General features: G+C 65.9%; 117 protein-coding genes, 1 tRNA gene and 2 pseudogenes (2 of these 120 only partly in view). 59 read left to right on the top strand and 61 right to left on the bottom strand.

Annotated elements, in window-relative coordinates; translation table 11 throughout:
• A protein-coding gene (locus ACFEMD_RS12160) for a hypothetical protein (protein WP_394741260.1) crosses the window boundary here: on the top strand, nucleotides 1-648 show its 3' portion. Its footprint begins 267 nt before the window's first position; the window shows 648 of its 915 coding nt (coding positions 268-915); its start codon lies beyond the left edge, outside the window; its stop codon occupies nucleotides 646-648.
• An 18-nt stretch (nucleotides 649-666) separates the two neighbouring features.
• Here the strand turns inward: ACFEMD_RS12160 and infB are convergent, their stop codons facing one another.
• A complete protein-coding gene (infB, locus tag ACFEMD_RS12155) occupies nucleotides 667-2,466 on the bottom strand; it encodes a translation initiation factor IF-2 (RefSeq protein WP_394741259.1) in 1,800 nt (599 codons plus the stop codon).
• Between the two features lie 137 nt (nucleotides 2,467-2,603).
• Between infB and ACFEMD_RS12150 the strand changes: the two genes are divergently transcribed.
• Together ACFEMD_RS12150 and ACFEMD_RS12145 are read left to right on the top strand one after the other, a co-directional pair.
• Entirely contained in the window at nucleotides 2,604-2,849 is a 246-nt protein-coding gene (locus ACFEMD_RS12150) for a PRC-barrel domain-containing protein (RefSeq protein ID WP_005554042.1), read from the top strand.
• 4 nt (nucleotides 2,850-2,853) lie between these two features.
• Complete coding sequence (locus tag ACFEMD_RS12145) at nucleotides 2,854-3,312, top strand: NOB1 family endonuclease (RefSeq protein WP_394741258.1); 459 nt, start codon at nucleotides 2,854-2,856, stop codon at nucleotides 3,310-3,312.
• Here the strand turns inward: ACFEMD_RS12145 and ACFEMD_RS12140 are convergent.
• A complete protein-coding gene (locus tag ACFEMD_RS12140) occupies nucleotides 3,309-4,406 on the bottom strand; it encodes a CPBP family intramembrane glutamic endopeptidase (RefSeq protein WP_394741257.1) in 1,098 nt (365 codons plus the stop codon). The two genes, ACFEMD_RS12145 and ACFEMD_RS12140, sit on opposite strands and share 4 nt — an antisense overlap.
• A 198-nt stretch (nucleotides 4,407-4,604) precedes the next feature.
• Here ACFEMD_RS12140 and ACFEMD_RS12135 point away from each other — a divergent pair.
• Nucleotides 4,605-5,219: pseudogene (locus ACFEMD_RS12135) on the top strand (helix-turn-helix domain-containing protein); the annotation flags it as partial.
• 106 nt (nucleotides 5,220-5,325) lie between these two features.
• Here the strand turns inward: ACFEMD_RS12135 and ACFEMD_RS12130 are convergent.
• Nucleotides 5,326-6,621, bottom strand: coding sequence for a glucose-6-phosphate isomerase (locus tag ACFEMD_RS12130; protein ID WP_394741256.1), 1,296 nt, complete (start codon nucleotides 6,619-6,621; stop codon nucleotides 5,326-5,328).
• A gap of 60 nt (nucleotides 6,622-6,681) precedes the next feature.
• Entirely contained in the window at nucleotides 6,682-7,125 is a 444-nt protein-coding gene (locus ACFEMD_RS12125) for a hypothetical protein (protein ID WP_394741255.1), read from the bottom strand.
• Between the two features lie 231 nt (nucleotides 7,126-7,356).
• On the opposite strand from ACFEMD_RS12125, the gene ACFEMD_RS12120 reads away from it, so the two are divergent.
• Complete coding sequence (locus tag ACFEMD_RS12120; protein ID WP_394741254.1) at nucleotides 7,357-7,827, top strand: DUF5812 family protein; 471 nt, start codon at nucleotides 7,357-7,359, stop codon at nucleotides 7,825-7,827.
• 5 nt (nucleotides 7,828-7,832) lie between these two features.
• Here the strand turns inward: ACFEMD_RS12120 and ACFEMD_RS12115 are convergent, their stop codons facing one another.
• Nucleotides 7,833-8,177, bottom strand: coding sequence for a hypothetical protein (locus ACFEMD_RS12115; RefSeq protein ID WP_394741643.1), 345 nt, complete (start codon nucleotides 8,175-8,177; stop codon nucleotides 7,833-7,835).
• 148 nt (nucleotides 8,178-8,325) lie between these two features.
• Between ACFEMD_RS12115 and secF the strand changes: the two genes are divergently transcribed.
• On the top strand, nucleotides 8,326-9,204 hold the full coding sequence (gene secF / locus ACFEMD_RS12110; RefSeq protein WP_394741253.1) for a protein translocase subunit SecF: 879 nt from the start codon (nucleotides 8,326-8,328) through the stop codon (nucleotides 9,202-9,204).
• Complete coding sequence (locus tag ACFEMD_RS12105; protein WP_394741252.1) at nucleotides 9,201-10,823, top strand: preprotein translocase subunit SecD; 1,623 nt, start codon at nucleotides 9,201-9,203, stop codon at nucleotides 10,821-10,823. The genes secF and ACFEMD_RS12105 overlap by 4 nt, the downstream gene beginning before the upstream one ends.
• Nucleotides 10,824-10,854: 31 nt before the next feature.
• Here ACFEMD_RS12105 and ACFEMD_RS22070 read toward each other — a convergent pair whose 3' ends face one another.
• From ACFEMD_RS22070 to rnhB, 3 genes are all read right to left on the bottom strand, one after another.
• Entirely contained in the window at nucleotides 10,855-10,959 is a 105-nt protein-coding gene (locus tag ACFEMD_RS22070) for a DUF7563 family protein (RefSeq protein WP_449289265.1), read from the bottom strand.
• Nucleotides 10,960-11,041: 82 nt separating this feature from the next.
• Nucleotides 11,042-12,052: a sodium:calcium antiporter gene (locus tag ACFEMD_RS12100; protein WP_394741251.1), complete on the bottom strand. Its 1,011-nt coding sequence runs from the start codon at nucleotides 12,050-12,052 to the stop codon at nucleotides 11,042-11,044.
• Nucleotides 12,053-12,120: 68 nt separating this feature from the next.
• Nucleotides 12,121-12,792: a ribonuclease HII gene (rnhB, locus tag ACFEMD_RS12095; RefSeq protein ID WP_394741250.1), complete on the bottom strand. Its 672-nt coding sequence runs from the start codon at nucleotides 12,790-12,792 to the stop codon at nucleotides 12,121-12,123.
• A 144-nt stretch (nucleotides 12,793-12,936) separates the two neighbouring features.
• Here rnhB and ACFEMD_RS12090 point away from each other — a divergent pair, with 144 nt between their 5' ends.
• Entirely contained in the window at nucleotides 12,937-15,045 is a 2,109-nt protein-coding gene (locus tag ACFEMD_RS12090) for a S9 family peptidase (protein WP_394741249.1), read from the top strand.
• Between the two features lie 124 nt (nucleotides 15,046-15,169).
• On the top strand, nucleotides 15,170-15,649 hold the full coding sequence (locus ACFEMD_RS12085; RefSeq protein ID WP_394741248.1) for an SHOCT domain-containing protein: 480 nt from the start codon (nucleotides 15,170-15,172) through the stop codon (nucleotides 15,647-15,649).
• Nucleotides 15,650-15,706: 57 nt separating this feature from the next.
• Here the strand turns inward: ACFEMD_RS12085 and ACFEMD_RS12080 are convergent, their stop codons facing one another.
• Nucleotides 15,707-17,074 (bottom strand): tRNA pseudouridine(54/55) synthase Pus10, encoded by a 1,368-nt coding sequence (locus ACFEMD_RS12080; protein WP_394741247.1) that lies wholly within the window; start codon nucleotides 17,072-17,074, stop codon nucleotides 15,707-15,709.
• Nucleotides 17,075-17,186: 112 nt separating this feature from the next.
• On the opposite strand from ACFEMD_RS12080, the gene ACFEMD_RS12075 reads away from it, so the two are divergent.
• The 3 genes from ACFEMD_RS12075 to ACFEMD_RS12065 all read left to right on the top strand — a co-directional run bounded on the left by ACFEMD_RS12075 (nucleotide 17,187) and on the right by ACFEMD_RS12065 (nucleotide 18,934).
• Complete coding sequence (locus ACFEMD_RS12075; RefSeq protein ID WP_394741246.1) at nucleotides 17,187-18,296, top strand: S1C family serine protease; 1,110 nt, start codon at nucleotides 17,187-17,189, stop codon at nucleotides 18,294-18,296.
• A gap of 239 nt (nucleotides 18,297-18,535) precedes the next feature.
• Nucleotides 18,536-18,742 carry a DUF7511 domain-containing protein gene (locus tag ACFEMD_RS12070; protein WP_394741245.1) on the top strand — a complete coding sequence of 69 codons (207 nt, stop codon included), beginning with the start codon at nucleotides 18,536-18,538 and terminating at the stop codon, nucleotides 18,740-18,742.
• Nucleotides 18,743-18,745: 3 nt separating this feature from the next.
• Complete coding sequence (locus ACFEMD_RS12065) at nucleotides 18,746-18,934, top strand: hypothetical protein (RefSeq protein ID WP_394741244.1); 189 nt, start codon at nucleotides 18,746-18,748, stop codon at nucleotides 18,932-18,934.
• Between the two features lie 26 nt (nucleotides 18,935-18,960).
• Here the strand turns inward: ACFEMD_RS12065 and ACFEMD_RS12060 are convergent, their stop codons facing one another.
• The gene (locus ACFEMD_RS12060) at nucleotides 18,961-19,149 is read right to left on the bottom strand and encodes an HVO_A0556 family zinc finger protein (RefSeq protein WP_394741243.1); all 189 of its coding nucleotides are present in this window, start codon (nucleotides 19,147-19,149) and stop codon (nucleotides 18,961-18,963) included.
• Nucleotides 19,150-19,312: 163 nt separating this feature from the next.
• On the opposite strand from ACFEMD_RS12060, the gene trmY reads away from it, so the two are divergent.
• From trmY to ACFEMD_RS12040, 4 genes are all read left to right on the top strand, one after another.
• On the top strand, nucleotides 19,313-19,909 hold the full coding sequence (trmY, locus tag ACFEMD_RS12055) for a tRNA (pseudouridine(54)-N(1))-methyltransferase TrmY (RefSeq protein ID WP_394741242.1): 597 nt from the start codon (nucleotides 19,313-19,315) through the stop codon (nucleotides 19,907-19,909).
• Between the two features lie 188 nt (nucleotides 19,910-20,097).
• Nucleotides 20,098-20,170: transfer RNA gene (locus ACFEMD_RS12050), tRNA-Pro, on the top strand.
• 319 nt (nucleotides 20,171-20,489) lie between these two features.
• Complete coding sequence (locus ACFEMD_RS12045; protein ID WP_394741241.1) at nucleotides 20,490-20,708, top strand: hypothetical protein; 219 nt, start codon at nucleotides 20,490-20,492, stop codon at nucleotides 20,706-20,708.
• Between the two features lie 336 nt (nucleotides 20,709-21,044).
• On the top strand, nucleotides 21,045-22,547 hold the full coding sequence (locus ACFEMD_RS12040) for an alkaline phosphatase (protein WP_394741240.1): 1,503 nt from the start codon (nucleotides 21,045-21,047) through the stop codon (nucleotides 22,545-22,547).
• Nucleotides 22,548-22,680: 133 nt separating this feature from the next.
• Here ACFEMD_RS12040 and ACFEMD_RS12035 read toward each other — a convergent pair whose 3' ends face one another.
• Nucleotides 22,681-23,070, bottom strand: coding sequence for a PPOX class F420-dependent oxidoreductase (locus ACFEMD_RS12035; protein WP_394741239.1), 390 nt, complete (start codon nucleotides 23,068-23,070; stop codon nucleotides 22,681-22,683).
• A 113-nt stretch (nucleotides 23,071-23,183) separates the two neighbouring features.
• Between ACFEMD_RS12035 and ACFEMD_RS12030 the strand changes: the two genes are divergently transcribed.
• Both ACFEMD_RS12030 and ACFEMD_RS12025 read left to right on the top strand, forming a co-directional pair.
• On the top strand, nucleotides 23,184-23,402 hold the full coding sequence (locus ACFEMD_RS12030) for a hypothetical protein (RefSeq protein ID WP_394741238.1): 219 nt from the start codon (nucleotides 23,184-23,186) through the stop codon (nucleotides 23,400-23,402).
• A gap of 112 nt (nucleotides 23,403-23,514) precedes the next feature.
• Nucleotides 23,515-24,246 carry a hypothetical protein gene (locus tag ACFEMD_RS12025; RefSeq protein ID WP_394741237.1) on the top strand — a complete coding sequence of 244 codons (732 nt, stop codon included), beginning with the start codon at nucleotides 23,515-23,517 and terminating at the stop codon, nucleotides 24,244-24,246.
• Between the two features lie 208 nt (nucleotides 24,247-24,454).
• Here the strand turns inward: ACFEMD_RS12025 and ACFEMD_RS12020 are convergent, their stop codons facing one another.
• Nucleotides 24,455-24,730 (bottom strand): PadR family transcriptional regulator, encoded by a 276-nt coding sequence (locus tag ACFEMD_RS12020; RefSeq protein ID WP_005554076.1) that lies wholly within the window; start codon nucleotides 24,728-24,730, stop codon nucleotides 24,455-24,457.
• A gap of 171 nt (nucleotides 24,731-24,901) precedes the next feature.
• On the opposite strand from ACFEMD_RS12020, the gene ACFEMD_RS12015 reads away from it, so the two are divergent.
• Nucleotides 24,902-25,456: an NUDIX hydrolase gene (locus ACFEMD_RS12015; RefSeq protein ID WP_394741236.1), complete on the top strand. Its 555-nt coding sequence runs from the start codon at nucleotides 24,902-24,904 to the stop codon at nucleotides 25,454-25,456.
• 96 nt (nucleotides 25,457-25,552) lie between these two features.
• Here ACFEMD_RS12015 and ACFEMD_RS12010 read toward each other — a convergent pair whose 3' ends face one another.
• Together ACFEMD_RS12010 and ACFEMD_RS12005 are read right to left on the bottom strand one after the other, a co-directional pair.
• Nucleotides 25,553-26,770: a hypothetical protein gene (locus ACFEMD_RS12010; RefSeq protein WP_394741235.1), complete on the bottom strand. Its 1,218-nt coding sequence runs from the start codon at nucleotides 26,768-26,770 to the stop codon at nucleotides 25,553-25,555.
• Nucleotides 26,771-27,078: 308 nt separating this feature from the next.
• Entirely contained in the window at nucleotides 27,079-28,380 is a 1,302-nt protein-coding gene (locus ACFEMD_RS12005; protein WP_394741234.1) for a midas domain-containing protein, read from the bottom strand.
• A gap of 253 nt (nucleotides 28,381-28,633) precedes the next feature.
• Here ACFEMD_RS12005 and tgtA point away from each other — a divergent pair, with 253 nt between their 5' ends.
• Complete coding sequence (gene tgtA / locus ACFEMD_RS12000; RefSeq protein ID WP_394741233.1) at nucleotides 28,634-30,112, top strand: tRNA guanosine(15) transglycosylase TgtA; 1,479 nt, start codon at nucleotides 28,634-28,636, stop codon at nucleotides 30,110-30,112.
• Nucleotides 30,113-30,240: 128 nt separating this feature from the next.
• Nucleotides 30,241-30,597 (top strand): TRAM domain-containing protein, encoded by a 357-nt coding sequence (locus ACFEMD_RS11995; RefSeq protein WP_394741232.1) that lies wholly within the window; start codon nucleotides 30,241-30,243, stop codon nucleotides 30,595-30,597.
• On the opposite strand, the gene ACFEMD_RS11990 is transcribed toward ACFEMD_RS11995, so the two are convergent.
• Nucleotides 30,598-30,852, bottom strand: coding sequence for a hypothetical protein (locus ACFEMD_RS11990; protein ID WP_394741231.1), 255 nt, complete (start codon nucleotides 30,850-30,852; stop codon nucleotides 30,598-30,600).
• Nucleotides 30,853-30,939: 87 nt separating this feature from the next.
• Here ACFEMD_RS11990 and ACFEMD_RS11985 point away from each other — a divergent pair, with 87 nt between their 5' ends.
• The 3 genes from ACFEMD_RS11985 to ACFEMD_RS11975 all read left to right on the top strand — a co-directional run bounded on the left by ACFEMD_RS11985 (nucleotide 30,940) and on the right by ACFEMD_RS11975 (nucleotide 35,342).
• Nucleotides 30,940-31,350 (top strand): hypothetical protein, encoded by a 411-nt coding sequence (locus ACFEMD_RS11985; protein WP_394741230.1) that lies wholly within the window; start codon nucleotides 30,940-30,942, stop codon nucleotides 31,348-31,350.
• A gap of 47 nt (nucleotides 31,351-31,397) precedes the next feature.
• A complete protein-coding gene (arcS, locus tag ACFEMD_RS11980; RefSeq protein ID WP_394741229.1) occupies nucleotides 31,398-33,149 on the top strand; it encodes an archaeosine synthase subunit alpha in 1,752 nt (583 codons plus the stop codon).
• Between the two features lie 303 nt (nucleotides 33,150-33,452).
• Entirely contained in the window at nucleotides 33,453-35,342 is a 1,890-nt protein-coding gene (locus tag ACFEMD_RS11975; RefSeq protein WP_394741228.1) for an outer membrane protein assembly factor BamB family protein, read from the top strand.
• 285 nt (nucleotides 35,343-35,627) lie between these two features.
• Here ACFEMD_RS11975 and ACFEMD_RS11970 read toward each other — a convergent pair whose 3' ends face one another.
• Nucleotides 35,628-35,903: a hypothetical protein gene (locus ACFEMD_RS11970; RefSeq protein WP_394741227.1), complete on the bottom strand. Its 276-nt coding sequence runs from the start codon at nucleotides 35,901-35,903 to the stop codon at nucleotides 35,628-35,630.
• Between the two features lie 98 nt (nucleotides 35,904-36,001).
• On the opposite strand from ACFEMD_RS11970, the gene ACFEMD_RS11965 reads away from it, so the two are divergent.
• Complete coding sequence (locus tag ACFEMD_RS11965; RefSeq protein WP_394741226.1) at nucleotides 36,002-37,033, top strand: LLM class flavin-dependent oxidoreductase; 1,032 nt, start codon at nucleotides 36,002-36,004, stop codon at nucleotides 37,031-37,033.
• A 30-nt stretch (nucleotides 37,034-37,063) separates the two neighbouring features.
• On the opposite strand, the gene ACFEMD_RS11960 is transcribed toward ACFEMD_RS11965, so the two are convergent.
• From ACFEMD_RS11960 to ACFEMD_RS11945, 4 genes are all read right to left on the bottom strand, one after another.
• The gene (locus tag ACFEMD_RS11960) at nucleotides 37,064-37,258 is read right to left on the bottom strand and encodes a hypothetical protein (RefSeq protein WP_394741225.1); all 195 of its coding nucleotides are present in this window, start codon (nucleotides 37,256-37,258) and stop codon (nucleotides 37,064-37,066) included.
• A gap of 134 nt (nucleotides 37,259-37,392) precedes the next feature.
• Nucleotides 37,393-39,078 carry a bacterio-opsin activator domain-containing protein gene (locus ACFEMD_RS11955; RefSeq protein WP_394741224.1) on the bottom strand — a complete coding sequence of 562 codons (1,686 nt, stop codon included), beginning with the start codon at nucleotides 39,076-39,078 and terminating at the stop codon, nucleotides 37,393-37,395.
• The gene (locus ACFEMD_RS11950) at nucleotides 39,075-39,539 is read right to left on the bottom strand and encodes a response regulator (RefSeq protein ID WP_394741223.1); all 465 of its coding nucleotides are present in this window, start codon (nucleotides 39,537-39,539) and stop codon (nucleotides 39,075-39,077) included. Before ACFEMD_RS11950 ends, ACFEMD_RS11955 begins: the two co-directional genes overlap by 4 nt.
• An 894-nt stretch (nucleotides 39,540-40,433) precedes the next feature.
• Nucleotides 40,434-40,817 (bottom strand): hypothetical protein, encoded by a 384-nt coding sequence (locus ACFEMD_RS11945; RefSeq protein WP_394741222.1) that lies wholly within the window; start codon nucleotides 40,815-40,817, stop codon nucleotides 40,434-40,436.
• A 233-nt stretch (nucleotides 40,818-41,050) separates the two neighbouring features.
• Between ACFEMD_RS11945 and ACFEMD_RS11940 the strand changes: the two genes are divergently transcribed.
• From ACFEMD_RS11940 to ACFEMD_RS11900, 9 genes are all read left to right on the top strand, one after another.
• Nucleotides 41,051-41,437, top strand: coding sequence for a hypothetical protein (locus ACFEMD_RS11940; RefSeq protein ID WP_394741221.1), 387 nt, complete (start codon nucleotides 41,051-41,053; stop codon nucleotides 41,435-41,437).
• Between the two features lie 94 nt (nucleotides 41,438-41,531).
• Nucleotides 41,532-42,005, top strand: coding sequence for a hypothetical protein (locus ACFEMD_RS11935; RefSeq protein WP_394741220.1), 474 nt, complete (start codon nucleotides 41,532-41,534; stop codon nucleotides 42,003-42,005).
• A gap of 43 nt (nucleotides 42,006-42,048) precedes the next feature.
• Nucleotides 42,049-43,152, top strand: a complete 1,104-nt coding sequence (locus ACFEMD_RS11930; protein WP_394741219.1) for a glycosyltransferase — start codon at nucleotides 42,049-42,051, stop codon at nucleotides 43,150-43,152.
• Nucleotides 43,153-43,206: 54 nt separating this feature from the next.
• Entirely contained in the window at nucleotides 43,207-43,554 is a 348-nt protein-coding gene (locus ACFEMD_RS11925; RefSeq protein ID WP_394741218.1) for a hypothetical protein, read from the top strand.
• Nucleotides 43,555-43,672: 118 nt separating this feature from the next.
• Nucleotides 43,673-43,951 carry a ubiquitin-like small modifier protein 1 gene (locus tag ACFEMD_RS11920; protein WP_394741217.1) on the top strand — a complete coding sequence of 93 codons (279 nt, stop codon included), beginning with the start codon at nucleotides 43,673-43,675 and terminating at the stop codon, nucleotides 43,949-43,951.
• Nucleotides 43,952-44,017: 66 nt separating this feature from the next.
• Complete coding sequence (locus ACFEMD_RS11915; protein WP_394741216.1) at nucleotides 44,018-44,788, top strand: AzlC family ABC transporter permease; 771 nt, start codon at nucleotides 44,018-44,020, stop codon at nucleotides 44,786-44,788.
• On the top strand, nucleotides 44,778-45,098 hold the full coding sequence (locus tag ACFEMD_RS11910) for an AzlD family protein (RefSeq protein ID WP_394741215.1): 321 nt from the start codon (nucleotides 44,778-44,780) through the stop codon (nucleotides 45,096-45,098). Before ACFEMD_RS11915 ends, ACFEMD_RS11910 begins: the two co-directional genes overlap by 11 nt.
• Nucleotides 45,099-45,216: 118 nt before the next feature.
• A complete protein-coding gene (locus ACFEMD_RS11905) occupies nucleotides 45,217-45,483 on the top strand; it encodes a hypothetical protein (protein ID WP_278301088.1) in 267 nt (88 codons plus the stop codon).
• Nucleotides 45,483-45,845 (top strand): hypothetical protein, encoded by a 363-nt coding sequence (locus ACFEMD_RS11900; protein ID WP_394741214.1) that lies wholly within the window; start codon nucleotides 45,483-45,485, stop codon nucleotides 45,843-45,845. Before ACFEMD_RS11905 ends, ACFEMD_RS11900 begins: the two co-directional genes overlap by 1 nt.
• Nucleotides 45,846-45,992: 147 nt before the next feature.
• Here ACFEMD_RS11900 and ACFEMD_RS11895 read toward each other — a convergent pair whose 3' ends face one another.
• From ACFEMD_RS11895 to ACFEMD_RS11885, 3 genes are all read right to left on the bottom strand, one after another.
• On the bottom strand, nucleotides 45,993-46,187 hold the full coding sequence (locus ACFEMD_RS11895; protein ID WP_394741213.1) for a DUF1328 family protein: 195 nt from the start codon (nucleotides 46,185-46,187) through the stop codon (nucleotides 45,993-45,995).
• Nucleotides 46,188-46,354: 167 nt separating this feature from the next.
• Entirely contained in the window at nucleotides 46,355-48,211 is a 1,857-nt protein-coding gene (locus ACFEMD_RS11890) for a bacterio-opsin activator domain-containing protein (RefSeq protein WP_394741212.1), read from the bottom strand.
• A 306-nt stretch (nucleotides 48,212-48,517) separates the two neighbouring features.
• Nucleotides 48,518-50,383, bottom strand: coding sequence for a rhomboid family intramembrane serine protease (locus ACFEMD_RS11885; protein ID WP_394741211.1), 1,866 nt, complete (start codon nucleotides 50,381-50,383; stop codon nucleotides 48,518-48,520).
• A 93-nt stretch (nucleotides 50,384-50,476) separates the two neighbouring features.
• Between ACFEMD_RS11885 and ACFEMD_RS11880 the strand changes: the two genes are divergently transcribed.
• Nucleotides 50,477-51,577 (top strand): archaeosine biosynthesis radical SAM protein RaSEA, encoded by a 1,101-nt coding sequence (locus ACFEMD_RS11880; protein WP_394741210.1) that lies wholly within the window; start codon nucleotides 50,477-50,479, stop codon nucleotides 51,575-51,577.
• Between the two features lie 10 nt (nucleotides 51,578-51,587).
• Here ACFEMD_RS11880 and ACFEMD_RS11875 read toward each other — a convergent pair whose 3' ends face one another.
• From ACFEMD_RS11875 to ACFEMD_RS22065, 6 genes and pseudogenes are all read right to left on the bottom strand, one after another.
• The gene (locus ACFEMD_RS11875) at nucleotides 51,588-54,674 is read right to left on the bottom strand and encodes a PAS domain S-box protein (RefSeq protein WP_394741209.1); all 3,087 of its coding nucleotides are present in this window, start codon (nucleotides 54,672-54,674) and stop codon (nucleotides 51,588-51,590) included.
• 118 nt (nucleotides 54,675-54,792) lie between these two features.
• Complete coding sequence (purQ, locus tag ACFEMD_RS11870) at nucleotides 54,793-55,485, bottom strand: phosphoribosylformylglycinamidine synthase I (RefSeq protein WP_394741208.1); 693 nt, start codon at nucleotides 55,483-55,485, stop codon at nucleotides 54,793-54,795.
• A gap of 59 nt (nucleotides 55,486-55,544) precedes the next feature.
• Nucleotides 55,545-55,796, bottom strand: a complete 252-nt coding sequence (gene purS, locus ACFEMD_RS11865) for a phosphoribosylformylglycinamidine synthase subunit PurS (protein WP_005554115.1) — start codon at nucleotides 55,794-55,796, stop codon at nucleotides 55,545-55,547.
• Nucleotides 55,797-56,012: 216 nt separating this feature from the next.
• Complete coding sequence (locus ACFEMD_RS11860) at nucleotides 56,013-56,465, bottom strand: universal stress protein (RefSeq protein ID WP_394741207.1); 453 nt, start codon at nucleotides 56,463-56,465, stop codon at nucleotides 56,013-56,015.
• Nucleotides 56,466-56,822: 357 nt separating this feature from the next.
• A pseudogene (locus ACFEMD_RS11855) lies at nucleotides 56,823-57,755 on the bottom strand (NAD(P)-binding domain-containing protein); the annotation flags it as partial.
• Nucleotides 57,640-58,005, bottom strand: a complete 366-nt coding sequence (locus ACFEMD_RS22065; protein WP_449560122.1) for an NAD(P)-binding domain-containing protein — start codon at nucleotides 58,003-58,005, stop codon at nucleotides 57,640-57,642. The pseudogene ACFEMD_RS11855 and the gene ACFEMD_RS22065, both read right to left, overlap by 116 nt.
• Nucleotides 58,006-58,184: 179 nt before the next feature.
• On the opposite strand from ACFEMD_RS22065, the gene ACFEMD_RS11845 reads away from it, so the two are divergent.
• Nucleotides 58,185-59,198: a formyltetrahydrofolate deformylase gene (locus tag ACFEMD_RS11845; protein WP_394741206.1), complete on the top strand. Its 1,014-nt coding sequence runs from the start codon at nucleotides 58,185-58,187 to the stop codon at nucleotides 59,196-59,198.
• Here ACFEMD_RS11845 and ACFEMD_RS11840 read toward each other — a convergent pair.
• Nucleotides 59,195-59,365, bottom strand: coding sequence for a DUF7576 family protein (locus ACFEMD_RS11840; RefSeq protein WP_394741205.1), 171 nt, complete (start codon nucleotides 59,363-59,365; stop codon nucleotides 59,195-59,197). The two genes, ACFEMD_RS11845 and ACFEMD_RS11840, sit on opposite strands and share 4 nt — an antisense overlap.
• A 71-nt stretch (nucleotides 59,366-59,436) precedes the next feature.
• Nucleotides 59,437-59,844, bottom strand: coding sequence for a DUF2267 domain-containing protein (locus tag ACFEMD_RS11835; RefSeq protein WP_394741204.1), 408 nt, complete (start codon nucleotides 59,842-59,844; stop codon nucleotides 59,437-59,439).
• Nucleotides 59,845-60,079: 235 nt separating this feature from the next.
• Here ACFEMD_RS11835 and ACFEMD_RS11830 point away from each other — a divergent pair, with 235 nt between their 5' ends.
• The gene (locus tag ACFEMD_RS11830) at nucleotides 60,080-61,402 is read left to right on the top strand and encodes an acetamidase/formamidase family protein (RefSeq protein ID WP_394741203.1); all 1,323 of its coding nucleotides are present in this window, start codon (nucleotides 60,080-60,082) and stop codon (nucleotides 61,400-61,402) included.
• A 61-nt stretch (nucleotides 61,403-61,463) separates the two neighbouring features.
• Here ACFEMD_RS11830 and ACFEMD_RS11825 read toward each other — a convergent pair whose 3' ends face one another.
• Nucleotides 61,464-61,706, bottom strand: a complete 243-nt coding sequence (locus ACFEMD_RS11825) for a hypothetical protein (protein ID WP_394741202.1) — start codon at nucleotides 61,704-61,706, stop codon at nucleotides 61,464-61,466.
• A 141-nt stretch (nucleotides 61,707-61,847) separates the two neighbouring features.
• On the opposite strand from ACFEMD_RS11825, the gene ACFEMD_RS11820 reads away from it, so the two are divergent.
• Nucleotides 61,848-62,921 carry a PAS domain-containing sensor histidine kinase gene (locus tag ACFEMD_RS11820; protein ID WP_394741201.1) on the top strand — a complete coding sequence of 358 codons (1,074 nt, stop codon included), beginning with the start codon at nucleotides 61,848-61,850 and terminating at the stop codon, nucleotides 62,919-62,921.
• Nucleotides 62,922-63,043: 122 nt separating this feature from the next.
• Nucleotides 63,044-63,250, top strand: a complete 207-nt coding sequence (locus ACFEMD_RS11815) for a hypothetical protein (RefSeq protein ID WP_394741200.1) — start codon at nucleotides 63,044-63,046, stop codon at nucleotides 63,248-63,250.
• A 352-nt stretch (nucleotides 63,251-63,602) separates the two neighbouring features.
• Here ACFEMD_RS11815 and ACFEMD_RS11810 read toward each other — a convergent pair whose 3' ends face one another.
• Nucleotides 63,603-63,914: a hypothetical protein gene (locus ACFEMD_RS11810; RefSeq protein WP_394741199.1), complete on the bottom strand. Its 312-nt coding sequence runs from the start codon at nucleotides 63,912-63,914 to the stop codon at nucleotides 63,603-63,605.
• Between the two features lie 323 nt (nucleotides 63,915-64,237).
• Nucleotides 64,238-65,257, bottom strand: coding sequence for a phosphoribosylaminoimidazolesuccinocarboxamide synthase (locus ACFEMD_RS11805; RefSeq protein WP_394741198.1), 1,020 nt, complete (start codon nucleotides 65,255-65,257; stop codon nucleotides 64,238-64,240).
• A gap of 158 nt (nucleotides 65,258-65,415) precedes the next feature.
• Between ACFEMD_RS11805 and ACFEMD_RS11800 the strand changes: the two genes are divergently transcribed.
• From ACFEMD_RS11800 to ACFEMD_RS11790, 3 genes are all read left to right on the top strand, one after another.
• Complete coding sequence (locus ACFEMD_RS11800; protein WP_394741197.1) at nucleotides 65,416-66,213, top strand: alpha/beta fold hydrolase; 798 nt, start codon at nucleotides 65,416-65,418, stop codon at nucleotides 66,211-66,213.
• A 122-nt stretch (nucleotides 66,214-66,335) separates the two neighbouring features.
• Entirely contained in the window at nucleotides 66,336-67,709 is a 1,374-nt protein-coding gene (gene cofH, locus ACFEMD_RS11795; protein WP_394741196.1) for a 7,8-didemethyl-8-hydroxy-5-deazariboflavin synthase subunit CofH, read from the top strand.
• A 42-nt stretch (nucleotides 67,710-67,751) separates the two neighbouring features.
• Nucleotides 67,752-68,024 carry a hypothetical protein gene (locus tag ACFEMD_RS11790; RefSeq protein ID WP_394741195.1) on the top strand — a complete coding sequence of 91 codons (273 nt, stop codon included), beginning with the start codon at nucleotides 67,752-67,754 and terminating at the stop codon, nucleotides 68,022-68,024.
• A gap of 6 nt (nucleotides 68,025-68,030) precedes the next feature.
• Here the strand turns inward: ACFEMD_RS11790 and ACFEMD_RS11785 are convergent, their stop codons facing one another.
• The 3 genes from ACFEMD_RS11785 to ACFEMD_RS11775 all read right to left on the bottom strand — a co-directional run bounded on the left by ACFEMD_RS11785 (nucleotide 68,031) and on the right by ACFEMD_RS11775 (nucleotide 71,545).
• Complete coding sequence (locus ACFEMD_RS11785; RefSeq protein WP_394741194.1) at nucleotides 68,031-68,273, bottom strand: hypothetical protein; 243 nt, start codon at nucleotides 68,271-68,273, stop codon at nucleotides 68,031-68,033.
• 87 nt (nucleotides 68,274-68,360) lie between these two features.
• Complete coding sequence (locus ACFEMD_RS11780; protein ID WP_394741193.1) at nucleotides 68,361-69,755, bottom strand: HD domain-containing protein; 1,395 nt, start codon at nucleotides 69,753-69,755, stop codon at nucleotides 68,361-68,363.
• Between the two features lie 377 nt (nucleotides 69,756-70,132).
• Nucleotides 70,133-71,545, bottom strand: a complete 1,413-nt coding sequence (locus ACFEMD_RS11775; protein ID WP_394741192.1) for an RNA-guided endonuclease TnpB family protein — start codon at nucleotides 71,543-71,545, stop codon at nucleotides 70,133-70,135.
• Nucleotides 71,546-71,604: 59 nt separating this feature from the next.
• On the opposite strand from ACFEMD_RS11775, the gene ACFEMD_RS11770 reads away from it, so the two are divergent.
• Complete coding sequence (locus ACFEMD_RS11770) at nucleotides 71,605-72,306, top strand: hypothetical protein (RefSeq protein WP_394741191.1); 702 nt, start codon at nucleotides 71,605-71,607, stop codon at nucleotides 72,304-72,306.
• A gap of 62 nt (nucleotides 72,307-72,368) precedes the next feature.
• Here ACFEMD_RS11770 and cofG read toward each other — a convergent pair whose 3' ends face one another.
• The 4 genes from cofG to ACFEMD_RS11750 form a co-directional block, all read right to left on the bottom strand.
• On the bottom strand, nucleotides 72,369-73,568 hold the full coding sequence (gene cofG, locus ACFEMD_RS11765; RefSeq protein ID WP_394741190.1) for a 7,8-didemethyl-8-hydroxy-5-deazariboflavin synthase subunit CofG: 1,200 nt from the start codon (nucleotides 73,566-73,568) through the stop codon (nucleotides 72,369-72,371).
• A gap of 98 nt (nucleotides 73,569-73,666) precedes the next feature.
• Nucleotides 73,667-74,314, bottom strand: a complete 648-nt coding sequence (gene cofC / locus ACFEMD_RS11760) for a 2-phospho-L-lactate guanylyltransferase (protein ID WP_394741189.1) — start codon at nucleotides 74,312-74,314, stop codon at nucleotides 73,667-73,669.
• A gap of 42 nt (nucleotides 74,315-74,356) precedes the next feature.
• Nucleotides 74,357-75,529 (bottom strand): tubulin/FtsZ family protein, encoded by a 1,173-nt coding sequence (locus tag ACFEMD_RS11755; RefSeq protein WP_394741188.1) that lies wholly within the window; start codon nucleotides 75,527-75,529, stop codon nucleotides 74,357-74,359.
• A 115-nt stretch (nucleotides 75,530-75,644) separates the two neighbouring features.
• Nucleotides 75,645-76,550: a complex I NDUFA9 subunit family protein gene (locus tag ACFEMD_RS11750; protein WP_394741187.1), complete on the bottom strand. Its 906-nt coding sequence runs from the start codon at nucleotides 76,548-76,550 to the stop codon at nucleotides 75,645-75,647.
• 118 nt (nucleotides 76,551-76,668) lie between these two features.
• On the opposite strand from ACFEMD_RS11750, the gene tmk reads away from it, so the two are divergent.
• Both tmk and pdhA read left to right on the top strand, forming a co-directional pair.
• Nucleotides 76,669-77,277 (top strand): dTMP kinase, encoded by a 609-nt coding sequence (gene tmk / locus ACFEMD_RS11745; RefSeq protein WP_394741186.1) that lies wholly within the window; start codon nucleotides 76,669-76,671, stop codon nucleotides 77,275-77,277.
• A gap of 38 nt (nucleotides 77,278-77,315) precedes the next feature.
• A complete protein-coding gene (pdhA, locus tag ACFEMD_RS11740; protein WP_394741185.1) occupies nucleotides 77,316-78,359 on the top strand; it encodes a pyruvate dehydrogenase (acetyl-transferring) E1 component subunit alpha in 1,044 nt (347 codons plus the stop codon).
• 6 nt (nucleotides 78,360-78,365) lie between these two features.
• Here the strand turns inward: pdhA and ACFEMD_RS11735 are convergent, their stop codons facing one another.
• Both ACFEMD_RS11735 and ACFEMD_RS11730 read right to left on the bottom strand, forming a co-directional pair.
• The gene (locus ACFEMD_RS11735; RefSeq protein ID WP_394741184.1) at nucleotides 78,366-78,737 is read right to left on the bottom strand and encodes a hypothetical protein; all 372 of its coding nucleotides are present in this window, start codon (nucleotides 78,735-78,737) and stop codon (nucleotides 78,366-78,368) included.
• A 179-nt stretch (nucleotides 78,738-78,916) separates the two neighbouring features.
• Entirely contained in the window at nucleotides 78,917-79,147 is a 231-nt protein-coding gene (locus ACFEMD_RS11730; RefSeq protein ID WP_394741183.1) for an Lrp/AsnC ligand binding domain-containing protein, read from the bottom strand.
• A gap of 112 nt (nucleotides 79,148-79,259) precedes the next feature.
• Between ACFEMD_RS11730 and ACFEMD_RS11725 the strand changes: the two genes are divergently transcribed.
• Nucleotides 79,260-79,961 carry a potassium channel family protein gene (locus ACFEMD_RS11725; RefSeq protein ID WP_394741182.1) on the top strand — a complete coding sequence of 234 codons (702 nt, stop codon included), beginning with the start codon at nucleotides 79,260-79,262 and terminating at the stop codon, nucleotides 79,959-79,961.
• The gene (locus tag ACFEMD_RS11720; RefSeq protein WP_278290291.1) at nucleotides 79,961-80,191 is read left to right on the top strand and encodes an Lrp/AsnC family transcriptional regulator; all 231 of its coding nucleotides are present in this window, start codon (nucleotides 79,961-79,963) and stop codon (nucleotides 80,189-80,191) included. Before ACFEMD_RS11725 ends, ACFEMD_RS11720 begins: the two co-directional genes overlap by 1 nt.
• A 27-nt stretch (nucleotides 80,192-80,218) precedes the next feature.
• Here ACFEMD_RS11720 and ACFEMD_RS11715 read toward each other — a convergent pair whose 3' ends face one another.
• On the bottom strand, nucleotides 80,219-80,749 hold the full coding sequence (locus tag ACFEMD_RS11715; protein ID WP_394741181.1) for a DUF5813 family protein: 531 nt from the start codon (nucleotides 80,747-80,749) through the stop codon (nucleotides 80,219-80,221).
• Nucleotides 80,750-80,884: 135 nt separating this feature from the next.
• On the opposite strand from ACFEMD_RS11715, the gene ACFEMD_RS11710 reads away from it, so the two are divergent.
• Nucleotides 80,885-81,061 (top strand): hypothetical protein, encoded by a 177-nt coding sequence (locus ACFEMD_RS11710; protein WP_005554178.1) that lies wholly within the window; start codon nucleotides 80,885-80,887, stop codon nucleotides 81,059-81,061.
• Here ACFEMD_RS11710 and ACFEMD_RS11705 read toward each other — a convergent pair.
• The gene (locus tag ACFEMD_RS11705; protein WP_394741180.1) at nucleotides 81,039-81,428 is read right to left on the bottom strand and encodes a DUF7522 family protein; all 390 of its coding nucleotides are present in this window, start codon (nucleotides 81,426-81,428) and stop codon (nucleotides 81,039-81,041) included. The genes ACFEMD_RS11710 and ACFEMD_RS11705 overlap by 23 nt on opposite strands.
• Nucleotides 81,429-81,558: 130 nt before the next feature.
• On the bottom strand, nucleotides 81,559-82,557 hold the full coding sequence (locus ACFEMD_RS11700) for a DHH family phosphoesterase (RefSeq protein WP_394741179.1): 999 nt from the start codon (nucleotides 82,555-82,557) through the stop codon (nucleotides 81,559-81,561).
• A gap of 158 nt (nucleotides 82,558-82,715) precedes the next feature.
• Between ACFEMD_RS11700 and ACFEMD_RS11695 the strand changes: the two genes are divergently transcribed.
• The gene (locus ACFEMD_RS11695; RefSeq protein ID WP_394741178.1) at nucleotides 82,716-83,345 is read left to right on the top strand and encodes a TetR/AcrR family transcriptional regulator; all 630 of its coding nucleotides are present in this window, start codon (nucleotides 82,716-82,718) and stop codon (nucleotides 83,343-83,345) included.
• Between the two features lie 42 nt (nucleotides 83,346-83,387).
• Here ACFEMD_RS11695 and ACFEMD_RS11690 read toward each other — a convergent pair whose 3' ends face one another.
• From ACFEMD_RS11690 to gpmI, 4 genes are all read right to left on the bottom strand, one after another.
• Complete coding sequence (locus ACFEMD_RS11690; protein WP_394741177.1) at nucleotides 83,388-83,636, bottom strand: hypothetical protein; 249 nt, start codon at nucleotides 83,634-83,636, stop codon at nucleotides 83,388-83,390.
• Nucleotides 83,637-83,749: 113 nt separating this feature from the next.
• Complete coding sequence (locus tag ACFEMD_RS11685; RefSeq protein ID WP_394741176.1) at nucleotides 83,750-84,511, bottom strand: polyprenyl synthetase family protein; 762 nt, start codon at nucleotides 84,509-84,511, stop codon at nucleotides 83,750-83,752.
• 236 nt (nucleotides 84,512-84,747) lie between these two features.
• Nucleotides 84,748-86,034, bottom strand: a complete 1,287-nt coding sequence (locus ACFEMD_RS11680) for an O-acetylhomoserine aminocarboxypropyltransferase/cysteine synthase family protein (RefSeq protein ID WP_394741175.1) — start codon at nucleotides 86,032-86,034, stop codon at nucleotides 84,748-84,750.
• 91 nt (nucleotides 86,035-86,125) lie between these two features.
• Nucleotides 86,126-87,649 (bottom strand): 2,3-bisphosphoglycerate-independent phosphoglycerate mutase, encoded by a 1,524-nt coding sequence (gene gpmI, locus ACFEMD_RS11675; RefSeq protein WP_394741174.1) that lies wholly within the window; start codon nucleotides 87,647-87,649, stop codon nucleotides 86,126-86,128.
• 100 nt (nucleotides 87,650-87,749) lie between these two features.
• Here gpmI and ACFEMD_RS11670 point away from each other — a divergent pair, with 100 nt between their 5' ends.
• Nucleotides 87,750-89,021, top strand: coding sequence for a DNA double-strand break repair nuclease NurA (locus ACFEMD_RS11670; protein WP_394741173.1), 1,272 nt, complete (start codon nucleotides 87,750-87,752; stop codon nucleotides 89,019-89,021).
• 779 nt (nucleotides 89,022-89,800) lie between these two features.
• Here ACFEMD_RS11670 and ACFEMD_RS11665 read toward each other — a convergent pair.
• The 3 genes from ACFEMD_RS11665 to ACFEMD_RS11655 all read right to left on the bottom strand — a co-directional run bounded on the left by ACFEMD_RS11665 (nucleotide 89,801) and on the right by ACFEMD_RS11655 (nucleotide 93,730).
• Complete coding sequence (locus tag ACFEMD_RS11665; protein WP_394741172.1) at nucleotides 89,801-91,057, bottom strand: orc1/cdc6 family replication initiation protein; 1,257 nt, start codon at nucleotides 91,055-91,057, stop codon at nucleotides 89,801-89,803.
• A 1,338-nt stretch (nucleotides 91,058-92,395) separates the two neighbouring features.
• The gene (locus ACFEMD_RS11660; protein ID WP_394741171.1) at nucleotides 92,396-93,049 is read right to left on the bottom strand and encodes a ribonuclease HI family protein; all 654 of its coding nucleotides are present in this window, start codon (nucleotides 93,047-93,049) and stop codon (nucleotides 92,396-92,398) included.
• A gap of 351 nt (nucleotides 93,050-93,400) precedes the next feature.
• Nucleotides 93,401-93,730, bottom strand: a complete 330-nt coding sequence (locus ACFEMD_RS11655; RefSeq protein WP_005554198.1) for a DUF7113 family protein — start codon at nucleotides 93,728-93,730, stop codon at nucleotides 93,401-93,403.
• A 241-nt stretch (nucleotides 93,731-93,971) separates the two neighbouring features.
• On the opposite strand from ACFEMD_RS11655, the gene ACFEMD_RS11650 reads away from it, so the two are divergent.
• Both ACFEMD_RS11650 and ACFEMD_RS11645 read left to right on the top strand, forming a co-directional pair.
• Entirely contained in the window at nucleotides 93,972-94,574 is a 603-nt protein-coding gene (locus tag ACFEMD_RS11650) for a DUF7344 domain-containing protein (protein WP_394741170.1), read from the top strand.
• 81 nt (nucleotides 94,575-94,655) lie between these two features.
• Nucleotides 94,656-96,467, top strand: coding sequence for an ATP-binding protein (locus tag ACFEMD_RS11645; RefSeq protein WP_394741169.1), 1,812 nt, complete (start codon nucleotides 94,656-94,658; stop codon nucleotides 96,465-96,467).
• Between the two features lie 60 nt (nucleotides 96,468-96,527).
• Here ACFEMD_RS11645 and ACFEMD_RS11640 read toward each other — a convergent pair whose 3' ends face one another.
• The 3 genes from ACFEMD_RS11640 to ACFEMD_RS11630 form a co-directional block, all read right to left on the bottom strand.
• Nucleotides 96,528-97,322 carry a polysaccharide deacetylase family protein gene (locus ACFEMD_RS11640; RefSeq protein ID WP_394741168.1) on the bottom strand — a complete coding sequence of 265 codons (795 nt, stop codon included), beginning with the start codon at nucleotides 97,320-97,322 and terminating at the stop codon, nucleotides 96,528-96,530.
• On the bottom strand, nucleotides 97,315-98,076 hold the full coding sequence (locus ACFEMD_RS11635; protein WP_394741167.1) for a WbqC family protein: 762 nt from the start codon (nucleotides 98,074-98,076) through the stop codon (nucleotides 97,315-97,317). Before ACFEMD_RS11635 ends, ACFEMD_RS11640 begins: the two co-directional genes overlap by 8 nt.
• Nucleotides 98,077-98,384: 308 nt before the next feature.
• Nucleotides 98,385-99,011: an alpha/beta hydrolase gene (locus ACFEMD_RS11630; RefSeq protein ID WP_394741166.1), complete on the bottom strand. Its 627-nt coding sequence runs from the start codon at nucleotides 99,009-99,011 to the stop codon at nucleotides 98,385-98,387.
• A gap of 186 nt (nucleotides 99,012-99,197) precedes the next feature.
• On the opposite strand from ACFEMD_RS11630, the gene ACFEMD_RS11625 reads away from it, so the two are divergent.
• Entirely contained in the window at nucleotides 99,198-100,031 is an 834-nt protein-coding gene (locus tag ACFEMD_RS11625) for a PspA/IM30 family protein (protein ID WP_394741165.1), read from the top strand.
• A gap of 96 nt (nucleotides 100,032-100,127) precedes the next feature.
• The gene (locus ACFEMD_RS11620) at nucleotides 100,128-100,460 is read left to right on the top strand and encodes a hypothetical protein (protein ID WP_394741164.1); all 333 of its coding nucleotides are present in this window, start codon (nucleotides 100,128-100,130) and stop codon (nucleotides 100,458-100,460) included.
• 12 nt (nucleotides 100,461-100,472) lie between these two features.
• On the opposite strand, the gene ACFEMD_RS11615 is transcribed toward ACFEMD_RS11620, so the two are convergent.
• Both ACFEMD_RS11615 and ACFEMD_RS11610 read right to left on the bottom strand, forming a co-directional pair.
• On the bottom strand, nucleotides 100,473-101,024 hold the full coding sequence (locus ACFEMD_RS11615) for an FxLYD domain-containing protein (RefSeq protein WP_394741163.1): 552 nt from the start codon (nucleotides 101,022-101,024) through the stop codon (nucleotides 100,473-100,475).
• Between the two features lie 138 nt (nucleotides 101,025-101,162).
• Nucleotides 101,163-101,738 carry an HPP family protein gene (locus ACFEMD_RS11610; protein ID WP_394741162.1) on the bottom strand — a complete coding sequence of 192 codons (576 nt, stop codon included), beginning with the start codon at nucleotides 101,736-101,738 and terminating at the stop codon, nucleotides 101,163-101,165.
• 158 nt (nucleotides 101,739-101,896) lie between these two features.
• Between ACFEMD_RS11610 and ACFEMD_RS11605 the strand changes: the two genes are divergently transcribed.
• Nucleotides 101,897-102,448 (top strand): cupredoxin domain-containing protein, encoded by a 552-nt coding sequence (locus ACFEMD_RS11605; protein ID WP_394741161.1) that lies wholly within the window; start codon nucleotides 101,897-101,899, stop codon nucleotides 102,446-102,448.
• A gap of 41 nt (nucleotides 102,449-102,489) precedes the next feature.
• On the opposite strand, the gene ACFEMD_RS11600 is transcribed toward ACFEMD_RS11605, so the two are convergent.
• Nucleotides 102,490-102,984 (bottom strand): FxLYD domain-containing protein, encoded by a 495-nt coding sequence (locus tag ACFEMD_RS11600; RefSeq protein ID WP_394741160.1) that lies wholly within the window; start codon nucleotides 102,982-102,984, stop codon nucleotides 102,490-102,492.
• 182 nt (nucleotides 102,985-103,166) lie between these two features.
• Here ACFEMD_RS11600 and ACFEMD_RS11595 point away from each other — a divergent pair, with 182 nt between their 5' ends.
• The 3 genes from ACFEMD_RS11595 to ACFEMD_RS11585 all read left to right on the top strand — a co-directional run bounded on the left by ACFEMD_RS11595 (nucleotide 103,167) and on the right by ACFEMD_RS11585 (nucleotide 105,904).
• Nucleotides 103,167-104,249, top strand: a complete 1,083-nt coding sequence (locus tag ACFEMD_RS11595; protein WP_394741159.1) for a hypothetical protein — start codon at nucleotides 103,167-103,169, stop codon at nucleotides 104,247-104,249.
• Between the two features lie 65 nt (nucleotides 104,250-104,314).
• Nucleotides 104,315-105,352: a hypothetical protein gene (locus ACFEMD_RS11590; protein ID WP_394741158.1), complete on the top strand. Its 1,038-nt coding sequence runs from the start codon at nucleotides 104,315-104,317 to the stop codon at nucleotides 105,350-105,352.
• 63 nt (nucleotides 105,353-105,415) lie between these two features.
• Nucleotides 105,416-105,904 (top strand): ATP-binding protein, encoded by a 489-nt coding sequence (locus ACFEMD_RS11585; RefSeq protein ID WP_394741640.1) that lies wholly within the window; start codon nucleotides 105,416-105,418, stop codon nucleotides 105,902-105,904.
• A 12-nt stretch (nucleotides 105,905-105,916) separates the two neighbouring features.
• Here the strand turns inward: ACFEMD_RS11585 and ACFEMD_RS11580 are convergent, their stop codons facing one another.
• Nucleotides 105,917-106,930: a hypothetical protein gene (locus tag ACFEMD_RS11580; RefSeq protein ID WP_394741157.1), complete on the bottom strand. Its 1,014-nt coding sequence runs from the start codon at nucleotides 106,928-106,930 to the stop codon at nucleotides 105,917-105,919.
• Nucleotides 106,931-107,049: 119 nt separating this feature from the next.
• Here ACFEMD_RS11580 and ACFEMD_RS11575 point away from each other — a divergent pair, with 119 nt between their 5' ends.
• Nucleotides 107,050-107,823 carry a sulfite exporter TauE/SafE family protein gene (locus ACFEMD_RS11575; protein WP_394741156.1) on the top strand — a complete coding sequence of 258 codons (774 nt, stop codon included), beginning with the start codon at nucleotides 107,050-107,052 and terminating at the stop codon, nucleotides 107,821-107,823.
• A 2-nt stretch (nucleotides 107,824-107,825) separates the two neighbouring features.
• Here ACFEMD_RS11575 and ACFEMD_RS11570 read toward each other — a convergent pair whose 3' ends face one another.
• Nucleotides 107,826-108,005: the end of a dipeptide epimerase gene (locus ACFEMD_RS11570; protein ID WP_394741155.1), read on the bottom strand. Its footprint extends 861 nt past the window's final position; 180 of the gene's 1,041 nt are visible here — the last part of the coding sequence; the start codon falls outside the window, past its right edge; the stop codon is at nucleotides 107,826-107,828.

The following is a 108,005-nucleotide window of genomic DNA, read 5'->3' as shown; positions in this document are numbered from 1 at the left end:
CTGCCGGCCGTCGCCTTCGCCGCGGCGGCTGTCGCGCCGAGCGTGACCCCGCTCGGATCCGACGCGCGGTCTCTCGTGGTAACGGTCCTCCTGGCGCTGGTAGTCGGCGTCACCGCCTTCGGACTCGCGACCCTGTGTCGAAACCGGTTCGTCCGGGCGGTTACCGCAGATGAGCCGGCGGCAACGTGGGCCTATCGACCGGCGGGGCTGCTCCACGCGGGAAGCGTTCTGGTCGCACTGTCGCTGGCGTTCGTCTTCGTGGCCGGTGTCGCGAGTATCGCCGCCGGAAGCCTACGTGGGCTGTTCTGGATCGCGTTCGGCGCCCTCATGTTCGTCTGGACGTGGGCCGTCGGCAAGGGTGACGACAACGGCAAGAAGTACTACGGCAACCGATTCTCGCTCGACGTGGATGCACAGACCCAGCAGGGCAAACTGCGCGCACACGACCGCGGCGTTCGACACGACCAGGGCCGCTCGAGACGGCTGATTCCCTGGGAGAAGATCTCCGACGTTCGGCTCACGGAGGACGAACTCGTCCTCGAGCGGCGGTTCCGGAACCTCCGCTGTGATCGCGACGCGATCGACGACCCCGAGTCGGTGTACGAGGCGCTCGAGGAGATGAACGCGCGCGCCGAAACGAGGAACTGAACCGTAGAACGACCGTCGCTATTTCCCCCAGAAGGGGTCCCGACTGCGCTGCTTGTCGAGATACATGTTCAGCGCCTCGAACTCGTCGCCGGGGATCTCGCTCGAGAGCTCCTGTTCTAAGATCTTCGCGTGTTTCTCGGGGATCTCGATCCAGAGCTCGTCGTCCTCCTCGATCTGGCGGCCGACGGTGGGACCGTCGATGGCGACCGAGACGCGGTTGCCCGCGCGGGCCTCGTCGACGTCCTCGCCCTGCTCCTGGATCCCCTTGACCTGGCCGACGCGCTCGGCCTCGTTGCCCTCGAACTTCACGACGTTCGCGTTGTTCTGGACCGTCCCGGAGTTGACCTCGACGCCGACGACCGCGGGGTCGTTCTGCCGGAAGGTGTGATCGGGCAGAATCCGGAAGCGCGCGGGACGGACGATGTTCTCGAGGATGGTGTCCTGCTGGGCGCGCTCGAGGTCCTCGACGAACTCCTCGTACTCCTCGATCAGCTGGTAGATGACCTCGTCGGTGAAGACGCGGACGTCCTCGATCTCGGCGCGCTGTTCGGCGTCGCCGAGCACGTCGACGTTGAAGCCGAGGATCACCTGTTCTTTCCCCTCCTCGGCCGTCGAGGCGACCGAGACGTCCCGCGGGGCGACGTCGCCGACCTCCGCGCGGACGATCGGCACCTCGGCCTCCTCTAAGGCGTCGGCCATCGCCTCGAGGCTGCCGAGCGTGTCGGCCTTGACGACGACACCGGCCTCTTCCGTGTCGACGGCGATGCTCGCGAGTTCGTCCTCGACCTCCGCGACGACGTCCGCGCGGTCGCGGTCGCGGATGACGCGAACCGGGGCGCCCGCGATCGCGTCGCCCAGATCGGGCGCGGCGACCTTGATCCCGGTCGCGGCCGACACCTCGTCGACCTTCTCGAACCGGCTCTCGGTGCGGATCTCCTCGAGCGGTCGGGGCTGGAGCAGCGCGCGGACGTCGGTGACGATCGGCTCGTTCGTTCCGCCGACGACGATCGTATCGCTCGCCCGGAGCGTCCCGTCGTAGAGGACGAGATCGATCGTCTTCCCGAAGCCCTTCTCCTCTTTGACCTCGAGGACGGTGCCGACGCCGGGGCCGGCGACGTCGATCTCCATCTCGTCTTTCATGTAGCGCTGGGAGAGCCCCATCATCACGGCCAGCAGGTCGGGCACCCCTTCGCCGGTCATCGCCGAGACGGGGACGACACCGACGTTGCGCTGGAAGTTCTGGACCCGCCAGTACAGATCGGCCGAGAACCCCTCGTCCGAGAGGTTGCCGATGATCTCGTAGAGGCTCTCGTCGAGCCGGGAGCGCACGCGGTCCGATTGGGCCTCGTAGGTCGCGTTGATCGGCGAGTCCTCGTTTGCGTTCCAGCCCGGAACGGTGTCGATCTTGTTCGCGGCGACGATAAACGGCGTTTGGGAGCGCTGAAGGATGTCCAGCGCCTCGAGCGTCTGGGGCTGGAACCCGTCGTTGACGTCTACCACCAGGATCGCGATGTCGGCCAGCGCCCCGCCGCGCGAGCGCAGCGTCGTAAAGGAGTGGTGGCCCGGCGTGTCGATGAACAGCAGGCCGGGCAGGTCGAAGTCGTCCGGGTCGACGAGTTCGCCCGCGATCGAGGAGATAACGTCGAGCGGAACCGCGGTCGCCCCGATGTGTTGGGTAATCGCGCCCGCTTCACCCTCGATGACCGCGGAGCCGCGGATCTTGTCGAGGAGACTGGTCTTGCCGTGATCGACGTGTCCGAGGACCGCGACGATCGGCGTTCGCAGAGATGTGGGGTCGTGTGTATCCGAATCAGACATGGTGACCACCCGAGAAGGTCTTGGGTAAACCGTCCGTAGGACGGTAGTTAAACCCATCGTCACGGCGCTCGGGTTTATGGAACTCAGTGTTCGATCGGCCCGTGGAGTTTAATAGCAACTAGTAAGTACGGGGTAGCATGAGCGAAGTGCTCGCCGAGAACCTCTCGGGGAAGTCCGTCATGGGGTCTGACGGGACGGAACTGGGAATGCTCTACAACATCACGACCGAGATCAAATCGGGGACGCTCCACGACCTCGTTATCGAACCGAACGACGAACTACCAAACCAGACGATCGACTTCGACACCGACGACGACGGCCGGTTCCGCGTGCCCATCAACCGCGTCCGCGCCGTGAAAGACTACATCGTCATTCAGCGCTAACCGTATGTACGTTCTCGACTCCTCGGCTTTTATCCACGACTATCACACGACCGAACAGATCGCGACGATTCCGCTCGTCCGCGAGGAACTCAAAGACGAGAGCGCCTATCGCTACGACGCGATGGAGGGCTCGGGGATGCACATCCACATCCCCAACGAGGATACGACCGAGAAGGTCAGCCGCGCGGCGAGCGAATCGGGCGACCTCGAGGTCCTCTCGGACACCGACGTCAGACTCGTCGCGGCCAGCTTCGAGCTCGACGCTACCCTCGTCACCGACGACTACGCGATGCAAAACGTCGCCGAAAAGCTGAACGTCGACGTCGAGGTGATCGCCCGGGACGGGATCGAAGAACAGCGTAGCTGGCGGTTCCAGTGTCAGGGCTGCGGACGGGAGTTCGACGAGGAGAAAGAGCGCTGCCCGATCTGCGGGTCGGGACTGGCGCGCAAGAACCCGACTTAAACGACCAGGATAATCATCTGGATCGCGTTGTACGCGCCGTGGACCAGCGCCGGTACCACCAGGTTTTCGGTCCGTTCGTAGATGAACCCGAGCACGAGCGAGAGTCCGAACAGCACGACCAGACTCGCAAGAATCTGACCGGGGCCCGCGGTCGCGTACGCGACGACGTGAACCCCCGCGAAGATGACGCTCGAGACGGCGATGGCACCGTACCGCGAGAACGTCTCGTACAGCGACTTCTGGATGACGTTTCGGTAGAGCAGCTCCTCGAAGGGACCGACCACTAGCAACATCCCGGGGACGATCACCATCAGCAGCTCGGGGTTCTGTTCGACCTGCTGGGTCGTCCCGTGGTCGGCGGTGTCGACGCCGACGACGGTCATCGCGACCGAGATCGCGACCAGCGCGCCGAACAGCAGGATCAGCCCGCCGACCGTCCAGCCTACCGCTCGCAGGTTCGGCACCTCGAGGTCGAGAAACGACAGGTCGTACCCGCGAAGCGCCATGGTGAGCGCCGCGACGGAGCCGAGCCCGAGCGCCGTCGAGAGGTACTGGAGGAGCTGGCCCTGCATACCGTCGGCCCCGAACAGGGGAGCGAGAAAGACGCTGACCAGCGCCATCGCGATCAGTCCGGCGAAGCCGACGACAGTCATCGTCGAGAACCGATACGTCCGCTCGATCAGTCCGCGCGCCGAGACGCCACGGTAGTCGGCGGCTGCGACGCCGATCGAGCCGCCGGCCGAGGCGAACGCCAGAAAGAGCAGCGAAACGGTTCCGTCGAGACCGGGAACGGCCGTCGATCCGGTGATCCCCTGGTTGAGCGCGTACCCGGTCAACAGCACGACACCCAAACTGGAGCCCGCGGCGAGGGCGGCGCCGGGTACCACGCCGAGTGCGCCGTGACGGCGAGCGAGGAAGGCGACGACGGAGACGACCGCGAGCGCCCCCGCCAGCTGGACGAACGGATCCCCGATCCCGTCGCGGACGGGAGCGAGGACGGCGACCATGGCGACGACCGCGGGAACGACCCCGAGCGACGGGACGATCGAGTCGTCGGTCCCGCTCCCGTCGCCGGAGCGTGCTGTCTCGTTCATATCCGTGCATTCGATCGCGCACTCATAGGGGCTCCGCAATCGATCATCGGAACCGCTGCGCGATCGCATCGATCGAACGAAGAGTTAACAACCAGGATACAGAACGCACGCCCATGAAGCGTGAGAGCGTCCCGCAACCGAAACGCCGCGTCGGTCGACGACCGGTAGCGGTTACCCGCCGACCCGCCTCCGCCGAGGATGCCCGCAAGTCTCGAGGCGGGAGCGAACTCGTGCGGTGAGCGAGATGAGCTTCATCGCCGAGTACTCGCTGTCGAACCACCCGATCATGCGAACCGCACGCCGCCGGGTGCCCGAGGTGACGATCGAGGTCGAGACGAGCAGTCGAATCGCCACGACGGCTCCCACCTCACCTTTCGAGCGAGCGGCGCGACGGAAGCACTCGAGCGGTTCTTCGAGGCGCTGGCGGACGATCGATCGGTCGACGTGTTCGAACGACTCTCGACGGTCTCCGAGCGGTGTCTCTTTCGCGTTCGACTCACCCCCGAGGGGGAGCGAGGGATGACCTACGCCGACGCCTTCGAGCTCGGCATCACGTTTCTCGACATCGAACTGCGAGCGGAGTCGGTTCGCTACCGGGCGCACTTTCCGAGCCGGGAGGCGCTGGCGGCCTACCGGGAGCGTTGTGACGAGCGAGAGTTGGCGTTTTCGCTGCGGCGGCTCTACCGGAGCGAGGACGACGCGGCCGAGCGACACGACCTCACGCCCCGCCAGGCCGCCGTTCTGCGTCGCGCGCTGGAACGGGGGTACTTCGACGTCCCGCGGAAGGTCTCCACCGAGGAGCTGGCCGAGGAGTTCGATATCTCGAGCCAGGCGCTCTCCGCGCTGCTCCGGCGCGGCCAGCGGGCGATCCTGCGGGACGCGTTCGACGACGAGGAGGAGGGACGACTGGCGGTCTGGATTACCGTTCCACGCGGAGCTCGGTCTTCTCCGCGACGGCGTCGGCCTCCTCGAACTCGCCGCCGCCGAGCAGGCCGCGGGTCGCCTTCTTCGCCCACTCCACGGCGGGCTGTTCGAACGTGTTGACGCCGTAGAGTTCGCCCGCGAGCACGCAGGCCGCCTCCATCCCGTACAGCAAGCCGCCGAGCTCGTACTCGTCGACCCGCTCGAGTTCGATCCGGACGTTCGGCCGGCCCGCAGCGGCGAGGCTGGCCTCCGTCGCCTCGAACTCCGCGTCGAGCAACTCGCCGAGCGTCGCGTCGCCGAGGTAGGCCAGATCGTCAACCTCGGTGTCGGGGATCGATCGATCCTCGCCCTCTCGAGGCGTGACGAACGTGACCACCTTGTCCCGCGGTCCGGCACGGTAGAGCTGGAGCTGGGAGTGCTGGTCGGTGACGCCGAGCGCCCGCAGGGGCGTCTGCCCGAGGTCGTCCTTCCCGAGACTCTCGGCCCACAGCTGGGCGAACCACTCCGAGTAGGTCTCGAGGGACTCGGCGTAGGGGACCATCGCGTTCATCCCCGCGCCGCGGGCGTCCAGCGCGTAGCTGGTCGCCCCGTAGGCGTAGGCCGGACAGTCGAACAGCGAGCCCGACAGGGTGTCGGCCTCGGCTGTGGCCCCCTCGAGCAGCGCCTCGAGGTCGTGGCCACAGACCGCGGCGGCGACCATCCCGACGGCCGAGAGCGCCGAGAAGCGACCCGGAACCCCGTCGGGAACTTTCAGCGACGGCAGGTCGTGGCGCTCCGAGAGATCGCGGAGGGGGCCCGACTCGCCCGTCGTCACGATCGTTCGTTCGGTCCAGTCGACGCCCGCGTCCTCGAAGGCCTCCCGGACGACCAGGAAGTTCGCCAGCGTCTCCGCGGTCGTCCCCGACCGGGAGACGACGTTGATCGCGGTGTTCTCGAGGGGGAGTCGCTCGAGATGGCTCGAGATCCACGCGGGGTCGACGTTGTCGAGGAAGACGGTCTCGGTGTCGGAGTCGAGCGCCTCGGTGATCGTCGCCGCGCCGAGTGCGCTGCCGCCGATACCGACGGTCACGAGGGCCTCGGCGTCGGCGACGGGTTCGACCGCCGTGCGGATCTCGTCGGGGTCGGTTCGATCAGGGAGGTTCAGCGCCTCGTAGCCGTGTTCCCCGTTTGCCATCCCGTCCTCGATGCGTTCGTGTGCGTCGGCGACCTGCTCGTCCAGGCGCTCGAGCGAGCCTCGAGAGACACCCGGCGAAGCGACCGACGCGAGCGCGTTGCCGATGTCGACGTCCATGCTGGTGAGGGCACCCGCCTGCGGTAAAGGCGTTCCGTCACGCGCTGCGGTCGACGGGCCTCAGGCGAACAGCAGGAGGAGCGAGAACGCGATCGGCGCCAGCGCCAGCAGGACGAATACGTGCCGCCAGGTGCCGTACGACGGCTCCTCGACCTCGCCGCTTCGTCGGTTCCGCTCGTAGGCCACCCACGCGCCGGCGACGATCGCCAGGAGTGCGATCGGTACGACCGCGAACATGACGAAGCTCCAGCCGACGAGGGCCTCGAACGCCCAGAACCCGACGACCGTTCCGAGAAGGGTTCCACCTAGCAGCGCGTCCGTCGGTAACCGCGCGCCGAGCAGGGCGGTCCCGAGGGCGAGCAGCGTGAACCAGGCGACGAGAAGGAGATCCCCCGCAGGCTCGAGCGCCGGTACCGCCACCACTCCGTACAGCGAACCCGTGGGGACGATTGTCCCGAAAGCGAAGGCAGATCCGAAGAGGACGATATCCGATCGTTCGTTCACGAGTACGGGTATGTCGAAGCGGGTGAAGTACGTGTCGGCCAGTTGTAACGCTCGCGTCGGGTAGCGCTTCGGACGCGAGGACGTCGTCGAGGTCGACGTCCGTGCTCGAGCGGGTGCCGCTCGCGGCGGGCTCGTTTCCGGACCGGGTGTACTCTCGACTGAACACACCCGCGGTCCCGTCGACTGGCCCGATCCGAAACCCCAAAACCCGCCACGCGTCTACGAGCCGCTATGACCGAACAGACGGGCACGTTCGTCGTCACCCACGCCGAAGCGGAGTCGGCCGTCGTCCGCGACGTCGAGACCGCACAGGTACACACCCTCTCGTCGAACCCCGGCCTCGAGGTCCACGACGTCCTCGAGGCCACCGTTGCGCCCGAACCCCCCCTGGAGGTCGCCTGGGAGGTCGTCGACGTCGCCGATCGGCGGACGATCGAGCTGGTCGACAGCGACCTCGAGCCGACCACTCACGAGAAGGAGCTCGCGGCCGGCGCCGAGGTCGGCGAGCTGATCCAGGAGGAGCGAGCGGGAACCGGCGAGATCCACGTCTTCAACCTCGAGTCGGAGGTCGAAGCCGCAGCGCAGGACGTCCTCGAGGACGAGGAGACGGTTGCTCGAGCGGCCCGGCTCGAGGCGGTTCGCGTCGAGGTGCGTCGCTCGGCCGACGACGGCGTGTTGAGCGTTCGGTACCTGCCAGATTGAACTCGCTACCCGTGGCTCGGGCCGCCCTTGCTCTGGACGCGCCAGCTCCCCTGGATGCCACAGGCCTCGCGGACGTCGTACTCGATCTCGGTGTCGTCGACGATCCGCGAGCCGCCCTCGACGTCCTCGACCCGTAGCGGGACGTCGAGCGTGTTGCCACAGCAGCCGACGCCGACGAACTCCTCCCAGAGATCGCCCGCCTCTGCGGTGTCGCGTGTCTTACGAAGGAACGCCCGGAACGAGGGTTTCTCGACCTGAAACCGACCCCACTCGGAGAGATCCGCGGGGTAGGAGACGACGACTCGCTCGGCGAAGGCGTCCCGGGCGGCGTCGGACGGGTCCTCGATCATCGTCGACGATTCGGGAGTCTCTGGGGTCATACTCCCGCCTACGGGCTCGAGCGGTTTTAGCTCGTCGTCGATCCCTCGATTATTCTCACAGGAGATTGGCACAGAAATTAGGAAGGCTTACACGGCCCGACTGCCAGGTGGGTGGTATATGGGGTATTTCGACGTACCGGAGATCGATTACACCCGGTACAGCGACCGCCAGCTGGCGGCGGTGCCGCTCGCGGTTCTCGGGGTCGCACTGCTCGTTCTCGTCGGGTCGTTTCTGCTGTTCGGAACGCCGGTCCAGCTCGGGATGGACTTCGCCGGCGGAACGGAGCTGACGGTCCAGACGACCGCATCGGAGGGTGAGATTCCGGAGGCGTTCGACGAGGAGCCCGAATCCGTCCAGTCGGTCGCTTCGGAGGACAACCAGTACATCGTGCAGTTCGCCTCGACCGACCAGGAGGCGCTGAGCGAACAGGCCGAGGCCAACTTACAGCCCGACGGCGACGCCGCGGTCATCCAGCAGGTGTCCTCGACGTCGGCGAGCTTCGGCGAGCAGACCCAACAGACCGCGCTGCTCGGTATCGCCGTCGCCTTCCTCGGAATGAGCGTGCTCGCGTTCGTCCTGTTTCGAACGTTCGTTCCCTCGATCGCGATCGTCGTCTCGGCGTTTTCGGACATCGTGATTCCGCTGGCGTTCATGTCGATCGTCGGCATCCCGCTCTCGCTGGGGACGGTCGCCGCGCTGTTGATGCTGATCGGGTACTCCGTCGACTCGGACATCCTGTTGAACAACCACGTCCTGCGTCGGGGCGGTGACTTCTACGAGAGCACCCACCGGGCGATGCGAACCGGGGTGACGATGACCGTCACGTCGATGATGGCGATGCTCGTGATGGGGATCGCCGCGTGGCTGTTCGGCGTCGAGTTGCTGTCGTCGATCGGCATCATCCTCTTCGTCGGCCTCGCTGCGGACCTGATGAACACGTACATGCTAAACCTGAGCCTGCTTCGGTGGTACATGTTCCACGGGGTGGCGCGATGAACCCGATCGCGTTCGTCAAGGAGTACTGGCGGATCCTCCTGCTGGTGCTGTTCGTCAGCGTCGCGCTCGTCGCGCTGTTCGTCCCCGGTGGGGTGATGGACGACGACACCCTCGTCGAGGAGGAAGACGAGGAGTTCGACGAGGGGCCGACGAACCTCGAGTACGGCCTCGGCTTGGACGGCGGGACCCGAATTAGCGCGCCGCCGGTCGGCATGAGCGCCGACATCGACATCGAGCCGGAGCAGGAACGCGAGGTCGAGTCGACACTCCAGGACGAACTCGGGGTCGACGCCGCCGACGCGATCGTCCGCTACCACGAGGACGACAACCGCTTCACCGCCGAGGTGTTCGCCGAAGAGGTCACCGCCGCGGAGTTCGCCGCCGCCTTACAGGAGGCCGGCGTCGACGTCGACGAGGGCGACGTCAGCGACGAGGTCACCCAGCAGACCCGCGACGAGATCATCCAGACGATCGAACTGCGGATCAACGAAGCGGGGCTCTCGGGCGGCACCGCCTACCAGGAGGCGACCGTCGGCGACGGCTACTACATCGTCACCGAGGTGCCCGGGATGAGCCCCGCGGAACTGCGCGAGATGCTCACCGAGCGCGGGGACGTCCAGATCGTCGCCTACCACCCCGAGGAGGACGGGAACCAGACCAACGAGACGGTCCTCCAGGGTGAGGAGTTCGCCAGCGTCGGATCGGCGTCGTACAACGACCAGGAAGGATACCACTACGTTCCCGTCACCGTCGACGACGCCGAGGACGGGGACGGCTCCAGTCCGGCCGCCGACTACCAGGAAGCGATGAACGAGTACGGCTTCACCGGCGAAGGGGTCGGGCAGTGTGCCGTCCACGACCGCGAGACCGGCGAGTTCGACTTCGATCCCGACGCTCCGCAGTGGTGTCTGCTCACCGAGGTCGACGGCGAGGTCGTCGACGCCCACAGCATGAGCCCCGATTTAGGCGAGAGCATGGCTTCGGGCAACTGGGTGAACGATCCCGTCTTCCAGATGATCGTCCCGACCCAGCAGGACGCCCACAACCTCGCGGTCAACCTTCAGTCGGGCGCCCTGACCGCGCCGCTTGACTTCGAGCAGGAACAGACGTTCTCGCTCGAGCCCGCGCTCGCGGATCAGTTCAAGACCTACTCGCTGCTGATCGGCGTCCTCTCCATACTAACGGTCAGCGGGATGGTCTACCTGCGCTACAACGATCGCCGCGTCGCCGCACCGATGATCCTCACGGCGCTCGCGGAGGTGATCATCCTGCTGGGCTTTGCGGCGCTGATACGCATGCCGCTGGACCTCTCTCACGTCGCCGGGTTCATTGCCGTCGTCGGGACGGGGGTGGACGACCTCATCATCATCGCCGACGAGGTGATGGACGAAGGCGAGGTCAGCTCCCAGCGGGTGTTCGAGTCGCGGTTCCGCAAGGCGTTCTGGATCATCGGCGCCGCCGCCGCGACGACGATTATCGCGCTGTCGCCGCTGGCCGTGTTGAGTCTCGGCGACCTGCGCGGATTCGCGATCATCACCATCCTCGGGGTGCTGATCGGCGTGCTCATCACCCGGCCCGCCTACGGCGACATCCTTCAGCGCCTGCTGACGGACAAGTAGCTCGAATAGACCGCTCGCCGCCTCGTTTTGCTCAGTCGTCGCGACAGCGCGGACACCAGTCGACGCGGTCGCCGTCGCCGTGGGCGCGCACGAAGTCGAACGATACGGGGTCGTCACAGTGTGTGCAGATCGGCATCGTTGTACTCGCAACTGGAGCGTCTCTACGGGCAAGAGGCGGCTCCCTGCCACCGCAACCCGGTTCGCTCCACACCTCGAGCCTACGTCGGAACGACGTTCAAAACGCCGACGCTCTCGAGGACGAGCCAGACGACGAACACCCCGTACGAGCCGAGCAACAGCCAGGCCTCCCGCTCCGAGAGCAGCATGTCGGTCCGGGCGATGGCGAAGAAGACGACCGTCGCGAGGACGAGAAACGCCATCATCGGGACGATGTGGGCGAACGTGATCGCAAGCGAGCCGGCGACGAGTACGCCGGCTGGAACCGCGACCAGCAGGTCGAAGACGTTGCTCCCTAGTACGTTCGCCAGGCTGACCGACGGCCGACCCGCACGGGCCGCGGCGACGCTGACGAAGACGTCGGGGACGCTCGAGCCCGCGGCAACGACGATCATTCCCCAGAGGAACGCGGGGGTGCCGAAGGCGTCGCCGAGGCCGATCGCGGCTCGGACGAGTCCCTCGACGCCGACGACGATGACGAACAGCCCGGCCCCGAACCACAGCCAGGTTCGCAGGAGGTTCACCGACGGGTCGGCCTCGAGTTCGTCCTCGGTCGCGTCGAGGTACTGAGTGAAGACGTAGAGGCCGTACAGCGCGAGGGGAAACAGCGCGAGCCACCGCGTGACCTCCCCCTGCAGTCCGGCCCCCTCGAGGGGGTAGTAGATCACCGCCAGCGAGAACGTCAGCAGAAGCACGGCCACTGCGAGCATGTAGAACAGCGCCTCCTTGTAGACGAGCTTTCGGCTCGTCTCCATCTCTCCGGCGCCGACCAGCACGGCGAGTCCCGGGATCACGAGCAGGTTGAAGACGGCCGAGCCCACGATCGCGCCGACGCCGAGCTCGAACTCGCCGTGGACCAGGGTCGCGAGCAGGACGCTCACCAGTTCGGGCATGCTCGAGCCGACCGCGGCGATCACCGCGCCCTGGACGACCGGCGGGACGCCGTAGCCGACGGCGATCCGATCGGCCGCGTCCTCGAGCCAGACGCTTCCCTTCCAGACGATGCCCGTCGCGACGACCGCGAGGACGAGGAACCAGACGATCTCGAGCACGACGTATCAGCTACGACGTAGGTCGGGACCGCGCATAAAACGGCGACATGAAGCCGACAGAGATCGGTTCATCGGAACTGCTCGAGGCCCGTCTGCTCGGCCTCGGCGAGGACGTCCGCGCAGGTCGACCACGACTCGCGGGCGAAGGGCGGCAGCTCGCCGTGGTCGGCGACGTAGGTCTCGAGGAACGCCCGCGTGGTCGGATCGCTCGGGTAGCCGCTACCGACGGGGCCGTACTCGTCGGCCAGCGCGGCCATCGAGGCGTCGCGTTCGACCTTGGCGACGACGCTCGCCGCGCCGACGATCGGGTCCTCGTCGTCGGCGCCGTGTTCGGCATCGAGGTCGAGGTCGCACTCGAGGTCGCAGGCGTCGGCGACCCGGCGGGCGAAGCGACCGGCGTCGGTGTCGCAGGCGTCACAGAGCCCCGACATCGACGAACCGGCGGAAACGTCGGCGGCCTCGAGGGCAGCGCCGATCGCCTCGGCGTGGGCCCTGACCGCCAGCGAGTTCATATCCGTTTCAGGGTCGTCGATCAGGGCCGGCGTGATCTCGCTGACGCCGACGGCGATCCGGTCGTCCTCGCGCAGGGTCGCCGCCAGCTCCTCGCGGCGCTCGGGGACGAGGCGCTTCGAGTCCGCGATTCCCTCGGGGAGCGCGTCGGAGTCCGCGACGTGGACGGCCGCAGCGAACATCGATCCCAGTGCGGGACCTTTTCCGGCCTCGTCGACGCCGAACGGCATGGCTCGAGGATCCGTCGCGATCCGCTAAGCAGTTTCGGTGTTCGAACGCCGGATTCGCCGCTCTCGGGGAGGGCGAACGGACCCTACGAGACGAGTTCCTGTGTTCCCGCAACACATATCATGGCCGGATGAAACGTAGTTGTCGTGATCGAACGAACCGAGCTTCCGTTGGAGGCATACTACGACCTTACGGAGATCACTGAAGTCGCAGTCTCGCCCGACGGTGATCGGATCGCGTTCGCCGCGACCGAGTACGACCAGGGCGCCGACGAGGCCGTCGTCTCGCTGTTCGTCGCCCCGACGAACGGCTCGAGGGAACCACATCGGCTGACGACCGTCGCCGGTGCCTCGAGTCCGGTCTGGAGCCCGACGGGGGACGAACTCGCGTTTCTCGCCGCGCGGGAGGCGGACGTCGGGCGGCGGGTCGGATGGCGGGACCGGGAGGACGAGGGAAACGACTCGAGTGTAGCGGGCGGAGACGAAGACTCCGACGCGACGGATGACGCGAATGGGCCCGAAGCCGACGACGAGCCGAAACCGCAGGTGTGGCTGTTCGACCTCGCTCGAGGCGGTGACGCCCGGCAGGTGACCGACCGAGAGGAGGGCGTCGCGGAGTTCGACTGGAGCCCGGACGGCGACCGACTCGTGATCGCCGCGCGAGATCCGACCGACGACGAACAAGAGTATCTCGAACAGGTGCACGAGGGTGGCCCGATCGAGACAACGCGCCTCCAGCACAAGGTCGACGGGACCGGCTGGACCGACGACGTGACGAGCTACCTGTTCGTCGTCGACCGCGAGTCGGGCGAAGCCGAGCGTCTGGACGACGCCTACGGCGGCGGTGCGTTTCAGGATCTTACGGGGATGGAGCCCCGCTGGGGGCCGACCGACCGCATCGCCTTCACGTCGTGTCGACTCGAGCAGCCCGACGACACGCTGGTTCGGGACGTGTACACGATCGCTCCCGACGGCTCGGACCTGCGGCGGCTGACCGACGGCGACTGGCAGTGTACGCGACCGTCCTGGCGCGACAACGGGACGCTCGGCTTCGTCGTTCGCGATCCGGAGGACTGGACGAAGCCCGACGAGCTCTACGCTCACGACGGCGAGGAACCGCGGTCGTTGACGGCCGACCTCGACAGGGGCGTCGCCCGCGGGGCGACGATCAACTGGGTCGACGACGCGGCGTACGCCCTCGTCGGCGACGAGGCCAGAACGCGGCTCGTTCGCGCCGGGATCGACGGCGCGGTCGAGCGAACCTTCGAGGCCCAGGGCGACGATCGGGCGATCCTCGCGTTCGACGTCGCCGACGACGGCTCGACGGCCGCGCTCGTGTTCTCACACCCCCAGGAGGGGACGGACGTCCACGCGGTCGCGGTCGACGACCTCGAGGCGGCCGAGGAGCCCGAGTCGCTCCGGCGGCTCTCGGCGGTCAACGCGGAGCTCACCGACTCGTACCCGATGCCGGAGGCGCGCCGCGTCGAGTGGGAGTCCGACGGCTGGACCATCAACGGGGTCGTCTACCACGACCCGGAACTCGACCTCGAGGACGGCCCCCACCCGCTCGTGGTGGCGATCCACGGCGGGCCCCTGTCCTACGACGAACCGGTATTCAGCTTCGCCCACGCGGCGCTGACGAGTCGGGGCTACGTGCTCTTCCGCCCGAACTACCGGGGCGGTACCTCCCGCGGACGGGAGTTCGCCGACGTGTTGCGCGGCCGCTGGGGCACTGCGGAGGTCGACGACGTCGTCGCGGGGGTCGAAGCGCTCGTCGATCGGGGGTGGGTCGACCCCGAGCGCGTCTTCGGCTACGGCTTCTCCTACGGCGGCGTCGCACAGGGCTACCTCGTCACGCAGACGGACCTGCTGACCGCGGCCGCGCCGGAGCACGGCATCTACGACCTGCGCGCGGACTTCGGGACCGGCGACACGCACAACTGGATGGAGGCCGACTTCGGCCTCCCCTGGGAGAACCCGGAGAGCTACGACGCGGCCTCGGCCGTCCTCGACGCCGGCGAGATCGACACGCCGCTGCTCGTGACGGCGGGCGGCGAGGACTGGCGCTGTCCGCCGTCGCAGTCCGAACAGCTCTACACCGCCGCGCGCAAGCAGGGGGTCGACGCGAAACTGATCGTCTACCCCGACGAGCACCACAACATCGGCGACCCCGACCGGGCGATCCATCGCCTCGAGCAGATCCTCGAGTGGTACGAGACGCACGATCCGGCGAGAGAACATCCGTCAGACGAGTGAGCGACCGTCTCTCGGCAGCTTCAGTCGGATCGGATCCGTATCGCAGCAACCTTCACCGTGCTCGAGCAGGTGAAGCTGTTACCCGATCTACAACTTTTTGAGTTGAGCTGTCGTTAGCGACGGTATGGGCAGCGTCGACGTCATCGAACGGATCAAGCTGTATCCGGCGATCCTCCCCTTTCCGGCACTCGGTGTGTTGATCGTCGGTGGGCTTCTCGGCAACACGGCGCTCCTCGCGGCCGGCATCCTCGGGTTGCTCGCTGTCCCGATGCTCGTGTTACTGTTCGGCGACTCCGAGACGATCGAGCGGTGGTGGGGAGCGGAAACCGCCGAACGACTCGCCGCCGATACCGAGGAACCGAACGCCGAAACCGACGCGTTCGAGATTCTGAAACGGCGATATGCGTCCGGCGAGCTCGACGAGGCGACGTTCGAACGCAGAGTACAGACCCTTCTCGATGCGAACGCGCTAGCGGAATCGAGTGTCGGTTCGAACGACTTGCCATCGGACGAACAGACGCGTGTCGATGACAGGACCGACACCAAGCCGACGATTCGACCGACCGAAGAGCGCGAGGGATCCCTCACGGAGGACGTTCGATAATCCATCGCTTCGACGAATCGAGACGGCCGAAGCGTCTCTCCGTGCTCAGCCCGCGTCTCAGTCGCCGTCTCCACTCGTCTTCGCCGCCTGCTCGTCCCGGAAGAACGCCTCGAGTTCGAACGGCTCGTCCTCGCCCTCGACGCCGGTGACGTCCAGGGCCGTCACCTCGGCCTCGGTCTCGAGCAACCCCGCGAGACTCGGCTCCGTACGGCCCTCGTCGCTGCTGATGAGCTCCTTCACGTAGAGCCCGCCCGCGCCGTGGAGGCGAACCTCCGCGTTCGTGGGCGACTCGAGTTCGCCGTCGATCTCGTAGACGGCACGCTCGCGGGTCAGGCCCGCACGGCGATGGTCGACCCGCTGGGGGGTGTACTGCTCGACGGTGGTTCCCGAGAGCTCCTCGAGCGCGGTCTCGAACGCGTCCTCGTCGATCGCGCTGGAAAATTCGACGTCCGCACGGTAGCGCTTGCTCGCGTCGTGTTCTTTCACCCGTTCGACCATCTCGTAGGTCGCGAGCCGAAGTCCCTCGACCTCCACCGCGCCCTCGGCCGCAGCGTTGATCTCGCGCTCGAGGTCGGCGGGGGCCGGCTCCCGAAAGCGGGGCCGCTTGACCTCGAGGACGAACGGCCGACCCTCCTCGAGCATCCGGGCGTCGACGTCCTCGCGGCCGGCACCGTGGAAGGTACCCTCCTCGCCGTCCATCGCCTCGACGACGTGGGGACGGACGACCTGCTCGACGCTGGTGTCGTACATGTAGCCCGAGCCGCCGCAGTAGTCGCAGGGCTCCTCGCCGTCGTCGCCCAGCTGGATCCCGCTGCCGCCACACTCCCGGCAGGGCCACTCCGTCTGGGGGATGTCGCGCTCGAGCTTGCGGTAGCGACCGTAGACGAACGCCGGGTTGATCTGGACGTCGACCGCGTGGCTCGTGACCGCGTCGCCCGCGTCGAACTCGAGGGGGTCGAACGCCTCGAGGTCGACGACCGCGAGCACGTCGGGGCGGTCGAAGTCAACCTCGGCGCCCGTCTTCGAGCCGACGCGGCGACCGACCTCGCGGTTCATCTCGCGTTTCATCGACTCGCCGACGTCGGGCTCGAGGCCGGCGTCCTCGCGGAACAGTCGTTCGTTCTCCTCGACCAGCGGCGGAACCCGGGTGCCGACCTGGTAGGTGGCAAAGTCGACGCCCTCGAGTTCGTCGACGATCGTTTCCGCGATCGCGTCGAACGTGGCGCAGTACCCCTCGCAGACCCAGCACGCATCGGGATCGACGGGCTCGAAATCGTCGTCGTCCTCGATCGCGATCGTCGTCCGCAGCGCCCGGCCCCGCTCGGCGTTGGTCAGCCCGAAACTCCGCTCGGCGAACGGCCGGCCGAGACAGGAGTCACAGACCGATCCCGTCGCGAGCAGCGCGCGGGCGTCCTCGGTACTCATGTTCGCCCACTCGGGTAGCCGCGGGTAACACGTTTTCCATTCGACGCCTACAGCGGGTCACCGTGACGGACTGTCCCACGAGGTTCAAATACGTCCGGTACAACCCGTCGGTATGGACCAGTATCGACCGAGCCGCCGCGGCGTTCTCGCGGGTGCGGGCGTCGGAGTCGCCGGCCTGATCGCCGGCTGTGCCGAACCGCGGACCGAGAGCTCGATCGAGGGGGACTCCTCGAGCGGGATCGACCGGGAGAACCGCGCGGACGGGTCGACCTACACCGACGTCTACGAGACGATCATCGATTCGGTGACCCAGATCCGCGTGTTCGGCATCGAAGACCCGTATACCGAAGAGGAGGGCCGGGGGCAGGGATCGGGGTTCGTCGTCGACGGCGAGTATATTGTTACCAACGAGCACGTGGTCGCCGGCGCGGAGGAAGTTGACCTCCAGTACATCAACGGCGACTGGTCGGGCACCCGATTGCTGGGCAGCGACCGCCACAGCGACCTCGCGGTCCTCGAGGCCGACCACGTTCCCGACGGCGCGACCCCGCTGGGGCTGGCCGAGGAACGGCCCGTCGTCGGCCAGGAGGTACTCGCGATCGGCAACCCCTACGGTCTCGAGGGCTCGATGTCGTCGGGGATCGTCAGCGGGGTCGATCGAACCGTTCCGGCACCCCACGGCGAGTTCACGTTCCCGAACGTCGTCCAGACCGACGCGGCGGTCAACCCCGGCAACAGCGGCGGGCCGCTGGTCGACCTCGACGGGAACGTCGTCGGCGTCGTCAACGCCGGCGGCGGCGACAACATCGGCTTCGCGATCTCGGCCGCGCTCTCCCGACGGATTGTCCCCGCGCTTGTCGAAGAAGGCGAGTACGACCACCCGTTCCTCGGAATCGCGCTCGGGACCGTCGACCGACTGATCGCCGAGGAGAACGACCTCGAGGAGGCGACGGGCGTCATCGTCACCGAGACGCTCCAGGAACCCGCGCTCGGCGCCCTTCGGGGTGCGGATCGAACGGTCGAGCGCGGTGGCGAACCCGTACCGGTCGGCGGTGACGTCATTCTCTCGATCGACGGGGAACCGATTCCGGACCGCCACGCGCTCTCGACGGTCCTCGCACTCGAGACCAGCCCCGGCGACACCGTCGCGGTCGAACTGCGTCGCGACGGCGAGGTCCGGACCGTCGACCTGACCCTCGGCGTCCGACCGACCGACGACTGAGAGTGATGGGTATCGAACCGAACGGAGTCCGTACGGTCGACGATACCGGTTGCCGGAAGCGGAAACGACCAGTAACGATACGGTACATTCTTATTATATATACATTCTTTTACAACTGATTAAGTGGCCTGAAAGACGTCCGAGAGGAACGCTACCGCGACAGCCCGACCAGTTAAATCCTCGATAACAATAGTGGGCTTCGGCGTAGTCGTCGGTGGCGCGATGGCCGCCTGTACCCTATGACCAGCACGAACACAACCGACCCCGACGCCGAACAGACTCCCTCCCGAGACACGAGTCTCGAACTCGACAGTGTCACGATCCAGAACAACGACGGCCCCAACGAGTGTGCGATGTTTCCGCGGAACGCGACCGAGATGGAGCTGATGACCAACTGGATCGCGGCCTACGACGACGGGTTCGTCAGGCTCGAGTCGATGCGCTGAGCCATGTACGCCTGGAGCACCGTCACCGCAATCGGGTTCTGGATCGGGACCCTCCTCCCGGTCGTCTACCTGCCGGTGTTTATCGCCGGTATCGATTCGGTGCAAGCGTTGACGCTGCTGTTCGGCCTGCTCGCCGTTCACGCGCTCGCCCTGATCGTCGGACACGGCTACGACGGCCCACGAACCCGGTGACCGGTCGATCCCCGCTGGCGCTCCTTTTACTCCGAGTACTCCGAGGGCTGCCAGACCTGTGCCTGCGGCGTACCGCAGTCGTCACAGACCGCGGCCGCGTTGTCCTTGTACTCCTCGCGCTCGAGTTCGCCGTCCGCACAGACCGGACAGGGCCGCCCCTCGAGGATGGCGAGTACGTCCCGTTGCTGTCCGGCGGTGGACTGCGGTTTCGACATACTACTCACTACTGCCACCCGACTGACGTGAAACCGTTCGCCCTGTGTATGCAATGTAAGGATGGGTGAAATTAACGTACGAGGAGGGATCACACGGAAGCCGTTTCGACCGAGCGCGATCGGAAACCGTCGCCCCTATGCCTGCGGTCGGCGTCGCTCCGGTATGCGCCAGTTCGTACTCATCGGTCACGAGGTCCCGACCGAGCCGTCGTTCTCGCTGGACGACCTCGCGGGCGGAGCCGGTCGGCTCGACGCGCTCTGTCGGTCGATCACGTCGGCGTTCGTCACCTCCCACGGGATCCGCGAGGACGTCCGAGTCCACCTCGTCGCGGGCGACGAGTTCACGATTACCTTCGACGGAAGCGAGCTTCGACGGCTGAACCCCGACGAGCGAAGCACCGCCGCGCTGGTCCGGAAGGCCTTAGAGCACCGCGAGGAAGCCATCGGCGCGATGCCTGCCGAACCCAGTCCCGGCGTCGAGCTCTACCGGCGCGGGTTCGAGGATACCCTCGAGACCGTCGCCGACGAGGGCACCGTCGTCCAGCTCCACGAGGACGGGGAGCCCGTTACCGCAGCGGGAACGCTCGAGAATCCGATCTTCGTGCTCTCGGACCATCAGGACTTCACGCCCGAGGAGGTCGAACTACTCGAGGACGCGGCCGAGCGACGACTGCGGCTGGGTCCCGAACTCCTCCACGCCGACCAGGCGATCACGGTAGCCCACCACTTCCTCGACACCGACGGCTACGAGCGCGTTTAGGTGGTTGTTAGGAGTTAGTTGCTAACAAGCACCACGGTTTCGGCGGTGGTTAACGGTAGTTACTCCGCTCGAGCGGAGCAGGAGGTGCCGACACTCGACGCCGATACCGACGGTCGAGACCACTCGGCAGCCGGCTCGAGACTCGCTTTCGGAAGGGTTAAACGATCGGCTGTCCACACTCTATCTGCGGGCCGGTGGGGTAGCTTGGTATCCTTCGGCCTTCGGGTGGCCGTAACCGCGATTCGAATTCGCGCCGGCCCATTTCTGCCCGCGAACACTAACCGACGAGCGAAGCGAGTCGCGTTCGTGAGTGGGCAGCAATTGATCCGCACATATTCGAACACGCGAGTCGCAGCGCGCGAACGAAATGAGCGCGACCGTCCCGCATCTGTTCGAATTCGCGCTGGCCTACTTCTCTTGCATTTTTGTAGCGACAGGCGTTGGGTAGCCGTAACGGAGAGCGGCTCCGGCGCGTTCGAGAGCGCCCGAAGACCAGGGACTGACGGTCTATATACCGCTCGTGAGCGGGCAGTGAGGCTAATATAAATCTTCTTTCCGTCACCCGGCGACGGTCACGTCGATGAGCGAGAAGACCATCACCTACGAGACGGTCGGAGGAACCGAAACGATGGCGGTCGACGATCTTCAGTACGACGCCGATCCGGAGCTCTGGCGGTTCGAGGTCGAAACCGGTGAGGGCAGCGAAATCGTCCGGATTCCCCGCGAACGAGTGTACGAGATTCGACAGGGTCGCTCAGAACGATCCAGTTCGGGCCGGGATCAGTACGGACATCCGTAGCACGCACCAGCGCACGGGCCGAGCAATACTCCGGTTCGGCGTCGGCGAGCCCGGAGTTCCGTCCCAAACGGACGTCTATCGCCGTTACAGTTTTCAGCACGGTTCGTACCGGCGTGGGCTCCTCGAGCGGACACCAGGGACTGACCGTTCTATTCTTGTACGGATCCAGTTCGGGCTCGAACCGTCGAGAAGTCGGACCGTTTCGCTCATAGTTCGGCCGTGTTCTGTGCCATCTCTATACTACTACTTGGGGATGTGTATCTAACCAGATAGGTAATTTAATTATATCTAAATATTATAAAAATACTATATCGAGTACTGAAATCGGTCTGTTGCATGCCTGGCAAACCAGACGTCAGCGACGATGCGGAGGATCGATCGGGTATTTCGGCCGACCGGCGGACGTTCATGGGAACGGTGGGTGCGATCACAGGCGCGAGCGCACTCGGCGGGACCGCACTGGCTGACGACGGCGACGAGAAAACTGAGGTTGGCGGCGAAGGGAGTCGAACGGGCGGGGACGCGCAGAACGCGATTCTCGTTATCCCCGACGGCGCAGGCCAAGCCCACATCAGCGGTGCGCGCTACCTAAAGGCGTACCAGGAGGATTCCGAGGCGTTCCCCGAGAACGTCACTCCAGACGGAACGACGCTCAACGTCGACCGTGCCGACCGGATCGGCGGGATGAGTACGCAACCGGACGAACCCGAGCTACTGATCACCGACTCGGGAGCGGCCGGGACTGCGATGGCAACCGGAACGAAGGGCTACAACGGCGTGATCGGCGGCATCGGTAGCGAAGACGATTACACGCCCGTCGGAACAGTCCTCGAGGCCGCCCACGAGGCTGGGATGGCGACCGGACTCGTCACCACCACTCGGATCACCCACGCGACCCCGGCGGCCTTCGCGACCCACGTTCCGGATCGCGGCATGGAAGACGAGATCGCCCGTCAGTACGTCGAGAACGGGAACGTCGACGTGCTGCTGGGCAGCGGCAAGCGTCACTTCGATCCCGAGGAGCGCGACGACGGCGAGGACATGCTCGCTCGCGCCGAAGAGCAGGGCTACCACGTCGTCGAGACTGAAGCCGAACTCGCCGACGCCGACGACGGGAAACTGCTCGGCCTGTTCGGAAGCGAGAGCGACCGCTCCGCGCACATGAGCTACTACGTCGACCGGGAGTACGTCGACGACACCGACGAGCCCGGGCTCGTGGAGATGACCGAGAAAGCGATCGAGGTCCTCTCGGACTGCGAGAACGGCTTCTTCCTGATGGTCGAATCGGGACGCGTCGATCACCAGGGACACTCCCACGACAACACGATCACCCACGAACAGCTCGAGTGTGACGAGGCCTTCGGCACCGTTCTCGACTACGCCGAGGACGACGACACCCCCGAGACGTTCGCGATGCAGGTCGCGGACCACGAGACCGGCGGAATGTCGCTCGGCTGGGACGCCTACGATATGGACTGGGCGGCGATCGACGAGATCCGTGCGAGCCTCGAACACCTCGACTACGCAATCGAGGAGGCCGGCTACGATCGCGGTGCCACGGTGGACGTCGTCGAGGCCCATACCGGACTCGAGCTCACCGAAGGCGAGATTATCGATATCGTTGGCGGTGATCTCACGAACGTACTGAACAAGCGCACCCAGATGGGCTGGTCTTCCGACTCGCACACTGGCGAGGAGGTACCGTCCTACGCGTCGGGTCCTGGCGCCGAACACTTCGGCCAGTACTTCGACAACACCGACGTCTCGGTCGGGATCGCCGATGCGCTCGGTCTCGAGTTCGAACCCGGTCGGGAGATCGACTACGAGATCCGAAACTAACGACGACCGTCGCTCGGCGACCACCTCCACCCAACCCGCTCACGAGGGTCACTGCCGGTCCTCGAGTGGGTTGTGGTATTCCCTGTCGAACCTACCTCACCCGATACAGGCCAGCTTCACGGTATATCTCGGTTCAGAGGATTCGATCGGGCCGAATCCGAACTATCACCCGCTCGGTTTCGACCGGGCTCGGATACTCCTCGACGTCCAGATACCGCTGCGAAAGCTCGTCGATGTGGGCTCGAGCGCCGTCCGTCTGCAGCTCCTCGACCTCACCGACGACCGACAGGTACCGGTACGGACCGTCCGGGTCGGTCATGCCGACCCCGACGGCGGGGTTCGCCCGCGCGTTGTGCTCCTTCTGGCGGCCGCGCTCGGTGTCGACCAGCAGTCGCTCCGCCTCGGGATCGTAGTCGATCCAGACCGGTGTGATGTGGGGAACGCCGTCGGTGGTTAGCGTCCAGACGTGGGCGAACGTCGGTTTCTCGAACAGATCGTGGCACTCCTCGGGGATCGGGACCATGGTTCGGGACACGCCTGCCGGTTTCTTGTCACAATCTCTCACTGGTGTGCTCGATCGATCGAGCACGCGAATGCCGGGGAGCGGCGTATGGTGGTCGAACGAGACCTACGGGTATGGACCAGACCCGACGACGGCTGCTGCAGGTCGGCGGCGCAACGATGGCGACCGCACTGATCGCCGGCTGTGGCGACGACGAAGACGATGAAGGGGCTCCGGAAGATCCCACCGAGGAGGACGAGGACGGTGGACTCGACGGCGGCGAGGACGATCAGGCCGAAGCCGAGGAGGGGACCGGGAACGGCCAGGAGGCCGACGAGGACGACGAGGAGTAACCCCGCGACGCTACCTCGAGGCGGTTTCTGTCGACTCTCGGATCGACTCGAGCGACGGCAGTAGCTACTCCGAATCCAAACCGTTACCGGATTCGAGCGCCTCGAACTGACGATGACCGACGGACTCGACAGTGACGTCGCCTCCGCGGACGACGTCGCAAAGCGACGCGACGATGTTGCAGCCCGCGTACGAGCTCACGCCGGCGAGATGGCCCGTGAGTTGGCGGTTCTACAGGGTGGAGACTACGGCCAGCGGACCTTCGAGACCGACGACGGAGACTGGACGCTGAAGTACGAGGCCGGCGACGTCCAGTACCTGCGATACGAGCCGAGTTCGGGCTCCGAGATCTACGTCGTCTCGAGCAAACAGCCGCCCGAACCGGGCTCGCTCGAGCGGGCGCTCGAGGACTACGACGCGTTCGTCGAGGTCTTCAACGACCACATCGAGTCGTTCGAGGGGCTGTTCGACGACGCGGCAACCGAACTCCCCGCGGTCGCCAGCGCGGCGGAGCTGGCCGCCGAGCGTGACCGCATCCTCGAGCGAATCCGGGAGGTCGCGACCGCGATGGCCCAGCAGCTCCACCGCTACGATGGGGAGTACGGCACCTATCGAACGACGGTGTCGGGCACCCGCTGGGAGCTGAAGTGGGACGGCGACGCGGTTTCGTACCTGCGAGTCGGCGGATCGGACGGCACCTACCTGCTCTCACAGTATGGCCCCGCACCGGCCCCAGAGGTTCGTCGGCTCGTCGGCGACGTCGGCGCGTTCGTCTCCTCGTTCAACGAGGACGTCGCCGACCTCGAGGCGGACCTCTCCCGTGTTTCATTCGAGACGACGACGTAGGCGCTGCCTACGGGTACAGACAACGACTGTAGGGACTCCGTTCTCCGCCTACTCGAGGACGACCCCTACGGATTCCGTCCGGTACCTGTGTCCGTGCTCGGACGACCGATCGCAGACCGTTCGTTCCGGCCTCGAGAGGGAAAGCCATCACGGACGAACCGCTCGAGGCCGTCGCTCTCCGGCGGGTGACGGAACAAACGGAACGCCCTCAGACGTCGACGTATCGACTGACCCACTCCTGGCGCTGCTGGAGTTCGCGTCGACCTTTCGGCGTCAGCGCGTAGTAGTTCGTCCGCCGGTCGAGCTGCCCCTTCTCGATGAGTTCCTTCTCGACGAGCGCGTCGAGATTCGGGTACAGCCGGCCGTGTGTAACCGGCTGGTCGATGTACTGGTTAATGTCGTCGAGGATTTCCTGTCCCGACGGTCGGTCCTTGCCCGCGATGACGTACAGCAAGTCGCGCTGGAATCCGGTTAGTTCGTCCATGGAGTGTCCTCTGAGTGACGACCTTCAGCGATCTGTGGCTTTGTTATAGAGCGGGTACGTTCGCTCGTCCCACCGGAACGCACTACATAGGCGGCTTTCGGCTCACGCTACTCGGTCACAGTCCGAAACCGTGACGGGGCGTTTTTTACGCCGACTGCCGTATCGGGAGTTATGCCAATCGATCCGCTCGCCTGGGAAACCCTCGAGGAACGGACGTCGTACTCCTGCCCGGGGTTCGACGTGATAACCGAAACCGTCCGGCTCCCGGACGAGAGCGAAACCGAGTTCGACTACGTCTCGGAGCCGGCGAGCGTCTGCGTCCTACCGTTTACGCCCGACGGCGACGTCGTCTGCATCGAGGAGTGGCGCCAGGCGGTCTCGCGGGTCAACCGTGGTCTCCCCGTTGGCGGCACCGAACCCGAGGACGACGACCTCGAGGCCGCGGCCAGGCGCGAACTGGCCGAGGAAACCGGCCACGAGGCCGAGCGACTCGAGGCGCTGATCACGGTCGAGCCCGCCAACGGGATCGCCGACTCCGTCATGCACTTTTTCGTCGCCTACGGCTGTCGTCCCTCCGCCGAGCAGCGTCTCGACCACAACGAGAGCATCCGTCCGACCGAGACGACCCTCGAGGAGCTCACGGAGGCGGTCCGTACCGGGGAGATCCGCGACGGCAGGACGGTGCTTGCGCTGTCGTACTACCGACTGTTCGAGGCGGACGAGTAGATAGCTCGTGAAGCGAGACGGGGCGCCTGATCGATAAAAAAGACGGCCGCGAGCGGTCGCGGCCGGTGGTTCGGTTCGATCGCTCGAGCGGACCGTTCAGCGCAGGGCTGCGATCGAGGGCGTCTCGTCCTCGTCGTCCTCGAGGTCGTTCTCCTCGTCGTCGGTCTCTTCGTCGGGCTCGGTCTCGGCCTCGTCGTCGGTCACTTCCTCGAGGTCCTGGGCGTCCCCGAGCGTGACGGTGTCGGCGTTGGCGTCGGTGACCGAGATCATGGAGGCGGAGGCCTGGGAGACGGTTTCGGTCGTAGCCTCGTCGTTCTCCTCCTCGTCGGCATCGTTCTCGTCCTCGTCGGCGGCGTTCTCCTCGTCGGCTTCCTCGAGCGACTCGATCGTCATCGAGTCGAAGGTGACCTCCTCGACGTCGAACTGCTCGATGGTGAGCTCCTCGATCTCCTGGGTTTCGCCGTTCTCGTCCTCGTCGGCATCGTTCTCCTCCTCGTCGACCGCGTTCTCCTCGTCTTCCTGAGCGGCATCTTCGCCTTCGGCGTCGTCGTTCTCGTCCGCAGCGGCATCGTTCTCCTCCTCGTCGTCGCCGAAGATCCCGTCGAACCAATCACCGATGTCGTCGAGGAGCCCGCCGTCCTCGACGGTCAACTCGTCGATCGTCATCCGTTCGACGTCCATCGTCTCGATGGTCAGGGTCTGGATCGTGAGTTCGCTCGCGTCCTCGTCGATCAGATCCTGTCCGTTCTCGGGAGCCTCGTCGTCGTCGTTCATCTCCTCGTCCGTCTCGTCATCTGCGAGGTCGTTCTCCTCGTCAGCTCCCTCGCTTTCCTCGTCGTCCATCATTTCGTCGTCGTCCATCATCTCGTCATCGTCCATCTCTTCGTCGTCCATCATCTCGTCCTCCTCGAGTTCGAGGTCGTCGATCGAGACGTCCTCGAGGGTCAGCGACTCGAGCTGGATGTCCGAGATCGTCACGTCCTCGGCGGTCTCGGTGTCGGCAGCGTTATCGTCCTCCTGGTTCTCTTCCGCTTGGTCCTCCTCCTGGTTCTCTTCGCCGTTCTCGTCGAGTTCTGCCTCGATATCCTGGGTGTCGGCCTCGAGTTCGTCGACGTTCAACTCCTCGATCGTCGCGTCCTCGATCGTCACTTCGTCGAGGTCGAGGGTCTCGACCTGGACGTTCTCGAGCGTCGCGCTCACGTCTCCGGCGTCGTCGCTCGTGCCCGCTGACGCGCCGGCGAGGGCGGGACCCCCCGAGAGCGCGACCAGCAGTGCGACGAACACGACGCCGAGTTTCTGTACGCTTGAAACCATGCGAGCTCACCGTGGTCGGTAGCCGAGCTAAAACGAGCCGACTGTTACGGTGTCGTGCTCGAGACAAGCCCGAATTAGCGCCCGACCCCGTCGTCCTAATCGGTCGTTCACTCCGACCAGATCGGCGGCGGCTCGCGATCGAAATCGGATCTATCAGCGTATCGACAACCCGAAAGCGACGGCCGATATCGGTCGGTATCACTCCACGGGAACAGGACGTTTACTCACGGCACCGAAAAGAAATCGCGGTCAGTCCGCGGTCGGCACCGCCGACCGACCGGAATCGGTCGCTCTCGCGTGCAAACCGGTTAGCTCAGCGCGGCGATCGAGGGGAGACCGTCGTCGTTCTCCTCCTCATCGTCATCGTCGTCGAGCAGCCCGTCGTCATCCTCGTCCTCGTCCTCGTCGTCATCAAGCAGTCCGTTGTCGTTCTCCTCCTCGTCGTCGATCGCCTCGAGCTCCGCGGCGTCGCCGAGCGTCAGCGTGTCGACGGTCGCGTCACCGATCGAGATCGACGAGGCGGACGCCTGGCTGACCGTCTCCTCGGCGGTGTCGGTCTCATCGGCGTCTTCGTCGTTCATCTCGTCGTCTTCAGCCGCGTCGTCATCCATCTCCTCGTCGTCGTTCATCTCGTCGTTCGCGTCCTCGTCGTTCTCGGGCGCGTCCTCGCCGTCAGCTTCCTCGACCGACATCGCGGTCATCGAGTCGATGGTCATCTCCTCGACGTCGAACTGTTCGATGGTGAGCTCGTCGATCTCCTGGGTTTCACCGTTGTCGTCCTCGGGTGCGTCCTCGTCATCCATTTCCTCGTCGGCGGCGTTCTCCTCGTCGTCGTTCATCTCATCGTTCGCGTTCTCTTCGTCTTCAGCCGCGTCTTCGTCGTTCATCTCGTCGTCCTCGACGGTTAGCTCGTCGATGGTGAGCTGCTCGACGTCCATCGTCTCGATGGTCAGCGTCTGGATCGAGAGCTCGTCAGCCTCCTCGTCGATCAGATCCTGGCCGTTCTCTTCGGCCTCGTCGTTGTCGTCGTTCAGGAGACCATTATCATCGTTCTCCTCGTCGTCAGCTTCGTCAGCCTCCTCGTCGTCAGCTTCGTCGGCCTCCTCGTCATCGACGCCGTTGTCCTCCTCGTCGACATCGTTCATCTCGTCCTCGTCGAGTTCGAGATCGTCGACCGAGACGTCCTCGAGCTCGAGCGACTCGAGCTCGATGTCGGTGAGGGTCACCTCGTCGGCATCCTCGTCGTTCATCTCGTCCTCGTCGTTGGCGTTCTCCTCGTCATCGGCGCCGTTCTCTTCGTCGTCAGCTGCGTTCTCCTCGTCGTCAGCCGCCTCGTCCTCATCGGCGTCGTCGTCGTTCTCGTCGAGTGCGTCCTGGAGTTCCTGGGTGTCGGCGTCGAACTCCTCGACGTTCAGCTCCTCGATGGTAGCGTCTTCGACCGTGACGCTGTCGAGTTCGAGGCTCTCGACCTGGACGTTCTCGAGTGTTGCGCTCATGTCTCCGGCGTCGTCGCTCACGGCTGTGGACGCTCCGGCGAGGGCAGGACCCCCCGAGAGAGCGACCAGCAGTGCAACGAAGACGACGCCGAGTTGCTGCGATCGTGAAACCATGCGAGCCACGCTACATCCAGCCGGAGAGTAAAACGAGACGACTGTTACGCCATTATCGTCGAGAAAAGATCAGTTAGAACCGTGTAACCGTCGCTAACCTCTCGTTCTTCGTCTCGTTTCTTGTGACCGTAATCGGCGGCGACACCACGGAGACACCGCGGCGACACGACGCCGATCGATCGGCTCCGATCGGTGGACAGGGCCACCGGCGGAGAACGGAACGTTTACCGACGCCCTCGCCAACACACGGTCGATGCGCGAGTGCTTCGAACTCCGGGACGCCGACGCCGGCGGTCGTATCGGCGAACTCACCGTTCCGCGAGCGGACGTGACCGTCGAGACGCCGGCGCTGTTGCCGGTGATCAATCCGAATCTGGACACGATCTCCCCCCGTCGGCTCGCCGAGGAGTTCGGCGCCGAGATCCTCATCACCAACTCCTACATCATCTACGGCACCGAGGACGTTCGCGAGGCAGCCCTCGAGGACGGCCTCCACGAGCTGTTCGACTTCCCGGGTGCGATCATGACCGACTCCGGCTCCTTCCAGCTCGCGGAGTACGGCGAGATCGACGTCACGACCGAGGAGATCCTCGACTTTCAGTACCGAATCGGTTCGGACATCGCCACCCCAGTCGACATCCCGACCCCGCCGGACGTCTCCCGCAAGCGGGCCGAGGACGAACTCGCGACCACGCAGGAGCGCCTCGAGATCGCCGAGACCGTCGACACCGGCGAGATGCTCGTCAACGCGCCCGTCCAGGGATCGACCTACCCTGACCTCCGCGAGGACGCAGGCCGACACGCGGCCGAAACGGATCTCGACGTCTTCCCCGTCGGCGCGGTCGTGCCGCTGATGAACGACTACCGCTACGGCGACATGATCGACGCCGTCGCGGGCGCGAAACGCGGGCTTGGCGCCGACGCACCCGTCCACCTCTTCGGCGCCGGCCACCCCATGATGTTCGCGCTGGCCGTCGCGATGGGCTGTGATCTGTTCGACTCGGCGGCCTACGCGCTGTACGCCCGCGACGACCGCTACCTGACGGTTCGTGGCACTCGCCACCTCGAGGATCTCGAGTATCTGCCGTGTTCGTGTCCGGTCTGTACCGAAAACGACCCCGACGATCTCCGGGCGCTCGAGGACAAACCACGGGAAAAAGAACTCGCCGCCCACAACCTCCACGTCACCTTCGAGGAGATCCGCCGGATCAAGCAGGCCATCCGTGCGGGCAACCTCCTCGAGCTGGTCGAACAGCGCGCCCGCGCCCACCCGACGATGCTCGACGGCTACCGAACGCTGCTCGATCACGCCGACCAGCTCGAGCGTTCGGATCCGGTCTCGAAGGGCGCCTTTTTCTACACCTCCCACGAGAGCGCGCGCCGACCCGAGGTGCTGCGCCACCACCAGCGCCTCGACCGGCTCTCGGTACCCGACTCGCTGTTTCTCACCGAGGGCGACTCCGACAGCGAGCGCTACGACGACTCCTGGCGGGTCCAGCCGCCCTTCGGCCCGTTCCCGCGGGCGCTCTCGAAGAGCTACCCCCTCACCGCCGAAGTGCCGGACCGAACCGACCGCGGGGCGCTGGAGGCCGCGGCCGACGGCGTCGCTCGCCTGGTCGAGTGCAATCCCGAGACCGAGTTCGCGCTCGGACACCGAGGGTGGCCAGCGGACGTGCTCGAGCGGATACCGGATGACGTCGAACTCGTCGGCCTGTTGGGTGGGAGTGACTGAAAACCCCGTTTGCGAATTCGTTTGCGCAGTCGCTACTGCACTCAAACAGCGATCGGAGCGCAGCTCCTCGAGGGCGGCCTCCGACACGGACCAGAACAGCAAAGGGGCGAGCGCGACCCAGTAGCGGTATGCTCGGGGCCGCGTCGCTCGTTCTCGGCGGGATCGTCGGGGTGTTTTTCGTCGCGTGGCTGGTCGGCCGCGTTCGTTCTGCCGACAGCGAACGACGAGCGTCCGCCGAACGCCACCGGGAGGCCCAGCAACGCGAACCGCCGGTCGAGATCGGCGATACCCGGACGGTCGCCATCGAGGAGTTCACGACCCACCACTCCGGGAAGCGCCAGGCCGTCTGCAGGATCGAGGGGTTCGTCGTCTTCGTCGAGGATCTACCCGAAGAGCTCGAGGAGCGAGACGTCATCGAGGTCACGATCCTCTCCTTTAATCGCGGCCACACCTCCGCGACCGCGACCTTCCTCGAGCGGGCCTGATCACTCCCCGAGTTCCTCCTCGAGCGAGAGCCACCAGAGGTTGCCCTCGCCGACCACCTCGTGGCCCTCGAGTCGACCAGCCTCGACGAGCGATTCCAGTCGGGGGATCAGCGCTCCGGGGGTGACGTCGAACTTCCCCGCGAGATAGGTAGTGTTGACGACGGGCTTGGGGGCGGTGCGGATCGCCTCGACGAGTCGGTCGTCGTCGATCGAGTCGACCTCGCCGCTCGGCTCCCCGTTCGGCGGTGGTGACATACGACGGATACGGGTTCGACCGAGTTGAATCTGGGCCCGTCGCCGAACGGGCGCGGGTTTTTCTTCGCCGACGGCGTGGAATCGGCCATGCTTCGCCCGCTGCTGCTCGCGTTCGCGGTCCTCGAGATTCTCGCTCCCGACCGAATCGTCGCCCGGGGTGAGCGCCTCGCCTTCGAAAATCCGGAAAGCGGCCGAGTTCGACCCTGGACGCTTCCCCTGGCGCGCCTCGAGGGTGTCGCGGCGATCTGGCTCGTTCGGAACCGCGAGACGGCGTGGCCCGGCATCAAGCCGCTGTTCGCCGTTCTCGGCCTGCCGGCCCTGTTACAGCCGCGGGCGTTTCTGAACGTCGCGCTCGCGACGGCCTACGAGAACCCCGAGGACATCGAGCTCAAGCCGTGGGTCGTCCCGTTCACGCGGGCTCTGGGCGCCTGCTACCTCGTCGTCGCGCTGTGGCCCGGCCGCACCGGATCGCCGTCGAACGCCCGGTCGGAGCCGTAGCCGACGGCTATCGACAGCCTCTTTCGCGCCCCACCGTCATATCCGGTATGACCGACTACTTCGAAGTACACGCACGCGACGGGGCCGCGCGCGTGGGCGAGCTTCGCCTCGAGGAGCCGCGTTCGACGCCCGCGCTCGTCGACGACGTCCTCGAGGACGCGGGCTCGCTGTGGAGCGCCGATCGGGGGGTTCCCGAGGGCGACGACTCCCGTCTCACCGTCCTTCCCCACCGCGGATTCCCCGGCGGCACCGCCGACGAGGTCAAGGAATCCTTTGCCGTCGAGTATCCCAATGTCGACTACCCGAGCGTCGCCGTCGTCTCCAGCGACCACGCCGACGACCACGGTACCGACGCCTACGCTGTCTCGGACGTCCAGTCGATCACGGGCCACGGCGCGGCGCTGGTCGAGGCCGTCGTCGAAGCCCGCGAGGCGATACCCACCGACACCGCACTCTACTTTTCGGGGGTCGCCACGCCCCGTAACGTCGCCGTGCTCGCCTACGCCGGCGTCGACCTCCTCGACGAGACGGCCGCCGTCGTGAAGGGAACTCAAGGTCGGTACCTGACGACCGACGATGCCTACTTCCTCGAGGACCTCGAGGAACTGCCCTGTGCCTGTCCCGCCTGTCGGAAACCGCGCGAGGAGTTCACGCGCGAGGACTGCGTTGACCATAACGTCAACGCTCTCAAGGCCGAACTGGGGATCGTCCGTCGGCGGATCCGTGACGGCCGACTTCGCGACTACGTCGAAGGCCAGGCTCGCCAGGACCAGTGGCTCACCGCCGCGATGCGCGAACTCGACAGCCAGTGGGGCTACCTCGAGGAGCGGACGCCCATCCTGCGGGATGCAGAGATCGACGCCGCGAGCAGCGATACGATTCGGCGGGTCGAGATCCAACGGTACGCCGACCGGGTGACGACGCGGTACCGCAACCGCTTCGACAACCCGCTCGTGCTGGTGCCCTGCTCGGCGGCGAAACCCTACAGCGAGTCCCAGAGCCACCGCCAGTTCCACGACGCGATCCAGTTCCGGGCCCACCTCGTCTCGATGACCAGCCCGATCGGCGTCGTTCCCCAGGAACTCGAGACGACCTACCCCGCCCAGCACTACGACACCGTCGTCACGGGTCGCTGGTCCGAGGACGAGAAACAGTTCGTGAGTCAGGTTCTGCAGCGGTACCTCGAGCGCAACTCCTACCCGGAGATCATCGCCCACGTCCCCGACGAGGGCTACCGCGACATCGTCGAACGGGTCGAGGACGAACTCGGGCTCGATATTACGTACACCGTCGAGGAGCACCCGACCGACACCGAGTCGCTGGCGAACCTCCAGCGGGCGCTCTCTGGAGAGCTCAAGTACTCCAAACGCGAGCGCGAGCACAACACCGTCCGCGCCATCGCGGACTACCTGCTGGGCGACGGGGCGGGCGACGATCTCTTCTCCGACATCCAAACCACGAGTCGCTACCCGAAGATCCAGGTTCGCGATCGCGACGAGACGCAGCTGGCAACGATGGTACCCCAGTACGGCACGCTGTCGTTCACGCTCGAGGGCGCCGAGATGTGGGTCGACAGCGACGCCCCGACGAAACGGGTTGAGATCGACGGCTTCGTCCCCCACGGCAGCGTGCTCGCGCCGGGGGTCGTCGACGCCGACGAGGAGATCCGAGTGGGCGACGAGGTCGTCGTCGAGGGACCGAAGGCCTTCGGCGTCGGCCGCGCCGAGATGTTCGGCCGCGAGATGGCCGAAAGCACCCGCGGCATCGCCTGCGAAATCCGTCACGTCAAGGAGAAGTAGTCACAGACACACATACTCTATGCGAATCGTCCTGTGATCCGTGAGTTGCGCTTCCGGTGGGTCAATTCCTCCCCTGGCACCGGTTCGGCAGCGTATCGTACACAGGTCAAGAAGGTGACAAAAGATAGTCGGTTTCTCCCGTGGCCGTCGAGAATCGCGTGCCGAGTACGCAGCGCGAACACGACGCCCCTCGTAAGCTAATCGACGGGGCTAATCGCCGGTCAGCACCGACCACTGGCAATTAACCGGGCCGGCTCGTGCAAACCGTTCTGTTTTATCAGTACGTATTAGTGTACATAGACAATGAATACCACTCGGCGAACACTGGTAGCGTCGGGAACGTCTCTCGTCGCGGCTGGGGTGTTCGGGTCGCTGTCGACGGCGGCGACCGAACACGACGAGGACGATGAACTTGCCGAGGACGGTTCCGAGTACTCTCCAGTCGAGGAGTCTACGAGTTGGTCGTCGTACGCCGGAACCGTGGGAAATACGGGCGCCGTACCCGCAGACGGCGCCTTCCCTGAGCCGGAAACGGTCGCGTGGGAACACGACGACTCGGGTCACGTCGCCATCGCCGACGGACGGGTCTATCTCCGGTCGGAGAACTCGCTTTACGCTCTCGACGACGGTGATGGTTCGGTCGTCTGGACGGCCGACGACGTCGGAACCGAAGGCGGTGTCCGGTATGGAACGCCGGCAGTCGCCGACGAAACGGTCGTTATCGGCGGCGACCGACTGACGGCACTGGATGCTGACAGCGGTGAGACTCGCTGGAGCCAGGAGTTCGACACCGAGGAAGACGAGGCGGTAACGAGCCCGACGGTGGCGTTCGACACCGTGTTCGTCGTTGCCGACGAGGCCCTCCACGCCTTCGAATTAGCTGACGGATCGCTCCGGTGGAGTCGGGAGTCGATCGAACTCGACCCGCCCGAGGATTCGGATCTGGACGACAGCCAGGATGTCGCCTTCGTCTCGACACCGGCCGTGTCGAACGAGTTCGTCTACGCGGGTGTGGGCCACGACGACCCCGCCGGGGTGGCAGCTCTCGACGTCAATGCGGGCGAGACACAGTGGGCGCATGCCATCGAAGAGGAGACGAGGCGGTACGCCGAGAGCTTCAACCGTGATATTCTGGCAACCGAAAACAGAGTATACACGCGTGGGGGTGACGTCGACCAGGGACTCCAGTACCCAGTTCTGGACTCTCGGACGGGTGAGGAAGCGACCCGAGAGAACGCATCCCGAACTCGACCGGCCGTGACGGACGAGATTCGTGTCGCGACGGGACGAAGTGGATTCTCCGTCGAGAACCACGAGACGGACGAAGGGTGGAGCAAGGGTGGTGACGCGGACGGATGGAGTCACACGGACGCGTGGGGACAGCCGGCCATCGCCGGAGAGATACTCGTGATCCCGTATCAAGTGAATACCCCGGAGGGAGACGAAAACGATGGGATCTACGGCTTCGAGCTCGAGGACGGAACCGAACGGTGGCAGTTCACCCACGCCGATGTGGACGGCACAGATGTCTGGGCCACCCACGGGTTCGTCGTCAGCGGGGAGAGTATCTATGTCACTGGCGGAGATCAGCTTCAGGTCCTTCGCCCCGAGGACCAGGAGCAGCAAGAAGAGGGCGGCGAGGAAGACGAGGAGCAAGAACAAAAAGAGGGCGGCGAGGAAGACGAGGAGCAAGAACAAAAAGAGGGCGGCGAGGAAGACGAAGAGCAAGAAGCGGACGACCAACCGGACGATTCGGACTCCGAGGGCAGGTCGTCAGACGAGGAGCCGTCGGAGGACGACGAAGCTGACGACGGGGTTGACGAAACGCCAGGCGACGACACGGCGGAAGATGCTGACGATGATGTGTCGGACGCGGAATCCACAGAAGAAGCCGACGACGCCGACACCGGTGATGACGACGACACAGACGAGGCCGACGAGGACGATACCGACGATGACGACGAGGAGGAAGACGATATCGGCACCGACGACGGGGGCGCCGAGGCCGACGAGGGTGACGAGGACGTGGACGAGAGTGACGACACCGCTGGTGACACCGACGACAGTGATGATACCGACGATGCCGATGGGGTGCCCGGCTTCACCACCGGTGCGGGTATCCTCGGTGGTGTGCTCGGTCTCGAGTGGATGCGTCGGCAGGCGAGAACGGACAAGTCGGACGAAAATCGATAACGGCGAGGACGAACCGGTCGTACCGCCGCATGCTGTTGTTCGTCCGAGCTGGACTGTACGGAGGAACAACGTGGTACGTACAGGCGAAACCATACCGCTGCGGTGCGGCTCAGCACAGCACCCGCGAGCGACCAACGGGAGCGAGCGGCCTTTTTAGCGTAGATTTTTGCGCCCAGCGCGGGACCGCAGGTCCCGCGTGCCATGCGAACGAGCACGTAGTGCTCGTGAGCAGAGAGCGGTTCCGAACGCAGTGAGGAATCCCGAGGCGGAAAAAGGTACGTGGGCTTACTCGCGGATCGACGGCACGAGATCTAGCGCAACCGCAGCGATGGCGAAACCGAGAACAACGAGTGCGAGGCTGACGACCGCACCGGTCGTTCCGGCCGTCTCGAGCAACCCCCGAGCCCCGGTCGCGACGAACAGCAAGGCGAACCCGAGCAACGCGACGGTGCCGACGACGTCGAGCAGCGCGTCTCTGACGGCGGTACGGACGACGGCGTACAGCTCCTCGCGGTCAACCTCGGCCGCCGTTCCGCCGTCAGGTTTCGGTTCCGTTCCCATACGCACCGACGCGTTTCGAGGCGTATAAGTTTTCGAGAACGATCGATCGAGAGCGGTCGACCGAACGGTTATTCAGCCTTCGTCTCCGACCGCCCATCGTGAACCTCTCGATCGTCGATCTGGCGCCCGTCCGGGACGGGGAGAGCGCGACCGAGGCTTACGAACATACCGCCGAACTCGCTCGAGTCGCCGAGGAGTTTGGCTACGAGCGATTCTGGGTGGCCGAACACCACGGGCTGGCCGACTCGATCGCGAGCACCACACCGGAGGTGCTAATCGCTCACCTCGCCGCGAAAACCGACGACATTCGCGTCGGTTCGGGAACCGTCCTGCTGAACCACTACAGCCCGTTCAAGGTCGCCGAGACGTTCGCCTCGCTGGACGGGCTGGCGCCCGGGCGGGTCGACCTCGGCCTCGGTCGCGCGACGGGAATGCCGGAAGTCGACCGCGCACTGGGCACCGAGCGACGCAAGCGCAACCCCGATCAGGACCACCGAGAGAAGGTCGAGGCCGCTACGAGCCATCTCTACGACGGGTTCGAGGAGGACCACCCCTACGCGGATATCAAGATCCCGCGCTCGGCCGACGACGTCCCCGAGGTCTGGGTGCTCGGCTCGAGCCCCTCGAGCGCCGAGATCGCCGGAGAGCTCGGGCTCCGATACTGCTTCGCGGCGTTTATCCGCCCACAGCTCGCCGAGCGCGCCTTCGAAACCTATCGCGACAACTTCGATCCCTCCGCGTTCGACGCCGGACCCGACGAGCCTCGGGGGATGCTCGCGGTGAACGCGGCGTGTGCCGAGACCGACGAGGAGGCGGCGCGGCTGCGGGCGACGGCCGAGGCCTCGTACAAACGGATGCAGCGCGGTGTCGTCGGCTCGATGCCGTCGGTCGAGGAGGCGATCGACGAACTTGGCGGCGTTCCCGAACCGACCCCGAACCCGCTTCCGGACGGCGAGTGGCCGCGTTCGATTTCGGGGAGTCCGGAGACGATGCGGGACCTGCTCGAGCAACTGACCGACCGGGTCGGGGTCGACGACGTGATCGTCCAGAACCTGATCGCCGATCACGACGACGTGATCCGATCGCACGAGCTGCTCGCGGAGGCGGCCGATCTTACGGTCGCGCGCTGATTCGGTCCGGACGGGGTCGAAACCGCGCCGTTACCAGTGAGCCGCCAGGTTGGCCAGATCGGCGCCGATCGCGAACGGAAGCAACAGGACCGTCGCCGCGTACACGAGGCCGACCAGGACGGTATCGCGGACGCTTCGGTCCGGGAAATCCTCCGACGTCAGCGAGTGACGTATCGCGCCGAGCAGCGTCCTCGTTTCTCCGAACACCCGTTCGGTTCCGTTCATCGCCAGCGTTCACCCCCGTGACGGATTCGCATGATAATTCTCGATCTATTGTGTGGGCTGGATTCGGATAACTGTGCCCATTGCATTACGAAGGTGTTCGGGTACGATGGGATCGATCCGACCGCCCGATTCGATCACTCCCCGAGTACCGAATCGAAGAACTTCCGCTCCGAGGTCCGCAGATGTTGGTTGAACGTGGCGGGTGAGATACCGAGTCGGTCGGCGATCTCCTCGCCGGTACTCTCGCGGGGCCAGTCGAAGTAGCCCGCGAAGTAGGCCGTCTCGAGGGCGGCCCGCTGCTTTTCAGTGAGGGCGCTTTCGAGAACCGACTCCGAGCCCGACTCCGAGCGATCGCCCCGTTCGGTCGTCCGCTGGGCGAGGTAGGTGACGTCCGGGCGTTGTTCTTTGAGCAGTTCGATCATCTGGCGGGTGTCCCGACCGCGAGGGAGTTCGACGACGAACCGGAACTCGCCGTCGGCGATCGTCGCGGAGGCGACCCGACCGCCGTGGGTCGCGATCGTCTCGAACAGCGAGACCGCCGTCGGCGCGACGAGCTCGAACTCGAAGTAGTCCTTCCGAGCCGAGAGGACCCGAGCCTCGCCGAGGCCGTCGGTTTCCTCGATCGTCTCGAGGAACGTCTCCTGGTCGAGATCGGATGCGGAGCCGTAGACCAGCAGCGTCTCGTCGCCGTGGATCATCCGGTCGAACCGGATCGTACACGACTCCTCGGTGGAGAGCGCGATCAGCTCCGGGGCCATCTCCCCGATCCGGAACTCGAGTTCGATGACGGCGTCGCTGACCAGCGCGTCCTTGCGCTCGATGGCGGTGATCGCGTGGGCGATGACGTCGCCGATCCGCGAGAGGATCGTCGCCTCGGCGTCGGTGAACGACCGGGCTGATGCCGAGTAGACGTTCAACACGCCGTAGACGAGGTCCTCGTGGACGATCGGGATCGCGACCGTCGATCGGTAGCCGCGGTCGCCCGCGGCTTCCTGCCACGGGCCGAACGTCTCGTCGGTCTGTGTATCCTGGGCGATCTGGACCTCGCCGGTTCGGATCGCCGTTCCGGAGGGTCCCCGGCCTCGTTCGTCGTCCGGATCGGCGGTGACCTCGACCTCCTCGAGGTAGCCGTCCTCGTGGCCGGCCGCGGCCGTCGGTTCGATCCGATCGCTGCCGGGGTTGACGCTTCCGAGCCAGGCGAACCGGTAGCCGTCCGACTCGACGAGGCGGTCACAGACCTCCTGTTCGAGCTCCGCGCGGGTCTCGGTCGTGATCACCGCGTGGGTGATGTCGTGGCCGATTCGGTTGAGGCGGTTGAGCGCCTCGAGCTGTTCGCGCTGGCGTCGGCGCTGGCGTTCCTGGTGGGCTCGCTCGATCGCGTGGTGGATCGTCCGGATCAGCAACTCGTCGGTGACCTCGTCCTTGACGAGGAAGTCCTGGGCGCCGCTTTGAATCGCCTGGACCCCGACCTCCTGGTCGCTGACGCCCGTAAAGACGACGATCGGCGTCTCGTCGGCGACGTCGCTGACCGTCTCGAGGGTGTCAAGTCCGCGACTGTCCGGAAGGTTCAGATCGAGGAGGACGAGATCCGGCGGCGACGACGACAGCGTCTCGAGCCCCTCCTCGAGGTGGTCCTCGTGGATCACCGTCGGCGCCTGGTTCGTCGACTCCTCGGGGTTGACCCGCTGGGTGAGTTCGGTCGCGTCCCGGAGCATCTCCTGGATCAAGCGGGCGTCGCCGGGGTTGTCCTCGATCAGCAGCAACTCGAGCGTGCCGCCGATATCGGCGTCGTCGCCGGCTCCGGAGACGACGTCGTTCATTGAGTGTCCTCCTCGGGTGGCAGCCGGACCACGGAGAACCAGAACTTCTCGAACGCGCGGACGGTCTCGATGAACTCGTCGGGGTCGACCGGCTTCGTCAGGTAGGCGTTCGCGTGGAGCTCGTACGATCTGGCGATATCCTCCTCGGCACGCGAACTCGTCAGGACGATCACCGGGATCGACTGAAGCTGGGGGTCGTCCTTGAGATCGGCGAGCACCTCCTCGCCGTCCTTCCGGGGAAGATTGAGGTCGAGCAACACGAGATCGGGTCGCGGCGCGTCCTCGTACTCGCCTCGCTGGTGGAGAAAATCCAACGCGTCGCTGCCGTCCGAGACGGTGTGCAGGTCGTTGTCGATCCGACCCTGCTTGAACGCCTCTCGAGTTAGACGGACGTCACCCGGATTGTCCTCGACCAGGAGCAGCTGTGCGGGTTCGGGGGAGTGCTGTCCTGACTCGCTCATTGGTCTTCGGTTAGTACTCGACGGTCGTTTCTGCTTCGGTTTCGCAGGTGAAGGGAGAGCTTCGACGCGGTCCTCGAGTCACGTTCCGCGTCCGAACTCGCGGACTCCGTCTCGAACCCGCAGCGAGCGCAACTGTTCGGAGACAAGGTTACCTGCAATTGTCGACCAAGACGGATATACGTGCGGTCTTCGCGTGCGAATTTTGAATACTCGAGCACGACAGTCGTGTCGTCGAGCTCACCCCATTACGAGCGGGAGACCCCCCGGCTGGAACGCCATCCGTTTACAGAGTTCCGTATCGTGGTATGAACTGTATCGGTGAAAACGGAGTCGCGATGGCAGCGAAAGCGAGCCGCTACGGCGTCGCTCGTCTCGCACACGGAGGATGGATATACAGCCGTCGCTCGAGAGTAGCCCGATCTTCGCGGTTCGGTTCTCGGTGGACGACGGATCCCGTGTGCTCGAGACAGGACCGGACGGTTCGGTACCGAATCGTTCCCGACGGGAACGGAGTTCCGTTCGCAGCCCTGTCGCTCCGTACCGGTCATCATCGCGAGACGACCGGGAGTGAGTGCGGTACAGCTCGACAAACGACGAGGGTGATCGTCCGCGGGGAGTGCGACGGCGTGATCGTGTTCCGAATCACTGGGGGCCGATTCTTCCTCGAGCGCGTCCGAGCAGCCTCGTGCTGGTGTACTCGTAGGGGTTTCACGATGGGACGGCGCGGTTTCAGGCGGACGGAAAGCAACCGGTAAACTTGATATCGCGATAGAGAACCGATTCCGATAGTGCGAGTCGAGTCTTTCTACGTCGACTCACCTGCTGCTACCGGCGGTTCGGATCGCGCTCTGACGCCGTCGCTCCAAAACTGCTCTCGTCCCACACAGCGGGACGTCAGTCCCGATCCCAGCAGTCCGAGCTGGAGTGTGTACCGTCGGTTTCGTCGAACAGCAGTGACTCCGTACAGCTCGGGACTAGCTCGAGCGCGACCCAGTACTCCTCGTCGGACTGCTCGACGAAATACGCGCTGAGCTGTGGGTCGGAGTCCTCGTCGGCGTCGTAGAACGGGAGCTGTGACAGTGTCGTACCGAGTTCCTCGTACTCGTCTTGGTTGACCTCGAGCGGGGTTCCGAGATCGCCGATCGCCGCTCGGACGAGTTCGTGTTCGAGCGCGGACTCGCCTCCGCCGATCACGGCTGCGTCGTCGGGAATCCGCTCGAGCCCCTGCGCGTAACGGTATCCGCTCTCGTACCGCTCCCGGCTGATGCAGCCAGCCATCGACACAGCGCCGACACCGGCGATCGAAGCCACCAGCTGCCTCCTGTTCACATCATCGATTTCGCTTGACATGTAATGGGTTTTGCCTCGTTTTGGTCTCGAGTCGAGACGGCTTCCGGTTTCACGGTACCAGCGTTCGGAGCCGTACTGCCCGACCTTCTTCGAGTCGTCCGAACGGTGCCACCGCCCGGCTGGCTAGTGGTTTCATACCGGTCCCGTTCGTACGGTCGCCCATGGACGAGATTTCACTCGGCGTTCCGGAACCGCTGCTCGAGCGACTCCCCGAGGACGACACCACCGCCGCGACCGACATGCAGGAGGCCGTCGGCGGCTGGGAGCGACAGCTCAACCGCGTGATCGAGGAGTCCGAGGACGAGCGCGAGGCGGCCGGTCGGATCCTCGAGGCGATCGAGCGCTTCGAGGACCGATACCGAACCTACGACGAACTGGTCCCGGAGCTGCGGGCGTGGGGCCAGTCCCCGATCTACGCGATCGCGTGGCGGACGCTGTACGCCGACGTCGTTGCCCAGCTGTACGAACACGACGGGCTCGGCGAGCACCTGGAGCGGGAGCGAAACGCCCAGTTGGTCGAGGACGGAATCCGCCTGCAGGATCTCTGATCGGTTCCTCGAGGGGGACCCTCGCGTGCGCCGGCCGAGCGCGGAATCCTGTGGACCCGCAAGGGCTTTGCTCCCGTAGTCGATACCTGAGAGCGTGGCATCGACCGACGACACCCGCGAACCGCTCGATCTGACGACCCGCGCCCGCCGCCGCGTCCTCCCGGCGCTTCACCGCATCAAGGAGCCCCTGGGCGGGTTCGCGACCTGCGTCCAGCACCCCGACGAGTACGTCGGCACCGTCGACCGGAGCCTCTCGTCGTTCCGATCGGACCTCGAGGCGATGTCGTTCGCCCCCGAGCCCGTCGCCTCGCTGAAAGTTCATCGCGACGGTCGCCTGTCGGCCGGCAGCTGGGTGCGGCGACGGTCCCCGCTCTCGAGGCGACAGCTCCACGTCGCCCTCTTCAGAAACGGCGTCGAGGGGATCGAGGTGTTCGCTCACCGCGAGTACTCCTGGCTTCGCCATCCCTACAGACACTACACCGCCGAGGGGTGGGATACCGACGGCGGCGTGCGACGGATGCGGTCGCTGCTGTCGGACCACGGCGTCACGTTCTCGGTCGAGCGATAGTCCGGCAGAACGGCTATACCGACGGCCGAGAGAGTACGGGCCGATGGTCGAGACGGTCGCGGCGTTCACGGATCTCTACCTGCCGACGGTAAACGGCGTCACCTACACGATCTCGCTCTGGCGCGAACGGTGGAACCGCCGTCGGGCGTCGATGGACGTCGTGTTCCCCGAGACGGACGGCTACGAGCCCGACGACGGCGAGTACGCGGTGCCGAGCATCGAGGCCCCGCTGTACCCCCGATATCGGCTCGGACGGCCGACGCCACCTGACGGCCTCGACGTCCCGGACGTCGTCCACGTCCACACCCCCTTCACCCTCGGCGTCGCGGGCGTTCGCTTCGCTCGAGCGAACGACGTCCCGATTGTCGCGTCCTACCACACGATCCTCGAGGGGCGCGTGCCGGATCTAGTCTCGAACTCACTGGTCGAACCTGGGCGACGACTCTGTCGGGCCTACGAGCGGGCCTTCTTCGCCCGCGTCGATCACGTCATTGTGCCGACGGCGTTCGCCCGGCGACACCTCCGCGAGTCGGTCGGCGCGGACGTCGAGGCGACCGTCGTCTCGAACGGGATCGACACCGACCGCTTCCGGCCGACCGATCCCGCCCCGTTCCGCGAGCGCTACGGGCTTCCCGACGGACCGCTGCTCGGATACACGGGCCGTCACGGGCCCGAGAAGAACCTCGAGGAGGCGATCGACGCCGTCGCGGGCACCGACTACACCCTCGCCCTGGCCGGAGACGGCCCCGCCCGCGAGGGGTTAGAACGGCGGGCGGCCGAAACGGGAGCGGACGTCCGTTTTCTCGGCTTCCTCGATCGCGAGGAGCTGCCGGCGTTTTACTCCGCGCTCGACGCGTTCGTCTTCCCGAGCCCGGTCGAGACCCAGGGGCTGGTCGCGCTCGAGGCGACCGCCTGCGGGACGCCGGTCGTCGCCGCCGACGCGGGCGCGCTGGTCGACGGCGTCATCGAGGGCGAGACGGGCTACCGCTACGAGCCGGGCGACCTCGAGGCGTTCCGGTGGGCGATCCGCCGCACCCTCGCCGAGAACGACCGACTGTCGGATCTCTGTCGGCGCCGGCGGGCGATGCTCTCGGTCGAGCACTCCCTCGAGCAGCTGGCGCGGGTGTACGACGAGCTTCTTCGGTAATCGGTACGCGAACGCATCCCAAGCGTTCAAATCCCGTGGCTCGTTAGGACGGGTATGGAATTCGCCGTCTCGCGCGAGGGTACGACGCTCGTCACGCTGCACGGAGGAAGCGACACGACCGCCTGCAAGGACGCCGTCGCGGAACTTGAGGACGCCCTCGAGTCGCTGGCGGCCGAGGGCGTCCTCGTCGACTGGGCGATACCCGACGCCGAGGTCCACGAGCCGCCCTCGGCCCCGTTCGATCCGTACACGATCGCGGTCGAGTTCTCGCTCGTCGTCACCGTCGAGGCCGAGGACGCCGACGAGGCGGGCGACCGGGGCGCCGAGGCGATCGACGACGCGCTCGCGGCGGCGGACGTCGACTCGATAACGTACAGCACCTCGCCGACGGCGTCGGCCTGAGACGGAACGCCGTGCCGATTCTCGGCGCGACCGCAGTCCGGTCGTGGTTGCGCCGGAACTGACGTACAGCGGCCCGTACGAGAGCCGGACTTATGGTCCCGGCCTCCGACCACCCGGTATGGAACTCGATCTGCGATTCTTCGCCACCTTTCGCGAGGCGGTCGGACAGAAGGAACTGACGTCCTCGTTCGAGGAGGGTACGACCGTCGGCGGCGTCCTGGGCGCGCTCGAGGGCGAGTACGACGACCTCGAGGGGGAGCTGCTCGAGGACGGCGAGATCCGTCCCCAGCTGAGCGTCCTGAAGAACGGCCGCGACGTGGTCCACATGGAGGGGCCCGACACCGCCCTCGAGGAGGGAGATACGCTGTCGGTGTTCCCCCCGGTCGCGGGCGGGTAATCGGCGCGACGGCCGGAAGCGGTTTCGAGAGGGACTTATACGTCGTTCCCGGAGTCTCGAGCGGAGATGGAGAACGAGACGGAGACGAACGCGAGCGACGGCGACGCCGCCGGAGACGCGACGGGACTCTCCGAACCGACCGACGGCGCAGAGCCGGTAACGTTCAGCTGGCGGGGGATCCGCGCGGGACTGGTCACCTGCGTCCCGATCGCGTTCGGCGTCGCCGGCTACGGCGTCGCGTTCGGCGTCCTCGCGAATCAGGTCGGGCTGAGCGTCGCGGAGGCGGCGCTGATGAGCGCGCTGGTTGTCGCCGGCGCCTCCCAGATCGTCGCGGTCGAACTGTGGGCCGATCCGATCCCGATCGCCGCAATCGTCGTCACGACGTTCGCGATCAACCTGCGGTACTCGCTGATGGGGGCGGCGCTCCAGCCCTGGTTCAAACGCCTGTCGGCCCCGAAGGCCTACGGCAGCCTGTTCTTCATGGCCGACGAGAACTGGGCGCTGACGATGCGGGACTTCCGGGCGGGCAACAGACGCGGCGCCTTCCTGCTGGGCAGCGGGATCGCGATCTGGACGTTCTGGGTAGCCTCGACGGTCGTCGGCGCGCTCGCGGGCGAGACGATCGGCGATCCCGCGCAGTACGGGGTCGACTTCGTCCTCGCGGCGGTGTTTCTCGCGCTGGCGGCCGAGCTCTGGGAGGGGCGGTCGTCGCTCGCGCCGTGGATGGCGTCGCTCGGAACCGCGGTGATCGCCGCCGAGGCGCTTCCCGGTCGGTGGTACATCCTGCTGGGCGGGCTCGCCGCGGCGGTCGTCGAGGTGATTCGCCATGATCGGTGACGGCGCGCTCTCGCTCGAGCCGATCGTCGTCGGCGTCGTCCTCGCGATGGCCGTCGTCACCTACGCCACCAAGACCGGCGGGCTCTGGCTGCTCAACCGGATCGAGGCGAGCGAGCGCCTCGAGGCGGCCCTCTCGGTGTTGCCGGGGGCGATCGTGATCGCCGTCCTCGGTCCCGAACTGGCGGCGGGCGGCCCGGCCGAGTGGGGTGCCGGCGTCCTCGTCGTCGCCGTGATGTGGCGCACCGAGAGCATCCTGCTGGCGCTGTGTACCGGCGTGGTCTCGGTTGTTCTGCTCAGGGCGCTGCTCTGAGACGGGGCGCTGTGGCGGTTTCCCGGGAGCGAGCTCAGGGTGGATCGCGGCCTTCGGAGCTGACACGGGAGCCCGTGCGAGCGACGAGGTTTATTTTCCCGGCGATCTAACGGACGGTATGGCAGAACGAACGCGGGTCGAGCGCTCCTTTCGTGGCATCTCCGAACGACTCGCGAGACGGTACCTGACGAACCTCGGCGGGGAGCGAGTCGACGACGAGACCGTCGCGGGCGAGGACTGGACGGCGTCGCTCTCCTCGGAGACGGTCGGCATCGGCCCGTCGCTGACGCTGACAGAGGTGACGGTCGTCTTCGAGGGTGATCCCGACGCGCTCGACGGGCTGATCGAGGACTTCGCACAGAAGGCGATGCGCGCGGGTGGCTGATGGCGGGAGATCCGATCGAGGGACAGATTCTGCTGCTCACCGCCGCGAAGGCGAGCGTTACGCCGACGCAGCTGCCCGATCTGGTGGACCTGGCTCAGGAGCGACTGGCGGCCGACCGCGAGCGCTATCGCCGCGAATATGAACGCCTCTACGAGGGCGACGGGGTCGAGGCCTTCGCCGTCGAGACGGGCCACTGGGCGGAGCTGGGTACGGAGCTGGGGATGAGCGATCGCGAGCGGGCGGCCGTCGAGCGCGCCCACGAGGAACAGCTGCTGCGGATCGGTCGGCGCACCGACCGCGAGGATGAGCTCGAAACCGCCCTCGAGATCCGCGAGCCGGTGTTGATCGGAACCGGCGAGTAGGTGGTCTTCGCGACGGCTACCGAATAGGGCTCGTCGATCGGCAACTGCGAAAGAGCTGCGGCGATCGACGATCTGGATCCGCGGTGGCCACGGACGTCCTGACCCGTCGTGCCGACGGGATCCCGATCGAGCCGACGACGCGGCCGACTACAGCAGGAGCGCGATCACCGCGAGGACGATGAAGATCAGCACGAAGATGCGCGCAATCTCCATCGAGACGCCCGCGACGCCACCGGCGCCGACCGCGGCGGCGACGAGTGCGAGGACCATGAAGATGACCGCCCAGTAGAGGAAGTCAACGCCGCCGATCTGAAGCGGGACCGTCGTTGCGAGTTCGTACATGCTGACCGATCCCACGCCGTCCATTATAAACGTCGGTGTCGGTCGGCGACCCGTCGGTTCGGTAGAAGGGGAGTATCGACGGTCTCAGACGGTTTACTGTAAGTCAGTACCGGCGTAACCGCGACCCGTGCGGCGATTGGGCCGGTACATCGGTACAGCAATCCGTATCAGTCGTCGCCGAAGAACGCCCGACACAGCTTCGCCTCCGCGCCGCGGAGGTGTTCGTGGAACGTCGGTCGCGAGACGTCCATCGTCTGTGCGAGCTCCTCCCCGGTCGTCGGTCGGGGCCACTCGAAGTAGCCCGCGAGGTAGGCCCGCTGTAAGGCGGTGAACTGCCGATCGGTGAGCGATGCCTCGAGCCGCGAGGCGAACTCGTGGCGGGAACGACCCTCGCTCTCACGCTGACGGAACGAGACGACGTCGGTCCCGGCGTACCGGTCCTCGATCGCCTCGATGACCGAGCGGACGTTCGCCGACCGGGGGATCTCCAGTGAGAGCCGGGCGCTGCCGTCCTCGCTTTCGATCGTCTGGGTCCGAACGCCCCGATCGGAGAGCCAGCCGACTGGGTCGTCCTCGTCGGTGAGCTCGATCAGACAGCTCCCCTCGTGTTCGACCAGCACCTCGAGGGAAACGCCGGAGAGATCGGCCGCGGCTGCCCGAAGCTCCTCCCCGCTCGCACCCTCGGCGGTGAACAGCGATGCCGTGCCGTCGCCGGTGCGGTGGACCGAGCGGCGGTACTCGAGGCGGGCGTCGGTCGCCGCCGAGAGCGCGACCGCAGCGAACGCAGGGTCCGTGAGTTCGATGTCGACGGCGACGACGGCGTCGGTCGCGAGCGTGCGGCTGGTCTCGCGGGCGTTGACGCCGCTTGCGACCGCGCGGGCCAGCGCCGAGAGGATCACCGACTCGCGGTCGTCGATCGGGCGGTCCCGGTCGGTACAGACCGTCAACACGCCGTAGTCGATCCCGTTGTACCGAAGCGGGAACGAGGCGTGAGTGGTGTCGCCGTCGCCGTCGACGGCGACGGCGTGGGTATCGAGCGCCTCCACCGCCGGGTGGTCGTCACCGATCGAGGGCCCGTCGACGGGAACCCCCGCCCGCTCTCGAACCTCGATACGTTCGGTCGCCGGATCGCGCTCGCCGATCCAGGCGCCGTCGTAGGCTTCCTCCGTGGCGATACGCTCACAGACGGCGGCCTCGAGCTCCGACCGGGAGGTCGAGCCCGCGACGACGTCGGTGACGTCCTGGATCAGCCCCTGGACTCGCTCGAGGATATATTCGAGTTCCTCGGTCCGGCGCTCGAGCTCGAGTTCCGCCTCCTTTCGGGGGGTGACGTCGTTCTGGAAACCGACGTAGTGGGTGGTCTCGCCGTCGCCGTTGCGGACGGGCGCGATCGTTACCTCGTTCCAGAAGGCGGTGCCGTCCTTCCGGTAGTTGACGAGTTCGACCGTGACGGGACGCTCCTCGCCGATCCCCCTGCGCATCTCGGCGATGGCCTCCGGGTCCGACTCCTCGCCCTGCAGGAGCCGACAGTTGCGCCCGACGACGTCCTCGTAGCTGTAGCCGGTGATCTCCTCGTAGGCCTCGTTGACGTAGACCAGCGGGTTATCGTCGCGGTCCGGGTCGGAGATGGTGATCCCCACCGGGGCCTCGTTGATCGCCCGATCCTTGACCGTCCGGTCGCTCGCGGGCGGTTCCTGCTCGCCGAGGCGCTCGAACGCGATCGTCGCTCCCGTTTCTCCGCGGTGGATTCGGACGTCGTACTCCGCGGTCTCGAGGGAGACGTGGCGGGCCGTGCCGACCGTCGTCTCGGTCAGGGCAGTCTCGATGCGCTCCCAGTGCGAGTCGAAAACCGGTCCCGGCTCCCTCGGGAGGGCGTCTTCCTGAAGGTCGAACTCCGTCCGAGCGGCCTCGTTCGCGAAGGTGATCACCCCGTCCGTCACGGCCAGGACGGGATCGACGAACCACTCGAGGGCGGTCGCCGCGGTCCCGCCTCCGGGATCGTGTGTCTCACTGACGCTGTCCATACACCCACGTACGAAGGCGATGCCTAAGAACCATGCTGGTACGCTCGACGTATCAACGAAGCCGCAACGAGCGCCGTGGCTTTTCACGAGGTGTGCTATCGTACATCGCCGATCGGTCCGAGCGGCTGCGGGAGACGGTCAATGACTCGAGGCTCACGTACCGACGCTGGGCTACCGCGACGACAGCGGCTGGAAGTCCCGATGCGTGGCAGCCGCGTTCGCTACCGGCTCGTCCGCTCGTCCCGGGGGCCGTCGAGACGTGGGAGATGCCGCTCCGATCGCGGGCTCAAACTCGTCACGGAACGGTCACTCCTCGGCGAACTCGTCCGCTGGATCCGCTTCCTCGGCGTACGTCTCGCGCTCGGCGATCGTCAGTTCGGTGTCGTCGGTCCCGACGGCGACCCGCTCGCGGTCGTCGACGCGCTCCGTCGAAACCTGTAGTTCACCGACCGTCGTCGACTCGTTCGCGTCCGGGATCGCCGTCTCGCCGATCTCGGTACCGTCCTCGGCGATCCGGAGCGAAAACCCTTCTTCGGTGGGTGCGACCGACACCTCGTAACCGGCGACGGTCGCCTCGGCCTCGACGGGATCGGTGACGAACGTTCTGGTCGTCTCGTTGCCGACCTCGAGATCGACGGCGTAGGCCGTCTCGCTGCCGACGACCTCCCAGCCGGTTCGGTCGACGTCGACCGACTCCCGCCAGCCGAACCCGCCGACGTTGACCGTCTCCTCGCCGGCGTGCGCGAGGACGTCGTCCCTGACCGCGACGGTCGCGAGCTCGCGCTCGTCGTTGGCCAGAAGCAGGCCGTCCTGCTGGGACTCGATCGACTCCTCGCCGAGGTCGATCGGCGACCCCTGCTCGACGGTCGCGTTCTGCTCGTAGGTGAGGGAGTACTCCTCGATCTCGAGTTCGTTCGAGCCGTCGACGGCGCCGTCGTCGACGACGGTCAGCCCGAGCGGGAGGCTCGGTGCGGCGACGAGCACCGTCGCGGCCAGCAGGACGATGAGCGCCGCCCGACGACGCGGTGTCGGACTCGAGAGCCACCGGTCGGGCGCCAGCGCCACCAGTGCCGGCAGTGCGACGAGTCCGACGGCGAGGAGCAGCGCGCCGACCGAGAGCGCGAGCGGGGCGCCCTCGCTGACGATGAAGGCGACCCCCGCAAGGAGAGCGAGCGAGAGGGCGGCGAGCCACCCGAGCGCGAGCAGTCGCCGGGCTCGCGCCGGGAGCGACACCGGCGACGGGAGCGGACGATCGCTTCCCGCGACCGCGATCGAGAGCACCGCGGCCAGCAGAAGCACGAGGACGACGCCGGGGGCCCGGTAGAGCACGAACGTGTCGTCGCCGACGGTACCGACGAGCAACCAGAGCGACTGGGCAAACCCGAACAGTATCGTCGCTCCGAACACCCAGCTGGCCGCCGGCCGACGGCTGCGCCGTCGCAGGAGCGCAATCCCGACGAGCGCCCCGAGGAGGAAGCCGAGCAGGTGCGCCTGAAACCCGATCCCGGCCCACTCGGGGGGTGCCGGCGGCCCGCGCTCGATCGCTTCGTGCACGATGGGCTGGGTCAGCGCCTGGTACGCCAGCTGGACCCCACTGGTTGCGACCACGCCGACGACGGTCGCCAGCGGGTGGGTAACGAGGGCGAATCCGGCGATGGCGAAGACGGCGCCCGAGAAGCCGAGCCCCGGCCCCAGCGAGAAGAAAGCCGTCGCGTAGGCGACGCCGAGTAACGCCGCCGGAAAGACGACGACCGCCCGAATCCAGGGGCGAGCGAGGAGACCATCGGCCTCCCGGTCGCGCCCGTCCCGGGGGTAGTGACTCCAGGCGTACTCCGCGATCGGGGCGAACGCGAGCGTCCCGGCGACGTTCGAGACAAGATGTTCGGGCGAGCCGTGGGCGATCCCCGCGGTGAGCCACCCGGTCGGGTAGAGGTACGACCACGTGATGAACGGGTAGGTGAGCGGCTCGCTCCAGTGGCGGAACCCGCCCTGGACCAGCAGGTAAAACGCGACGACGAGGCTCACGGTGACCAGCGTCCCCCAGGGGACGCCGTAGACGAACCGCGACTCGAGAAGCGAACGCCAGCGTCTGCGGTCGCCGACGGCCAGCGCGAAGCCGACCGCGGCGACGAACGCTGCGACGAGGGCGATCTGAGCGGGAGCGAGAGGCATCGTTCGTCCGTTGTGCGAGGGAGCCCCTAACGATTCGGGAGCCGCGCCGTATAGACGAAGGCGCTTTAGGTACCCGACCGTTTTCTGCTCCTAATGAGTCACCCCACGCCCGACGTCTACGAGCAGGGCAAGGGCATGGACGCCCACAACCAGGTCATGCGCGAGATCCGCTCGCGAAAGGAGGCCAGCTACGACCCCCACGAGCCGACCCGCGTCTGGCTCGACGAGGACAACACTCCCAATGGCATCAAGCGGAGCCTGACGATCATTCTCAACACCGGCGGCTGCCGGTGGGCCCGCGCCGGCGGCTGTACGATGTGTGGCTACGTCGCCGAGAGCGTCGACGGGGGGAGCGTGAGCCACGAGGCGCTGATGGACCAGATCGACGTCTGTCTCGCCCACGAGGAGGAAAACGGAGACGAGCCCGCGGAACTGATCAAGATCTACACCTCCGGCTCGTTCCTCGACGAGCGCGAGGTCGGCGCGAAGAGTCGACGGGCGATCGCCGACACCTTCGCCGACCGCGAGCGGATGGTCGTCGAGTCCCTGCCCGACTTCGTCGACCGCGAGAAGATCGCTGACTTCACCCGCCACGGCGTGGATACCGACGTCGCAATCGGGCTCGAGACCGCGACCGACCGCGTGCGCCACGACTGCGTGAACAAGTACTTCGACTTCGCGGACTTCGAGGATGCCTGTGCCGAGGCCGCAACGGCGGACGAGGAAGCGGACAGCGACGCCGACGCGGGAATCAAAGCGTATCTCCTGATGAAACCGCCGTTCCTTACGGAGTCGGAAGCCGTCGCGGACATGATCTCCTCGGTCGAGCGCTGTGCCGCCGTCGAGGGCTGTCACACCGTCTCGATGAACCCCTGTAACGTCCAGCGCTACACGATGGTCGACGACCTCTACTTCGAGGACGGCTACCGGCCGCCGTGGCTCTGGTCGGTCGCCCACGTCCTTCGCGAAACGGTCGACGTCGACGCCATCGTCGTCTCCGATCCCGTCGGACACGGCTCGGATCGCGGTCCGCACAACTGCCAGGAGTGTGACGACCTCGTCCAGAAGGCGATCAAGGACTTCGACCTGCGGCAGGATCCCTCGGTGTTCGAGCAGGTCTCCTGTGACTGCGAACTGACCTGGGAGGCCGTGATGGAACGCGAGCGGAGCTTCAACCAGCCCCTGACCCGCTAACCGGATCGACTCAGTCTCGAGTCGTACCGACGGCGTCGGGATCGATCCGCGGTAGTTCGAGCGTGACAACGGTCCCGCGAGGCTCGTTGTCGGCGATGGACAGGCGACCCCCCGACTGCGAGACGGTCCAGTTGACCAGCCAGAGCCCGAGACCGTTCGTGTGTCGGAGCTGGGTGATTTCCTGTTCCTCCCGGAGCAGTTCCCGCTCCCCGGGTGGAATACCGGGGCCATCGTCGGCGACCGACAGCGTGACCAGGTCCTCCGCCGGCCGATCGCGAACCGTGACCTCGATCGAGGGATCGCCGTCGTGGTGTTCGACCGCGTTCTCGAGGAGCTGTTCGAACGCCGTCTCCAGGTACTCCCCTCCGGAAACCGGGGCCCGATCCGGTATCGAGCGCTCGATTTCGACGCTCGGATCGTCGTTCTCGAGTCGTGTCGTCGCTCGTTCGGCGAGCGCGGCGACGTCGATCGGCCGGGTGTCGGCGCCGTCCCGGTTGAGCGTCCGTTCGACGGTTCTCGACTTCTCGGCCAGCGAGGTGAGTTCGTTCGCCCGCTCGCGGATCGTCTCAACGCATGCCGCGGCCTCCCCGTCGACCCGATCCGCGAGCAGGTCGGCACAGCCGTCGATCACGTTCATCCCGTTTCGCAGGTCGTGTCGCAGCACTCGGTTCAAGATCTCGAGGCGCTTTCGTCGTCGCTTCTGCTCGGTGACGTCGGTGTAGAGCGCGAACGATCGGCTCTCGGTCTCGCCGAGCTCGATCGGGACGAGCCGCAGCATGAACTCGCGGAAGCCGTCCGCGGTTCGGCGTCTCACCTCGGCCTCGACGACCGACCCGTCGTCGCTGCACCGGTTGATCGCCTCCGCCGCGTCGCGGTCCTCGAACGGGACGATGCGTGCGTCGAGCGACTCGCCGACCAGCTCCGCCTCGTCGTAGCCGAACGTCCGCTCGAACGCGGGGTTGACCGCCTCGACAATCGGCTCGCCGCCTCGGTGTCGGACGCTCGCGACGGCGTCCGGAACGTTCTCGAACAGCGCCGCGAACCGATCGCGTTCGGCCCTGAGCACCGACTCCGACTCGAGCTGATCCAGCCTGTCGGTAACGTGGCAGAGCAGCAACTCCACCAACTCCTCATCGTGGCTGTCGAACGCGCTCGGCGTCCGCGAGGCCGCCTGGAAGACGCCGTGGTCGCCGATCGGGGCGCTCAACACAGACGCGTAGGCGCCGGCGTCCGCCGCCGCCTCCTCGCGGCGCTCGACGTCGTCGATTCGGTACGTTCGGCCGTCTCGGTAGGTCTTCCCCGCGATCCCGGTATCGATCGGTATCCGATCGACGTAATCCGCGTCGTCGAGGTGTGAGGAGAGGGCGACCTTCACGAGCGAGTCGCCGACCGCCCGGTCGACGACGCAGACGTCGAACTCGAGGACGTCCTCTGCCGTCTCGACGATCAGCTCGTAGATCTCCTCGGGACGACGACAGTCGTCCAGTCGGGAGGCAACCTCGTGCAGGTTCTCGATCTTCGCCCGGCGCTCCCGAAGTTCACGCTCCATTCGTTTGCGGTCGCTGACGTCGCGGACGACCCCGACCGAGCCCTCGATGTCGCCGCCCGAACACAGCAGCCGCGTGGTGGACTCACAGGGGATTCGTTCCCCCGACTCGGTCAGCACGGTCAGCTCGTAGGTCGCGGCATCTTCGGTTCCGGGCTCGAGGGCGTCGACTTGGTTTCGGACTCGATCGGCGCTCTCGGCGGTCAGCACCGTCGAGAAGTGGTCGCCGACGAGCGTCTCCCGATTGTAGCCGGTTATCGACGCGAGCATGTCATTGACGGTGACGAACCGTCCCTCCCGGTCGGTCGCGTACACGCCGTCGCCGACGGCATCGACGATCGTCTTCGCGCGCTCGAGTTCCCGCTGACGCGCCGTCCGGTCGAGGGCGGCCTCGGCGGTCGCGGCGAGCACCCGAATTAGGTTCATGTCGATGGCCTCGAGTTCGCGTCCCGCGACCGAACAGACAGACAGCACGCCGTGCTCGCCCAGCGGGTAGACGATCGCGTTCCCGAGGGGGAACTCGAGGTAGTACGGAAGCCGTTCGGTCGAGGCGTCCTCGACTACCATCGGTTCCCCTCGCTCGTAGACCTCCCGGAGGAAGCCGTCTCCGGGACCGATCGGGGTTCGATCGACGCTGGCGTCGGCCAGCCGCGAGGCCGTCGTCGCGAGTTCGAGGGGGTCGTCGTCCTCGTCGGCGAACCAGACACCGGCCAGCGACCGATCGAGGACGCTTCCGGTCGCGTCCATGACGATCTCGGCGATCGTCTCGGACGAGGACGCACCCACGAGCCGGCGCGTCGTCTCCTGGAGCGCCTCGAGGGCGTTCGCCCGCTCGAGATCGTCGGTGATGTCGCGGGCAAAGGAGAGCACGCGAACGACCTCGCCGTCCTCGATCAGCGGCGCGTTGACCCACTCGCAGGTGACCTCGGTGCCGTCCTTGCGAACGTTTCGGGTGACGGTTCGGGACGACTCCTCGAGGTCGGCCCCGACGAGGAACTCCCACTGGGTCGCGACGTCGGCCCGATCGTGTTCGCCGACGACCAGCTCGAACGCCGACGTGCCGAGCGCCTCCGTTCGATCGTAGCCGAACAGCTTCGTCGCGGCGGGGTTCCAGCTGATCGCCTCGAACGACCGGTTCCACTCGATGATCGCGAGCGGGGACTGTTCGACGAGCAGCTCGAACCGGCTCGAGTGTCCGTCCGACCGCGAATCGGAATCGGAAAGCAACGCCGCGAGGCGCGAGCGAAGCGTCTCGAGGCCCTGGGACTGGGGCACGTAACCGTCGGCGCCGGCCGCGATTACCTCGCCAGCTAGCTCCTCGCTGCCGCTCGACGGAAAGACCACCAGCGGAAGGTCGGGTCGGCGGCCCCGGACCTGCGAGCAGAGTTCGGCACAGCTCGCGTCGGGGACGGTATCGGTCGCCACGACGCAGTCGGCGCTCTCGAGTTCCGCCAGGCAGTCCGCGAGCGTCTCGACGACCTCGTCGAAGACGCCGTCGACGTTCGGCGGAACGTCCGACCCGACACAGACGACGCGCGTTGCCGTATCCATAGCCCGTTCTCGGCGATAGTCGGAATCGTCCGCCCGCCCGCTCCGGACGGACCGGCCGACACGTTCGACTAACTGTGCTGAAATCACACAGGTAACGGAATAAATATGTCGGCCGCGCTTAGAGATCGCCGGCTACCGACTCGAACCCGCGAAGGATCCCCTGTCCGTCGGTCGGGCCGACGTCCGGCAGCGTGGCGCGCTCGGGATGGGGCATCAACACCGCGACCGTCTCGCGCTCGCCGAGCAGGCCGGCGACCGCCGCCTTCGATCCGTTGGGGTTCGCGTCGCCGTCGACCGCGCCGTCAGCGTCGCAGTACCGAAAGAGGATGCGATCGTCGGCCTCGAGCGCCGCCAGTCGGTCGTCGCCGATCTCGTAGCGTCCCTCGCCGTGGGCGATCGGTACCTCGATCACGTCGCCTTCCTCGTAGGCGGCCGTCCAGGGCGTGTCGGCGCGCTCGACCCGGAGGTGGACGGGCTCGCACTGGAACCGGGCGCTCTCGTTGGTGGTAAACGCGCCCTCGGTCAGTCCGGACTCGCAGCCTACCTGGGCGCCGTTGCAGATTCCCAGCACCGGAACGCCGTCGGCAGCCGCCTCGCGGACCTCGGCCATGATCGGCGAGCGCGCGGCCATCGCGCCGGCGCGCAGGTAGTCGCCGTAGGAGAACCCGCCCGGCAGAACGATCCCCGACGTCTCGGCTGGCAGGCCGTCCTCGTGCCAGACGATCTCGGCGTCGATACCGAGGTGCTCGAGGGCTCGCTCGGCGTCGCGGTCGCAGTTCGAGCCGCCGAATCGGACGATCGATACCGTCACAGTCGCCACCCCGCGGTGTTGCGACCGACGGTCTCGATCGTCGTGATCGATACCGTCATCTACCGCTCGTCGACCTCCACGTCGTAGTCGTGGATGGTCGGGTTCGCGAGCAGTCGTTCGGCCATCTCGTCGGCGCGCTCGCGGGCGCCGTCGGCGGAGTCGGCCTCGAGGTCGATCTCGAAGCGGTCGGCCGAGCGCAGCGCCTCGAGTTCGAAGCCCAGCCGCTCGAGGGCCTGTTTCGTGGTCTCGGCCTCGGGGTCGAGGACGCCGCGTTTGAGTCGAACCGTCACCGTCGCGGTGTAGGCCGTCATTATCTGATACCCCGTAACCGTGCTCAAAAACGCTTTCGGGTTCGGTTCGAAATCCACGTTTGTGGATACTGAGGGAGTCGGGTCGAGCGCCGTCCGGCTCCGCGACGCGAGTCAGCGATCGACGGCGCTCGATTCCGGCGTCTCGCGGCGTCGCGACCCGGAGACAAGTGTACGGACGAGGGCCCGATGCGGGTCGAATCCGTTCCCGTTCGACACTCAGGCAGCGTCGACCGTTCCGTCGGGTCGGACGGTAACGACGGGGACCGGTGCAGTTCGAACGACTTTGTCCGTGACGCTGCCGACGACCATTCGCTCGAAACCGCCGCGACCTGCCGTTCCCATCACGATCATCTCGGCGTCGACCTCGTCGGCGTAGTCGGCGATCTCCCGGGCGGGGGTCCCGGTTCGGACAACCGCTTCGGCCTCGAGTCCGTAGGCCTTCGCATCGTCGGCGAGTTCGTCGGCCCACTCGGCCGCTATCTCGGCGACGTCCTCCGTCGTTTTCGGAGGCGGACCGCCGACCGAGGAGATGTGCGTGAGGCTTTTGTCCCCGACCGAGAGGGCGTGAACGGCCGCCCCCGTCTTCTCGGCGATCCCGAATCCGGTTTCTGCCGCACTCTCGGCGTGCTCGCTCCCATCCGTGGGCATAACTACGACATTATCGCTCATTCGTATCCTAATCGAGACTAGATGGCTACGGTCGTATAAACTTTCGTAGGCGGTCGGAGGTGTCGTTCACCGCCCCCAACCGTCCGACAGCGAAACCGATTCGATCGTTACCCGCCGTCGCATCTTCGGCGAGGTGCGGCGGCATTGCGTCCGAGCGCCGTTGCCTGCAGGAGTCCGCGGCTACGGTACGGGCGGAATCCGGCGGTCGCCCGGCCCCGGTGACCGGAACCCGTCAGTCCGCCCAGCTCGTCACGTGCTCGCGCCAGTAGCTCCAGAGTGTGCAGCATCGAACGGGAGACAAAACGGTGTACGGACAGTCGCTCGAGAATTACGACCCCGGTCTCGCGGTCACACAAGTCAGTTGGCCGGCTTCATCGGTTTTCCGTGACTCGAGATCGGTTCGACCAGCCGATCGGCCGCCCGCCGTGCGCCGGCGACGTTCCCCGCGAACGGGCCGACGGTCCCGGCAGCCAGCGCGCCGGTGACGAACACCGGGGATCGGGTGCCGTCGGGACGGCGCCACGCCAGCGTCTCGTCCTCGAGCATCGGCATCCCTCGGTAGCCGCGCTCGAGCTCCAGCTCCTCGGCGACCCGGTCGACGAACGGGTGGTCGAACACCGGGTCGAAGCCGGTCGCAAGGACGGCGCGTTCGGCCGAACAGCAGCCGCCGTCCTCGAGCAGCAGTCGCACGCTGCCGTCGACCGCGCGGGCCGACTCGACCTCGCCGATCCGGGTTCGCAGATCCCCGTCGGCTGCCGCCGACTCGAGCCGATCGAGCAGTGTCGGCGGAACGGTGGCGTCGTTTCGCGCCTCCCGGACGACCTCGAGACGGTTCCGCGAACCGGGCGGGTGACGGTGGAGGCGTCGCTCGACGTGCGACCAGTTGATCCAGCGAGGGTCGGCCTCGATGGCCGCCTCCTCGAGGTCGCGTCTGGAGAGCAGCGTCACGGGTTCCCGGTCGGCGAGGCAGGTCGCCAGCTGGGCCGCGGTAACCCCACCTCCGACGACGACCGTCTCCTCGGCCCGACGGTCGGGGTCGAACCCGTCCCGGACGTGGGTGATCCCGTCGACGCCGTTCGCCCAATCGGGAGTTCGGTACCGTCCGCCGCGTCCGATCGCCAGCACGCAGGTCCGAGTTCGGATCGGGCCGTCGTCGGTCTCGAGGACGAACCCCTCAGTTTCTCCGCCCCGCCGAGGGACGACCGACTCGACGTCGACGCCCGTCTCGACGGGGAGTTCGTGGAACTCGGCGACCGCCTCGAGGTACTCGGCGTACTGCTCGCTCGTGGGGTGTTCGCAGTCCAGCGACAGCGCGGGCGAGGTGTCGATCGTCGTCGGCGTTCAGACCCCGAACGCCGAAGGCGTTGGCCGGAAACGACGGCGTCAGCAGTCGCATCTCGTCGGGCCAGTTCCGGAAGGAGGCGCCGATGCGGTCGCGTTCGAGGACGCCGTAGTCGACGTCGAGGCGCTCGAGCGCGACGGCGGTCCCGATTCCGGCCGGCCCGGCGCCGACGATCGCGACCTCGAGTGAGTCGTTCATACCGACCGGTGATCGTCCCACGCTAATAATTTCATCTGCTAGATTACTAATCTATGCCGTCTGAGCGGTCTCGAGTATTAAACTCGGCCCGTGGAGCGGCGATCCGCGGAGCTTTTAGCCGACCGGTAACTGGAACCGGTACTGATGACTCGACGACCGCTCGAGCGGAGGTGGCCGCGATGACGACCGACCTGACAGAGATCACCGTCGTCGGAGACGACGACACCGGACTGGTCGCCCGCGTGACCAGCCTCCTGTTCGAGCGCGGAGCGAACATCGAGGACATAGACCAGGCGGTTCGGGACGGGGTCTTCCGGATGAACCTCGACGTCGACACCGCTGAGATGGTCTGTACCGAGGCAACGCTACGAAACGACCTTCGCGAGCTCGGCGAGGACCTCGGGCTCGACGTCCAGGTCCGGTTTCCCGCCGACCGCGAGACCCAGCGGATCGCCGTGCTGGGAACCAGCGAGAGCCACTGTCTCGAGGCGCTGTTCGAGGCCTGGGCGAACGACGAACTCGGCGCCGACATCGGAGTCGTCATCGGGAACCACGACGACCTCGAGCCCCTCGCCGAGCGCTACGACGTCCCCTTCCACGACATCGGTACCGAGAGCGGCCAACAAAACGAGGAACGGCTGCTCGAGCTGTTGGCGGAGTACGACGCCGACCTGATCGTCCTCGCGCGGTACATGCGCATCCTCAGCCCGAACGTCGTCTTCCGCTACGAGGACCGGATCATCAACGTCCACCCCTCGCTGCTGCCGGCCTTCCCCGGCGCCGAGGCCTACCGCCAGGCCCTCGAGGAGGGCGTCCGGGTCGCGGGCGTCACCGCCCACTACGTCACCACGGATCTCGATCAGGGACCGATCATCACCCAGCGCGCGTTCGACGTCCCCGATGACGCCGACCTCGCGGAGCTCAAGCGGCGGGGCCAGCCCCTCGAGGCCGACGCCTTGCTCGAGGCGGTGCGGCTCCACCTGAACGGTGACGTCTCGGTCCACCGCGGCCGGACGAGCGTCCGCGAGAGCGAGCGCGACTACCAGCTGGGGCTGCCCGACGAGATGGACGAATTCACCCCGGATCGACCGGTCGACGGGCTCGTCGGCAGCGTCGACGACGCGAAAGCATCAGGAGAGAACGACGAAGACGACACGGAACGGGAGACAGAGCCGGAACCGCCGGCGAGCTAGCGCGACCCCAGTCCGTCCCAGGACTCGCGACAGTCGACGCTACAGAACTCGTAGTGGACGGCCTCGCCGTTCTCGACGATGCTCACGACCCGACGCTCGCCGTTTTCCGTTACCGGATCCTCGCAGGCCTGACACGCCGGCGCGTCTTCGTCGCTCGAACCAGTCATCGATCCTCAAAATAGGATGCAGCTACTTGAACGATCCTGTTGCGGCGGTATCGTCCGGCCGATACGAGGACTCAGACGTCTTCGGGGTCGACCGCCACGCCCTCGAACAGCGGGTGGAGATCGCCGTCGAGCTGGGACTTCAGGTCCTGGAGTTCACCCTGCGTGAGCGTGGCCGCAATCGCGTCGGTGACCCCGTCGGCGAACTGCTCGGCGTCGTCGCCTTCGACCTCGGTCCCCTGGAGGTGGTCGCCGACGCGATCGACGAACGCCTCGCGATCGTAGCCGGCGCCGTCGTGGTCGGCGTCCTCGACGATCGACGCCAGCTCCGAGGGAAGCTGGGCGGCGACGTCCTCGGCCTCGCCGCCCGTCAGGGTCTCGCCCAGCGTCTCGAGGACGGCCTCGCTCGCGACCTGTGCGCGGTCGATCGTCTCGAGGTGGCTCGCTTCCTGTACGAGCTTGTAGAACTCGTTTTCCTGCATGAATGGCCGTTGAACGCTGAACCGTGTCGGGGTTCTGCCCTCAAATGCAAGGGGCGGACGGGGGTGGTATCGCCACTTCCGGGCCGACCCTCGACTCGTCGAAGCGCCGCGAACGAGGTGGCTCGAGTCGCCGCGTCCGTCCTCGGTCGGTCGTAACGACCTCAGTCGACCGGAGTCGGCTGACGTCCGTGTTACTGAATCGTTTATCACGATCCGGGTGATACTCTCACGCACAATGGCACAGCGAGAGGTCCAACAGGAGCTGTCGGTCGATCAGTACACGCTCGGACTCGTCGGCCCCGACCAGGAGTGGGCGGGAACGGTGGCCGACGGCGGGACGATCGAGACCTACACCCCGCCGGGCTGCTGGGGCCCGATGATCACCCCCGAGTTCCGGGGCGGACACGAGGTCACCCGGCCGATCCGCGTCGAGAACGCCGAGGTCGGCGACGCCGTCGCGCTGACGATCCGCGACGTCGAGGTAACGAGCCTCGCGACGAGCACGGGCTCGATGCGCGAGCGAACGGAGGCGTTCGGCGACGACCCGTTCGTCGACCACCGCTGTCCCGACTGCGGGACGGAGTGGCCCGAGTCGATCGTCGAGGGCACCGGCGAGGAGGCGATCCGCTGTGCGGAGTGCGGCGCCAACGCCTCCTCGTTCGGCTTCGAGTACGGCTACACCGTCGTCTTCGACGAGGATCACACGGTAGGGATCACGGTCGACGAGGACGCCGCACACGACCTCGCCGAGGACGCCACGGAGCTGATGGACATCCCAGAAAACTCCCGCCAGCACCCGATCCTGCTGTACGCACCCTCGGAGATGCCGGGCACGCTCGGTCGGCTGCGGCCCTTCATCGGCAACGTCGGCACCACGCCGTCCGTGGAGCTGCCGGACTCCCACAACGCGGGCGACTTCGGCCAGTTCCTCCTCGAGACCGACCACGACTGGGGACTCGAGAGCGAGGCCGAACTCGAGGCCCGCACCGACGGCCACATGGACATCCCCGAGGTCCGTGCGGGCGCGACGCTGATCTGTCCCGTCAAGGTCGACGGCGCGGGCGTCTACGTCGGGGACCTCCACGCCAACCAGGGCGACGGCGAGCTCTCCCTGCACACGACCGACGTCAGCGGCAGGGTGCGGATGGACGTCGAGGTAATCAAAGGCCTCGAGATCGACGGGCCGCTACTCCTGCCCAACGAGGAGGACCTGCCGTTTATCAGCAAGCCGTACAGCGACGACGAACTCGAGGCCGGACGCGCGCTCGCCGACGAACACGACGTCGACCTGCTCGACGAGATGGGGCCGATCCAGATCGTCGGAACGGGCGCGACGATCAACGACGCGACGGAGAACGCCTTCGATCGAGCCGGCAAGCTGCTCGAGATGAGCGAGGGCGAGGTGCGCTCGCGGTGTACGTTCACCGGCGGCGTCCAGATCGGTCGGCTGCCGGGCGTGGTCCAGCTCGACATGCTCGCGCCGATGGACGTCCTCGAGGACCGGGGGATCGAACACCTCGTTCGAGAACAGTACAGCGAAGGCGAACGAGAGGCCTGACTTCGGCCGACGTAACGCTCGGCTCCGCAGCGGGAGAACGGTCGATTCCGTCCAGCGCGTCTCAATCGGCTTCGTTCGGTTCGATGGTCGCGCGTTCGTCGGTCGCACGGTCGTCGCTCGAGGCCGTGCCGAGCCGTGCGCTTCGGTCCTCCGAAACCAGCGGTGCAACGGCCAGCAACAGCATCGCAAACATAAACACCGCCAGCATCGAGAGAGCGACCGTCGTGACGCTGAACGGGACGATACCCGCGTGGATACCGGACGTAACACCCGCGAGGATTTCACCGGGAGTGACGGGACTCATCGCTTTCGGCCGTTCCTTTCGTATCGGCTCACATGAGTGTTACTTTTTCGTGGTCAACTTCGTGGAACCGCCGTCCCGCTCCGTCGGGTGGGTCAACGGGACGACCGAACGGCATTTACAGCAGCAGCCGGACCTGTTCGTATGGAGATACCCGAGGGGCTGGGGTCACACGTCCTCGATACGCTCGCGCCGAACATCGCAGTACTGGACGATGAGGGCGCGATTCTGGGGACGAACGAGGCCTGGAAGTCCTTCGCCGAGGAGAACGAGCTCCAGCCGCCGGCAGACGGCGTCGGCGTCAACTACGTCGAGGTCTGCGAGGACAGCGACAGCCCGTACGCCGAGCAGGCAGTCGAGGGCGTTCGGGCCGTCCTCGAGGGCGAACGGGAGACGTTTACCCTCGAGTACCCCTGCCACTCGCCGGACTCCCAGCGGTGGTTCCAGCTGGTCGTCGAACCGACGCGCTACGAGGGCGAGCTGTACGCGATCGTCACCCACTGGAACATCACCGAGCGCAAGCTGAACGAACGGCGGGTCGAGGAGTCCAACGAACGCCTTCAACAGTTCGCTTACGCCGTTTCCCACGACCTCCAGGAACCCCTGCGAATGATCACGAGCTACCTCGGACTGATCGAGCGTCGCTACGAGGACGAGCTCGACGAGGACGGCCGGGAGTTCATCGAGTTCGCCGTCGACGGCGCCGAACGAATGCGTGACATGATCGAGGGGCTGCTCGAGTACTCCCGCGTCGAGACCCGCGGGGACCCGTTCGAACCCGTCGATCTCGAGACCGTTCTCGAGGAGGTCAGCACGGACCTGCAGATGGCGATCGACGACGATGGCGGCGAGCTGACGATCGAGTCGCTACCGACGGTCGAGGGCGACCGAAGCCAGCTCCGGCGACTGTTCCAGAACCTGCTCGAGAACGCGATCACGTACTCGGGAGAGGACTCCCCACGGGTCCACGTCGAGGCCGAGGAAAGCGACGGCGAGTGGATCGTCGCGGTCAGCGACGACGGGATCGGGATCGCTCCCGGAGATCAGGACCGGATCTTCGACGTCTTCGATCGACTCCACAGCCGCGAGGAGTACGAGGGGACAGGGATCGGACTCGCGCTGTGTGAACGGATCGCCGAGCGCCACGGCGGGAGCATCGAGGTCGACTCCGAGCCCGGAGAGGGGTCGACGTTCTTCGTGACGCTGCCTGCCGCCTGAGGCGCTTCGATCGCCCGCGGAGTTCGTCGCAGACGACGTCTCCCGCGCGGAAAACGCCCAATTTCGTTTTTCACCCGGTTCCTCACACAACGTATATTATTGGACGAATCGTACGGCATCGTATGCCCGACGGGGAGAGTGAACGAAGGATGGCCGTCTGCACCTCCTGCGAATCCGCTTACGCCGCCGAAGTGTGGGCGGACGGAACGATCAAACCGATCGGAACGAAAGACGGCTGTCGCTGTGGATCGACGGAGTTCCGAGTAGTCGAACACTCGTCGGACGTCGTCCCGGAGCCGGAAGAGCCGACCGACGCTGCCGACCCGTAGTCCGCTCGCGAGGCCGGTCGCACTCGAGCGGCGGTACGTCGAGCGCCCGGCTCGGTGACGACGCGGAGGGTTCGACGCTCGTTCCGGACCGTCTCGAGCGCGCCCGTTCCGAACGCCCCGGCCGACTCCGGACGCGGCGCGTGAAACGAGACGTCGCCGAGAGGGGACGCCGTCCGCTGTCTCCGGAACCCCACCCCACCGCGTCCAGTGTCCCGTTCGAGTCTCGAGCCGTCACGATCGGCGTTCGCTCCTGCACCCCATCGCGTCCAGTGTCCCATCGCGGTCAGACAACGGCGATCGGTCTCGAATTCGTTTGGAAGGAGGAGTCCCCCACCCCATCGTGTCCAGTGTCTCAGTGCGATCGGGCGCTGCGGTCGAGCCGTCGCTGGATCGCTTCGGTTACCCCCACTACGTCCACTGTCTCGTCGAGCGCCTCGAGCAACAGATCCGGATTCGTATCGAGCGCATACTCGTAGTACCGTCCGCCGACCTCGCCCTCGTTCCGTTCCGTTCGGCTCGCGATACCCAACATCGCGAGTTCGTTCAGGTGATCCCGCATCCGACGCGGAACGAGCGAGTCCGCCGCAGCCCGATCGCAGACGATCTCGTACCGATCCTGGATGTCGCGCGCTCGAGTCGGCGTCTGACCCTCCTCGTGAAGCATCACGAGCGCGTACAGGACGAGCTGGCCTTGCTGGGTGAGCCCCGCAACGCCGTCGGCGATACGACTTCGCTCGAGCGTCGTCGACGTATTCCCCCGTGATCCGTTCGGTCCCTCGCTCGACTGCGACGTCGCTGGCTTCTATCAACAGAGTCAAAAGGCGAGCAGCGGCGGAGTCGTCAGAGGCAGGACAGCCGCCGTACGCGAAGCGAACGGAGGCCGACCGAAGACACTGGACACGCTGGGGGGAGGGGGATCGAGAACGTTCGTCTCCAGCGTTGAATTCCCGACTCCAGCCCCGAACTCGATTCGAGAGAGCGCCCGAGCTACAGCCCCTGAACGGAGCCGATCGCACTCGAGAGCGGCGGGGCGTCGAAGACGTCCAGTCCGGTGTAGGTGTTGGTGCCGGCACAGTACATGTTTCGGGCCGTCTCGAGCACACGGTCGTCGAGTGGTTTCGGCTCGACGTCACAGAGGGACCGCCAGTCGGCGATATCCTCCTGTTTGGCCTGTGCCTTCGCGGCCTCGACGGCCTGGACCCACTCGGGCTGGGTTCGCTTGTGGTACTGGCGCAGCACCTCCTTCGAGAGCTGGGTCGCCCCGTAGCTGAACCGGTTCTCGTCGAACGTGCCGACGACGTCCGCGACCCCGACGTCGCCCTTGTAGTAGAGACACTCGATCTTGCCGTCCTGATGGACCAGCTCGGTCTCGGCGGCCTGCTCGGTGATGACTCGGTTGACCTCGAGCGCGAGCGACTCGAGCTCGTCGAGATCGGCTTTTCCGGCGATCTTGTCGGCCTCCGCGCGGTCGAGCTGGCGGTCGCTCTCCTCGTACTTCGTCGTGAACTCGACGACCGGCTCCGGGAGGTCGACGGGTTCGTCGGGCCACTCCTCGAGTTCGAGCCCGTGATCTTCGGGGTCGGTTCGCCGGCGCAGGCTCGAGCCGATCGGGACGCGGTTTCGGAAGACGATCTCGAGGGGGATCAGGAAGTTCTCGCCCGCGGCCTCGTGGTAGCTGTCGTAGTCGTACTCCAGGCCCTCGTTGGGCAGCGTCGGCGTCTGGGTCAGATCGATCGCCATCTGCCAGGGCGGGCGCGAGGCCTCCTCGAGCGAGCACACCTCGCCGTTCTCGACGACACCGCGGTAGTGGGTCGGCACGCCGGCCTCCTCGAGCAGCTCGAAGTTGAACGCGCCCATCGTACAGAGGCTCGCGCCCTTGTCGGGGATCTGATCGGGCATCTTCCCCCAGTCGAACACGGAGTAGTCGTCGGTGAAGACGAACGAGCCCTCACCGAGGCTGTCGGGGGTGGCCTCCGCCTCGATGTGGAACTCCTTGACGCTCGTCATCCGAGACACCTCTGGGCAGCCGGGCGGCCGCGGTTCATGTGTCAGATGCGGAGGCCGGACGGTAAGAAGGTTTCAGTATCGGCGCGGACGGTGTCTACCGTGGACCCGGATATCCGTTAATTGCTAACATATACCCGGCCGGCGTCCCTCCGAATCGTATGGAACTCAACTACAGACGACGCGGCAGCGGCGAGCCGCTGCTCCTCGTTCACGGACTGGGCGGCAGCTGGCGAACGTGGACGCCGGTACTCGACGCGCTGGCCGCCGAGCGGGACGTGATCGCGGTCGATCTCCCCGGGCACGGCGAGACGCCGTCGCCGTCGGGCGAGGTCTCCATCGACACCCTCGCTACGGCCGTCACCTCGTTTCTGGAGGCTCGTGATCTCGAGGGAGTCGACGTCGTCGGAAACTCGATGGGCGGACGACTCGTCCTCGAGCTCGCGCGCAGGGGAACGGTCGGTTCGACCGTCGCGCTCGCTCCGGGCGGGTTCTGGACGGGATGGGAGCGATACTTCTTTTACGCGACCCTCGCACCGTCGATCCGTCTCGTTCGCCTGCTACAGCCGGTTATGGGGCGGCTCACGGCCAGTGCGGTGGGTCGGACGCTGCTCCTGGCACAGCTCTCGGCACGTCCCTGGGAGCTGCCCGCGGACGTCACCCGCGAGGAGATGCGAACCTTCGCCGACTCGTCCGCCTTCGACGAGCTGTTGTATCGGTTGGCCTTCGGAGCCGGGCAGTCCGGAACGGACTCGGCGACGGGATCGATCGTGATCGGGTGGGGACGGACGGATCGGGTTACCCTTCCCCGGCAGGCGAAGCGAGCGCTGAACCGGTTTCCGAACGCGCAGCTGTACTGGTTCGAGGAGTGCGGGCACTACCCGCACTGGGATGCCCCCGACGAGACCGCGCGGTTGATCCTCGCCGGTACCGCCGGCGACGACTCCGACGGCTCGTGAGTCGGTCCCAGTACGCGAACGAAACGAATCCGACCGCTCGCATCCCTCGAAGCGACCGTCGCTCGACGAACTGAACGACCGATCCACCACCCTTTTCTCGCTGTACTGGTATTGATACGCCGATGGAGCGACCGGTGACCGAGGCAGATCTCGAGTTCGATCACGTTCCCGACACCGACCAGTCCTTCGAGAACGCGCTCGCGAAGGCCCGCGACGGCGACCGCCTGAGCGTCGACGATGCGATCGAGCTGCTGACAACGGGAACGGACGGCGAGGGGATCGACCGCCGACGCAAGGAGCGCGTGCTCGAGGCGGCCGACCGACGCCGGGCCGATGTCGTCGGCGAGGAGGTCACCTTCGTCGCGAACCTGAACAACAACGTCACCACCGCCTGCAACGTGGGCTGTCTGTTCTGTAACTTCAAGGACGCCGCCCACACCTTCGAGAGCGAGTACGAGGCCGAAACGGCGGGCTTTACGAAAACGCCGTCCGAATCCCGCCAGATCGTCGCCGACGCGGTCGACCGGGGCATCTACGAGGTTACCTCGGTCTCCGGTCTCCACCCCGCGTTCGCGCTCGACGACGAGCACCTCGAGATCCTCCGCGAGCATCCGACTCCGAAGGAAGTCAACTTCAAACCGCCCGAGGCCTACGAAACCGATCCCGGGACCTACGCCGAGCAGCTCGAGGCGATGAGCGTCGACGGCGTCCACGTCCACTCGATGACCCCCGAGGAGGCCTACCACGCCCGCCGGGGGACCGACTGGTCCTACGAGGAGGTCTACCGGCGGCTACAGGCGGCGGGGCTGGACACCGTTCCGGGAACGGCCGCCGAGATCCTCGTCGACGAGGTCCGCGACGTGATCTGTCCCGGCAAGATCGGCACCGAGGGGTGGCTCGAGGCGATGGAGGCCGCCGCGGACGTCGGGCTCGGGCTGACGGCGACGATCATGTACGGCCACGTCGAGAACGAGGCCCACCGCGCGATGCACCTGAAACGAGTACGGGAGCTCCAGGAGCGCGTCGACGGCGCAATCACGGAGTTCGTCCCCCTTTCGTTCGTCCATCAGAACACGCCGCTGTTCGAACACGACGTCGTCTCGAGCGGGCCGAGCGACGACGAGGACGAGCTGCTGATCGCCGTCTCGCGGCTGTTCCTCAACAATATCGATCACATCCAGTCCTCGTGGGTCAAGTACGGCGATCAGCAGGGGCTGAAGATGCTCTCCTGTGGCGCCGACGACTTCATGGGGACGATCCTCTCCGAGGAGATCACCAAGCGCGCCGGCGGCGAGTACGGCGAGTTCCGCTCCTTTTCGGACTACGTCAAGCTAATCGAGTCGATCGGCCGCGTTCCGGTCGAACGGTCGACCGACTACGAGAAGCGGCGCGTTGTCGACTCCGGGAATCCGCCGTTCGGCCCCGAACTCGGCCCGAAGGCCGACGGGACGCCGCTGCTCGAGCGCGACGAGCGGACGGTTCCGGCCGACGACTGACCCCGACGCAGCTTTTTGCCGGCGCTGGGCGTACCGGCGCCTATGAACCACCTCCTCGAGATCGGCGACCGCAGCTGGCGGTTGCCGAACCACGCCCATCTCGTCGTCTACGAGCGCGAGGAAAGCGAGCGCGGTCTGCTCACGATCTACGACTGCGGGGCGACCCAGGGACCGCCGAAGGCGCAGTTGCTGGGAACGCTCGAGACCGTAGAGGCGGACGCCGTAATCGAGCCGACCCCGACCGGGCGCGTCGTGAGCCTGCGCGAGGGGGCGACGCTCGAGCGAGCGGACAAGGATCGGTACCGGATCGTCTGACTCCGCTCACTTCGCGCCGCGGGCGAGTCCCGGACCGTCGTCCTCGCGTTCGGTGAGTTCGACGGCCGGCTCCTCGCCCGCCGAGCGGGCGACCGCGAGCGCGAGTGCAGCGATAGCAAGCAGGCCGATGGCGCCGCCGCCGACCGAGACGATCGACAGCCCGCCGAGGAAGAGACTGCCGACGAGGATCGCTGCACCCAGGACGAGCCCGGCAACCGGAACGCCGAACGCAATGGTATCACTGTGCATACGATCCCTACGGCTCGAGCGAGAATATACGTCGTTGCCGCTTCACTGGTACGTCCGGAAAACAGGCCTGTTGGCGTCTCGGGGGGATCAGCTCCCGCTCTCGCGTCGACCACCGTGTTCCGCGTAGAACCGATCGACGAGCCACCCCGTGGCGTTCGTCTTGTGCCCGTCGGGAACGTAGACGAACGGGATCGGCGCGTCGAACGCCCGCTCGCCGTACAGCCCCCAGTCGCCCGCCGAGCGGGTCGTCCCGCCGTAGGCGATCGGGATCTCCTTTAGCTCCGCGGGCTCGTACTCCGGAACGTACGAGCGCTCGATCCAGACCTCGTGGACGGGCAGGTCGAACCGCTCGGCGAGCGCCGCCTCCAGCCGATCGTCGTTCGAGACGAGCCACTGGCCGAACGCGTCGAGATCGGCGTCGATACGGTCGGCGTAGGCGATGCGGTGTTTCCAGCAGGTCTTCGGGAACCGTCGCCGCCGAAAGCGCTCGTGGAGCGCCGCGAGCGTCGTCTCGGGGTTGTCACGGGCGGCGACCCGAAGTCGCTCCATCACCGTGTTGTCGTCGACGTATCCCTCGAGAATTCCCTCGAGCGTCACCGGCGGTTCGCCCGTCACGGCGGCGAGCTCCTCGACGAGCTCCCGCAGAAGAATGTTCGCGTACACCGACTTGTGGTGCTGGGTGACCCACATGTACAGCGCGATCCGGCCCTCGAGGTAGTTGCCGAGCGTCGACAGGGCCTTCTCCGAGAGCGCGAGCCCCTCCTCGGGGTGGGCCGTGTAGGAATCGACCATCCGATCGGTGTCGAAGCTCAACACGTCTGCACCCGTCATCTGGTTGTCCCGCGTGATGTAGTCCAGTCGGTCGACGTCGATTGGCGAGTGGAGCAGCTGGGCGCCGAGTCCGTGCTGCCAGGGGCCACCGCGCTCGTAGACGAGGCTGTAGCCCAGCACGTACGCACAGACCTCGAACGGTTCGACCCCCATCGCCTCCAGGTCCTCCTGGAACTCCCGGAGGATGATCAGACAGCCGAGCAGCTCGTGGTTGTTCGCCGTCCGGAGCGGCGCCTCGTCGACGTCGGCGTCGCGAAACGCCGCGCGCAGTCCGCGGTCGGCGAGGCGCTCGCGGATTTCGCCCGTATCCAGAAATGGCTCGCAGATGTGGGAAAACGGCGGGTGGCCGATATCGTGGAGCAAGCAGGCACACTCGAGGGTCCGCTGGATCTCGTCGAGCACGCGATCGGGCGTGTCGCGCACGAAGTACGGCTCCTCGCGCAGGTTCTCGAACACCGTCCGACCGAGGTGGTAGACCCCCAGACTGTGCTCGAAGCGCGTGTGGTTCGCGCCCGGATACACGAGGTTCGTCGCCGAGAGCTGGCGGACGTACCGGAGCCGCTGGAACGCCGACCGGTCGACGACGCGCTCGACCAGCGGCTCCGGCAGCTCGATGTAGCCGTGTACCGGGTCCTTGATCTGGGTGACCATCGGTTGTGAGAGAACGCGCCCGCCGCGGTCTTACGCTTTCGGTTCCCCTCGCCGCGCGGTCGACCTCGAGCGGCGGACGCCTCCCGAGGCACCGCGACCGGTTGCTCGACCGCATAATTGTATCGGTGAACGAACCTGTATTTGGGTTGGTTCACCCTCGTTTCTGGAAACCGATCCGACATCTCGGCCCCTATTGGGCGATTGTTCCCCTCTAGGAACCATATGTTCGCGTTCTAAGTATAATTCCAGCAAGGCAAGTGTTTATTGAAGCTATGGAGTGCGGTATGGACGCGCTGTCACAGCGCGTGACTTCCATGATTGACCTCCTCCCACGACTGAAGTCGTGGGATTCCTCCGTAGGCAATCCGGCCAGCTGATTACCCCGGCTGTGAACTTGCGGGTTCGCCGACGCTGGGTTGGTCGACCGGGCTCGACTGTTCCCCAAACCGGGCGGGTTTCCAGTCGTGTCCATTCCACTCCCAGTACGTTCCATCACACTCTGAAGAGTTGTCGGATCCGTCCCTGCCGCGTCCAGCAGACAGGGCGGCGGGCCGAGCCATCGGCCCTTCTCTCGCTTGCAGCAGATTCCACGCCCCCGAAACATCACTGTGCGCGTCCAACTCGCAGTCACGGCAATGCAACTCGTCACCGTCCCGCACTACGTCGTCGCTCCCACACACCGGGCATTCGCTGCTCGACCCTGCTTCGCTCACCTGCTCGACGGTGATGCCGACATCGCCGAGCGTGAGTTCTACCCGGTCGACCAGTTGCCCATGAGACCAGAAATCGTGCGTCTTCTCGTTCACTACAGCCGACCAGTGCGTCTCCAACACGTCGGTTAGATCGCCGACGTACACAGTTCCAACGTTGCGTTCGAGCAGCCAGTCCGCCGCGTGTTTCACCGCGGCGTCACGGCTATGGTCACGATTCTCGCCGCGCTCATCGTACACGCGTTGAATGCGCGGGCTCGTATACTGGTCGGCGGGCAGTTGTGACTGCAACTCGGCGATCAACTCGGACAATACGTGGAACCGTTCAAATTCGGGGCGTGCGTGGTACACTGTGGTTTCCCCAGTGGTGGTGACGATGGCGAGGGTGTTATTTGCGCCGACGTCGATGGCGGCCGCGTGCATCGTGTTCTCTGGATCGAGTGTATGAGCGAAGGCATCCAGCCGCTGTTCTTGCAAATGGTCTGGCCGTATGCGAACCGGATGCTTGACACGAAGCGTGTCGGCCGCCTCGTCGTAGACGAGTTCCAACCGCGCGTCGTCACCGCCCCATTGAGGGTTGCCGCGGACTTCCAGCGTGATGCGTTCGTTATGGTCGAAGTCGTATTTCTCTTCGAGTGCGTCGCCGACGCCGAACTCGAGGGTACTCTGGTTTTCGTCCCAGTCGAACTCGTACAGGTCGTTGCGGACGAGGCCGTATAGCTCGTAGCCGTCGTCGCGATTGCCTTTGAACCCGGGCGGGCTGGGTTTCTCGGTGACTGAGGGGTTGTCGGAGTAGTATTTGTCGAGCAGGCGGAAGAACGAGCGCCAGGCTTCGCTGTTTTTTCGGGCGACTTGTTGGCAGGTGGCTTTGCCGAGGACGGGTGCGTACTTGTCGTAGAGGTCTGTGTATTCCGCGTCCCAGACGTCGCCGTCGTCGTCGAAGTATCCGTCAAGGCGTCGGTAGTTGATCTGGTTCCACAGTGGGGCGTGGGTGGCCAACCACTCGAACAAGCACTGGTTATACCGGTCGCTGGTGGGTTTGGCAGTATACTCGTTCGTGCGTCGCGGTCGGTCACTCACGTGTCGCGTGTTTGACTCATTGAAGTGTAAACATTGGGATTGCAGCCGGGTATGGGAGCGTGGCTCGTGTCAGCAGTGACGGATTCATCCCACGACTTCAGTCGTGGGGTTTCTCCTGTCTTCCCTGTAACGAACAGACTCCCGACGACGACAGACGCACAGTACTGAAAACGCTCGCCGCAACGGGGCTCGCTGGCGCCGGTATCGCCGGTGCGAGCGGCTCGGCGAGCGCGAATCCGGGCGGAGGCGGAAACCCTGGCCAGGGCAACGGAAACCCCGGACAGGGCAACGGAAACGTTCCGCGACTGACCTTCGACCTCGACGAGAGGGGCGAGGAGTTCGTCGACGAAGGCGACGACGCCGAAAACATCCCGAATGGGTTCAGCGCCGGAGACGACGCGACGTTCGACGGCGAGCTGATCCTCGAGGACCTCGAGATCGCCGAGGTCGATGGCGATGAACACCTCCTCGCGAGCGGACGACTGCGAGGAACGCTCTCGAGCAACCCGACCGAACAGGTAAACGAGACGTTCGATGGGCTCGACCTCGGGGGACTCCTCGACGGGGTCCTCGAGCTTCTCAGTCCCGAGGAAGCCGGCGAGTGTCCGGTTCTCGATCTGGAAATCGAGCCGATCTTCCTCGATCTGCTCGGGCTCGAACTCGAGACCGAGACGATCGACCTCGATCTGACGGCCGTCGCCGGCGAGGGCAACCTCGTTGGCAACCTGCTGTGTGCGGTCGCGGGCCTGCTCGATCCCTAGAACCGGCCTTCGATTCCGCGCGGTATTTTCTCCGACAGCTGCGAGTGTCGCTCGACGAGCGGTTACGAGTCCGGTCCGGTAGCACCCGCTCGGTGGCGACCGACGAGGCTCTCGCCCTCGAGAACTGCCCGGTAGCGCCGACCGGCCGGGCCCCCGGCCTCGAGCGCGTTCCGAATCTCCGGCGAGATCCACTCGCGGCTGCTCCCGTGAGCACCAGTTCCCGCAGCGGCGACGTCGTCGAACTCGTCGGTCCGTAGGTCGTTCGGCAGGAATCGTTCGTAGACGGGCAGTCGCTCGGCGAGCGGAACGTCGGCGCCCGCTGCGATCTCCTCGAGTTCCCGCAGCGCGGGCCAGGCGTAGTCGGGATTGATGTGGTCGTCGGTGATCGGCGAGACCCCGCCTAGGTCGTCGACGCCGCAGTCGATCAGCTCGCGGGCCGGGGCGAGGTTGGGCGGCACCTGCACCGAGATCTCCTCGGGCAGGGCGACGCGGGCCATCGCCGTTACTCGACGCATCGTCTCGAGTCCGGGACTCCCGTCGGACCACCGCTCGTTCTCGGCAACGGGCTGGACGATCGCCTCCTGGACGTGATCGTAGCGTTCGTGGAGTTCGCGGATCGCCAGCAGGCTCTCGGCGCGGTCGCGCCAGTCCTCACCGATCCCGACCAGAATACCGGTGGTGAAGGCGACGTCGAGTTTCCCCGCGTTCTCGATCGTCCGCAGGCGCTGCCCGGGCTCCTTTCGTCGGGGACCCGCGTGGGCGCCGACCTCGGCCGTCGTCTCGAGCATCACGCCCATGCTGGCGTTGACGTCCGACACCGTCTCCATCTGCTCGAGGGTCTGATCGCCGGGGTTCGAGTGGGGGAGCAGCCCCGCCTCGAGGGCGACCTCGCAGGCCGCCCGCAGGTAGTCGTGGATCGAGTCGTACCCCCACTCGGCGAGCTGGGCGTGGATCTCGGTGTACCGGTCGTCGGGATCGTCACCGAACGTAAACAGCGCCTCCGTGCAGCCGGCGTCGGCGCCGCGCTCGCAGATCTCCCGGACCTCCTCGAGCGAGAGGAGCGAGGCTTCACCGGGCGGGTCGAAGTACGTGCAGTAGGTGCAGGTGTAGCGGCAGGCGGTCGTCAGCGGGACGAAGACGTTCCGACAGAACGAGAGTTCCGGCGGCGCGGCGACGTCCTCGGGGGTGACCTCGAGCAGCCGCTCGACGGCCGCGTCGTCGATCTCGAGGGCGACGCCGTACTCGCTCGCGCCGGGAATCATCACCTCGGAGTGTCGTCGCCGGGACCATAAGGGCTTCTCGTTGGGTCGGGACCGTTCTCGGCCCGCGATGACGATCGGCTTGGCCCGTCTTCGGGGCCTCAGCTTGAGGTCGCGTTTCCAACCCGGACGACTCCGACCCGCCCGTCATCGGCCTCGAGTTCGAACCCCCGCTCCCGGAGATAGGCGGGCGCTCGATCGGTGCCGTGGACCAGCACCTCGACGAGATCGGCCGGCTCGTCGATATCGGTCGAGAGCCGGAAGGAGTCAACGACCGCGAGCTCGGCCCCGACCTCGGCGGCGATCTCCCGGTGGTCGAGGAGGGAGCCGCCGTGGTAGTCCACCCGAAACTCGGGGAGGTCCACGACGAGGGCGTTGGTCCCTGCCCCGCGGCCGGGGGCGATGGCGACGTCGCCCCCGGCGGCGAAGAGTCGCTCGAGGGCGTCGGGCGTCGCCAGCGCGAGGTCGGCCATCACGACGGCGACGGGGTCGTCCTCGGGGCTCTCCGGCAGCCGGGCGTTAACCGCCGTCGTCAGCGGGCGGCCGTCGACGACTACCGGCGCCGAAATCGGCTCCTCGAGGTCGAGCGGCGCCGTCGAGAGTACTGTCGGCTCGTAGCCGGCAGCGTCGATCGCGACCAGCACGTCGCACAACATCGCCCGCGCGAACGCCGCCCGCTCGTCGGCCGAGAGCACCGGATCGAGGCGCGTTTTCGGTGCGTCGGCCGCGAACGGAACGAGGACGCGCATTCGGCTACCGTTGCCGGCACGCGGGCAAAAACGCGTCGGAGCTCAAAAGAGGGGCTCGAGCTCGTCGGCCTCGTCGGCGACGAGGGTCTCGAGGTTCTGCTCGCGCTCGGCCTCGATGTCGTCGATCCGGTCCTGGGCCTCGATCGCGACCTCCTGGAGGCGTTTGATGCGGGGGACGTTCGTCACGCCCGACAGCAGAACGACGGCGTCGACCTCGGGTTCCTGGCGGGGGTAGTCCCCGCCGCGGACCTCCATCGAGCCGGTCTCGTCCTCGAGCCAGGTCCGGCCCCGCTCGATCCCCTTGCGGTTGAGGTACGACGACGGGCCAGCGAGCACCAGCAACGCCCGTTCGGTGCCGTCGACCTCGCACGGAAGGGTGAGCCGTCCGAGGGTCGCCTTCCGGACGAGGCTCGTGATGCGGTTGGTCGTCTCGGCGGTGTCAAGCCCGGCTCCCTCGTCACCGCCCGTAAACCGCGAGAGCAGCCCGCCCGACTCGAGTTCGACGTCCTCGCTGGCGAAGCCGATCGTCGAGACGCCCCCGCCGGCGAGGGTGTTGATAATCTCCGAGGAGTCGACGACGCTCTCGGCGACGTCCTCGCCCTCGCGGATCTCGCCGGCGCCGAAGAGGATGGCGAGTCGACGAACGATCTCGCCGTTGATCTGGTCATAGCTCCCCTCGACGGACTCGCCGGTCTGGCGCCAGGAGTCGTTGTCGAAGACGAGCAGGTTGTCCGTCTCGCGGACGAACGTCTGGAACGATCGGGCCGCGTTGAGCGTGTAGATCCCGCCCTCGTCGGCGCCCGGCAACACGCCGAGCCCGTAGACGGGGATCGTGTAGATCCGTTTGAGGTGGTCGGCCAGCACCGGCGCGCCGCCGGAGCCGGTCCCGCCGCCCATTCCGGCGACGATCAAGAAGGCGTCGACCTCGTGGGTCGGGATCGAGTCGACGGCGTGTTGGATCTCGTCGACGTTGTTCTCAGCGATCTCGGCGCCGAGCTCGTTGTCGGCGCCCACGCCGTGGCCGTTGACCTCGGCCTGCCCGATGAGCACGCGGTTCTCCTCGGGGATCCGCTCGAGACCCATCAGATCCGCCTTCGCGGAGTTGACGGCGACGGCCGCCCGAACGATCCCGCCGCCGGTCCGATCGTCGTGCTCGAGGAAGCGATCGACGATCTTGCCGCCGGCCTGTCCGAATCCGATCATCGCCAGTTTCATTGCGTATCAGAGGTCTCCGTTGTCTGACCGAGTGCTATCGCGGGCATAAGTTTTGTGTCGAAAGAGAATTTCAGCTTATGCTATAACTGTGGCCGCGGTCCGCCACCGGGTACCATCAGTCGGCCGCCGGCGCCTCGACCTCGAGCCCGAGGTGTTCCTTGAGCGTCGTCAGCCCCTCGAGGTCGAACCCGAAGGCGGTGACGTCGTTGTCCGCGAGGGTGTTGTCCATCTCGAGCGAGCGGGCCTGGTCCGGGCCGAAGGGGATGAACGAAACCGATTTCGCGGCCGTCAGCCCGAGTTTCGTCAGCTCCATCGGGATCGGAACGATGGTGACGGACTTGCCCTCGGCCGCGTAGGCCAGTTCGGTGACGTCGGCCAGCGTCGCGACCTGGGGGCCCGCGAACTCGTAGGTCTCGCCGACGTGGGCGTCGTCCTCGAGGATGTCGGCGAGCATCGGGACCAGATCGCCGACCCAGATCGGCTGGAAACGAGTCTTCCCGCCCCCGGGAAGTCCCGTGACGTGGGGCGTCGTCAGCTGCTTGGTGAACTCGACGAACTCCCCGCCGTCGCCGAAGACGACGGAGGGGCGGACGATCGTCCACTCGAGGTCGGATCCGGTGACGACGGACTCGGCTCGCCCCTTCGATCGGATGTAGTCTGTCGCCCCGTCGGCGTCGGCGCCGAGCGCGCTCATCTGGACGAACCGGTCGACGCCGCGTTCCTCACAGGCCCGGACGAGATTTTTCGTACCGCCGAGGTGAACCTCCTGGTGGCTGGTTCCCTCGGGGGGTTCGTACAGCGGCGACAGCGAGACGAGGTTGACGACGGCGTCGTGGCCCTCGACTTCCTCGACGATCGAGTCGTAGGCGCTGGCGTCGCCCATCGCGCGGTCGATCCCCGGCGGGAGATCGGCCTCGTCGGGGCTCCGGGAGAGTGCGGTCACGTTGTGACCCCGCTCGTGCAGTTCCGTACAGAGATGCGTCCCGATGAAGCCGGTGCCGCCGGCGACGAGAACGTTCATACCCTCATCAACTCCCTCGACGGGGAAATAGGGGACGGCGACATTGTAAGGGTCGGTCGGGCGGTCGCCGGTCTCTCTGGTTCGTCAGAGCCATGTATCCGCCCCGGTCAGTTCGGGTATGCTCGTGACGCTCGAGGGACTGGACGGGAGCGGGAAGACGACGGTCTGGGAGGCGCTGCAGGACGTCTACCCCGACGCGATGTTTACGACCGAGCCCACCTCCGGCGAGACGGGATCGTGGTACGGCGAGGCCGTCTACCGATCGATCGCCGACGACGACGCCGACCCGCTGGCCGAACTGTTCCTCTACACCGCCGACCACGCCGACCACCTCTCCCGGGTGATCGAACCCGCCCTCGAGCGCGGCGACCTCGTCATCTCGGATCGCTACTCCGACTCCCGCTACGCCTACCAGGGGGCGACCCTCGAGGCGGACGGCCGGATCACCCGCCCGCTCGAGTACGTCGTCGGGATCCACAGCGCGTTCTCGATCGAGCCCGACCTGACGATCTACCTGGATCTAGACCCCGAGACGGCCGCCGCCCGCGCGGGGACGACGAACAAGTTCGAACGCGCCGAGTACCTCTCGAACGTGCGGGACAACTACGAGCGGTTGATCGAGCGGGACCCGGGTCGGTTCGTTCGAGTAGACGCCACCCAGCCGCCGGAGGTCGTCCTCGAGCGCGTCGAGAACGTGCTGGCGAACGCGCTCGAGCGCGAGGAGTAACCGGAATTACTTTCACCGATCTTCGCCAGGCTGGTAGCATGCACCGCGTCATCGGCGAAACCGCCCTCGAGGACAGTCGCGTCTCCGTCGAGGAGGCCCTCGAGATCTACCGCGATATGGTTCGAGCGCGCCGGTTCGACGAGCGCGCGCTCGCCCTGCAGCGCCGGGGCTGGATGAGCGGCTACCCGCCGTTCAGGGGCCAGGAGGGATCGCAGGTCGGGGCCGCACACGCCCTGGCCGAGGCGGACTGGCTCGTCCCCACCTACCGATCGAACGCGATGCAGCTCGCTCACGGGGTCCCGATGAGCGACATCCTGCTCTTCCGTCGAGGGTACCCCGAGTACGCCTCCGATCACGATCTGAACGTCTTCCCGCAGGCGGTGCCGATCGCGACCCAGATCCCCCACGCCGCGGGGCTGGGAATGGCGGCGAACGACGGCGACTCCGAGGAGGCCGTCTGCTGTTACCTCGGCGACGGCGCCACCTCGGAGGGCGACTTCCACGAGGGGCTGAACTTCGCCGGCGTGTTCGACGCGCCCGTCGTCTTCTTCTGCGAGAACAACGGCTGGGCGATCTCGACGCCCCGCGAGCGCCAGACCGCGAGCGACACCATCGCCCGGAAGGCCGAGGCCTACGGCTTCGACGGCGTTCGCGTCGACGGCAACGACCCGCTGGCGGTGCGGGAGCTGACCGAGGCCGCCCTCGAGCGCGCTCGCGAGGAAAATCCCGTGTTGCTCGAGAGCCTAACCTACCGCCAGGGCGCCCACACGACCAGTGACGATCCCTCGCGGTACCGCGACGAGTCCGAGGAGCTTCCGGAGTGGCGCACCGCCGACCCCCTCGAGCGCTACGAGAGCTACCTTCGCGAGGAGGGAGTTCTCGACGACGCGTTCGTCGAGGAGGTCGAGAACGAAACCGAGGCGGAGCTCGAGGAGGCCGTCGAGATCGCCGAATCGAGGGCCGCACCCGAACCCGGGGAGGTGTTCGAGCCGGTGTACGCGGAGTCGACGCCGCGACTCGACGAACAGCGGGCGTGGCTCGAGGGCTTCGCCGACCGCGAGGATCTGGAACTCGAGCGTTGATGCGGCTCAGTCCCGGGGTGGGTCGTCGTCCTGATGATCGCGGCCATAGTCGGTCAGCGAGTCCCAGCCGAGGCGCTCGCCGAGGTCGTTGATCGCCTCCGATAGCGTCCCCTCATCCCCGAATTGGATGTCGACCTCGTCGTCGGGTCGCGGCGTGATCCCGCCGTCCTCGTTCACGTCGCCGTGGTACAGCAGGCCCGATTCGGCGCTGTGAAAGACGGGCGTTCCGGGGTTTGCCATTCCGATCAGCTGGAAGTCGTCGTCGGATTCGGAGTCGAGGTTCTCGGATGCGGGGCCGAGGTCGTCGTCCGGATCCGTCTCTCCGGGCCACTCGATTTCGGGCGGATCGTCGGGATGCTCCGGCTGGTCGTCTGCCATGCCGACCCGTACTCCACTCCACCGCAAAACGTCGAGGCCTCAGAGCGCAGGCTCGAGCGAGAACGGACGGGGAGTCGCTCGAGCGAACGCGTCACCGGTAGTCAGATACCGCTCCGATCTCGGCGCGCTCGCGAACCGGAACGGGGCGGGCTTTCGTTCGGCACGCGATACAAGAGACGTCAGTCCATCGCGATGTACGTCTTCGTGTCGGTCACGCCCTCGAGTCCCTGGATGTCGGTCGAGACGGCCTTGAGAATGTCGTACACCTCCTCGGTGTCGACCTCGACGATGATGTCGTAGTTGCCCGCGACGATGTGGGCCTCGGCGACCGACCCGAGTCCCCTGATCGACTCGAGCAGCCCCTCGGACTTTCCGGCGGCCGTCTTCACCATGATGAAGGCGTGAACCATTCTCGCTGGTGTGGTACATCGTGGCACGACTAAAGCCTTTTGTCGGCATCCGAACGAATGGTATGGGTCACCAGGGCAAGCTTATTGGCGGGGGCGGGCGTACCCTCCGTTCATGCGGTTCGTGATCATCGGCGCCGGACGAGTCGGCCTGCGCACAGCGCGTGTCTTACGCGAGGAGGGACACGATGTGACCGTCATCGAGCGCGAGGAGTCGAAGGTACGGCGCGCCCGAAACCAGGAGTTCACCGTCGTGGAAGGCGACGGGTCCCAGGAGACGATCCTCGAGGAGGCCGGCCTCGCCGAGGCCGACGCGCTGGGTGCGCTAACCGGCGACATGAACGTCAACTTCACCGCCTGTATGATCGCCAAACACCACGGCTGCCGGACGGTCATGCGCATCGACGAGGCCTACCGCGAGGGGATCTACCGCAAGTACGCCGAGGAGGTCGACGAGATCATCTACCCCGAGCGGCTGGGCGCGATCGGCGCGAAAAACGCCCTGCTCGGGGGGACGATCCGCGCGATCGCCGACATCGCACAGAACCTCCAGATCGTCGAACTCACGTTCACCGACGAGGCGCCGATCAACGGCTACTCGATCAGCGAACTCGAGTTGCCGGCCGACGCGACCGTCATCGCGTTCGGCAAGCGCGACCATCCACTCGAGATCCCCTCCGAGGACGAGTCGCTCGAGACCGGGGACCGGATCGTCGTGCTGGCGGACTACGAGGTGTTGAGTCAGGTCAGACAGCTGATCGTCGGCGAGTCGGCGACTCGCGCGGCGGCGAACGCGGGCGCTGGAGGTGTCAACTGATGGTTACAGCGTACGTTATGATCAAGGCGAACACGGGCGAGGCGGACCGACTCAGAGAGAGCGTCGAATCGATCGACGGCGTCGAGGCGGCACACATCGTCGCCGGCGACGTCGACATCATCGCGAAGGCGGCCGTCGACACCCCCGCCGCGGTCAAGAAGATCGCGGCGACCGAGATCCAGGGGATCAACGGCGTCGAGGACACCCAGACGTACATCGCGATGGACTGAGCGTCGATCCCGTCCGGTGACTCGAGTTCACATCGGCATTCCGCCGCTCTCACCGTCTCCCTCGGCTGCCTCCTGGCCGCGACTCTGGGCGCTCTCGAGCAGCGTCGCTGCGGGCCCGCGGTAGACGTAGCCGGGGATCAGCCCCTGGGCGTAGGTACCCTCGACGTACTCGATCAGCGCCTTGGCGTCCTCGACGCCCTCGCGGGCGTCCCAGGCGACGAACTCGAGCGTAACCCGTACGGTCTCGCCGTCGCGCTCGACGGTCGGCTCCTCGTGGGTGCTCGTCCGGGCGACGGTGAAGGTGTCCTTGAGGCGGCGCTCGAGGGTCTCGAACCAGCCGTCCTCGACGACGGGCGCGACAGTCTCGTCGCCGACCGCGGCGTCGAGCGTCGGCAGGTGGACGGTCACCCGAAAGCGGCCGTCCCGTTTTCCGTCCGCGTCCGTCGCGTCTACCGTCGTCTCGAACACCGTCGTCGTCAGCTCGTAGCCGTCCTCGAGCGCGTCGAAGGCGTCGTGGCCCTCGAGTTCGCGCTCGACGGGCTGGGGAAGTTCGCTCATTATCCTCGTGAACGAGCCTGAGTCGAAAGGATGTTGCGTTTCTCGCGGGTTCGATGAGCCGTTTCGCGACGAAGTCCGGCGTTTCCCGGAAAACGGCCCGCATTACTATCCCCGACTCGCTCGTCGTAGCTCGGCATGAGTCTCGATAGACACGCCGCGGATCGACGACGGTTCGCTCGGCTGCTCGGTCTCGACGAGCGCGACGGCCTCGGACTGCCGATCGGTCTCGATCGATCCGTCGGCGACGAGCCCACGGATCCGACGCGGGCCGACGAGTCCGAACCTGACCCTACTGGATCGCGCGATCGCTGAGAACCGCCTCCACCGCGGTCGCGACTTCCTCGAAGTCCTTGATCGTGAGCCCGTCGGTGGTGACGAACACGCCCTCCCTGTCGCTCGTGACCCGAATCAGAAAGCCGTTGTCGAACACGCGGATCGTGTAGTTGTAATCGCCGAGCTCGGACTGTTGGTAGGCCGTCTGGGCCGTCTTGAATCCGCGCCACTCGTGACCGATGAACGTCGAGAGGTCGGCGTCGCGCTCGAGATCCTCCCGGAGGTACAGCTGCTCGTAGTCGTCCCGCGTGAAGTAGGTGACCGAGCGAAGACTGTCGCCGATCGCCGTTCTGCAGGTCGTTTCGATCTGGTCCGCGATCTCCGCGTTGAGGAGCCCCGTTGCCATGTCCGAGCAGTGAACGTCCGATACCTTAACCCCGAGGGCTGGTGACAGGATCCGGAGAGGTGATCCGAGACTGCGCCTGGAGCGGCTGTAAGCAGTGGTTTCGACCGAGGCCGGCGATCGTAGCTCCCGATTACGCGTTCGAGACCGCCTCGAGAAACTCGCGGCCGATCCGGTCTCGAACTCGGTCGACGAGCACCGCCTCCTCCTCGGCCGTTCCCGCGACGGGGGTGAGCGGAAGCTGCCCCCCTGCCATGTCGTCGTGGCCGCCGACGTTCCCTCGGTCGCCGAACAGTTCGATGAGCGTTTCGCCGAGATCGAGATCCGGTCTGTTCGTCCGTCCGCTCAGGTGGATCTCCTCGCGGATGATTCCGCAGACGAGAACGGTGTCGACGCCGTCGATGTTCAGGAGGAAGTCGGCCCCCTGGGCCAGGGCGACTCTGTTCTCCAGTCGGCCGATACAGGAGGCCAGACAGGAACCCCACCGAACCCGGTTGTGAATCACGTCGCCGAACGCATCGACGCTGTCGGGGAGAAAGGACACGCCGTACAGCTCGCGGAGCCGGCTCGGATCTGCCCGCTCGTGGAGGTAGTTGGCGACCGCGTACTCCCGGTCGGTCGGCTGGCGGTAGAAATCGAGCCGTTCCCGGTGGATTCCGAACAGCAGCGCGGAGGCGATCCGCGGCGTGAGTTCGGTGGCCGACTCCCGGAAGTACTCCGCGAGGATCGTCGCCGTCGCCCCGTAGGACTCGCGAAGGTCGACGGTGTCGGCCGCGATCGGGCCGTCCGTGGGGTGGTGATCGATCACGATGTCGACCGTCTCCTCCGGCGGGACCGTGTTGTGATCCCCGGGAACGGAGTGGTCGACGAACGCGACGAGGTCGTTCGCCTCGAGTTTCGCGTCGCTGTAGCGCTGTGGGGTGACGTCGAACAGTTCGACGAACGCGCGGTTCTGCTGGTGGACGATCGTCCCACCGTACAGGATGTCGACGGTGTCGACGCCGCGGGCTCGAGCGAGCGACTCGAGGGCGATCGCCGACGCCAGCGAGTCCGGATCCGGATCGTCGTGACAGACCACGGTAAGCGACGAGGCCGACCGCAGCCGGGTGAGCACCGCGGCGGCGTCCGACATAGACTGGAGTTTGCGCTACACCGGTGTTAACAATTGTCGTCTCTCTCCTGAGAGTCACGACGATCTGATACCGGCGAGACGGCGCTGAACCGCCGTAACATCCCGGAAGCGGTTCGGGCGATCCTGAAGTATTTATGGGCCATGGACTATCGTTCGCTATGGGCGGAACCTCCGGCGAGGAACGGCCGACGACGCTCGGCGAGGATCTCGACGAGACGACCGCGGCGATCATGGAGGCAGTGTACCGGGCGCTGTCGAACAACGGGTATCCCGCGACGACGATGTCCGAGATCGCCGCCGAGTTCGAGAAGAGCAAGTCCCTGCTGTACTACCACTACGAGAGCAAGGAGGAGATCCTCAACGACTTCTTCGCTCACCTCTGTGAGCGGCTCGAGGCGACGCTCGTCGAGGACCCCTACGACGACCCGCACGAACAGCTACTGGCCCTGATCGACCGATTACTACCCGCGGAGATGGACGACGAGTCGCTCCGATTTCGGCGGGCGTTCTTCGAGATTCGATCGCAGGCCCCTCACAACCAGTCCTACCACGAACAGATCGAGCGCTCGGACGAGATCATCCTCGAGGCGCTGACCGAGACGATCCGCCGGGGCGTCGACGAGGATCGGTTCGCCGACGTCGACCCCGAACGGGAGGCCGAACTCCTCTTCTCGACGATCTACGGCATCATGGAACGGGGCGTCACCCTGGAGGACCGAGCGCTCATCGAGCGGAACAAGGAGACCCTCCACGACCGCATCGACCGCTGGCTGCTCGAGTCCGAGTGAGACGGACCGTGCCGTATTCGACGGCGCGCTCGGAGCCGCCTCTCAGAACACAAACAGCAGCCAGACCACCCACATGAGGAAGTTGACGGCGCCGAGGACGCCGATCATGACGCCGACCCACCGTCGCTCCATGATCCGAACCAGGTTGTACCCGCTGTAGGCCGCAAGCGCACCGAGCAGCGGCACGAACAGCGAGGCGATCGCCGCACCGATACCGCTCCAGACGTGGAACGTCGACTCGTCGTGTGCTCGCCTGAGGTCGTCCGAGAGACTCGCCTTCGAGTTGCTCATGAAACGTTCGTCCTTCGCGCCGCGCGCATATAAACTGACCGTTCAGTCAGGGCTGGCAGGCGGCGTCGGTCGTGCTCGATTGCGAGCGCAGAAATCGCCCGGATAACGGGAGCCTACGCGATCGGATCGGCCGACTCCCGATCGATACCGGCCTCGAGAACCGCCGACAGCTGCGTCCGAACCGCCGCTTTCGAATCCGGCGGACAGCGCTCGACGATCGGCTCGAGCCACTGCGACCGATCCGTCGGGCAGTGCCGTCGATCGGTCGAAACACCGTTTCCGGGCCGGCGAGAGCGGACGCAGTACCCGAGCGTGTTGCCGTGTCGTGCCAGCTCCCGTCGCGGTTCGACGTCGGCGAGGAGCGCCGCGATTTCGACCGCACAGCCCGTCAGCGAACCGATCCGGCGAACCGCGTCGGTCTCGAGAACCGCCGACTGCGGCTCGGACGCGAGCGACGCTTCCCCCTCCTGGACGGCTCGCGTCGCCTCGGCCAGCGTCTCGAGACAGCGTTCGACGAGCGCCGGCTCGGCGTCGAACCTCGCCGTCAGCGCGAACGCCTTCGACTCGAGGAGATCCCCGAGCAGAACGTCGTCCGTCGGCTTGTGACCGGTCCGTCGGCCGTACTCAGCGGCGCTGCGGTGGAGACGCACCTGCAGCGAGACGAGCTCCAGCGATGCGGCGATCGGCACCAGTTCCTCGAGCGGACGCTCGTCGCCGAGCCCGTCGGCCATCGCCAGAAACACCTGGCCGCGGATCCACGGCCGACCGAGCTCGAGCAGTTCCTCGGGGGAGCGATCGAACACAGCCGCCTCGGGCAGGTGGGTCCGGAGCGCGTCCTCGATCGCCGCTCGTCGCCGTGCGATCGTCCGTCTCATGGCCGTCCCCGCTGTGGGTTCCCTCGCAGGGGGTTCTCGAGGATGAGATCGGCCCCGCCGACAGTTCGTTCCAGGATTCCAATCACGTGAGTACGTTTCTGTGGATCAAGTACGATCGACATCGGTTCTCCGCGCTGGCGCCGACCGATTCCGTCGTCGGTCGACACCGTCTGACCGAACGGTTGTTCAGGAGGGGGAATAAGTATTGCGTCGTTCGATCGCACCCCGGTAGGGGCTCAGATCGACCCGATCGCTCGATCCAGGTCGGCGATCACGTCCTCGGGGTCCTCGATGCCGACCGAGAGCCGGACGAGGTCGTCGGTGACGCCGCTGGCGAGTTTCTCCTCCGCGGAGAGCTGCTGGTGGGTCGTGCTCGCCGGGTGGATGATCAGCGTCTTCGCGTCGCCGACGTTCGCCAGCAGGCTCGTCAGGTCGACCTCGTTACAGACGGTCTCGGCGGCGTCGTACCCGCCCTCGAGGCCGAACGTGATCATGCCGCCGTAGCCGCCGTCGAGATACTCGCTGGCGTGCTCGTGGGTCTCGTGGCTCTCGAGGCCGGGATAGGTGACCCAGGCGACGTCGGGGTGATCCTCGAGGTACTCCGCGACGGCCATCGCGTTCTCACAGTGTTTCTCCATCCTGAGTGGAAGGGACTCGAGTTTCTGCAGCGTGACCCAGGCGTCGAACGGCGACTGCTGGTTCCCGAGGTCCCGCAGGCCCCGCGTGCGGGCGGCGATGGCGAAGGCCTGTTCGCCGAACGTCTCGTAGAAGTCGATCCCGTGGTAGGCCGGATTCGGTTCGGTGAGTTCGGGGTAGTCGCCCTCGTCCCAGGGGAAGGTACCGCCGTCGACGAGCACGCCGCCGACGGTCGAGCCCGCCCCGTGGAGCCACTTCGTCGTCGAGTTCCAGACGAGGTCGGCGCCGTGTTCGATCGGCCGGCAGAGATAGGGCGTCGCGAACGTGTTGTCGACGAACAGCGGCACGTCGTGGTCGTGGGCGATATCGGCAATGCGTTCGATATCCGGGGTGACGAGCGCGGGGTTGCCGATCGTCTCGAGGTGGACGAACGCGGTGTCGTCGTCGATCGCCTCGGCGTAGGCGTCGTAGTCGAGCGTGTCGACGAACGTCGTCTCGATCCCTCGCTTGGCGACGGTGTGGGTGAGGTAGGTGTAGGTGCCGCCGTACAGCGACGACGAGGAAACGATGTTGTCGCCGACGTCCGCGAGGATGAACGTCGCGAGGTCGAACGCGGCCATGCCCGACGAGGTGGCGAGGGCGCCGACACCGCCCTCGAGGGTCGCGATGCGCTCCTCTAACATCGCGTTCGTCGGGTTCATGATCCGCGAGTAGATGTTTCCGAACTCCTCGAGTCCGAAGAGGGCGGCGGCGTGGTCGGTATCCTCGAACTCGTAGGAGGTCGTCTGGTAGATCGGCGGCGCCCGCGCGCCCGTCGTCGGGTCGGGGTCGTGGCCGGCGTGGACGCTGTTCGTCGCGAATCGGCGGTCGTCCTGCTCGTCGGTCATGGCTGTGACCTCTGTCCGTAGCTAATAAAGTCACCAGTCGATTATGTTCGGGAAACCGACGGACGCGAACGGCTCGAGGGGGTACGGCGCGCTACTCGAGCAGCGGTTCGCCGGTCATCTCCGGGGGCTGATCGAGCCCGATCAGCTCGAGGATCGTCGGGGAGATGTCGGCGAGGGTGCCGCCCGGCCGAACCGCCCGTCCGCCACCGGTTCCGTCGGGGGCGAGGTAAACGAACGGCACCTCGTTGTACGTGTGGGCGGTGTGGGGTTCGTCCTCGGTGCCCATGTCGTCGGCGTTGCCGTGGTCGGCCGTGATGAGGACGTGAGCCCCCGCGGCCTCGAGCGCGTCGACGAGCCGCCCGAGCTGGGTGTCGACGGCCTCGACGGCCTCGATCGCGGCCTCGTAGTCGCCCGTGTGCCCGACCATGTCGGGGTTGGCGTAGTTGAGCACGAGCACGTCCGGATCGTCAGTTTCAGTGGTGTCGATCGCCGTATCGGTCACCTCGGGCGCGCTCATCTCGGGCTGGCGGTCGTAGGTCGGGACGTCCGGGCTCTCGACGATCTTTCGAACTTCGCCGTCGAACTCGACCTCGCGGCCGCCGTTCAGGAAGTAGGTGACGTGGGCGTACTTCTCGGATTCGGCGATTCGAAGCTGTGTCTTCTCGTGATCGGCCAACACCTCCCCGAGCACGTTCTCGGGCTGGTTCGGTGGGTAGGCGACCGGCAGGTCGAACGTCTCGTCGTACTGGGTGAGCATGACAACCTCGACGTCCGGCGGGCGGGTCTCGATCTCGTCGGCCCAGTCCTCGGGACGGATATCCGCGAGCATCCGGGTGAGCTGGCGCGCGCGATCGGACCGGAAGTTGAACCAGACGACCGAGTCGCCGTCCTCGAGGGCAGGTTGATCCGTTATTACGGTCGGCTCGACGAACTCGTCGGTCTCATCCCGATCGTAGGCGTTCTCGACGGCCTCGACGGCCGAGTCGCCCTCGTACTTCGCCCTGTGTTCGACGATCGCGTCGTAGGCTCGTTTGGTTCGCTCCCAGTTCTGGTCGCGGTCCATCGCGTAGTACCGCCCCGAAACGGTGGCGACGTCGCCCGTGCCGTGCTCGTCGACGACGTCCTCGAGTTCGGACAGATACTCCCGACCCCCGGTCGGCGAGGTGTCGCGCCCGTCCGTGATCGCGTGAGTGACGGCCTCGACCTCCCGGTCGCCGGCCAGCTCGATCAGCGCGTGGAGGTGTTCCTGATCCGAGTGGACCCCGCCGTCGCTGACGAGGCCGACGAAGTGGACTCGACCGTCGTTTTCGCGAGCCTGCTCGAAGGCGGACTCGATCGCGGCGTTCTCGCGAAAGGAGCCGTCGGCAATCGAATCCGAAACCCGCGTGTACTCCTGGTAGACGACCCGCCCGGCGCCGATGTTGAGGTGGCCGACCTCACTGTTGCCCATCTGGCCGTCCGGCAGGCCGACCCGTCGGCCGGCGACCTCGAGCCGGCCGCTGGCGCCCGCTTCCGAAAGCCGGTCGAACGCGGGCGTGTCGGCCGCCTTCACCGCGTCGCGTCCCGTGTCGTCGCCGAGCCCCCAGCCGTCGAGGATGATCAGCGCAGCGTCCATACTCGAGGGCTGCGCGGCCTGCCGTAACTAGCTGTCGCTGTCGGCGAGCGTCGCGGCGCCGACCGCGGGATATTTGAAAGCGGGACGAAAGCTCACTGCTATGACCCTCGATCCGGTCCACTTCGACGGGATCGCCGAACTCGCGGGACGGATCGACCACGGCGCCGACGAGCGGGATCGGCGAGCCTTCGCCGAGACCGTCTGGGAGGAGTTCCTCGATCCGCTCCGCCAGAACGGCCGGATCGTCCTCGAGCCGATCGACGAACGGTCCCGCCGGCTGGTCGACTGCGAGGACGTGGCGCTGACCGAGCGACCGTTCCCGACCGAGCACGGGCTCGACGCGGGGACGATCAACCCGACGACGTTCAAAAACGGCCTCGTCATCGACGTCGCCCAGGCGGCGATGAGCGCGACGCCGAGTGACCTCGAGCTCCACCGCTCGCGAACCGCGGTGATGACGGTTCACTCGAGCGACGCGACTGCAAGCGTCGACAACGAGGACTGGGATCGCTTCGACGAGGAGACGAGCAAGCGACGGGTGATCCGAATCGGCCGCCTGGATCGGTTCGCCGAGGGCGTCGTCCACGCGCTGGCGCTGTACCTCGCCGAGAGCGAACACGCCCACGAGCACGCCGATGAGGTCTCGGACCTGCTCGTGCTCGACGGCCCCCTCTACCCGCGGGGCCTGTTGCGCTGGGCCGACCAACACCCCGATCTCGCCGACTTCCTACTCGAGGACCCCCGGCCGACGACGGTGCTCGAGAACTACGTCCGGCTGGTCGAACGGTTCGTCGAGCGCGACGTCCCGCTCGTCGGGTTCGTCAAGAACCCAGCGACGAAGGCGATCACCCGAGCGGTCCGGGAGACGACCGACGCGAGCGCCCCCTGGACGAACGACGCCGCGATGTTCACCCGGCTGCTCGAGCGCGGCGAGTACGTCGAGGACGTCGACGGCGAGCGCTGGGAGCGGGACACTTCGGCGCTGACCTACACGAACTGGTTTCGGTCGCGAGCCGGCGTCGACCGACCGCTCTCGATCCACGGCGACGCGCTCGGGGTCGAACGCGAACTGCCGCCGGAGGCGTACGAGGTCACCTTCTTCGTCGTCTACGACCCCCGCGATGACCTGCTGTACCGGATCGAGGCGCCCTACGCCGTCACCCGCGATCGGGAGACCCGCGAACGGCTCACGATCCAGCTGCTCCAGGACGTCGCCGTCGCCCACGGGCCGCCGACGATCGTCGGAAAGGCCGACGAGCTCGCCCGGATCAGCAACCCCGAGAAGCGCTCGCTCCGCGAGACTCTCGAGACTCGCTTCGAGACGAGTCAGGATCGTAGTTACGACGAGCACCGGTGGCTCGAGGATGCCTAACAGCAGTTGGTAGTACGGTTTCGTTATCCAGTTTGAGTCGTAATTCTGTGTCGGTCGGTCGTTACGTACAGCGAACTTTTTTACCGAGGGCATCGGCTGACGCCGAGGCATCAGCCTCAACCCCCGGCAAAAAACTTCGATGAAAAAAGGCCGACGGCTCGTCCACGGGGCTCGCCGTCGGTGAAACGCCTCGCTTCGCTCGGCGTATTCCTCTCCGTTCCATACGCATGTGTACGTACCGTCTATCGGGTAGGTGAAGAGAGGTATGTGAACCGTTCTATGACGCGCTGTAAAAAGACCAAAGTCGTTGGTTAATCTGTAGATGGGAAATCCTCCTACGTACATCCTCGAGGGACTTGAGAAGTGATCTCCAGAGACACTGCGACGAATTGCACGGATTGCCGACGAGATGGCGGATCGAAAAGAACGCCGACTCGAGGCTGAATTCGGGGACAAGGAAGTCGACGAGAAGCCGACTGATTTGGAGCGTAACGATGCACCATCTACTGCAACACTGACTACGAAAACGATCAACGGAAATCAGAGTACATTCGACCAGTTGATTTCGGATTGAGAGCGCACACCGCTTCGTGGTCGGTAACTGTCGAGGGAGAACTCAAAGACACACCACTGTTTCCGGAGCTACTTCTTCCTACACACTACCGTTTCCGAAGCTATGCTTTGGCTAGTATACTGAACTACCCCCTCCACTATTTCCGGAGCTTTCGGTCAATTTTGAAGGCCTCTTGTGTCAAATAGACGAACAATAGTGGCGGGTTTCAGTAGTCAGAAATCCCGGACTGCAGGAGATCATTGTCAGTGGCTGTAGACTGGATAATGTCGGCGATCTCCTCGAAGCGATTTGTCGAGAGAAGAACATCCAGAACTGCGTTTAGTGGTACATCAAGTTCGTACTCGTGGTAGCGACCCGCCGAGAGTCCTTCATTGCGTTCGTAGACGCAGATCAGACCGAGCATATTCATATCAGAAAGGTGATCGCGAACGCGGCGTTCACTCACATTATCAGTGTCGAGCCGGTCACAGATGTTCACGTATCGTTCGTAGAGATCTCGAGAACGAATTGGGACTTCGTCGAGCGCCTGGTGGTAAGCAAGCGCACAAAGGACAGCGTGGCCCTGGGTCGTGAGTTCTTGCATCCCTTCGTAGAGTTGGTTCTTTTCGAGCTCCTCCTGAGCATCACGGACATGCTTTTCAGTTACGGTATCAGCATCCTCTGCTTGAGCCAGTTCACCGGCTTCACGAAGAAGACGAATTGCCTGCCGAGCTGAACCAGTATCTTGCGCAGCGAAAGCAGCACAGAGTGGCACAACCTCACCACTAAGGACACCCTCGTAGAACGCTTTCTCAGCACGAGGTTCGAGAATTGATCGAAGTTGATTTGCGTCATACGGTGGATAGAGGATCTCTTTTTCCGCTAACGTATCTTTCACTTTCGGCGAAAGATTCTCCCGAAACTGGAAATCGTTACTGATACCGATGATAACTGGACGGACATCCTCGACATAGCCATTCGATCGCGCCCGAGGAAGCCCATAGAGAATCTCATCCGAATGCCCAATATTATCGATCTCGTCGAGAACAACGATTACTGTTCCACCAAGTGCATTGAGTTCCTCATAGAGAAGATCGAAAACCCGCTGCTGTGAATACCCAGTGGTACTGATTCGTTCTTTAGTTTGGTTCTCTCGGAGCGTATTCACAAGTGCGACGGCGACCTGGTAGGAAGAAGAAAGGTTCTCACAACTCACCCACACGGTCGAAAGGTCGATATCGTCGTACTCGGCAGCGTCGTGCTCGAGATGAGATAACATAAATTTCGTCGCGACGGTTTTCCCAGTCCCGGTTTTTCCATACAAGAAGATATTGGATGTTGGCCTGTTGTCGATGATTGGCTGAAGCGCCCGTTGATATTTCTCGAGTTCCTCGTCTCGTTCACGGATATCCTCGGGTTCGTAGGAATCATCAAGAGGTTCGGCGTTCGCGAATACCTGCTGATCGCGCTCGAACATTCCCATAGGGACATGTACTTATTTCAACTACGATAAAACCACTAGTTCCTTAGCTTCCGAAGCTTAAAGACTTATAAGATCAAGTGGACCAGGGGTTCCGGAGCTAGCACACTTATAAAACACACTCTCCCCACCAGTTCCGAAGCTATAATCCACAGACGACTACGGAGATATCTACAGGTAGCCAACTTTTAATACAAGACGCTACTAATATGGACCGTAGTAGGTAAACAAATGCTAGAAGAATCTATATTTCGTTGATATCTAGGTACTTATTGGTTTCAGTGTTCCTGGTCGCTCTCTCGTAAGATAGCTCCGGAAGCAGTGGTGTGTGTGTTCAAACGCTCCCGGCAATAGCTCCGGAAATGATAGAGGAAGAGGTTCCTATGGAGCCGCCAGTCAACTCTTCCATCCTACTCGCTCGAGGCTCACACCTGCTCGCTTCATTGAGGTGGGACTTGTCCGTGGGCTCGGCTTCGAACTCGTCTGAGTACGGGGTGTATCCCCGGTTCCACGTCACTGTCCTGGACTTCAAGACGCATTGACTGACGAACCTCCGACACGAACAATAGCCAACTAAAATAGTACCAAGGCAGCTCTCTCCCTCAGGAAACTCCGGAAACGATGGTATGTAGCAATCCTCAAAGAGTTCTGAACTCGGGGAGAACCCCAATATCCAGTGAATTACTATCCGACCGAATCCACTATATACCGTAGATCTCAACGGTATTTGCTCCGGAAACGGTGGTGTCTTCTTTGTCGCTGTTTCCGGTTGGTCTCTCATTGACTCTTACGAGACCTTTCGATTCACGTACTACACCTTCCCCCTGGATGCCTTAGTCGGTTGCAGATCGTGTCGACACGGCACACAAAGGAATACAGCGATATCGTCCTATGTGTATGGAACGTCCGGTGTTGTATCTGCACCCTTAACCAGCCGCTGCCGGGTGGGACTGAAAGGGGCTGGCCCGCTCGAGGGCTGCGGCTCGCTGCGCGCCTCCCTCGAGTGGGCCAGGGGCTTTCGCGGTGATACGACGGGTAGCAGGTCCTGTTCACCCGAATACAGGGGTTCACCACGCCCTCCCCAGCCGATTCGCTCACACTGTTCGCTCATCCCTCGCGCAGCATCGTCGATCACCCTCACTTATGCTCGGTCGATCGACAGCGCACGCCACCGCAGGAAGAAAAATCGGACCGAGTTCGGTTCGACGCCTGATACGCCGTCCACCTTTACACAGAGTAATTTTCACATGAGTTCTGAGCAAAGAAAACATACTACTATTCACTACCAAGGAGCATAGATTTTCACTCCGCCAGAAGAACAGTAATCGAGTCCGCCGGCTGCTACCCCGGTCCGAACGCCGCGATATCGGCGCCCACCGTCGCCAGCGCGTCGGCGGGGTTCGGGTCGCTGTCGGCCAGGTGCGTGTAGCGGTGGTTTGGGACGCTCGAGAGCGCGTCCGCGACGGCCTCGCTGTAGGCCTCGACGCCCGGCTCCGTCGGGTCCTCGCCGCCCCAGACGTCCCGGATGACCGTCATCGAGTCGATACGCACCTCGAGCCTGCGCGGCTCGTAGCGAGCCAGCAGTTCGGAGAGCCCGAGCTGGAGGGCGACGTACTCAGCCGTGTTGTTCCCCGCCCGGGAGCCGACGGGTCGGCCGAGGCGGGCGAGTTGATCCCCCGAAGCGTCCACGATAACGGCGCCCGCTCCTGCGGGGCCGGGATTCCCGCGCGAACTGCCGTCGACGTAGAGGACGAAGGCGTCACCCGTCGGCTCGGGGGTGGGTGGCCGGCTGAGCCCCGACGCCAGCAGCTCCTCGAGTGCGGAGCGCAACTCGTCCCGGGTGGTCGCGGGATCGAATAGCCCGCCGTAGCCGGGGACGGCGTCGTCGACGGCGTCGGTGGCGGCCGCCACCTCGTAGCCGACCTCCGCGAGGACCTCGTCAACGAGCGCGGCGAGCGGCGGGAGGTGTTCGGCCGGGAGGGAGTCGTCGGTCACGCTGCTCTCCTCCGGACTCGGGCTTCAGTTCCCAAACGCTCATTTTCGGGCAGTCCCGTCGGCTGGTCGCACCACTGCATATCGGTCCTCGGTGGTCGAACGGGATAACCCCTTCAGGTGTCACCGGCAGCAAGCCGTTTCGAACCGGTCGGCTCCTCGAGCCCTCGGGAGCTCCCTCGAACGATGGTAGAGACGGGGGGTAACTGGTATCGCGTACGTCCCGCGAAAGCCGCTGGCCCTTTCAGCCCTACCCAGGAGTGGATAGCCGAGGCTACGTACTCAAAGCCAGACGTTCCGTTCGAACTCCTCCGTGGCGATCCGACGAACCCAGGTTCAACGTGATTGGGGCTATCAAGGGTCCCGCTCGACCTCGAGTTCGACCGACTCCGGGTCGACGCCGATCCGGGCGAACTGGGTACGAACGTGCTCTTTGGCCGCCTCGAGGGCCTGCTCGCGGGTGTCGAACCCGCGGGGCATCGGCGACTCGAAGGCGAGGTTGACCTCCCGGCCGTCGACGACCTGCACGCTGCCGCCGCTGTCGACCTCGTAGAACTCGTCGCAGATCCAGACGTACGCGGCGTCCTCGTCGGGTGCACCCCGGAACGACGGCGGCCGCTCCCCCCGTTCGTACACCGTTCCGGTGAGTTCGGTTCCGCCCGCGCGACCGCGTACGATGAACATGCGTTCAGCTACGCCCCCGAGATGCAAAAAATACCCGCACTCGAGTCCCGTCGCGTTCGAATCGGTCGAAACCCGGGCGCGTCCGATCGACGACGTCCCGACGAGCAGCTCCGATCGGCGGAGTCGCCTTCTGTCGCCGGTCAGCGGACGGGTTTCACGTGATTATCGCATACGTATAAGAAAACTAACCCAAACTGTTTCGGGACCGGGTTTATTCCCGTAGCAGTACTGCCTTTGTATAATGAGCTCGGACGCACAGACTAGTGGCGACGGGGCACAAGGGGGATTGGCAGCCGTCTCGCGGGAGTGGTACGATACACTCCGACATCCGAGACGAATTCACTTACTGGCGGCCCTCGAGAACGGGGCGCACACTCTCGAGGAGCTCGTCGACGCCGTCGCGGCCCGGGAGTCGGCCGACCCGGAGGAGATCCGGATCGGGCTCGTCCACAACCACCTGCCGCGGCTGGCCGACCACGGGATCCTCGAGTGGGACGGCGAGACCGCCTGCCGAACCGTCGAGCGATCGTTCCCGGTCGCCGACCTCTCAGGCCTGCTCGAGGACGGCGACCGGGCCGACGGACGGAAGCTCGAGACCCTCGTCCATCCTGTCCGGACCCAGTTGTACGCGATGCTCGCGGAGCTGGATCGGGCGGTCTCGGTCGAGACGCTCGCCGCCGAACTGGTCGAGCGAGACGTCAACTCGCTCTCGGAGCGCTCCGAGGCCCGCCTCGCGCTCTACCACGTCCACCTCCCGGCGATGACAGACGTCGGCGCCGTCGAGTTCGATCCCCGGTCCGGGATGGTTCGGGGTCCGAACCGATCGACGCCATCGACGAACTGAACGACTCCCGGCGTCCGACTTTTCGAACCCGTTCGCGACCGGAGGGAAACGCGTTTGTAGACGGCCCCTCATGGGCGTGATATGACGGATCTGGGTGATTTCAGCGAGTTCGATACCGACGCGGACGCCGATTCGACGGCCGACTCGAGCGCGTCGACGTCGACGTCGGCGTCGGCGACCGACTCGAGCGGGTTCGAATCCGCGAACGTCGAACCGCGGGGCGAGGACGTCGGCATCGGAACGATCTGTGTCTCCCAGGGACTTCGCATCGCGGAGGACGAGGACGACACCTCGCTGCGGGCGTACGTCACCAGCGGCAACCGCTCGTCGGTCCGGATCGGCAGCTACCTGGTCGCGCCCTACCCCGACGGCGAGACGCTGTTCTGTCGGATCACCGGCCTCGAGTACGCCCAGCAGTACCACGCCGACGACGCGACGGAGATCCACGCTCGCCGCGCGATGCGCCGGGACGACGTCGACGAGGCCGACTACAAGTTCGTCGCCTCGCTCGAGCCCGTAGCGGTGTTGTACGACGATGACGGCGAACTCAAACGGCGGATGACCGACCGCGTTCCCAAACCCCAGACGGTCGTCCGACAGGCGAACGACACGACCGAGATCAAGACGGGGCTGAAGATGCCCGAGGACGGCGTCTTCCTCGGGCACCTCTCGGTCGGCGGCGAGAAGGTGCGGACCGCCGCGACGCCGCCGACGATCGATTATCGGCTGAAGGACGACTACAGCGCGGGCGATCCGCTCGTCTTCCGACACACGCTGGTCGCGGGCGGTACCGGCTCGGGGAAGACCCACGCCGCGAAGAACGTTCTCCGGCAGTACCTCGCCGAGGAGCGCCAGTATCCCATGGAGGACGGCCGCACCGTCGGCCCCGCCGTCGTCCAGTTCGATCCCCAGGACGAGTACGCCCAGATGCACGACGACAACCCCGACCTCGACGACGAGTTCGCCCGCCGGCTCGAGCGCGAGGGCGTCGCCCACGGCGGCGTCGCGGACACCACGGCGTTCGTGCCGAAGGTCGGCGACGCCAGCTACTCGGCGGGCCACCACCGCGCCGAGTGCGTCGAGTTCACCATTCCGTTCTCGATGTGCAAAAGTCGGCCCTGGCTCGTCTCGGGTGGGTCGCTCAACGACAACCAGTACGGCGCGCTGACCTACCTCCTTGATCGCTTTTTCACGGGGGCCGGAAACGATGGCTCCTACGCGGGGTTCAAGTCGTTCCTCGACGACCCCGCCCTGCGCGAGGAGTTAGACGAGTCCGGACGGGTTCACGAGGCGACCTACGACGCCGTCCGACGCCGGGTGTTCGGCTTCGAGGACGTCTTCGACCAGGACGCCCGCCCGATCACGGAGCTGATCCACGAGTTCGTCCGTCCCGGCGGCCTCACCGTCGTCCCGACCTACCACGTCTCGAACACCCGCGCCACGGAGGCCGTCGTCCTCGCGCTCTCCTCGCTGCTGATCGACGAGAAGCTCTCGAACGATCCGACCTACGACCGAATCAAGGAGACGCCTCTCGTTCTCGGGATGGACGAGGCCCACAACTTCCTCACCGACGCCGACAGCGTCCAGGCACGGAAGGTCATCACCAAGTTCACCGAGGCCGCCAAACAGGGCCGCAAGGAGCGGCTCGGCCTCTTCCTGATCACCCAGGATCCCCAGGACATCGACGACGCCGTCTTCAAGCAGATCAACACGACGATAGTGCTCAACCTGGGTGACGAGGACGCGATCAAGAGCGTCAACATCCCCGCCAATCTCGAGTCGAAGGTCCCCTACATGGAGAAGGGCCAGATGGTCGTCTACTCGCCGGATAATTCGGAGCCCGTCGAGCTGATCGGGCTCCCGAAGTGCGTCACTCGACACGGGCGGGACTGATCGGCTCGGCCGCGAGGCGACCTCTACCGAAAACGGCGACGACTATCCTCCGTCGGCGCCTCAGACGAGAACCCGATCCGCGTCGATCCGCTCGGCGTAGGGCGCGTAGATCGAGATGAGTTCCTCGTACGTTCGCGGGTCGCTCGCGTCGAATCGGTCGGCGACCGCGGCGAACCGCTCGAGTGGGTGCTCGTGCTCGCCCCCCCACCAGACCGGGTGGGTGAGCACCTGCAGTCGGTCGGCGTCGGCGCGTTCGAGGATCGAGTCGAGGGGGTCGCCCTCGCGCCATCGTCCACTCGAGTCCGAGAGGTACGCCGACAGCAGCTCCGGATTGTAGGCGTTTACCATGCCGTCGATCGTTCGCGATCCCTCGAGGACCCGTTCGGACGGGCGGTGAAAGGAGACGGAGGCGACCGAGTCGATTCCCACCGCCTCCAAGCGTCTTTTTGCCGCGTCGACCCGTCGGCGCTCGCTCGGCGTCAGTCCGTCCCGGTCGACGGGCTCGTCGGACTCGACATCGGAGAGATCGCAGTGCAGCGCGATCTCGTGACCGAACTCGTGGATGAGGTGGAGGAGATCCCGCTCCTCCTCGAGATCGTACAGCGGTGTGTCCGGCAGGACCATGTACGTCGATCGGACCCCGAGTTCGTACTCGAGTTCGGCCATCTCGACGGCCCGCTCGAGGCAGACGTCGATGTCGTGGCGGACGAACGCGACCCGGTCGTCCGGCGAGCGGTCGGGCCGGTACTCCGAGAGCGTCCGGAGCTCGAAGGTCGCCCGTAGCGTCTCCAGGAGCGTCCGGTAGTAGTCGTAGCTGAAGTCCTCGGCCCACCCCTCGAGGTCGACGCTACGCATCGCCGCTCGCCACCTCCAGCAGCTCCCGCGTCCCCGCGGCTCCGAGGTTCATAAGCGGATCGACGACCGAGAGCTTCGGCAGGAACTCGCCGAAGCGCTGCTCGTACCGGGGCGGGTCGAACGACTGGTACTCGAGGGCGACGTCGGCCGCCTCGAACCGCGCGTGGTCGTTGTAGGATCGGGCCCCCTCCCCCGAGTAGTACCGATCGGCGCCGAGTTCCTCGCAGAGCCGGACGATCCGGTCGCTCCCCGCGGCGTCGACCTCGAGGGTCGACGCACGGACGAACTCGCAGTCGAGCTCGAGTCGGTCGGCGAGCTGCCGAACGAGGTGAGCGTTCAGCTCGCACAGCGACTCCCACGAGCGCGCGTAGGTCGCCGCGAAGAAGGCCCCGAACTCCTCGTAGTGGGCCGCGCCGCCGTAGCTCGCCTGCAGGCTCTTCCGGTGGGTCTCGCGCCATCCGTCGTCGACGATCTCGACGTCCGCGATCGGCCCGCTCGTCCCTCGAACCGGGACGGTGAGCCACGTCCAGTCGTGTGGCGTCTTGATCTTGTTCCGATTGATCCAGGACCCCGAGCTGTACTCGGCGTCGTCGAGGAGGACGAAGACGTCGCTGCTTCGGATCTTCTCGAAGTAGCCGAGCCAGGGGAGGTAGTTCGGCTGGTGGATCGCGACGGTGCACCCTCCCTCGCCGGCAGCCGATCCCGTCGCACCCGACTCGAACGCGTCCCTCGGTCGATCGAACGATTCGCTCACGACACACCACCCCACCGTTCCCTCCTCGGGACGACCCCGTCCGCTCGACGGGCGTCGAGTCCGACCGGGCGACGGTCCCGAAGCGTCTTCAGGTTCATTGATACACCAGGCGATCGGAACAGTCCCGGAACTATTGTTAAGCGCTCGAGGAAGACTCGCCGAGAGACGGATGTCACCGCGTAACGCGGATCGGCGAGTCTCGCGTCGGGAACTCGTCGATCCGGCGCTCGTACGGACCGATCGGCGGAACGCAGGCCGCGGCTACTCCGGCGTAGCCGGTCGTTTCTCCGGGATCGGCCTCGATCGAGTCACGCCGTCGCGAGCCGTTCCGCGAAGAACTCCCGAACCCGGCGGGCGATCTCGTCGCGCGTTCCGAGGAAGAAGTGATCGGCCGGCAGCGCCACGGTCTCGTCGCCGCGCTCGCGGGCTCGGTCGACGACGGGCTCCCAGTCGACGGTGGTGTCGCGTTCGCCGTAGAGGATCAGGGTCGGCGCCTCGAGGGTCGACAGCGCGGCGGCCGTGTCGAGGTCGTCCTCGCTCCCGTGGTCGTCCGTTCCAAGCGACGCGGTGGGTGCGAGCGCGGCGACCCCGAGGAGCGGTCGATCGACGTCCGCGGCCGCCAGCAGCGCCTGGGACGCGCCGAAGCTGTAGCCGAAGACGCCAATCCGGTCGTACCGGTCGGCGGCCCAGCGAATCGCGTTGCGAACGTCCTCGCGCTCACCGTCGCCGTCGTCCCACGGGCCGTAGTCGAAGCGCAGACAGGCGATACCCGCCTCGCAGAGCGCCTCGCTCACCGCCACCAGTCGTCCGTCGCTTCGGGAGCCGCCGTGTTGGGGATGGGGCGGGCAGGCGACGACGACGGCTTCCGGTTCGCTGTCGGGCTCCTCGAGCGTTCCCCGGACGTCTCGAGCGCCAGGGACGAGCACGTCGGTCATAGTCGTCGGTCGTGTTCGGATCGTATAGTAGGTACTGCAGTCGGCTCTCCCGCCCGCCCGAACGGCGGAGTTCGATCGGGTCGAGCGACTCGAGAAATCGTCGGCGAGAAACCTCACACGGCGCCGATCTCCCGACGACTGTCGCCGATGTGATGTTTTTAAGGGCGGGGAACCATACGTAGGCGTATGGGCATCCTCTCTCGGACCTCCTACGTCATCCGCTCGAAGATCAACTCGGTGCTCAACCGGGCCGAGGACCCGACCGAGACGCTCGACTACTCCTACGAGCAGATGCGCGATCAGCTCCAGCAGGTCAAACGCGGGATCGCGGATCTGACGACGCAGAAAAAGCGCCTCGAGATGCAGAAAAAGCGCCTCGAGGAGAACGTCGAGAAACACAACGACCAGGCCCGGACCGCAGTCCAGCAGGACCGGGAGGATCTGGCCCGGCGCGCCCTCGAGAAGAAGAAGACGAAGATGAACCAGATCGAGGATCTGGAGCGCCAGATCTCGAAGCTCCAGAGCCAGCAGGACAGTCTGATCGACCAGAAGGACGAGCTCCAGAACCGCATCGAGGAGTTCCGCACGAAAAAGGAGACGATGAAGGCCCGTCACGAGGCCGCCAAGGCGAGCTCGACGGTCTCAGAGGCGATGACAGCCACCGGAGACGAGTTCGAGGACGTCGGCCGCGCCATCGAGCGCGCCGAGGAACAGACCGAGGACATGGAGGCCCGCGCCGCCGCGCTCGACGAACTGCAGGAGTCGGGTGCGTTCGAGGACGTCATGTCCGACAAGGACTCGATCGACCGCGAGCTCGAGGAGCTCTCGACGGGAAGCGGCGTCGAGGCCGAACTCGAGACGCTCAGATCGGAGGTCGGCGGCAGCGCCGAAACGGACGCCGAACCCGAGCCCGAACCCGAGTCGGTCGACGACGAGGAGCTCGAGGATCTCGAGGCCGACGTCGACGACACCGAGATCGACGCCGAACTCGAGGAGCTGCAGGAAGAAGAGAACGCCTGATCGACGGGCTTCGAGCGGAGTCCCGGTACGGAAGCCGTGTTTTCACGATCGTAGAGCAAGGGTAACTGCTACCATCTATCAGTTCATACGCCGCGTATGGTGGCATCAGAAGCGATCGACTCGCTCTCGCTGACCGAACAGCTGGTACTGCTCGCCGTCGCCGACGCCCATCGAAACGACGAAACGCCCGCACAGACCCACGAGGTCCGTGGGAGCTGCCGGGAGCGGCTCGAGGGACTCGAGTCCGAGGTCGTCGGAACGGTCACGGAGGCCGACGTCATGCGATCGCTGTACCGACTCGAGGACGAGGGGATCGTCGAGGAGGTCGGGACCGGGGAACGGTCGCCGACGGGGAAGGGACGGCCGAGCTACGCGCTCTCCGGATCGGCGGAGACGGTCTACGAGGACGTTTCCGACCGGCTGTTGTAACTCGCCCTCGAGCTACGAGGGCGTCCCCAGCACCGCGATATCGTACTCGGCGATATCCTCGGGTGAATCCAGCAAAATAACCTCGAACTCCCACTCCGAGCCGTCGTCGAGGTCGACGGTGCTATCGAGGTAGTGGCCGAGTCGCGCTCCAGCGTCGTCGTACACGCGGACCCGAACCTCGACGGTCTCGAGGCGGTTGTCCCGATTGTTCTCGACGGTCCCCTGCACGGTCGGCCCCCGGTAGTCGTCCTCGAGGACGAACTCGTGGTCCACGACGATGAGGTTGTCTCGCGGCGCGACGTCCTCGTCGATCTCCTGGTCGGCGAACTGTTCGGCGATCGCCTGCTCCTCGTCGGTTCGTTCCTCGCCGTCGGCGTCGACCGTTCCGCTCTGGTACTCCGGATCGGTACCCCCTAACCCAACGCCGTCGACGAGGTCGACGCCGCCGACGTCGACGTCCTCGATCTCGTCGACGGCATCGGCACAGCCGGCGAGGGACAGCGTGACCCCGGTTCCAAGCGACGCGAGCACGGTGCGTCGACTCGGTCGGCCCCGTTCGGTCATCGCGATGTCCTCCGGCGACGAACGCGCTCTCTACAGTTGCGACGGCTGCTCATGACAGAACGGAGGACGCGGCCGCATTTCAACGTGGGCCTTGCTCGACCCGTCCTCGAGGCACTCGCGGACGGATCCCGACGGATCTCACTCCGCCCGGGCGTCCCGGGGGACGAAGCCGTATCGGTGGGCCAGCGGCGAGATGACCTTATCGTGGAAGTACCACAGGATGGCGACGGCCACCACGATGATGACGCCGTCCTCGAGGCCGCCCATCAGCCCCAGCGCGACGATCAGCGTCGTCGCACACGCCGCGGCGTGATTCGTCTTCGTCACTAGCATCGCCGTCGTCGTCAGGATCATCGCGACCGTTCCGCTGGCCCAGAGGTAGACGACCTCCATGCTGAAGGCGGGATCGGGACGGGCGAACACTACGTACGCACTGACCTCGTTGCCGAACAGCGCGTAGGCGATCATGCCGCCGGCGACCGCGATCGCGTGGCCGCCGATGACGTGGTACGGTCCTTCCGCGCGCGGCTGTTCGCCGGTCGCGATCAGGTACGCCGACGGCCCCAAACTCGGAAACAGGAACGGACGACCGGTCACTAGCGCGATCACGCCGAGGACGGTGAAGTGCAGGAAGACGTTGACGGTCGCGCTGTACTCGTCCTTGAGGTTCAGGACGTAGTCAGGGTCGTCCGGATCGAAGCTAAACCCCAGCAACGTACGCTGAGCAACGAAACGCACCACTAAAAGGGCTTACTCTGCAGCTATTTTTCTACCTGATAGGTTCGGATTTATTTGGGGCAGGCGGTCAGTCCGGGGCCGCCGTGAGGCGGTGATCCGATGTCCTTTATCGTTTCGAGCCCGACGAGGCGGTAATGAGCGGACTGCAGTCGAGTCGGCGGCAGCTGTTGACGGCCGTCGGCGCGCTCTCCGCGACCGGGATCGCCGGTTGTATCGACGATGAGCTTGGGGTAGACGATCCTCTGATAGGCGATCCCGAGGCCCACGTGGAAGTCGAACTGGCGGACGAGGGCGGCGAGCCCCGTCTCGATCCGCCGATCGCCCACGTCGTCGACGGCGGCACCGTCGAGTGGATCGCCGAGAGCAGCGTCCACGATACGACGAGCTATCACCCGGAGACCCACCGTGACCAGCGACGGATTCCCGAGGACAGCGAACCGTGGGCGAGCGAGGTCACGACGTCGAACCCGTTCGATCGGGTCTTCGACGGCGAGGGTGTTTACAACTACGCGTGTACGGTTCACGAGCCGGAGGGCATGGTCGGAACGGTCCTGGTCGGTCTCCCGGATCCGGACGAGCAGCCGGCTCTCGAGCCCGTCTCCGTGGAGTATCCGGACATCGTGCGCGAGGAGCTCGAGTACCAGAACGATCGGGTTCGGGAGGTGCTGACGGAGGCTCACGAGTAGCCGTTCGCCCGGTAGTCCATCCAGAGACGGCCGGGAAGGATCTACGCCGGGGTACCGATCGCGGCGACCTCGTACTCGTCGATGTCCGCCAGCGGTTCGAGGATGATGGCGGTAAACGACCAGCTGGCGCCGGGGTCGAGGTCGCCCCCGACGTCGAGGTACCGACCGATCTGTTCACCCTCGTCGTTGTACACCCGTACACGGATCTCGACCAGCTGGATCCGGTCGTCGCCGGTGTTCTCGACGGTTCCCTGCACGGTTGCCCCCCGGTAGTCGTCCTCGAGGACGAACTCGTGGTCCTCGAGTGAGAGCGACTCGAGCGTCGTCACGCCCTCGTTGGGCTGGATTTCGGCGAGCGATTCAGCGGCGGTCATTTCCTCCGCCGATCGGTCCTCGCCGTCGATATCGCCGATTTCGCCGGACTCGTAGTCCGGTGCGTCGCTCCCCGTAATGTCACCGCATCCCGCGAGGGCGGTCACGGCGCCCGCACCGACGGCGCCGAGCACGCGCCGTCGCGTCGATCGGTTCCCGGTCATCGTCGGCAACACCACGTTCGGGGACGCCCGTCGTAACTGATCATGACCGAACGGACGGTGCGAGCGTATTTCAGTCTGAAGCCTGATGGATCCGACCGACCGCGTACGGTCGTGTGAGCCCGTCACATCGGTTGTCGTGTGCAACGGAGTTCCTTATTGCCGGGCGCACTGAACTTGTAGTTATGAGTTCGTCGCAGTCCGAGGAGTCCCTCGAGTCCTACGGGGCGGAAGTCGGGAGATGGGCGAGTTCGTGGGCGCGCGTCCGCGACTGGTTTCTCGTCGAGGGGGACCGGCTGTTCCTCGCGATCGGAATCTCTGCCGCGGTGTTTCTCACGTTTCTCGTGCTTCAGGATATCGGCATCATCAGCGTCGTCAACGACGACTCGATCACGCGAGCGGCCGGCGGCATGATCGCGGGCACGTTCTCGCTGGTAACGCTCGTCGTCTCGATCAACCAGCTCATCCTCTCACGGGAGTTCACCGCGGCCAGCGAGTCGAAGGACAAACTCAAGGGTGTGATGTCGTTTCGCGAGGACGTCGCCAGGGTAACGTCGGTGCCGGCGAGCCCGGCCGCCCCCACGCGGCTCATCCGGCTGCTCGTCAATGCGATGCACGACAGCGCCGGCGACCTCGAGGACGCCGTCGCCGACATCGAGGACGACGACGTCAGGAATCAGGTAACGCAGTACGCGGCCGACGTCAAAGAGAGCACCGAGCTGATGGACGAGACGCTCGGAAAAACGTCGTTCGGGACGTTCAACACCGTCGCCGCGACGATCAGCTACGACGAGTCCTGGCACCTCTACGTCGCCAGACACCTCTGTAATCGCCACCGCGACGAGCTTCCCGAGGCGGCCCACGACGCGATAGACGACCTGGTCGAGACGTTGATGCTGTTTGACATCGCTCGCGAGCACTTCAAGACGACCTACCTGCAGCGGGAGCTCACGCGGTTCTCGCAGCTGACAATCTACTGCGGCGTCCCCTCGATCTTCTCGGCGATGCTGCTCGGGTTCATCTACGCGGACTTCGCGGGCCCCTCGATCAGCCTCGTCTACCTGCCGTACGTCGTCGCCGGGCTCATTTCGGTCGTCGTCCTACCGCTTGCACTCCTCACGACGTTCATCCTCCGGACGGCGACGATCACCCGCCGGACGGCGTCGACGGGACCGATGGTTCCCCAGAAGGACCCCTCCGAGGGACCGTTCGAGGTGACGTACGGCGAGGACTCCGAACCCGGCTCGTCGGCGTCCCAATCGGACTGAGACCACACCTGCTCGCTGCCGGCCGCACGTATTTTTGACCGATACCCGTACCACCGTTCGAAGCGATGAGCGACGACAGTTCGCAGCCCGCCGATACGATGGTTGAACGGAGTTCGAACTCGAGATGGAAGCTATGGCTACTGCTGAACGGCAACCGGTGGCTCGTCACGATCCTGCTCGCCGCGTTCGCGTTCGTCGGGCTGCTCGTGATCAGTCAGGTGAGCCCGGTCTCCCTGCGGGCGCTGATGGGCGAGAAGGAACCCGTCCACTTCCTCTTTCAGGCGCTCGTCACCTCGCTGATCACCGGCGTCACGCTCGTCCTGACGATCAACCAGCTCGTGCTCTCCCAGGAGCTCGGCGCCGTCGACGACCAGCGCGGACGCCTCGAGGGCTCGCTCGAGTTCCACGAGGACGTCGAGGACGTGATCGACGCGCCGATCAGCCCGCCGGATCCCGCGTCGTTCCTGCAGGCGATCATCGACGCCTCGCTGGATCGGGCGATCGAGTTCCGCGACGCCGTCGACGACAGTCGCGACGAGGAGTTCGAGAACCGAGTCAACGACTTCGTCGACAACATCACCGGCCACGCGGAGACGGTCCACGACGAGCTGGACGACGCCCAGTTCGGCACCTACGAGGTCATCAAGTCGGCGCTCGACTACAACTACTCCTGGAAGATCTTCCGCGCTCGTCGGTTGCGCAACGTCCACGCCGACTCCTTTACCGACGAGGCCCGTGACGCACACGACCAGCTGCTCGAGTCGCTGAAGCTGTTCGGGCTCGCCCGCGAGCACTTCAAAACGCTGTACTTCCAGTGGGAGTTGATCAACCTCTCGCGGGGGATCATGTACGTCTCGGTACCCTCGCTGATCGTGGCGATGTCGATGATCGCCTTCTTCGACGCCGACGCGGTATCGGGTACTGCCCTCGGAATCGACGCCGTCGTCTGGGTCGTCGTGGCGGCGGCGACGGTCTCGATCGTGCCGTTCCTGCTGCTCGTCTCGTTCGTCCTGCGGCTCGGAACGATGGCCAAGCGGACGCTGGCGATCGGCCCGTTCATCCTCCGGCAGTCGAACCGCAACGAGGAGATCGACTGGGACTGAACCGGGTCGTCAATCGCCAGTTTCGACATGGCCGTGACGCGCGTCGCCTGATCCGTCTCGACGATCCGAACGCGGAAGGGTGCTCGGCACCTTTCCGAGCCCGTGATCGTCGTCATCTGCGGGCCACCCGGTGCGGGCAAGACGACCGTCGCGACCCGCGTCGCCGACCGCCTCGAGGCCCGCGGCGAGCCGGTTCGGCTGGTACACTCCGACGAGTTCTCGAGGCGGACCTACGAGCGTCTCTTCGAGCGAGTCGTCGACGGACCCGACGACGTCACCTGGCTGGTCGACGGCACCTTCTACCGGCGCGAGTGGCAGACGCAGTTCCGAACCCTCGGCGACGTTCGGTTCGCCCTCGTGACCGCGAGCCTCGAGACCTGCCTCGAGCGAAACCGCCAGCGCGAGGACGCGATCGACGAGCAGGGCGTCCACGTCGTCTTCCGGGAGTTCGACGACCCCGGGGCCGAGCTCGAGCTCGACACCGACGAGCTGTCGGCCGCGGCGGCGACCGAGCAGGTGCTCGAGGCACTCGATCGGTGGCGCTCGGCGTAGCGAGCGGGGCGGCTACGGCCCGAGTCCGTCGGCCAGCGAGAACGACTCGGGGAGCCGATCCGGAACCTCCTCGTCGGGGAGTACGTCCCAGCCGAGTTCGTCCTCGCCGGGCTCGGAGTCGGTCTCGAACCCCGGGTCGTCGGCCGGCTCGCGCTCGCGGTACTCCGGCGGCGGACCGCCGTGGGCGTAGACGCCCTCGGGGTGGTCGACCGTCCAGACGTGCATCATGCAGGGCGTTCGACAGGGGGGTGCCAGCTCGCCCTCGCGGTAGGCCCCCTCGTAGACCGTCCGGTAGTACCACCAGGCGAGTCGTCCGGGGGCTCCGGCGTGGTAGTGCCAGGGCGAGCAGCGGTCCGGATCGCCGTCGGGGTGGTGATCGTGGTCGTCGTGCGGATAGTGATCGTCGTCGCCGTGCGGATGACCGTCACCGTGGTCGTGGTCGCCGTGTCCGTCCGCATCGGAGTCGCCGTGATGTTCACCGTCGTCGTTTTCAGGCGGGCCGTCCCAGCCGTCGTCCTCGTCGGCCTCGTACACCGCTGGCGGCGGAGAGATCGGCTCGCCGTCGCGGGTCGCGATGAACATCACGCCGATCGAGCGCCAGGAGTCGTTGTCCACTAGCACCGACTCCGGGCGCTCCGGGTCGAGAACGGCGTCGTCGCCGATGTACTCCGGATGGAGCCAGTGGGACCAGCCGTCGTCGTCGCCGTCGAGCGTGTCGAAGTAGGGTTTGAAGCCGGCCTCGAGCAGGGCACCAGCGTCGGGGTACCGATCCTCGAGCGTCTCCGAGACTGCCTCTCGAAGCTCGAGCGTAACGGGGTGGTCGTCGGTACACCCCTCCATGCTCGCACCCACGCAGTGGCCCATACTCGGTCGGAGCGTCGCGTCGGGACACCGCCCGGAGAGCAGTCCGCCTTCGCCCGTGCCGTCGGCCTGTGCGGTGCCGACCGTCGAGAGCGCCACCGTTCCGGCGCCGGCACCCAGCACAGCTCGCCGCGTGAGCCTCGCGCCGTCGTCGCTATCGTTCATGGCACTGCGTGTCACGAGAGGCGTCCTGTTAAACGATGTTGGCGGTCGCGACGACTGTCGTCGGCGCTGTCGTCGCTTCACCGATCGATTTACCGTGCGAGCCCGTAGTGCCGTACGCGATGGTTTCCCTCCCGCTCGAGGTCCTCCTCGCGTTGCTCCTCGTCGCTCTGCTGTCGGGGGTCGGCTGCACGACGGTCGGCGCGGGCGGGATCTTCGTGACGATCGCGCTCTACCTGCTGACGCCGCTGTCCTCAGCCGAAGTAGCGGGAACCGCCCACGTGCTGTTCGTCCTCGTCGGGGTGATCGGCGTCGTCGGCTACGCGCGATCGGGCGAGCTGGTCGGTCGACAGGGGCGGGCACTGGCGACGGTCCTCGCGGGCTCGAGCGTGCTGGGTGCGCTGGCCGGGACCCTCCTGAACGCGTTCGTCTCGCGGCGACTGTTCGGGATCCTGCTGGGGCTCCTCATCGTCTGTACCGGGATCTTACTGGCGTACCGTCGGCTCCGAGGGCTGCCGTCGCTGGCCGCCGTCGACCCGGAATCGAGGGGCGGACGGCTCGTCTTCGCGGGGCTCGGGCTCGCGTTGGGCGCCGTCGCCGGGCTGGTCGGCGTCGGCGGTCCCGTCCTCGCCGTGCCGGCGCTGGTCCTACTGGGCGTGCCGATGCTCGTGGCCCTGGGAGTCGCACAGCTCCAGGCGATCTTCATCTCCGGCTTCGCCGTCGGCGGTTACTACCTGCAGGACGCCGTCTCGGTCGCGCTCGCGGGACTGCTCGCGGTACCGATCGTCGTCGGCGCCGTCGCCGGCTGGCTGGTCGCCCACCGGGTCGATCCGGCCCGGCTCGAGCTGGTTCTGGGGATCGTCCTCGTCCCGACCGGAATGTACCTCGTGCTCTGACGCTACTCGAGGACGGTCCCCGTTCCCGCCCGCTCGAGCCCCGCGAGGTCGATCTCGCCGCCGGGCATCGGAACTCCCGAGTACGGGTCCTCCTCGAGCAACAGGGAGCCGTCCAGATCGGCGTAATCGAGGAGCGGCGCGAGGTGACAGGCCGCCGCGATGGAGGCGTTCGATTCGGTCAT

It is taken from the genome of Natronococcus roseus (genome assembly GCF_043677095.1).
Taxonomy (GTDB): domain Archaea; phylum Halobacteriota; class Halobacteria; order Halobacteriales; family Natrialbaceae; genus Natronococcus; species Natronococcus roseus.
This window is presented reverse-complemented; position numbering and strand designations above follow the sequence as displayed.

Coding starts and splice junctions, on each gene's coding strand:
- infB (WP_394741259.1), bottom strand. CDS start 2,466: ATGTCTGATTCGGATACACACGACCCCACATCTCTGCGAACGCCGATC.
- ACFEMD_RS12150 (WP_005554042.1), top strand. CDS start 2,604: ATGAGCGAAGTGCTCGCCGAGAACCTCTCGGGGAAGTCCGTCATGGGG.
- ACFEMD_RS12145 (WP_394741258.1), top strand. CDS start 2,854: ATGTACGTTCTCGACTCCTCGGCTTTTATCCACGACTATCACACGACC.
- ACFEMD_RS12140 (WP_394741257.1), bottom strand. CDS start 4,406: ATGAACGAGACAGCACGCTCCGGCGACGGGAGCGGGACCGACGACTCG.
- ACFEMD_RS12130 (WP_394741256.1), bottom strand. CDS start 6,621: ATGGACGTCGACATCGGCAACGCGCTCGCGTCGGTCGCTTCGCCGGGT.
- ACFEMD_RS12120 (WP_394741254.1), top strand. CDS start 7,357: ATGACCGAACAGACGGGCACGTTCGTCGTCACCCACGCCGAAGCGGAG.
- ACFEMD_RS12115 (WP_394741643.1), bottom strand. CDS start 8,177: ATGATCGAGGACCCGTCCGACGCCGCCCGGGACGCCTTCGCCGAGCGA.
- secF (WP_394741253.1), top strand. CDS start 8,326: ATGGGGTATTTCGACGTACCGGAGATCGATTACACCCGGTACAGCGAC.
- ACFEMD_RS12105 (WP_394741252.1), top strand. CDS start 9,201: ATGAACCCGATCGCGTTCGTCAAGGAGTACTGGCGGATCCTCCTGCTG.
- ACFEMD_RS22070 (WP_449289265.1), bottom strand. CDS start 10,959: ATGCCGATCTGCACACACTGTGACGACCCCGTATCGTTCGACTTCGTG.
- rnhB (WP_394741250.1), bottom strand. CDS start 12,792: ATGCCGTTCGGCGTCGACGAGGCCGGAAAAGGTCCCGCACTGGGATCG.
- ACFEMD_RS12085 (WP_394741248.1), top strand. CDS start 15,170: ATGGGCAGCGTCGACGTCATCGAACGGATCAAGCTGTATCCGGCGATC.
- ACFEMD_RS12080 (WP_394741247.1), bottom strand. CDS start 17,074: ATGAGTACCGAGGACGCCCGCGCGCTGCTCGCGACGGGATCGGTCTGT.
- ACFEMD_RS12075 (WP_394741246.1), top strand. CDS start 17,187: ATGGACCAGTATCGACCGAGCCGCCGCGGCGTTCTCGCGGGTGCGGGC.
- ACFEMD_RS12070 (WP_394741245.1), top strand. CDS start 18,536: ATGACCAGCACGAACACAACCGACCCCGACGCCGAACAGACTCCCTCC.
- ACFEMD_RS12065 (WP_394741244.1), top strand. CDS start 18,746: ATGTACGCCTGGAGCACCGTCACCGCAATCGGGTTCTGGATCGGGACC.
- ACFEMD_RS12060 (WP_394741243.1), bottom strand. CDS start 19,149: ATGTCGAAACCGCAGTCCACCGCCGGACAGCAACGGGACGTACTCGCC.
- trmY (WP_394741242.1), top strand. CDS start 19,313: ATGCGCCAGTTCGTACTCATCGGTCACGAGGTCCCGACCGAGCCGTCG.
- ACFEMD_RS12045 (WP_394741241.1), top strand. CDS start 20,490: ATGAGCGAGAAGACCATCACCTACGAGACGGTCGGAGGAACCGAAACG.
- ACFEMD_RS12040 (WP_394741240.1), top strand. CDS start 21,045: ATGCCTGGCAAACCAGACGTCAGCGACGATGCGGAGGATCGATCGGGT.
- ACFEMD_RS12035 (WP_394741239.1), bottom strand. CDS start 23,070: ATGGTCCCGATCCCCGAGGAGTGCCACGATCTGTTCGAGAAACCGACG.
- ACFEMD_RS12030 (WP_394741238.1), top strand. CDS start 23,184: ATGGACCAGACCCGACGACGGCTGCTGCAGGTCGGCGGCGCAACGATG.
- ACFEMD_RS12025 (WP_394741237.1), top strand. CDS start 23,515: ATGACCGACGGACTCGACAGTGACGTCGCCTCCGCGGACGACGTCGCA.
- ACFEMD_RS12020 (WP_005554076.1), bottom strand. CDS start 24,730: ATGGACGAACTAACCGGATTCCAGCGCGACTTGCTGTACGTCATCGCG.
- ACFEMD_RS12015 (WP_394741236.1), top strand. CDS start 24,902: ATGCCAATCGATCCGCTCGCCTGGGAAACCCTCGAGGAACGGACGTCG.
- ACFEMD_RS12010 (WP_394741235.1), bottom strand. CDS start 26,770: ATGGTTTCAAGCGTACAGAAACTCGGCGTCGTGTTCGTCGCACTGCTG.
- ACFEMD_RS12005 (WP_394741234.1), bottom strand. CDS start 28,380: ATGGTTTCACGATCGCAGCAACTCGGCGTCGTCTTCGTTGCACTGCTG.
- tgtA (WP_394741233.1), top strand. CDS start 28,634: ATGCGCGAGTGCTTCGAACTCCGGGACGCCGACGCCGGCGGTCGTATC.
- ACFEMD_RS11995 (WP_394741232.1), top strand. CDS start 30,241: ATGCTCGGGGCCGCGTCGCTCGTTCTCGGCGGGATCGTCGGGGTGTTT.
- ACFEMD_RS11990 (WP_394741231.1), bottom strand. CDS start 30,852: ATGTCACCACCGCCGAACGGGGAGCCGAGCGGCGAGGTCGACTCGATC.
- ACFEMD_RS11985 (WP_394741230.1), top strand. CDS start 30,940: ATGCTTCGCCCGCTGCTGCTCGCGTTCGCGGTCCTCGAGATTCTCGCT.
- arcS (WP_394741229.1), top strand. CDS start 31,398: ATGACCGACTACTTCGAAGTACACGCACGCGACGGGGCCGCGCGCGTG.
- ACFEMD_RS11975 (WP_394741228.1), top strand. CDS start 33,453: ATGAATACCACTCGGCGAACACTGGTAGCGTCGGGAACGTCTCTCGTC.
- ACFEMD_RS11970 (WP_394741227.1), bottom strand. CDS start 35,903: ATGGGAACGGAACCGAAACCTGACGGCGGAACGGCGGCCGAGGTTGAC.
- ACFEMD_RS11960 (WP_394741225.1), bottom strand. CDS start 37,258: ATGAACGGAACCGAACGGGTGTTCGGAGAAACGAGGACGCTGCTCGGC.
- ACFEMD_RS11955 (WP_394741224.1), bottom strand. CDS start 39,078: ATGAACGACGTCGTCTCCGGAGCCGGCGACGACGCCGATATCGGCGGC.
- ACFEMD_RS11950 (WP_394741223.1), bottom strand. CDS start 39,539: ATGAGCGAGTCAGGACAGCACTCCCCCGAACCCGCACAGCTGCTCCTG.
- ACFEMD_RS11945 (WP_394741222.1), bottom strand. CDS start 40,817: ATGGCTGGCTGCATCAGCCGGGAGCGGTACGAGAGCGGATACCGTTAC.
- ACFEMD_RS11940 (WP_394741221.1), top strand. CDS start 41,051: ATGGACGAGATTTCACTCGGCGTTCCGGAACCGCTGCTCGAGCGACTC.
- ACFEMD_RS11930 (WP_394741219.1), top strand. CDS start 42,049: ATGGTCGAGACGGTCGCGGCGTTCACGGATCTCTACCTGCCGACGGTA.
- ACFEMD_RS11925 (WP_394741218.1), top strand. CDS start 43,207: ATGGAATTCGCCGTCTCGCGCGAGGGTACGACGCTCGTCACGCTGCAC.
- ACFEMD_RS11920 (WP_394741217.1), top strand. CDS start 43,673: ATGGAACTCGATCTGCGATTCTTCGCCACCTTTCGCGAGGCGGTCGGA.
- ACFEMD_RS11915 (WP_394741216.1), top strand. CDS start 44,018: ATGGAGAACGAGACGGAGACGAACGCGAGCGACGGCGACGCCGCCGGA.
- ACFEMD_RS11910 (WP_394741215.1), top strand. CDS start 44,778: ATGATCGGTGACGGCGCGCTCTCGCTCGAGCCGATCGTCGTCGGCGTC.
- ACFEMD_RS11905 (WP_278301088.1), top strand. CDS start 45,217: ATGGCAGAACGAACGCGGGTCGAGCGCTCCTTTCGTGGCATCTCCGAA.
- ACFEMD_RS11900 (WP_394741214.1), top strand. CDS start 45,483: ATGGCGGGAGATCCGATCGAGGGACAGATTCTGCTGCTCACCGCCGCG.
- ACFEMD_RS11895 (WP_394741213.1), bottom strand. CDS start 46,187: ATGTACGAACTCGCAACGACGGTCCCGCTTCAGATCGGCGGCGTTGAC.
- ACFEMD_RS11890 (WP_394741212.1), bottom strand. CDS start 48,211: ATGGACAGCGTCAGTGAGACACACGATCCCGGAGGCGGGACCGCGGCG.
- ACFEMD_RS11885 (WP_394741211.1), bottom strand. CDS start 50,383: ATGCCTCTCGCTCCCGCTCAGATCGCCCTCGTCGCAGCGTTCGTCGCC.
- ACFEMD_RS11880 (WP_394741210.1), top strand. CDS start 50,477: ATGAGTCACCCCACGCCCGACGTCTACGAGCAGGGCAAGGGCATGGAC.
- ACFEMD_RS11875 (WP_394741209.1), bottom strand. CDS start 54,674: ATGGATACGGCAACGCGCGTCGTCTGTGTCGGGTCGGACGTTCCGCCG.
- purS (WP_005554115.1), bottom strand. CDS start 55,796: ATGACGGCCTACACCGCGACGGTGACGGTTCGACTCAAACGCGGCGTC.
- ACFEMD_RS11860 (WP_394741207.1), bottom strand. CDS start 56,465: ATGAGCGATAATGTCGTAGTTATGCCCACGGATGGGAGCGAGCACGCC.
- ACFEMD_RS22065 (WP_449560122.1), bottom strand. CDS start 58,005: ATGAACGACTCACTCGAGGTCGCGATCGTCGGCGCCGGGCCGGCCGGA.
- ACFEMD_RS11845 (WP_394741206.1), top strand. CDS start 58,185: ATGACGACCGACCTGACAGAGATCACCGTCGTCGGAGACGACGACACC.
- ACFEMD_RS11840 (WP_394741205.1), bottom strand. CDS start 59,365: ATGACTGGTTCGAGCGACGAAGACGCGCCGGCGTGTCAGGCCTGCGAG.
- ACFEMD_RS11835 (WP_394741204.1), bottom strand. CDS start 59,844: ATGCAGGAAAACGAGTTCTACAAGCTCGTACAGGAAGCGAGCCACCTC.
- ACFEMD_RS11830 (WP_394741203.1), top strand. CDS start 60,080: ATGGCACAGCGAGAGGTCCAACAGGAGCTGTCGGTCGATCAGTACACG.
- ACFEMD_RS11825 (WP_394741202.1), bottom strand. CDS start 61,706: ATGAGTCCCGTCACTCCCGGTGAAATCCTCGCGGGTGTTACGTCCGGT.
- ACFEMD_RS11820 (WP_394741201.1), top strand. CDS start 61,848: ATGGAGATACCCGAGGGGCTGGGGTCACACGTCCTCGATACGCTCGCG.
- ACFEMD_RS11815 (WP_394741200.1), top strand. CDS start 63,044: ATGCCCGACGGGGAGAGTGAACGAAGGATGGCCGTCTGCACCTCCTGC.
- ACFEMD_RS11810 (WP_394741199.1), bottom strand. CDS start 63,914: ATGCTTCACGAGGAGGGTCAGACGCCGACTCGAGCGCGCGACATCCAG.
- ACFEMD_RS11805 (WP_394741198.1), bottom strand. CDS start 65,257: ATGACGAGCGTCAAGGAGTTCCACATCGAGGCGGAGGCCACCCCCGAC.
- ACFEMD_RS11800 (WP_394741197.1), top strand. CDS start 65,416: ATGGAACTCAACTACAGACGACGCGGCAGCGGCGAGCCGCTGCTCCTC.
- cofH (WP_394741196.1), top strand. CDS start 66,336: ATGGAGCGACCGGTGACCGAGGCAGATCTCGAGTTCGATCACGTTCCC.
- ACFEMD_RS11790 (WP_394741195.1), top strand. CDS start 67,752: ATGAACCACCTCCTCGAGATCGGCGACCGCAGCTGGCGGTTGCCGAAC.
- ACFEMD_RS11785 (WP_394741194.1), bottom strand. CDS start 68,273: ATGCACAGTGATACCATTGCGTTCGGCGTTCCGGTTGCCGGGCTCGTC.
- ACFEMD_RS11780 (WP_394741193.1), bottom strand. CDS start 69,755: ATGGTCACCCAGATCAAGGACCCGGTACACGGCTACATCGAGCTGCCG.
- cofG (WP_394741190.1), bottom strand. CDS start 73,568: ATGATTCCCGGCGCGAGCGAGTACGGCGTCGCCCTCGAGATCGACGAC.
- cofC (WP_394741189.1), bottom strand. CDS start 74,314: ATGCGCGTCCTCGTTCCGTTCGCGGCCGACGCACCGAAAACGCGCCTC.
- ACFEMD_RS11755 (WP_394741188.1), bottom strand. CDS start 75,529: ATGAAACTGGCGATGATCGGATTCGGACAGGCCGGCGGCAAGATCGTC.
- ACFEMD_RS11750 (WP_394741187.1), bottom strand. CDS start 76,550: ATGAACGTTCTCGTCGCCGGCGGCACCGGCTTCATCGGGACGCATCTC.
- tmk (WP_394741186.1), top strand. CDS start 76,669: ATGCTCGTGACGCTCGAGGGACTGGACGGGAGCGGGAAGACGACGGTC.
- pdhA (WP_394741185.1), top strand. CDS start 77,316: ATGCACCGCGTCATCGGCGAAACCGCCCTCGAGGACAGTCGCGTCTCC.
- ACFEMD_RS11735 (WP_394741184.1), bottom strand. CDS start 78,737: ATGGCAGACGACCAGCCGGAGCATCCCGACGATCCGCCCGAAATCGAG.
- ACFEMD_RS11730 (WP_394741183.1), bottom strand. CDS start 79,147: ATGGTTCACGCCTTCATCATGGTGAAGACGGCCGCCGGAAAGTCCGAG.
- ACFEMD_RS11725 (WP_394741182.1), top strand. CDS start 79,260: ATGCGGTTCGTGATCATCGGCGCCGGACGAGTCGGCCTGCGCACAGCG.
- ACFEMD_RS11720 (WP_278290291.1), top strand. CDS start 79,961: ATGGTTACAGCGTACGTTATGATCAAGGCGAACACGGGCGAGGCGGAC.
- ACFEMD_RS11715 (WP_394741181.1), bottom strand. CDS start 80,749: ATGAGCGAACTTCCCCAGCCCGTCGAGCGCGAACTCGAGGGCCACGAC.
- ACFEMD_RS11710 (WP_005554178.1), top strand. CDS start 80,885: ATGAGTCTCGATAGACACGCCGCGGATCGACGACGGTTCGCTCGGCTG.
- ACFEMD_RS11705 (WP_394741180.1), bottom strand. CDS start 81,428: ATGGCAACGGGGCTCCTCAACGCGGAGATCGCGGACCAGATCGAAACG.
- ACFEMD_RS11700 (WP_394741179.1), bottom strand. CDS start 82,557: ATGTCGGACGCCGCCGCGGTGCTCACCCGGCTGCGGTCGGCCTCGTCG.
- ACFEMD_RS11695 (WP_394741178.1), top strand. CDS start 82,716: ATGGGCGGAACCTCCGGCGAGGAACGGCCGACGACGCTCGGCGAGGAT.
- ACFEMD_RS11690 (WP_394741177.1), bottom strand. CDS start 83,636: ATGAGCAACTCGAAGGCGAGTCTCTCGGACGACCTCAGGCGAGCACAC.
- ACFEMD_RS11685 (WP_394741176.1), bottom strand. CDS start 84,511: ATGAGACGGACGATCGCACGGCGACGAGCGGCGATCGAGGACGCGCTC.
- ACFEMD_RS11680 (WP_394741175.1), bottom strand. CDS start 86,034: ATGACCGACGAGCAGGACGACCGCCGATTCGCGACGAACAGCGTCCAC.
- gpmI (WP_394741174.1), bottom strand. CDS start 87,649: ATGGACGCTGCGCTGATCATCCTCGACGGCTGGGGGCTCGGCGACGAC.
- ACFEMD_RS11670 (WP_394741173.1), top strand. CDS start 87,750: ATGACCCTCGATCCGGTCCACTTCGACGGGATCGCCGAACTCGCGGGA.
- ACFEMD_RS11665 (WP_394741172.1), bottom strand. CDS start 91,057: ATGGGAATGTTCGAGCGCGATCAGCAGGTATTCGCGAACGCCGAACCT.
- ACFEMD_RS11655 (WP_005554198.1), bottom strand. CDS start 93,730: ATGTTCATCGTACGCGGTCGCGCGGGCGGAACCGAACTCACCGGAACG.
- ACFEMD_RS11650 (WP_394741170.1), top strand. CDS start 93,972: ATGAGCTCGGACGCACAGACTAGTGGCGACGGGGCACAAGGGGGATTG.
- ACFEMD_RS11645 (WP_394741169.1), top strand. CDS start 94,656: ATGACGGATCTGGGTGATTTCAGCGAGTTCGATACCGACGCGGACGCC.
- ACFEMD_RS11640 (WP_394741168.1), bottom strand. CDS start 97,322: ATGCGTAGCGTCGACCTCGAGGGGTGGGCCGAGGACTTCAGCTACGAC.
- ACFEMD_RS11630 (WP_394741166.1), bottom strand. CDS start 99,011: ATGACCGACGTGCTCGTCCCTGGCGCTCGAGACGTCCGGGGAACGCTC.
- ACFEMD_RS11625 (WP_394741165.1), top strand. CDS start 99,198: ATGGGCATCCTCTCTCGGACCTCCTACGTCATCCGCTCGAAGATCAAC.
- ACFEMD_RS11620 (WP_394741164.1), top strand. CDS start 100,128: ATGGTGGCATCAGAAGCGATCGACTCGCTCTCGCTGACCGAACAGCTG.
- ACFEMD_RS11615 (WP_394741163.1), bottom strand. CDS start 101,024: ATGACCGAACGGGGCCGACCGAGTCGACGCACCGTGCTCGCGTCGCTT.
- ACFEMD_RS11605 (WP_394741161.1), top strand. CDS start 101,897: ATGAGCGGACTGCAGTCGAGTCGGCGGCAGCTGTTGACGGCCGTCGGC.
- ACFEMD_RS11600 (WP_394741160.1), bottom strand. CDS start 102,984: ATGACCGGGAACCGATCGACGCGACGGCGCGTGCTCGGCGCCGTCGGT.
- ACFEMD_RS11595 (WP_394741159.1), top strand. CDS start 103,167: ATGAGTTCGTCGCAGTCCGAGGAGTCCCTCGAGTCCTACGGGGCGGAA.
- ACFEMD_RS11590 (WP_394741158.1), top strand. CDS start 104,315: ATGAGCGACGACAGTTCGCAGCCCGCCGATACGATGGTTGAACGGAGT.
- ACFEMD_RS11580 (WP_394741157.1), bottom strand. CDS start 106,930: ATGAACGATAGCGACGACGGCGCGAGGCTCACGCGGCGAGCTGTGCTG.
- ACFEMD_RS11575 (WP_394741156.1), top strand. CDS start 107,050: ATGGTTTCCCTCCCGCTCGAGGTCCTCCTCGCGTTGCTCCTCGTCGCT.